Annotated in this window: 89 protein-coding genes and 2 pseudogenes (2 of these 91 cut by a window edge); 27 read left to right on the forward strand and 64 right to left on the reverse strand. The window is 44.5% G+C overall.

Annotated features, from left to right (window positions below; translation table 11 throughout):
* The 3 genes from L5L94_RS03670 to L5L94_RS03680 form a co-directional block, all read right to left on the reverse strand.
* Positions 1–502: the beginning of a TonB-dependent siderophore receptor gene (locus L5L94_RS03670; RefSeq protein ID WP_263161212.1), read on the reverse strand. 1,670 nt of this gene lie to the left of the window's left edge; only the first 502 of its 2,172 coding nucleotides appear in the window; the start codon lies at positions 500–502; its stop codon lies beyond the left edge, outside the window.
* A 271-nt stretch (positions 503–773) separates the two neighbouring features.
* Positions 774–1,250 (reverse strand): hypothetical protein, encoded by a 477-nt coding sequence (locus tag L5L94_RS03675; protein WP_263161215.1) that lies wholly within the window; start codon positions 1,248–1,250, stop codon positions 774–776.
* Entirely contained in the window at positions 1,250–2,419 is a 1,170-nt protein-coding gene (locus L5L94_RS03680) for a PepSY-associated TM helix domain-containing protein (protein ID WP_263161216.1), read from the reverse strand. The genes L5L94_RS03675 and L5L94_RS03680 overlap by 1 nt, the downstream gene beginning before the upstream one ends.
* A gap of 128 nt (positions 2,420–2,547) precedes the next feature.
* On the opposite strand from L5L94_RS03680, the gene L5L94_RS03685 reads away from it, so the two are divergent.
* On the forward strand, positions 2,548–4,635 hold the full coding sequence (locus L5L94_RS03685) for a TonB-dependent siderophore receptor (protein ID WP_317629627.1): 2,088 nt from the start codon (positions 2,548–2,550) through the stop codon (positions 4,633–4,635).
* Positions 4,636–4,810: 175 nt separating this feature from the next.
* Positions 4,811–5,773, forward strand: a complete 963-nt coding sequence (locus tag L5L94_RS03690) for a hypothetical protein (protein WP_263161221.1) — start codon at positions 4,811–4,813, stop codon at positions 5,771–5,773.
* 129 nt (positions 5,774–5,902) lie between these two features.
* On the opposite strand, the gene L5L94_RS03695 is transcribed toward L5L94_RS03690, so the two are convergent.
* The 7 genes and pseudogenes from L5L94_RS03695 to L5L94_RS03725 form a co-directional block, all read right to left on the reverse strand.
* On the reverse strand, positions 5,903–6,700 hold the full coding sequence (locus L5L94_RS03695; RefSeq protein WP_263161224.1) for a CLCA_X family protein: 798 nt from the start codon (positions 6,698–6,700) through the stop codon (positions 5,903–5,905).
* A 174-nt stretch (positions 6,701–6,874) separates the two neighbouring features.
* Positions 6,875–7,909: pseudogene (locus tag L5L94_RS03700) on the reverse strand (GGDEF domain-containing protein).
* Positions 7,910–8,096: 187 nt separating this feature from the next.
* Entirely contained in the window at positions 8,097–10,001 is a 1,905-nt protein-coding gene (locus tag L5L94_RS03705) for a hybrid sensor histidine kinase/response regulator (RefSeq protein WP_263161227.1), read from the reverse strand.
* Entirely contained in the window at positions 9,991–10,290 is a 300-nt protein-coding gene (locus L5L94_RS03710) for a hypothetical protein (RefSeq protein ID WP_263161230.1), read from the reverse strand. The genes L5L94_RS03705 and L5L94_RS03710 overlap by 11 nt, the downstream gene beginning before the upstream one ends.
* 3 nt (positions 10,291–10,293) lie before the next feature.
* Entirely contained in the window at positions 10,294–11,487 is a 1,194-nt protein-coding gene (locus tag L5L94_RS03715) for an EAL domain-containing response regulator (RefSeq protein WP_173496905.1), read from the reverse strand.
* Entirely contained in the window at positions 11,484–12,452 is a 969-nt protein-coding gene (locus L5L94_RS03720; protein WP_263161233.1) for a helix-turn-helix transcriptional regulator, read from the reverse strand. The genes L5L94_RS03715 and L5L94_RS03720 overlap by 4 nt, the downstream gene beginning before the upstream one ends.
* A 1,470-nt stretch (positions 12,453–13,922) precedes the next feature.
* Entirely contained in the window at positions 13,923–14,531 is a 609-nt protein-coding gene (locus L5L94_RS03725; protein ID WP_263161235.1) for a VF530 family DNA-binding protein, read from the reverse strand.
* 675 nt (positions 14,532–15,206) lie between these two features.
* On the opposite strand from L5L94_RS03725, the gene L5L94_RS03730 reads away from it, so the two are divergent.
* A complete protein-coding gene (locus L5L94_RS03730) occupies positions 15,207–16,817 on the forward strand; it encodes an ABC-F family ATPase (protein ID WP_263161238.1) in 1,611 nt (536 codons plus the stop codon).
* Between the two features lie 206 nt (positions 16,818–17,023).
* Complete coding sequence (locus tag L5L94_RS03735) at positions 17,024–17,179, forward strand: hypothetical protein (protein WP_173913200.1); 156 nt, start codon at positions 17,024–17,026, stop codon at positions 17,177–17,179.
* A gap of 3 nt (positions 17,180–17,182) precedes the next feature.
* On the opposite strand, the gene L5L94_RS03740 is transcribed toward L5L94_RS03735, so the two are convergent.
* The 5 genes from L5L94_RS03740 to L5L94_RS03760 form a co-directional block, all read right to left on the reverse strand.
* Complete coding sequence (locus tag L5L94_RS03740) at positions 17,183–17,809, reverse strand: Fic/DOC family protein (RefSeq protein WP_263161240.1); 627 nt, start codon at positions 17,807–17,809, stop codon at positions 17,183–17,185.
* Between the two features lie 119 nt (positions 17,810–17,928).
* A complete protein-coding gene (locus L5L94_RS03745; RefSeq protein WP_263161243.1) occupies positions 17,929–18,513 on the reverse strand; it encodes a hypothetical protein in 585 nt (194 codons plus the stop codon).
* Between the two features lie 21 nt (positions 18,514–18,534).
* Entirely contained in the window at positions 18,535–18,963 is a 429-nt protein-coding gene (locus L5L94_RS03750; RefSeq protein WP_131524736.1) for a hypothetical protein, read from the reverse strand.
* 328 nt (positions 18,964–19,291) lie between these two features.
* Positions 19,292–20,353 (reverse strand): HNH endonuclease, encoded by a 1,062-nt coding sequence (locus tag L5L94_RS03755; RefSeq protein ID WP_263161248.1) that lies wholly within the window; start codon positions 20,351–20,353, stop codon positions 19,292–19,294.
* Entirely contained in the window at positions 20,343–21,023 is a 681-nt protein-coding gene (locus L5L94_RS03760) for a class I SAM-dependent methyltransferase (RefSeq protein WP_263161251.1), read from the reverse strand. The genes L5L94_RS03755 and L5L94_RS03760 overlap by 11 nt, the downstream gene beginning before the upstream one ends.
* Positions 21,024–21,414: 391 nt before the next feature.
* On the opposite strand from L5L94_RS03760, the gene L5L94_RS03765 reads away from it, so the two are divergent.
* The gene (locus tag L5L94_RS03765) at positions 21,415–23,049 is read left to right on the forward strand and encodes a diguanylate cyclase (RefSeq protein WP_263161253.1); all 1,635 of its coding nucleotides are present in this window, start codon (positions 21,415–21,417) and stop codon (positions 23,047–23,049) included.
* A gap of 108 nt (positions 23,050–23,157) precedes the next feature.
* On the opposite strand, the gene L5L94_RS03770 is transcribed toward L5L94_RS03765, so the two are convergent.
* From L5L94_RS03770 to L5L94_RS03815, 10 genes are read right to left on the reverse strand one after another with little or no spacing between them, the layout of a single operon-like run.
* The gene (locus tag L5L94_RS03770) at positions 23,158–24,207 is read right to left on the reverse strand and encodes a chemotaxis response regulator protein-glutamate methylesterase (RefSeq protein ID WP_105252528.1); all 1,050 of its coding nucleotides are present in this window, start codon (positions 24,205–24,207) and stop codon (positions 23,158–23,160) included.
* A 3-nt stretch (positions 24,208–24,210) separates the two neighbouring features.
* Complete coding sequence (cheD, locus tag L5L94_RS03775) at positions 24,211–24,831, reverse strand: chemoreceptor glutamine deamidase CheD (RefSeq protein ID WP_105252529.1); 621 nt, start codon at positions 24,829–24,831, stop codon at positions 24,211–24,213.
* Positions 24,818–25,663 (reverse strand): CheR family methyltransferase, encoded by an 846-nt coding sequence (locus L5L94_RS03780; protein WP_263161255.1) that lies wholly within the window; start codon positions 25,661–25,663, stop codon positions 24,818–24,820. Before L5L94_RS03780 ends, cheD begins: the two co-directional genes overlap by 14 nt.
* Positions 25,664–27,661, reverse strand: coding sequence for a methyl-accepting chemotaxis protein (locus tag L5L94_RS03785; RefSeq protein WP_263161258.1), 1,998 nt, complete (start codon positions 27,659–27,661; stop codon positions 25,664–25,666).
* A 5-nt stretch (positions 27,662–27,666) separates the two neighbouring features.
* Entirely contained in the window at positions 27,667–28,179 is a 513-nt protein-coding gene (locus L5L94_RS03790) for a chemotaxis protein CheW (protein WP_049821692.1), read from the reverse strand.
* A gap of 10 nt (positions 28,180–28,189) precedes the next feature.
* Complete coding sequence (locus L5L94_RS03795; protein ID WP_263161261.1) at positions 28,190–30,343, reverse strand: chemotaxis protein CheA; 2,154 nt, start codon at positions 30,341–30,343, stop codon at positions 28,190–28,192.
* Between the two features lie 17 nt (positions 30,344–30,360).
* The gene (locus L5L94_RS03800; RefSeq protein WP_028759902.1) at positions 30,361–30,726 is read right to left on the reverse strand and encodes a response regulator; all 366 of its coding nucleotides are present in this window, start codon (positions 30,724–30,726) and stop codon (positions 30,361–30,363) included.
* Positions 30,727–30,729: 3 nt separating this feature from the next.
* Positions 30,730–32,463: a SpoIIE family protein phosphatase gene (locus L5L94_RS03805; protein WP_263161264.1), complete on the reverse strand. Its 1,734-nt coding sequence runs from the start codon at positions 32,461–32,463 to the stop codon at positions 30,730–30,732.
* An 8-nt stretch (positions 32,464–32,471) separates the two neighbouring features.
* Positions 32,472–32,756 (reverse strand): STAS domain-containing protein, encoded by a 285-nt coding sequence (locus L5L94_RS03810; protein ID WP_263161267.1) that lies wholly within the window; start codon positions 32,754–32,756, stop codon positions 32,472–32,474.
* Positions 32,757–32,770: 14 nt separating this feature from the next.
* Positions 32,771–33,913: a methyl-accepting chemotaxis protein gene (locus L5L94_RS03815; protein ID WP_263161270.1), complete on the reverse strand. Its 1,143-nt coding sequence runs from the start codon at positions 33,911–33,913 to the stop codon at positions 32,771–32,773.
* Between the two features lie 276 nt (positions 33,914–34,189).
* Between L5L94_RS03815 and L5L94_RS03820 the strand changes: the two genes are divergently transcribed.
* On the forward strand, positions 34,190–36,895 hold the full coding sequence (locus L5L94_RS03820; RefSeq protein ID WP_263161273.1) for an acetate--CoA ligase family protein: 2,706 nt from the start codon (positions 34,190–34,192) through the stop codon (positions 36,893–36,895).
* 132 nt (positions 36,896–37,027) lie between these two features.
* Here the strand turns inward: L5L94_RS03820 and L5L94_RS03825 are convergent, their stop codons facing one another.
* The 5 genes from L5L94_RS03825 to L5L94_RS03845 all read right to left on the reverse strand — a co-directional run bounded on the left by L5L94_RS03825 (position 37,028) and on the right by L5L94_RS03845 (position 44,144).
* Positions 37,028–38,056, reverse strand: coding sequence for a GGDEF domain-containing protein (locus L5L94_RS03825; RefSeq protein ID WP_028759897.1), 1,029 nt, complete (start codon positions 38,054–38,056; stop codon positions 37,028–37,030).
* A gap of 188 nt (positions 38,057–38,244) precedes the next feature.
* Positions 38,245–39,870, reverse strand: coding sequence for a phosphoethanolamine transferase (locus L5L94_RS03830; RefSeq protein ID WP_263161275.1), 1,626 nt, complete (start codon positions 39,868–39,870; stop codon positions 38,245–38,247).
* Positions 39,871–40,138: 268 nt separating this feature from the next.
* Positions 40,139–42,232: a prolyl oligopeptidase family serine peptidase gene (locus L5L94_RS03835; protein ID WP_263161277.1), complete on the reverse strand. Its 2,094-nt coding sequence runs from the start codon at positions 42,230–42,232 to the stop codon at positions 40,139–40,141.
* Between the two features lie 211 nt (positions 42,233–42,443).
* Entirely contained in the window at positions 42,444–42,923 is a 480-nt protein-coding gene (locus tag L5L94_RS03840; RefSeq protein ID WP_028759894.1) for a MarR family winged helix-turn-helix transcriptional regulator, read from the reverse strand.
* Positions 42,924–44,144, reverse strand: a complete 1,221-nt coding sequence (locus L5L94_RS03845; RefSeq protein ID WP_263161279.1) for a cation diffusion facilitator family transporter — start codon at positions 44,142–44,144, stop codon at positions 42,924–42,926. It abuts the gene before it with no gap.
* A 641-nt stretch (positions 44,145–44,785) separates the two neighbouring features.
* Between L5L94_RS03845 and eco the strand changes: the two genes are divergently transcribed.
* Positions 44,786–45,337 carry a serine protease inhibitor ecotin gene (gene eco / locus L5L94_RS03850; RefSeq protein ID WP_263161281.1) on the forward strand — a complete coding sequence of 184 codons (552 nt, stop codon included), beginning with the start codon at positions 44,786–44,788 and terminating at the stop codon, positions 45,335–45,337.
* Positions 45,338–45,423: 86 nt separating this feature from the next.
* Here the strand turns inward: eco and L5L94_RS03855 are convergent, their stop codons facing one another.
* The 4 genes from L5L94_RS03855 to L5L94_RS03870 all read right to left on the reverse strand — a co-directional run bounded on the left by L5L94_RS03855 (position 45,424) and on the right by L5L94_RS03870 (position 49,061).
* Positions 45,424–45,699, reverse strand: coding sequence for a hypothetical protein (locus L5L94_RS03855; RefSeq protein WP_028759892.1), 276 nt, complete (start codon positions 45,697–45,699; stop codon positions 45,424–45,426).
* Complete coding sequence (locus tag L5L94_RS03860; RefSeq protein ID WP_263161283.1) at positions 45,692–47,680, reverse strand: ATP-dependent DNA helicase RecQ; 1,989 nt, start codon at positions 47,678–47,680, stop codon at positions 45,692–45,694. The genes L5L94_RS03855 and L5L94_RS03860 overlap by 8 nt, the downstream gene beginning before the upstream one ends.
* A 347-nt stretch (positions 47,681–48,027) precedes the next feature.
* A complete protein-coding gene (locus tag L5L94_RS03865) occupies positions 48,028–48,366 on the reverse strand; it encodes a hypothetical protein (RefSeq protein ID WP_105252539.1) in 339 nt (112 codons plus the stop codon).
* A gap of 167 nt (positions 48,367–48,533) precedes the next feature.
* A complete protein-coding gene (locus L5L94_RS03870; protein ID WP_263161285.1) occupies positions 48,534–49,061 on the reverse strand; it encodes a hypothetical protein in 528 nt (175 codons plus the stop codon).
* Between the two features lie 590 nt (positions 49,062–49,651).
* Between L5L94_RS03870 and L5L94_RS03875 the strand changes: the two genes are divergently transcribed.
* Together L5L94_RS03875 and L5L94_RS03880 are read left to right on the forward strand one after the other, a co-directional pair.
* Positions 49,652–50,767, forward strand: a complete 1,116-nt coding sequence (locus tag L5L94_RS03875; protein ID WP_113940403.1) for a tyrosine-type recombinase/integrase — start codon at positions 49,652–49,654, stop codon at positions 50,765–50,767.
* Between the two features lie 420 nt (positions 50,768–51,187).
* Positions 51,188–53,245, forward strand: coding sequence for a PhoX family protein (locus L5L94_RS03880; RefSeq protein ID WP_263148237.1), 2,058 nt, complete (start codon positions 51,188–51,190; stop codon positions 53,243–53,245).
* Between the two features lie 147 nt (positions 53,246–53,392).
* On the opposite strand, the gene L5L94_RS03885 is transcribed toward L5L94_RS03880, so the two are convergent.
* Positions 53,393–54,157 (reverse strand): tRNA-uridine aminocarboxypropyltransferase, encoded by a 765-nt coding sequence (locus L5L94_RS03885; RefSeq protein WP_219250823.1) that lies wholly within the window; start codon positions 54,155–54,157, stop codon positions 53,393–53,395.
* Between the two features lie 407 nt (positions 54,158–54,564).
* Here L5L94_RS03885 and ampC point away from each other — a divergent pair, with 407 nt between their 5' ends.
* A complete protein-coding gene (ampC, locus tag L5L94_RS03890; RefSeq protein ID WP_263161290.1) occupies positions 54,565–55,749 on the forward strand; it encodes a class C beta-lactamase in 1,185 nt (394 codons plus the stop codon).
* Between the two features lie 407 nt (positions 55,750–56,156).
* Entirely contained in the window at positions 56,157–57,389 is a 1,233-nt protein-coding gene (gene emrD / locus L5L94_RS03895; RefSeq protein WP_263161292.1) for a multidrug efflux MFS transporter EmrD, read from the forward strand.
* Positions 57,390–57,542: 153 nt separating this feature from the next.
* Here the strand turns inward: emrD and pssA are convergent, their stop codons facing one another.
* Together pssA and L5L94_RS03905 are read right to left on the reverse strand one after the other, a co-directional pair.
* The gene (gene pssA, locus L5L94_RS03900; protein ID WP_263161294.1) at positions 57,543–58,856 is read right to left on the reverse strand and encodes a CDP-diacylglycerol--serine O-phosphatidyltransferase; all 1,314 of its coding nucleotides are present in this window, start codon (positions 58,854–58,856) and stop codon (positions 57,543–57,545) included.
* 11 nt (positions 58,857–58,867) lie between these two features.
* The gene (locus L5L94_RS03905) at positions 58,868–59,200 is read right to left on the reverse strand and encodes a DUF1904 domain-containing protein (RefSeq protein ID WP_028759882.1); all 333 of its coding nucleotides are present in this window, start codon (positions 59,198–59,200) and stop codon (positions 58,868–58,870) included.
* A gap of 428 nt (positions 59,201–59,628) precedes the next feature.
* Between L5L94_RS03905 and L5L94_RS03910 the strand changes: the two genes are divergently transcribed.
* Positions 59,629–59,805, forward strand: coding sequence for a hypothetical protein (locus L5L94_RS03910; RefSeq protein ID WP_263161297.1), 177 nt, complete (start codon positions 59,629–59,631; stop codon positions 59,803–59,805).
* A 59-nt stretch (positions 59,806–59,864) separates the two neighbouring features.
* A complete protein-coding gene (gene dacB / locus L5L94_RS03915; RefSeq protein WP_263161299.1) occupies positions 59,865–61,358 on the forward strand; it encodes a D-alanyl-D-alanine carboxypeptidase/D-alanyl-D-alanine-endopeptidase in 1,494 nt (497 codons plus the stop codon).
* 101 nt (positions 61,359–61,459) lie between these two features.
* Here the strand turns inward: dacB and L5L94_RS03920 are convergent, their stop codons facing one another.
* The 10 genes and pseudogenes from L5L94_RS03920 to aroA all read right to left on the reverse strand — a co-directional run bounded on the left by L5L94_RS03920 (position 61,460) and on the right by aroA (position 71,671).
* Positions 61,460–63,217, reverse strand: a complete 1,758-nt coding sequence (locus tag L5L94_RS03920; protein ID WP_263161301.1) for an acyl-CoA dehydrogenase family protein — start codon at positions 63,215–63,217, stop codon at positions 61,460–61,462.
* Positions 63,218–63,446: 229 nt separating this feature from the next.
* Positions 63,447–63,989, reverse strand: coding sequence for a DUF2058 domain-containing protein (locus L5L94_RS03925; protein WP_006086757.1), 543 nt, complete (start codon positions 63,987–63,989; stop codon positions 63,447–63,449).
* Positions 63,990–64,059: 70 nt separating this feature from the next.
* Positions 64,060–64,881: an SDR family oxidoreductase gene (locus tag L5L94_RS03930; protein ID WP_028759878.1), complete on the reverse strand. Its 822-nt coding sequence runs from the start codon at positions 64,879–64,881 to the stop codon at positions 64,060–64,062.
* A 198-nt stretch (positions 64,882–65,079) separates the two neighbouring features.
* Positions 65,080–65,775 carry an orotidine-5'-phosphate decarboxylase gene (pyrF, locus tag L5L94_RS03935; RefSeq protein ID WP_263161304.1) on the reverse strand — a complete coding sequence of 232 codons (696 nt, stop codon included), beginning with the start codon at positions 65,773–65,775 and terminating at the stop codon, positions 65,080–65,082.
* A 45-nt stretch (positions 65,776–65,820) separates the two neighbouring features.
* The gene (gene lapB, locus L5L94_RS03940; RefSeq protein WP_113940394.1) at positions 65,821–66,981 is read right to left on the reverse strand and encodes a lipopolysaccharide assembly protein LapB; all 1,161 of its coding nucleotides are present in this window, start codon (positions 66,979–66,981) and stop codon (positions 65,821–65,823) included.
* Position 66,982: 1 nt separating this feature from the next.
* Positions 66,983–67,258, reverse strand: coding sequence for a LapA family protein (locus L5L94_RS03945; protein ID WP_263161307.1), 276 nt, complete (start codon positions 67,256–67,258; stop codon positions 66,983–66,985).
* A 122-nt stretch (positions 67,259–67,380) separates the two neighbouring features.
* A complete protein-coding gene (gene ihfB, locus L5L94_RS03950) occupies positions 67,381–67,668 on the reverse strand; it encodes an integration host factor subunit beta (protein ID WP_006081718.1) in 288 nt (95 codons plus the stop codon).
* 73 nt (positions 67,669–67,741) lie between these two features.
* Positions 67,742–69,412, reverse strand: a pseudogene (rpsA, locus tag L5L94_RS03955) (30S ribosomal protein S1); the annotation flags it as partial.
* A gap of 99 nt (positions 69,413–69,511) precedes the next feature.
* Positions 69,512–70,204: a (d)CMP kinase gene (gene cmk, locus L5L94_RS03960; RefSeq protein WP_028759874.1), complete on the reverse strand. Its 693-nt coding sequence runs from the start codon at positions 70,202–70,204 to the stop codon at positions 69,512–69,514.
* A gap of 186 nt (positions 70,205–70,390) precedes the next feature.
* Complete coding sequence (gene aroA / locus L5L94_RS03965) at positions 70,391–71,671, reverse strand: 3-phosphoshikimate 1-carboxyvinyltransferase (RefSeq protein WP_219250831.1); 1,281 nt, start codon at positions 71,669–71,671, stop codon at positions 70,391–70,393.
* A 435-nt stretch (positions 71,672–72,106) separates the two neighbouring features.
* Here aroA and L5L94_RS03970 point away from each other — a divergent pair, with 435 nt between their 5' ends.
* The 3 genes from L5L94_RS03970 (at position 72,107) to L5L94_RS03980 (ending at position 76,105) form a co-directional block, all read left to right on the forward strand.
* On the forward strand, positions 72,107–73,297 hold the full coding sequence (locus L5L94_RS03970; RefSeq protein ID WP_263161311.1) for an amino acid aminotransferase: 1,191 nt from the start codon (positions 72,107–72,109) through the stop codon (positions 73,295–73,297).
* Between the two features lie 373 nt (positions 73,298–73,670).
* Positions 73,671–75,218, forward strand: coding sequence for a YjjI family glycine radical enzyme (locus tag L5L94_RS03975; RefSeq protein ID WP_263161314.1), 1,548 nt, complete (start codon positions 73,671–73,673; stop codon positions 75,216–75,218).
* 26 nt (positions 75,219–75,244) lie between these two features.
* Complete coding sequence (locus L5L94_RS03980; protein WP_263161424.1) at positions 75,245–76,105, forward strand: YjjW family glycine radical enzyme activase; 861 nt, start codon at positions 75,245–75,247, stop codon at positions 76,103–76,105.
* Here the strand turns inward: L5L94_RS03980 and L5L94_RS03985 are convergent.
* From L5L94_RS03985 to gyrA, 3 genes are all read right to left on the reverse strand, one after another.
* A complete protein-coding gene (locus L5L94_RS03985) occupies positions 76,102–77,022 on the reverse strand; it encodes a LysR family transcriptional regulator (RefSeq protein ID WP_168827065.1) in 921 nt (306 codons plus the stop codon). The genes L5L94_RS03980 and L5L94_RS03985 overlap by 4 nt on opposite strands.
* 357 nt (positions 77,023–77,379) lie before the next feature.
* Positions 77,380–78,471 carry a 3-phosphoserine/phosphohydroxythreonine transaminase gene (serC, locus tag L5L94_RS03990; protein ID WP_131524063.1) on the reverse strand — a complete coding sequence of 364 codons (1,092 nt, stop codon included), beginning with the start codon at positions 78,469–78,471 and terminating at the stop codon, positions 77,380–77,382.
* Between the two features lie 135 nt (positions 78,472–78,606).
* The gene (gene gyrA / locus L5L94_RS03995; RefSeq protein ID WP_028759867.1) at positions 78,607–81,357 is read right to left on the reverse strand and encodes a DNA gyrase subunit A; all 2,751 of its coding nucleotides are present in this window, start codon (positions 81,355–81,357) and stop codon (positions 78,607–78,609) included.
* Between the two features lie 385 nt (positions 81,358–81,742).
* On the opposite strand from gyrA, the gene ubiG reads away from it, so the two are divergent.
* The 5 genes from ubiG (at position 81,743) to yfaE (ending at position 87,587) form a co-directional block, all read left to right on the forward strand.
* The gene (gene ubiG, locus L5L94_RS04000) at positions 81,743–82,453 is read left to right on the forward strand and encodes a bifunctional 2-polyprenyl-6-hydroxyphenol methylase/3-demethylubiquinol 3-O-methyltransferase UbiG (protein WP_028759866.1); all 711 of its coding nucleotides are present in this window, start codon (positions 81,743–81,745) and stop codon (positions 82,451–82,453) included.
* 1 nt (position 82,454) lies between these two features.
* Positions 82,455–83,126: an HAD family hydrolase gene (locus L5L94_RS04005; protein WP_173496880.1), complete on the forward strand. Its 672-nt coding sequence runs from the start codon at positions 82,455–82,457 to the stop codon at positions 83,124–83,126.
* 503 nt (positions 83,127–83,629) lie between these two features.
* A complete protein-coding gene (gene nrdA / locus L5L94_RS04010; protein WP_219250838.1) occupies positions 83,630–85,918 on the forward strand; it encodes a class 1a ribonucleoside-diphosphate reductase subunit alpha in 2,289 nt (762 codons plus the stop codon).
* Between the two features lie 74 nt (positions 85,919–85,992).
* On the forward strand, positions 85,993–87,123 hold the full coding sequence (gene nrdB, locus L5L94_RS04015) for a class Ia ribonucleoside-diphosphate reductase subunit beta (RefSeq protein WP_028759863.1): 1,131 nt from the start codon (positions 85,993–85,995) through the stop codon (positions 87,121–87,123).
* Positions 87,124–87,161: 38 nt separating this feature from the next.
* Positions 87,162–87,587: a class I ribonucleotide reductase maintenance protein YfaE gene (gene yfaE / locus L5L94_RS04020; protein WP_263161321.1), complete on the forward strand. Its 426-nt coding sequence runs from the start codon at positions 87,162–87,164 to the stop codon at positions 87,585–87,587.
* A gap of 335 nt (positions 87,588–87,922) precedes the next feature.
* On the opposite strand, the gene L5L94_RS04025 is transcribed toward yfaE, so the two are convergent.
* Positions 87,923–89,941, reverse strand: coding sequence for an FAD-dependent oxidoreductase (locus tag L5L94_RS04025; RefSeq protein WP_263161323.1), 2,019 nt, complete (start codon positions 89,939–89,941; stop codon positions 87,923–87,925).
* A gap of 165 nt (positions 89,942–90,106) precedes the next feature.
* Between L5L94_RS04025 and sppA the strand changes: the two genes are divergently transcribed.
* A complete protein-coding gene (gene sppA, locus L5L94_RS04030) occupies positions 90,107–91,954 on the forward strand; it encodes a signal peptide peptidase SppA (RefSeq protein WP_263138842.1) in 1,848 nt (615 codons plus the stop codon).
* A gap of 138 nt (positions 91,955–92,092) precedes the next feature.
* Positions 92,093–93,106, forward strand: coding sequence for an asparaginase (gene ansA / locus L5L94_RS04035; protein WP_006086774.1), 1,014 nt, complete (start codon positions 92,093–92,095; stop codon positions 93,104–93,106).
* 305 nt (positions 93,107–93,411) lie between these two features.
* Here ansA and L5L94_RS04040 read toward each other — a convergent pair whose 3' ends face one another.
* The 11 genes from L5L94_RS04040 to L5L94_RS04090 all read right to left on the reverse strand — a co-directional run bounded on the left by L5L94_RS04040 (position 93,412) and on the right by L5L94_RS04090 (position 107,664).
* Positions 93,412–93,693, reverse strand: a complete 282-nt coding sequence (locus L5L94_RS04040) for a YeaC family protein (protein WP_028759859.1) — start codon at positions 93,691–93,693, stop codon at positions 93,412–93,414.
* Entirely contained in the window at positions 93,690–94,007 is a 318-nt protein-coding gene (locus tag L5L94_RS04045) for a hypothetical protein (protein ID WP_028759858.1), read from the reverse strand. Before L5L94_RS04045 ends, L5L94_RS04040 begins: the two co-directional genes overlap by 4 nt.
* Before the next feature lie 12 nt (positions 94,008–94,019).
* Positions 94,020–95,147 (reverse strand): M14-type cytosolic carboxypeptidase, encoded by a 1,128-nt coding sequence (locus tag L5L94_RS04050; RefSeq protein WP_028759857.1) that lies wholly within the window; start codon positions 95,145–95,147, stop codon positions 94,020–94,022.
* Positions 95,148–95,372: 225 nt separating this feature from the next.
* Complete coding sequence (locus tag L5L94_RS04055; RefSeq protein WP_263161327.1) at positions 95,373–96,053, reverse strand: response regulator transcription factor; 681 nt, start codon at positions 96,051–96,053, stop codon at positions 95,373–95,375.
* Between the two features lie 223 nt (positions 96,054–96,276).
* Positions 96,277–98,796, reverse strand: a complete 2,520-nt coding sequence (locus tag L5L94_RS04060) for a TonB-dependent receptor plug domain-containing protein (RefSeq protein ID WP_131524072.1) — start codon at positions 98,794–98,796, stop codon at positions 96,277–96,279.
* A 743-nt stretch (positions 98,797–99,539) separates the two neighbouring features.
* The gene (gene ruvB, locus L5L94_RS04065; RefSeq protein ID WP_028759854.1) at positions 99,540–100,544 is read right to left on the reverse strand and encodes a Holliday junction branch migration DNA helicase RuvB; all 1,005 of its coding nucleotides are present in this window, start codon (positions 100,542–100,544) and stop codon (positions 99,540–99,542) included.
* 47 nt (positions 100,545–100,591) lie between these two features.
* Positions 100,592–101,209: a Holliday junction branch migration protein RuvA gene (gene ruvA / locus L5L94_RS04070; protein WP_006081742.1), complete on the reverse strand. Its 618-nt coding sequence runs from the start codon at positions 101,207–101,209 to the stop codon at positions 100,592–100,594.
* Positions 101,206–101,727 (reverse strand): crossover junction endodeoxyribonuclease RuvC, encoded by a 522-nt coding sequence (gene ruvC, locus L5L94_RS04075; protein WP_006081743.1) that lies wholly within the window; start codon positions 101,725–101,727, stop codon positions 101,206–101,208. The genes ruvA and ruvC overlap by 4 nt, the downstream gene beginning before the upstream one ends.
* Positions 101,728–101,830: 103 nt before the next feature.
* Positions 101,831–102,577, reverse strand: a complete 747-nt coding sequence (locus L5L94_RS04080) for a YebC/PmpR family DNA-binding transcriptional regulator (protein ID WP_263161329.1) — start codon at positions 102,575–102,577, stop codon at positions 101,831–101,833.
* Positions 102,578–102,890: 313 nt separating this feature from the next.
* The gene (gene aspS / locus L5L94_RS04085; protein WP_219250844.1) at positions 102,891–104,669 is read right to left on the reverse strand and encodes an aspartate--tRNA ligase; all 1,779 of its coding nucleotides are present in this window, start codon (positions 104,667–104,669) and stop codon (positions 102,891–102,893) included.
* Between the two features lie 184 nt (positions 104,670–104,853).
* Positions 104,854–107,664, reverse strand: a complete 2,811-nt coding sequence (locus tag L5L94_RS04090) for a transporter substrate-binding domain-containing protein (RefSeq protein WP_263161333.1) — start codon at positions 107,662–107,664, stop codon at positions 104,854–104,856.
* Positions 107,665–107,814: 150 nt separating this feature from the next.
* Between L5L94_RS04090 and cmoA the strand changes: the two genes are divergently transcribed.
* The 4 genes from cmoA (at position 107,815) to L5L94_RS04110 (ending at position 112,802) form a co-directional block, all read left to right on the forward strand.
* Positions 107,815–108,546, forward strand: coding sequence for a carboxy-S-adenosyl-L-methionine synthase CmoA (cmoA, locus tag L5L94_RS04095; protein ID WP_263161336.1), 732 nt, complete (start codon positions 107,815–107,817; stop codon positions 108,544–108,546).
* Entirely contained in the window at positions 108,543–109,535 is a 993-nt protein-coding gene (gene cmoB / locus L5L94_RS04100; RefSeq protein ID WP_263161339.1) for a tRNA 5-methoxyuridine(34)/uridine 5-oxyacetic acid(34) synthase CmoB, read from the forward strand. Before cmoA ends, cmoB begins: the two co-directional genes overlap by 4 nt.
* A 295-nt stretch (positions 109,536–109,830) precedes the next feature.
* Positions 109,831–111,690: a M3 family metallopeptidase gene (locus tag L5L94_RS04105; protein ID WP_263161343.1), complete on the forward strand. Its 1,860-nt coding sequence runs from the start codon at positions 109,831–109,833 to the stop codon at positions 111,688–111,690.
* A gap of 203 nt (positions 111,691–111,893) precedes the next feature.
* A complete protein-coding gene (locus L5L94_RS04110) occupies positions 111,894–112,802 on the forward strand; it encodes a LysR family transcriptional regulator (RefSeq protein ID WP_263161346.1) in 909 nt (302 codons plus the stop codon).
* Positions 112,803–112,956: 154 nt separating this feature from the next.
* Here the strand turns inward: L5L94_RS04110 and L5L94_RS04115 are convergent, their stop codons facing one another.
* Positions 112,957–115,146, reverse strand: a complete 2,190-nt coding sequence (locus L5L94_RS04115; RefSeq protein ID WP_263161349.1) for a putative metalloprotease CJM1_0395 family protein — start codon at positions 115,144–115,146, stop codon at positions 112,957–112,959.
* A 5-nt stretch (positions 115,147–115,151) separates the two neighbouring features.
* Positions 115,152–115,343: the 3' portion of a chemotaxis protein gene (locus tag L5L94_RS04120; protein WP_263161351.1), read on the reverse strand. The gene runs 72 nt beyond the window's last position; only the last 192 of its 264 coding nucleotides appear in the window; the start codon falls outside the window, past its right edge; the stop codon is at positions 115,152–115,154.

The following is a 115,343-nucleotide window of genomic DNA, read 5'->3' on the forward strand; positions in this document are numbered from 1 at the left end:
CTAGGTTGATTGAAGCAGAAGGATCCCCTGCTCCCGTTAGTAAGCCTGTTGCACCACGCACCACCTCTACACGCTCGTACAGAGAGATATCTGACACAGTCTCACCTGCATCGCCCCCCAAACTCCAAGATAAAGGTACGCCATCGATCTGGTAATTCTGAACCGCAAAACCACGGGCCATAAAGCCATTTCGAACGTTATCTGTTTTAGATGAAGACAAACCTACTGTGTTATTAACCACATCAACAACGGTATTGAGTGCCTGATCCTGGATCCGTTCAGCGGTCAAGATGCTCACTGACTGTGGCGTTTCCTGCAGTGACAGCCCTAAACCTGTGGCGGTATCAATGGTTCGACTCACAGTGTACTTGCCCATCACTGTGATTTTTTCAATATTTTGATCATTTGCATCTGCTGCAGAAGACGGCTCTGCAGCCAAAACTGACAAAGGGTTTAATGCCAAAGTAATGGCAGACGCGAGAGGTAGTAGATAAAAGCGCATAGTAATTTAGGGAGTTTATTTAGGATGAACATACGGTAACACTATTGCGAATCACTTTCATTTGTATTTTGGTGATGTATATAACAAATTCATCATTTATTAATGAGGAATAAACGTCCCCGTTGTGTTTATGCCTTCAAAAGTGAGCGTTTACGGTGAAAAAGGTTATTCTTTACCCGTATTCGGTTAATCATTCTTAATCTACGCCACTAAAAGCGACCCTGAGATTATTACTCCATAGGATCGCCATTAGTGTTTAGTTTTTATCTCATCAGTGTGTCTGTACTATTAGCTCGGCAGGCAGAGGCCACTTTGCCACTTGCCACTCACCTTGCCAATTCTCTATCAATATCCACAGACTATCGGCGGAGGTTAGCGTCTTAGTTGCGATGGCGTGTACGTGTTGGCCATGCTTATTACCGTGTAAAATACCATTCTCGCTGCGCTGTAAATCTGCTATTGGCAAAGCCTGCGTTCCAATATTGGCATAGCCTTGGCGTATATTGCCTACCTCACCTTTTTCAAAAACCAACATAAAATCTTTCACATAGTCATCATGATGCACATAGGGTGCTTTTAGATCTAAGGGTAAAGGGGCTATTTTAAATTCACCTAACTCTTGAGCCTGCCAGGCCGGTGGAAATGTAGGTGTTAGCGACTGATACAAAAACAATAGGGGGAGCAATAGAATAAACCCACTCAGTTTATATTTATTTTTTTGCCAAAAAGTTGAATGAATGAAAGCCATTAACGTACCTCCTCTAACCTATCTGCCACAGTACTGGGGGATTCCATTTTTTTAATTGCACGCACATTACGCAGTCCCCACATCATAAATCCCGTGATTGACATACCCGATAGGATCACCCCAAAAATAAACCAAATGATTTTTGTCCAGATACCACCTAAGGTACCGTAATGCAAAGGATCTGCGATATGCATTAGCGTTTGTATTCCTGTCATCGTCTCGGGTGATGTCGCTCTTGCAATCTCCCCCGTCCAAGGGTTAATGCTGAGGTTGTAAGAATACTGATCATAAAAAATGTGCTCGCCGCTACCGCTCAGATGATACATGTCACGATTATGCTCGGGTTTCATCACATAGCTTGGTTGAAAGTCTGGAAAGTGCGTTTGCGCTAATGTTAAGGCTTGTGCAAATGACACGCTTGGATCTGCGGGATTCACATCACCCTTTTGGATAAAGGGCAATTGCTCAGCAGCAACCAATGGCGCATGTGGCTCGATATCAATATCTGCATGCCAAAAAATGGCTTGGACTAAATACCATAATCCGGTAACGGCCATAATCGCGATAAACCAAATAGACCACACACCAGACAATTTATGCAAATCGGCCAATAGTGTCTTTTTACCTTGACTCACTCGCAATTTCGGAGCAAAAAAACTTCGCCAAAAACGTTTATAAACAATGAGTCCCGTCACTAAAGACGCGAGCATAAACAGCGCCATCGAACAGACAAGGTAATAGCCCAAGCTGTAACCGCTTTGCCAAGGAAATAATAACCAAGCATGTAAAGATCTGATAAAGCCGGCAAATGTCATGCCTTCATTAATCTGTTGGATCTCACCAGTGTATTGATTGACATAGGCCATGGCATAGGGTTTATCCGCGTCACTGAACATGATCACATTGACCATATACGGTTCTAAGGTCATAGCACCAGAGACTGCCGCACTTGGGTAGGCTTCCTCAACAATCGTCATTAATTCACTAACCGGTTTTACGGGTAAATCATTAGGGTTCAACGCCCTCGATGCTGGATTCGTTAACCAAGTGATCTCATGACTCAGTACCGCAATCGTCCCCGTCAAGCAGATAAAACAAAATAACAACCAAATTGGGAGCGACACCCAACCATGCAACATAAACCAGAATCGGTTACTGATCTTCGCCATTTGTGACTTTCCTAACACTTATCGTATTTCGCGAGTGTAAAGGTAATGCAAATTGTTATCAATACGATGTACTGGGAATTGTTTTCAATTAGAATGCCGATCACAAAATACTATGATGGGGAATCATGATGGATAAAACCTTGTTAGCAGCGCTCATTTCGAGCCTATTGTTAGCGCCGAGTTCCTACGCCGACGAAACTCAATCAGACGCAGACGCCAATATCGAAGTGATCAGTATTAAAGGTAGTCGTTTAGATAAAGCTGCTACAGCAACGGGCTTACCCTTAACACTGAGAGAAACGCCGCAGTCAGTGACGATTATAGATCAAGAATTTATTCAGAGTTTTTCTCTTAACAATGTTGCTGACTTAATGTTTTTAACACCGGGTATTTCTGCACAGAAAGCAGAAACTAACCGCTACTTTTTCAGCGCCCGTGGTAATCCAATCACTAACTTCCAATTTGATGGTGTGCCCGTTAACTATTCTAGTTTCTTCAATGATGCTTCGACCGATACGGTTATCTTCGATCGAGTAGAAGTGGTTCGTGGTGCAACCGGATTATTAACGGGTGCAGGAGAACCCTCGGCCGCCATCAACCTCATTCGTAAACGTCCAAAATCTTCACCAGGAGGTTACCTCAGTGCAAAAGTAGGTTCATGGGACAGTTATCGTGTAGAAGGTGATAGTTCAGTGGACATAACAGAAGATGCCGATGTCCAAGCACGTTTTGCCGCCGCCTATGAAAAATCAGATAGTTTTACCGATCTAGCCGAAGATGAAAATCTGCAAATTTATGGCGTCGTTACTGCAAGATTAAGTGATAGCACATTATTCACTTTGGGCGCGGACTATAGTGACCGCGATCCTAAAGGCTCCACTTGGGGAGCGCTGCCATTGTTTTATGCCGACGGCAGTTTAGCGAGTGACCTTCCCCGTTCGACGACCACTGCAGCATCTTGGTCTAGTTGGAAACGCCATGGTGCGAACGTTTTTTCTACTTTAGAACACAACTTTGATAATAACTGGGAACTCAAACTCGACATAGAACATCATGAGGATAAGATGGATGGGCACTTGCTATATTTATATGGCTCCCCAGATAAAATCACAGGTTTGGGGATGAGTGCATTGCCTATGATTTACCAATCAACCCGTAAGCAAGATGCGGCGCGAATATTTGCTTCAGGGCCATTCGAACTATTGGGTCGAGAACATAAACTAACAACCGGGCTACTCTATTCAAAACAAGATATTAGCGCCGACTCTTACTACACCACAGATGTTTTAAGCGTAGGCAATTTCTTTGAGTGGGATGGCTCGATTGCAGAGCCAAATTATCCATCGATTCCCACCAATGAAGAGACTGAAGAGATCCAAAAAGGTGCCTATATTGCTACCCAACTCAATTTGCACGATCAGGTCACACTGCTGTTAGGAAGCCGTATCAGCCAATATAAAGTCGATCCAGGTTATGAGCACAATGATGTCATTACGCCGTATGCGGGATTGATTTACGATATCAGTGACAGTGTGTCGATTTATACCAGTTACACTGAGATTTTTCAGCCTCAAGATGCCAAAGATGCTAATAACAAACGCTTAGACCCGACAACTGGCAATAATATTGAACTTGGCAGTAAAGCCGATTTTTTCGACGAAAAACTCACCGCCAGTGTTGCAGTGTTTAAAGTTCAAAAGGAAAATGTGGCGGAAAAAGATCCTAACATTAAAGACCCACTTCCTGATGGTAGCTTTCCAATGCGCGCTGTGGATGGCACCAGTAACCGTGGTTTTGAAATGGAACTAACGGGTAGACCCACAGAGGATTGGGATCTGTACTTCAGTTACACCTACAGTGAATCTGAAAAAGCCGATGGTTCGGCCTTTGGCACGCATTTGCCTAAAAACTTAGTACGATTATCTTCGCTCTATCACTTTGATGGCGCTCTAGAAGATCTCACACTAGGTGGTAACTTAAGCTGGCAGAGCAAGATTTATGTAGAAAACGCAGGTCCTAATGGCGAAAGCTCTGAACAAGCCAGTTATTTCCTTACCAATCTTATGGTAAGTTATCAACTCACTGATGATGCGATTGTCCGTTTGAATATTCGAAACTTGTTTGATGAAAAGTACTACTCTAGTATCGATTTCTACAATCAAGGTTTCTTCGGCGAACCGCGAAATGTCGAACTTAGCCTGAGCTATAATTTTTAGTCTAATTGTTAATCGCAAATACCGCGCATCACTTTTATGCGCGGTATACCTAAAGCAAAACTATCCTGCGTTAAAACAGCATCCGGTAAACTTCAATGGATTAACCCTTTGGGCTCAGGGGGATAATCCATTACAATGAAGTCCATTTTGAGTTCGTAAAACAGATGTTCCGCCTATGCCAAAGTCTCACACCCACATGCATCAACATTTGCAGATGCCACATGCTAAATTAGATCTGCAAGCTCTAGCGGACACCCTTGCCTTTGAGCAAGTGACCATTATTGGTAATGCTTCTGGCGATTGGCAGCCTGCGATCACAGGTACGACATTTATTTTTAACGGTACTCAATGGGCTGAAAACAGCAATGTAAATAATCAGATAGTAAATATTGCCAACGGTGGTTTTGCTGAATCAAAATATGCCTTTGTGGTACAAGGTCATCCACAAAGTGGTCTGCTTACCCAAGCCTTGACGCAAGTTGCGATTGAATTAACGCCTCAGCTTGGCTGCTGGCCTTCATCTGGGTTAACCACAATCGTGTTGATGCAGCAGTTGTCTCAGCATGTGCAAGTGCAGCGTATGTCGCTGTTTCCGAGTTTAGCAAGACCCAATGATTTACCGCCTGACGATCACTTACCTTGCATGGTGCATAATTGGTTAGGCGAGCGGCGGATTGCCCAAGCTTTGGTACCATCGGTCGACTGGCCTGAATTTAGCTTAGCGTCCGTATTTTTACCTCGCCTATCCGCAATAAACCAAATGCAACCATGCCAAGTCGCACCTAGGATAAACGCAGGTAATCCCTTTGATTTACTTGTGCGTTTACAAGAGTCGAGTTTATTAATCGCAGATGCACTAAATCCAGCCACGCGGCAGATGCAACTTGAATGGCTAATCACACTGGCGCATACCCCCATCAACATTTGGCAGCAATTTGCTCATCCTAGCCAGCTCATCAATACTGAAGCTTTATTTTTCAACCACATGCCAGAATCAAAACCCAGCAATTGGTATTTAATGGATACTCAGGCATCTCAATATCTTGATGCGATTCGCCATAGTTTGGCCTATTGTTGGCAAACGTTGTCGACTAAGCACGCGAGCTTGATTGGCAACGAGCTTTCAAACGGCTCGTGACCTTCCCCTGTCCACTGCCATTCGCATTCAAAACACATTCAAAATACCTAAGGCGAATGTCGTTTTACATTTTGCCTTGCCCTCTAGCGACGCTAAACCAACCTCTGTTTAAATGCATGACTCAAAACGTCAACACGCCCTAGTTAAGGGATTTTTACCCAATGCGATCCCCAACGGTTCAAAGTAATTGATCAGCGCCTGAAAAATCACTTGTCTGTGGGCCGCATCGGGATAAGCCCCCTCCTTTGCCATTGCTAAGAAACGGGTTCCCGACACTAAATACGGATTCGAAATATCAGTATAGGATTCAATACAGGCTTCAAATGCTCGCGCCATCATCTCCGTTGGCCGAGAGAAATACTGCATCCCATGTTTTTTATCTAATGCAATCGCTCGGCGAACATAATCATGGGGCTCATCACCCTGTCCACTCAACAATGTCACTTTGAAGATCTCAGATAATCGAGCATTTAATGGATGATCTATGATGGGCAGATCGGATAGCCAAAGATCGCTCGCACACTGAAACCGCTTATTAGTGGGTTTGAATGATTTAGCGGCAATATAATGGTCAAACGCATGCCAAAACTCATGGGCTAAAGCACCAGCACCTGCATTTTTAGCCAATGCTAACTCTCGGGTCGCGGGAGCATAATGGGCCTGAACGCCCTTTTGGCCGCCATGACCAAAGGCCTGGCTGACGGTTTCTCGCAGCCCTAAAGTCAAAGGTGGCAATTTTAATATAAAGGCCAGATCGGCGAGCGAATCAAACACTAAATCCGCAGCAATGCGCGATTCATCCCGCGTCACCCAGCGGCCAACACGGACATGGCTAAAACCAAAGGTTTGTTTAATATCAAGAAAAGTGACTTGCTCACCAAATCGATAATCGGGTCCATGGCGGTTATATTGCTGATTGATTAACACGGCTTACCTTGAACCCTATGCAGTGAGAGACACATTAAGCTGGCTATTTTAGGTTAAAAGACAGAGGAACAAAACGCTGCATTAAGTACAATATCAAGTTAAGAATAGGAGCCAAGCAGCGCTTACTCTTGGTTTGGTATCGCGATGCTTAGATTTCGACAACCACAGGGTTCGTTAAGCTTTAGCCGTTAATATCACATCATCCCAAACCACGACACGATTTCGCCCCGTAGTTTTAGCGTGGTACAAGGCTTTATCGGCCTCGGCCACCAGCTTTTCAGCATCTGAACGGCACTGACTTCCTATTTCAATCGGTGAAGGCACAGACTGAAGCGCTAAAATACCGCTGTTTTCTTCGATGGCATGATGAGTAATTACAGGTGTTAACGCACTCACTCCTGCCGAAAATTGATAGTGAAAATCGGCGACTATCGCTGAAATATCTTCATTCGCAAGCGCTAACATCATACGCGTCACAATTTTCTGCGCGACATCGACCGACGTTTCTGGCAGTAATAGCGCAAATTCCTCACCGCCGAAGCGACCAAAGATATCGTATGGGCGCGTGCGAGCACTGATAAATTAGGTAAAATGCTGCAATATCTTGTCACCCACTTGATGCCCATAGCGATCATTAACGAGTTTAAAATAATCGATATCCATCATGACAAGGCACAAAGGTAACTGTAGACGACTCAAGCGTTTGATTTCATGCTCTAACTGCTGGAAAAAATGCCGTCGATTGGCAATACCAGTTAATTCATCGGTGAGTGCGAGTCGATTCAACTCAGTCTGCGCATTCCTTAGGGCAAATTCGACCTGTTTTAACTGGGTAATATCGGTGCAAACAATGACCATATCGCCATTGTGATAAACCTGCTCAGAAAGTTGCAGCCAGCTACCGTCGACCAGATCCACTTCAAAACGTCGAAAAGCTGATTTACGTTGATTCGCATGAATAAGTTCAAGCCATTCCTCTATGGTTTCATGATCAATTTTAGGCCCTTGCTTATGGGTAAAGGCAAAGTGCATCATGTCGTCAAAATGCCGGCCAGCCATGTCTTGATCAACAAAACCAAACATTTTCGCAAAGGTATGGTTATAAAAGATAAAATGATTGTGCTTGTCCAAAACAGCGAGGCCATTCTCGCTTAGCCGTAAGGCTTCGGTTAAAAAGGGGTAAACAGACTCAAGAGATTCTTTTTCCATCGATTATTCCTAGCAATGACGCTTTTAGAGAAGATCTCCGACATGTTTAGATTAGCAGCGTTCTACACTAATCACAGCGTCTTTGTCTTTACCCCCATATTACCGCAACGGGATTGGCTCTACCGCGATGTAAATCCCACACATTCGGCAAATAAGCTTTAAAAACCAGAACCAATGCTTTGATAATTTACGATTTTACGGCCAATTTACTGAGAAATATTTCAGCACTAAAAGGTTTCTGCATGAAATGTACCTCAGGGAATAATGCTAACTCAGGAATATCATCGCTATCATTAGCTGAAAGCAAAAAGAAGTGACAGTGATGCTCAAGCTGGGTATCACTGGCAAGGTTTTGTAATGTTTGTTGCATCTGTTTAATAAGTTGCAAGCCATTCATATCTTGTAAACGGTAATCCACAATAACAATATGTGGCAATGAGTGAATCAACATCTTAAGTGCTTGCACTGCGTTATCAACACTGAAGGTTTGAAAATGATAGTGCTCTAGCATGGCTTTGCAAATCTCAAGGTTAAACAGATTATCATCTATGATTAACACTTTTTGTTGATCATATTGAATCGTTAATCGTTCTTTCACCTCGGTAAGTTGGCAAGGAAAATGTAACAGCACTGTGGTGCCTTTGCCCTTTTGACTGCGCAACATAAACTTACCGCCAATTTGCTCAAGCAATCGATTACAAGTATAGAGTCCTAATCCCATGCCCGATGTTGTTGTATATGAGTCAGATACGTGCATAAAGGGATCAACTAAAGCGCGCTGCGCTTCCTTTGACATTCCCTCGCCAAAATCGCGGATCAGTACCCTAAGCATAGGACTATGGTCTTTATGGTTACGTATAAGGCGTAAGTCCATATAACAATGCACTTCGCTACCCGTACTGTATTTAAAGGCATTATTGATAATGTTCGTCATGAGTTGGAATAACTTAGTCCCATCGAGCTCGATAAACTTCGGCAGAGACTCATTCACGACAACCTTTAAACGTTTACCCGATGTCGCACTAAAAGCACGATAGTAATCCTCAATATTGCTCAGATATTCGTGTAAATTGACTAAATGCCGATTCAATTTTAACTGCCCAGCTTCAGCCTTACTGTAATTCAACGTATTTTCGGCAACCGAGTAAAGTAAGTTAGCTGACCAGGTCATTTTATCGATAATTTCGTCCAGTTTTTGTGGCTGTGAGCGCGCTTTTTTTAACATGCGACTGTAGCCAAGAATGGCATTGATAGGAGTGCGGATCTCATGATTTATGCTGGAAAGCACTGCTAATCTAGATCGATTATCGAGCTTTATCTGCTCTACAATATGCTGATTTTTAGACTTAAAGTACAAAAGAAAAGACAGAGTAATACCAAGAGAAGCTATCAGTAAGATAATCACGATTAGCTCGACAACCTCTTTTTGTGGCACTTGATATTCTATGCGTAAATTCACACGGGTTTGGTATCCAGGAATATCCAAAGTTCGGCTATCTGTGTAGCTAAACATTGAAAATATGCCTGTGGAAAACTCATGGTTACAGGATGAACTTTGCAATAACGATTGTTCAAATTGATAGCTAATACATACACCCTGCTCCTGCTCAATCCGCGCTAATATCCGCTGATGAGAAATGGCATAGACTAAATAAAGCATATTAGGCCCATCGATATTAACAACCGCTAACGTGTAATCGGCAAGGCTAGCCTGAAGTTCCCCTTTACTATTCTTGACTAATTTAAGTGGCTTAAGTTCTGGCGCCATTGTCTGATCAGAGATATAGGCCAGTTCAAGTTCGGGGGTCAGTGTAAAAGCGACAGCAGATTTGATCTTCAGTAAGTCCTTAGCAAAAACCTCAAATTCCTGTGACGTTACCTCACTCGAAGCATAAAAAAACGATTTTAGCGCATCCAACATAATTTCATGCTGTAAGAACATATCCCGTGAAGAAGTAAAAACCGCTTCTGCTTTTTTATTGTAAATGGAGTCAAATTCATAACGTGAGTGGGACAAGGTTAACCACAGCACCAACAGAGTGACCCATAAGCCACTGAACATATTGATACAAGCGCTATATTTAAAGCTCATTAGCGTAATCCATTACGGCCTTTAGCAAGCTGCATAACTGATATTCAAACAGCTCTCGCTCGCAAACATCCATGACAGACAGCATATCTTTAAGCTGCAAGTAGCGCGCAATACCCGTAAATTGATGTTTTAGCCCTTCGATATTGTCAGAAGATTCATATTGTTCTAGCTCAAGTCGCATTCGCTGTAATTCAGCAATCAGTGTCAATCGCAGTCGTGATTGCTGTTCTTGGCTGTATTGCTCAAAGAATACAGATAAGGCCTTGGGTAACTCAGTATTAGCATTCATACATTAGGCACTCCTATTATATTGAGCAATCCAATCAATAAGATAGCGACCTTCAATCGGGGGGCTGTACAAATAACCTTGGGCAACATCACACCCCAACTCAGAGAGAATTAACTCTATTGCACTTGTCTCAACGCCTTCAGCAACCACCTTTACGTGCATCTTCTGCGCAAGCGCGATGGTGGACTCTACAATGAGATAATGTTGGTGATTGATATCCATATCGGAGACAAAACTTTTATCAATTTTGATCTCTTTAAAGGGAATGGCATCAAGACGATCATAAGTAGAATAACTTTTACCGAAATCATCGAGAGAAATATCAATATTATTGATGATCAGCCGTGCAATTGAGTTAAGTACTCTATCTTGGTTAATGATTTCCTGTGATTCAGTGAGCTCTAAAATCAAATGGATTTGTTTATACTCACGACCACATTCGATGATGTACTCAATGAGTTCATCACAGGTCAAATCATCTGCAGTAATGTTAATCGACAGGGCAAACGCCATTAATAACGGTTGGCGCGACCAACATTGCAATGCTTGGGAAATAACCATCCGCGAAAACAAGCTATTTAGCCCCTGCTGATTCACCAGTGGCAAAAAAACGTCGGGATAAATATAGCCATTGGATTGATCGCAAAGCCGCGAAAGCACTTCAAAACCGATGATCTCCTTTGTTTTAAGGTTAATCTTAGGCTGATAACACAAAATTAATTGTTCATTTTTGAGCAATTGCCGCACATTGATATTCGCCGCCATGTCTTGCACGATAGACTCATCTTGATGGGCACGGTTTCTATCGTCGGAGGCGTCTAGCAATGGCGTTAAAATGTCATTCACATTGATAGGTTTAGCAAATACGCCAAGCAAGTTGAGTTTCAAACCCGTGATAATGCTATCCACCAGTTCTAAAGTCCGTTTATCCGAGGAGCTTATCACCGCAATCGGAATGGCAGTAAATCGGGGCTCGGAGGCCAACATATTAATCACCGCAATACCGTCACCTTGATCCATTTTTAAATCTAAAATGACTAAATCAAGTTTTGCCTCTACAGCTAAGATCAGTTCAATTCCTTGATTACCATTACTGGCTTCATAGATCTCCACATTGTCCTCTGCTAAGTACTTATGGATATCAGCTTTCATGGTTTCTCTAATAAAGCGTTGATCATCTATGATGAGAATATTCATATATTGGTCTCTAACTGCATAAAGAAAATGGGATCAATCGTCTGGGATTTGGATGTAGGGATGACAGAAAGCTTGAGTAAATTACGATTCGCCATGACTTCAGTGCGACTGGAGAAAAACGAATAGTTTTTGACTGGTTTGAAGCCGCCTTCTATCGTTCTCACTTTGAATATGGGCAACTTAAATTGTGTCAATTTTCGTTTTAATGACTCATCACAGATATTAAAACTCAAAAACTTAAGTGAGCGACTCGTGGCCAATTCGTTGAGATAAACAGACATCATATAATTTTCAATATAAGGCGTTACGCCAAAGGAGGAGAACACCATTAAGGTATCTGGCAAAGCTTGACTGTTATGGTTAACGACCTCAAACAAGTCCACCTCATCATTCATAAATTCGAGGGCAATTTTGCCTTGAGTGCGGCAGAATAGACTGTGTCCAATGATTTGATCGCCAAAGCTAAAAGCCACCACCAATGAGAGTCCACGAAAAAAAGGTTGAGACAACTTACGGCTCACAAAGGATAAACGCGGGTTACTTTCATAAACCAAACTAAGTTGCAGCAGGGTCATAAAGTTTTGATGGTGGCTTTCGATAAACTCGACACGATAAGGAGTATTACGGTAGTACGGATGATCACTGCGTTCTATGGTCGATTCAAAAAGGTTAATTAACGCTAAACCTTCGTTGATGAATTTCTTATCCTCCCGATAAATATCAAACAGTTCAGAGCCAAATATTTCAACGATTTCAGACTGTTTAGCTAGGGATGGAATGTTAACTCCCCGCTCCCAACGGCTAATAGTGATGGAGTCTAACATATCGAACAGGCAGCTTTTTTGCCTGAGCAGACTACATAAATCTTCTTGAGATAGATTATTCTCAGTTCTGGTGTGTTTTAAGAAATTGGAGAATGTCTGTGCACTTGTTTTGTTTTGATAGGAGATAGGTGTACAAATCATATCGCGTTCCATCTGAATTTTTTATTTTATCTAGCAGCTCCATATACGTCTTATGGTCGATGTCATCTACTGGCTCTGGATGTCTAAATGTAAAAGTAATCCAAATACGTTGAAGTTTCTCGATGAAATAAAGTCCAGTGATTTTTTCGTCACTCATCACTCAGTTCCTCCATCTCAGCCTTTTATTCACCACGTTTTTTGCAATAGGAAAACGAGTATAAATGCCATTGTTTATCTGAGACCATGGCACAGTCAAAAAAGCGATGGAAAAAAGTGTCTAGTTATTCGTTCGGTTAAATCATTGCATCATAGATAAAACCGCAATCAACAGAACCCCCTATAAAACCGCATAAAATATAAGATTCACCAGCAATGGCCATAAAACGCCAAATTGATTATTTATGCGCTAAATATTCAAAATATGGGATATAACCTCGGGGTTTTTCTCACTTATCTACGTTTTTTATGCATGGTTATTCGTGTTTGGAATAGGCAAACAGCGACAGTATCAGCTTAGAGATATAAGTAGGATAGTTTTTAATGGCTTATGGCTTAAGCAAGCCAGCAGCGAAAATAAGTAGGTAATGGGCCAGTCCAGCGTTTAAAGGAACGCCTATAATCACTGGCGTCGCTGAAGGATAAAGAAGTGGTAATACTGTGCGCATCTTGCGCAGGTGTAGCTAAGTTATAGCGTGCTTTGATTAAACGGGTCTCATCAGCAAGTATCAGCGAGTTGGGCAAACTTAAGTTATCCCGCATTAGACACAAAAGAATACCAGCCGCTAAGCCTAACCACATAACCGCAGTTCGCATATAGTAGTGATTGGCATATCCCTTGGCGCTGAATGACGGCAGCGCCGAAACCTATGGTTTGACCGTTACGCATCTGCAAGTCGGTAGCGGCGTTTGGCAACAGAGAATGCTGGTGGAGCAAGACGGCTAAAACTACTTACCCGATGAGAATTAAACATTTAAATGGTTACCTTGGAGCTGTATCGTCAAACACCTTGACGTTAACTCTGGGCATTTAGCAGACTAAAATGAACAAAGGTATAGAATATAAAGCACAGGTGTTAGAGAAGGCGCTGGTATTGGTCGTAAACATGAGCAACCGGCACCATCTGATTGCAAATTGATGAATTAACTGGTTATGCACATGATATGCAAATCTAAAACTATAATCCCCGAGATTTTTCTCACCTTAATGCAATAAAGTGAATAGTTAATCATAAAAAAGAGGTTAGCTGTATTCAACAGCTAACCTCTTCTCTTTAAATCAGGCGATAAATCAGATGTTCTATCATACAACTAGAGCCATGACTTCAAAACGACTCTTACAAAAGCTAACTCATACCAGAGCTAATTTTTTACGGGTACGAAAATAGCAAGTTGAGTCTAGTCACTGTAAATCACGAATGTAAAACTAACGCCTGTGAAAAACCATACCCACTCAATTCGGCAGACATGGGATTAGCCGCGTTTAGTGCCCCACGGATCGTTGTCATCCGTCGATGGGCTTGGTCCGGAACGCTCAGCCATTCTTGAATCGTTTCTTGGCTCGTTTCGGAGTTCGCTGCGACGCTGTGAGTTGCTATTCGATGAACCATATCCAGAGCCGGTGCCACGTCCACCCGTAGGTTTTTTGCCAGAGCTTTTACCTGAACCACTACCAAAGCTCTTACCTGAGCCATAACCAGAGTTAGGACGTTTATTACCCGCTTCGTACTCGGCGCTGGCTTGTGCCTGCATTTTAGCGATAGATTCTATGGTGAGTTCCATCGGTTTACGCGGCGCGATACCTGAGGCAAAACCTCGTTCGCGTGGCTTAAGATCAAACTGCTCACCGACGGCTTTAGGCATACGCTTGAATCGATACAGGTAAAAGTTTTCCACTTTCTCCCGCGCCCACTCAGTCTTCTTGAGGAAAATAATACAGGCCTCAATGGTCGGGTTGGTGTTAAAGCAACCTAGCTTTAATGCCGCGTATAAAATTTTCCAGCCATAAAAATCGACTAACTCAGTGATCATTGTCTCGAGTTTGAGGCCGTGTAATGGGTTGTTCTGTTGCTCTTCAATCATGGGAATTCCAAGTTCAGCCCTATTGGCTGATTTTACTGTATTAGTTTACGGTTTTGAGTTGTTAAACGAGTGACTCAATTCGCTACTAAAATTCGCGATTAGAGAAATCACTCAAGTTATGAATTCATGAGCCACTGACGTTGCTACGGCAATAGCATAGGGCGTTAAGCCTTATTGCTCGCGATGCTTAGATCTTAAATCTTAAGGACCTGAAGCCTCCAAACTGAGCCATTAAATATTAGCCGTAAAATCTGCTGCTCGACAAAACTGCGGGAATAATAACGGTAAATAAGCTAAACGCCTTCTTTTATTTGCGCTAGCGAGGTTTGGCATCGGCTTTAGGGCAAAGAAAATACGCCGCAGCCGACGGTTTTAATCTGCATATCCGCGATATCACGCTAACAGGTATGAACTCAGCATCAAGCTCAAACCCGTTTCTAAATTTTACCTATGATCCGCTGATGCCTTGGGTCAACCTCAAAATAAACGCAACTGAAACGGCTCGATTTATAGCTGCGCATCACATCCTTGCTCGCATCTTTAGCCCTTAGTCTGTATACTCCGCGACCTTATTATCCCAACTTTAATGTTTTGGCTTAGAGTGGGTGAAGCGCATGTTTCATTTTGAGGCTTGTTTGTCACAATCCCCGTTAGCAAATACCTAGGAAAGCTCCTTTGATCTCTACCGCGAACATCACGATGCAGTTTGGCCCTGAGCCATTGTTTGAAAACATTTCAGCGAAATTTGGCAACGGTCACCGCTATGGTTTGATCGGCGCGAATGGCTGTGGCAAATCGACCTTTATGAAGATCCTCAGCGGAGCGTTAGCGCCAACCTCTGGCAATGTGTCCATCACGCCCGGCTTAAAAGTCGGTACCCTAAGCCAAGATCAGTTCGCGTTTGAACAATACAGTGTGATCGATGCGGTGATCATGGGGGATGTTGCCCTGTGGAAAGTCAAACAGGAACGCGATGCAATCTACGCCAATCCGAATATGACCGAAGAAGATGGCATGCGCGTTGGCGATCTTGAAAGTGAATTTGCCGAAATGGATGGCTACAGCGCCGAAAGCCGCGCCGGTGAAATTCTGCTCGAAGCGGGTATTGAAGAATCTTTTCATTACGGCCTAATGCAACAAGTCGCACCGGGTTGGAAACTGCGGGTATTGTTGGCACAAGCACTATTTGCCAACCCAGATATTTTGCTGCTCGACGAACCAACCAACAACTTGGACATACATACCATTAGCTGGTTAGAAGCCGAGTTGAACAAACGCAAATGCACCATGATCATTATTTCCCATGATAGGCATTTCTTGAATGCCGTATGTACCCACATGGCCGATATCGATTACGGCGAACTGCGCATTTACCCTGGTAACTACGAATACTTCCTCGCACAATCGTCTTTGATCCGTGAACAATTATTATCGGGCAACGCCAAGAAGAGTGCTGAAATCGAAGAACTGCAAGACTTCGTTAACCGCTTCGGTGCCAACGCATCTAAGGCAAAACAAGCCAGCTCGCGCGCGAAAAAAATGGACAAGATCAAGCTTGATGAAGTGAAATCCTCAAGCCGTATTCACCCTTCTATTCGTTTCGATGCTGGCAAGAAAATGCATCGCCAAGCACTGATCCTCGAAGATTTGGCCCACGGGTTTGATGGTGAGCTGCTATTCGAAGGCGGCGACTTAATCCTCGAAGCCGGTGCAAAATTAGCGATTATCGGCGAAAACGGCGTGGGGAAAACCACTTTCCTACGCTGCTTAGTCAATGATTTAGAACATAATAAAGGCGTGATCAAGTGGTCAGAAAACGCATCAATCGGCTACTGTCCACAAGACAGCAGTGACGAATTTGATAATGACTATACATTAATGGATTGGATGTCACTGTGGCGCCAACCTAAGCACAACGACCTTATGGTACGCGCCATGTTAGGCCGTCTGCTGTTCACTGAAGATGACGCGAACAAGAAAGCTCGTAACTGTTCAGGCGGAGAGAAAAACCGCTTGTTATTCGGTAAGTTAATGATGCAAGACATCAATGTGCTGATCATGGACGAACCGACTAACCACATGGACATGGAAGCCATCGAAGCACTCAATAATGCGTTGAAAGACTTTGAAGGCACTTTGATATTCGTCAGTCATGACCGTGAGTTTGTATCGTCACTCGCAACACGTATCATTGATATTAAAGATAAAAAAGTGATTAACTTCCAAGGCACTTTCGATGAGTACCTTTCAAGCCAAGCAGAAATGGAAGCGAGAAAAAGCGCGTAATGTTGTGCTTTGATAAACCTTAATCGGCTATGTCAGCTTGATTAAAAGAGTCGTCATTGGAGAACCTACTGACGACTTTTTATCGATATCTAAAGAGCGATATGATTGGTAAAACATGAAGTATTGCTGCTTTGGGCCTTGGATACACAGCTGTCTATTCGTTATCTAGAGTGCTATAATTCATGCACTTAATTGAGGTTGATCCTATGAAAACTAAATCAAAAAACACACAAGTGACTCAAAATCGACTCTATCGCGCTGTGGCCAGTTCAACCGCTATTGAGACGGGTAAAACTACGGCTGAAGTTGAAGCAAAATTGAAGGCCAAAAAAAGCCGTTTCAGTCATTTGACCTTAGCCTAAACTTCATTCGTTTTTAGCGCTGAGCACATCGTTTACCAAACGAGCCATATGTTGATAATCCCCACCCAACCCTGCTTGAATTGACTTAAAATAAAAATCTCTATGTTGTTCCCAAATCCCATAATCAAGTGGGAGATAACCCGCCTTTACTGCCATCACATCGAGTATCAAACGTGACAAACGTCCATTTCCCTCTCTAAATGGGTGAATTAGGATAAATTCCACATGACTTTCAGCCAAGTAACTCACAACTTCGTCTCTAGAAAACGAATTTAAACCATTGAACTTGCTTAAATATTCCTTTTCAAACTGAGTGAGACACTTAAGTATTTGAGCCGCTGCCGTAAATTCGAAACCACCTTTTCCCATATTGACTGTACGCCGCTCACCAGCCCAGTAATAAACATTACCGAGCCATTTTCGATGCCACTCAAAGAGCATACCAACCGATAGATGCTCGCTTTCAATAACACCAGATTGAAACACGTACTCATAAAGCTTTAGTAACAACTGAGTCTCTACCTCTGCCATATCCTCTTCATCGGTTATCGCGAGTTTGTTACGAAGTATATGGCCGCCGGAACCGGGTTCGAATTCATCCTCGGTAGTGCCAATATGATATTTCGACATGATAATAGACCCGCTAACTGTAATAACTAATAGAAAAGCAAATATCCGAGTCACAGACAACTTAACACAACTACTCGATGAGATTGACCACACAAGTCTTTGAAATAGGTATGTAGAAACTATGGGCTATAAATTAGCTTATTAATTTTTTTAACCAATATCTCACGATTTTTAGCCAGTTTAAAAATTGTCGGCAAATGTCGAATGACTATCGGCTCAGACTCGAATACCGCATCGCGATCTTTGGCTTGAATATAATCACGGATCTGAAGCATCATCTGTTTATTAAATGCCCAAAGTGAATGACCTTTAAACTCAAGGGAATAAAATGCGTCATTGGGCCATTCAAGTCGATGTTTCTGTTTTGCCATACACTGATAACAACAAATAAGACCAAGATCTGTACCATCTGTAAAAGCACTGTTCGCCCTATGTTCCCAAGTCGAAGTACCTTGGTATTTTTCTGGCAATTTTTCCCGCCAAGAAGCATCCAATAGCGGAGGGAAAAACAGCACACCAGTCCATTTATGAGCAAATCTTTGATTAAACTGCTTGATCTCAAACTGCCTACTCTCAAATAAATGCGCATCTTTTTTCTCTAAACGAAAAACATGGGCAAAGGTAAAAGTGGCGCAGCCAGCACAATGGGGGCAAGTAACCTCAACTCCGTTTGGCAGGCTAAAAAACTCATAAAATCCTGTCATTGATACGACATTCCAAATGATTTAGAGACTAATTTGGAGCTCATCAATTTTCCAACCACCTTCATTTATCATGCTAATTCTTTGTTTTTCATTCGCCTCCGATGCATTACCACAAAGATCTTTTTGTGCATATTCAAGGACGGCCGTATCCCCATCTATCACCTGCGACACTAAGGTGAGTGCTTTGCACTTGGCAGCCGCTTTTGAAAATGAAAGATAAGATGCGATCACTTCATCGCGGGACAGCTTCATCTGCTGCATATACTGCGGGAACTTAGACTCCACATCCGCTTGCTTACGTTGGGTATAGTAAGCCTTGTCCTCTTGATAACTTATCCCCTGCTGTACCTTAGCATTGTACTCGTCATACACTTCACTCGGCGATTTAGGCGTTGTACAACCTATCAGCACAAGCACAGATATGAGCAGTAAGAAAATCGATTTCATCATCGAACCTCCAAAACTAGACATGTATTATCAATAAATTCCATGATGCATTCATCTGCTTGTTGTCACTGAACGAGTGCGCCATATATGTCCACCAAATACTCTTTATTTTCTTTGAAATCAATTACCTTAGCAGGAAGTAAACCTTTACTATCAGCAGGTAACAAAATCAATGAAGATAAAATGTAATGCCACCAAGATAACATGTAAATAGCTCATCGATTACTTTAGCTTGGCAGCGTTGCTCACTCAATTGCAGGAACAAATGCTTTAAGATCACTCGACCTTTGGCAAGTGCTAAAAATAAGTGCCATAAAACTGTGAGCATGCTCTAAATTGTTGTATTTGACAGGTCATTGTCTAATGCATTAAAAGGCACAAAGGTCTTTTTATCGAGCCAGAGAGGCGAGCGATTTTGTCCTGCAAGCTGATAAGCCCAAGTCGTAATGGCTTCAGAGCGATCACTCTCACAGACGAAATATCGACTGAGTTCAGAGTGTAACGTTTGGCCATGCTGGATAATATTTTGCTCATACCAGTTATCTTTATGGTACTGAGCGGCAAGATGATCGCGTTTTTGATTATTACAACTGCTATGTGCGAGGACAAAATTATGGCCTAAATCATTAGGATATCGTGCCCAAGGGATAAAATGATCCACTTCGCCTGTTTCTTTTAATGATTTTTGGCAATAGAAGCATTGGCCTTTTTGAATATCAAGCAGTACAGGTCTAGCATGGGTGATCGTCTGTCTGTCGCTACCAAACAGAAACTCACTTAAATTGCCTTTACTGCCTATAATGACCTGATTTGCTGGAAACTCGGCGATTTTTTGTACCCATTGAGTACGAGCCAATGACACCACTAAATCGTGAAATCGCCTGAAGCAAAATGCGATGCCCGGATTCAACTCGATGTAATTTTTTGTTTTATCATGGGGATAAAGGAAACATTCCTCATTACGTGACAAGTTTTGTAAGCGCCATAAGGGGCCATCTTTAAAGGTGCCGCGCGTTTTACGCAATAAAGCTGGATAACTAAGATGCGCTTTTAACTGGGATAGACTGTTAACACCTTGATGGCGTAGTTCAATCAAACTGTTGATCAAGGCTGATTGCTTTCCACTATTTTGGATCAAGACAAAATACCCATCATTGGCACCAAAAGGCAAAGAGTGTTGCCAGTAAAGTTCAATAAACTTCTCTACCAAATCATCAATACTGATGGCGGTTTTCAGCGCAGGATCGGCATTGAGTATTAATGGCCGTTCGATACAGATATCGGCGATCGCATGCAGTAAGGCAAATTTGTAAGTTGCAACGAAATCCCCTTCAACTAACAGACGTTGTAAATAGCTAATAAATTCAACTTGTCTTTTCGCATCAATCGGCATTCAGTCGCTCCTGAATAATAACGCTTGCTTCAGGTGCATTTACGTTTGGTATCAGTTTGGGGGTGAAAACTAGCGTCTGCCAATGCACTTGTGAGCGACCGAGTTTATCGGTTTCATCTTGGCTCAAATCTAAAAGTTGTAGCTGACAATCTGCAGCCAGTGTGAGCAGTTCATCGGCACTGACTGGGTGCATAACGCGCGCATCGGGGCTTGGGCCATGGCGCAAACTGATGACTAAAAGTCCAGTCAAATTGAGTAAGCGTGAGAGTGTTGCTAGTGCAAGTGGGCGCTCTGAGGGAGATAAATGCATCCACACAGCGCTGAGTAAAATCAGATCAAACTGTTGCGCTAGGCCAACCACTTTTTGCAACTGAGGTAAACTATCCTCAATCCAACGCACGGGTAGATCCCGAGTTAACACCTGCCCCATTTTTGCTAAAACAACCGCAGGTTCGACTGCAATTATTTGTGTCTCTTTGCCCTGTGCTTTTTCGGCTAAATAATGCACATCCCGCCCAGAACCTGCTCCCACATCCAATATCGACAATGTATTTTTGGTGAGTAGAGGCAAAAGATGATGCAACCAACTCGAATGCACTTCTTCAAAGGTTTTAGACAAATGCTGTGCCGCGAGTATTTCGGCGTGGTCATTATAAAACACTGTGCTCACTGACAACGATCCTTTTGCAACAAGTGATTGTTTTTACAGACGCTAACTTATCACAGTCGTATTTGATAAAAAATACATGTCATCATTATCATGCTGTTTTGCATAAAATATTTAGCATTATACTGCTCGCGATCACTGTGCTGATTTCGGCTATTCGACCCAATATTCTTATCAATGCCTATGCAATCTCAGCATTTCCCCGTCGTTTTTTTCGCAGTGGTTTACACTCTATGAGTGAGTGTAAAGATAAGTGCAATTGATTGAATCTGTTACATGCTTCTCCAGAGTAGTTTCCATTTCAGTGTGGGAGTGAACGGGTTTTAACGTCTTGGCGTAGCGTCTACATAGAGATTAAGACCTAGGGCTCAATTATTTAGGATATCTATTGCCTATGAGTTTTGAAGATTCGTTAGAGCAACTTAAACGACAGTTTTTACATGCACTGCCGGATAAAAAGAAACAAATCATTACCTTGTGGATTTCATTGCGTAAAAATTGGGACGCACACATGCTGTCTGCCGTGTACCGAGAGGTGCATAACTTAAAAGGGTCGAGCGAGACCTTTGGGTTGTCAGATACCAAACACATAGTCGATAAACTGGAGTTGCTGCTTAAGGGGCTGCTCAATGCGCCAGCCCCCGAACTGCCTACTATCAAAGGCTTAGATACTCTCTTCCACCAGTTGTTACAAAACAATATGCGCGGCCAACCGTCGCCGCCAGTAGTGGAGGCGCAAATGCAGCAAAGCCCCTATAAACCGTCAAAGGCGCGGCATGAGCACCATATTGCCATCATAGAAGACGATGGTAATGTCGGCGCGATGATAACAAAGCAGCTGCGAGAGTTCGGTTTTAGTGTGCAGCATTTTTTGAATTTCACGAGCTTTCTGGTAGTGCAAAATAAAACGCCCTTCGATCTGATTTTATTAGATTTAATTCTACCCGATTGGACTGAAGAGGCCTTGTTCGAAGCCGCCACTGAGTTTGAGAAGAATAATACCCGAGTTTTTGTTTTATCCTCGCGGGGAGATTTTGACATGCAGCTATTGGCCATTCGTGCCAACGTCAGCGAATATTTTGTTAAACCTGCGGAAACCACTTTATTGGTGCGCAAAATCCATCAATCCCTCAAAATGTCAGAGAAACAGCCACTTAAGGTGTTACTGGTGGATGATCAACAATCTATGGTGGATTACTTTTCAAGCCTGTTACGCAGCCATGGTTTGATGGTAAAAGGGTTATCCAGTGCCGAGCAAGTTTTACCTGCCCTTGAGCAATTTGAGCCTGATTTGTTTATCTTCGATTTGTACATGCCCGAAGTGAACGGGCTTGAGCTGGCAAAGATGATACGCCAACTGGATAAATACACCTCGAGCCCAATTCTCGTGTTGAGCTCTGATGATACGATGCAGAATAAAGTCAGCATCATACAAGCGGGATCAGATGACTTAATTTCAAAGCAAACCGCGCCGAGTTTATTCGTCGCGCAGGTGATTTCCCGTGCGCAACGGGGTCATGACATTCGCAGTTCGGCTAGTCGCGACAGCTTAACTGGGCTGTTAAACCATACCCAAATTCTGGTGGCTGCGAGACGCTGTTTTAACGTAGCGAAACGGATTAACTCTCAAGTTTGTATCGCTATGTTCGATTTAGATCACTTCAAAAAGGTCAACGATACTTATGGTCATTCCGGTGGTGATAAGGTGTTGTTGGCATTTGCCCATCTGCTACAACAATCCTTACGTCAAACTGACTTTACCGGCCGCTACGGTGGTGAAGAATTTATGTTAGTGCTGCCAGATATGCAAAAACCACTGGCGATTGCCAAGTTGAATGCGATCCGTGAAAGCTTTAGCCATATCGTATTTGTTGAAGATGGCGTCGAATTTAAGGTGACGCTCAGCGGCGGTTTAGCCTTTTCGGATCAATGTGAGGAATTTCAAGATTGCCTGTTACTGGCAGATAAAAACCTTTACGAAGCTAAGCGTTTAGGCAGAAATCAACTCGTGGTTTCTACGACTGACTAACCCTAAACAGAATGCGCCACTGCAGCGCACAAATCAGTTCGGCGTAATGCTCTTCCTGCGAGACTCACGCTCTATTCGTCACTTTTGAATCCCACTCCGCGTGGGCGGTCACAGTGAGCTTAAATGGTTAATGAGCTTGCTCGGCATCTGCGATAACTCCACCACATAATCTACTGCACGGCACTTTATTGCTTCTCGTGGCATGCCAAATACCACACAACTTTGTTCATCTTGGGCAAATGTAGTGACTCCTTTTTGGTGTAGCGCCACCATGCCTTCGGCGCCATCTTTGCCCATACCGGTTAAAATCATCGCGCTGATATTGGGCGCGGCACATTGGGCCAAGGCCGTAAACATCACATCGACCGAAGGTCTGTGGCCACTGACCTTTTCATCTTGGGTTAATTTGACTTTATAACTGCCACCCACTTTGATGATCTCAAGGTGATGATCCCCTGGTGCAACATAGGCATAACTGGGTAAGAGTCGTTCCCCATGCTCGGCTTCTTTGACAGTGATCCGTGACTGTCGGTTTAAACGTTCAGCAAAAGTGCGGGTAAACCCCGCGGGCATATGTTGGGTGATCACTATCGGCGGCATAGCCGCGGGTAAATGTTGTAATACATAAAGAATGGCTTCAGTACCGCCAGTAGATGCGCCTATCGCGACTAAATGCTGTGTCAGGGTTGTATTGGCCAATACTGGCCGCTTACTTGAAACTGGGCGTACTGGCTCAACAAATTTCTGCGGCTTGATGATTTTGGCTTTCGCGGCAGATTTGATCTTATCTAAAATCAAATCCTGATAATCATGGATACCTTGGGGCGAGTCTAATTTCGGTTTAGGGATAAAATCCACCGCACCTAAGGCCAAGGCATTAAAGGTTGCATCCGCGCCCTGCTCGGTTAACGATGAAATCATCACTACTGCAGTGGGTCTGGCTTTCATCAAGCGGTCTAAAAACGTTAAACCATCTACTTTGGGCATTTCAATGTCTAAGGTAATCACATCGGGGCGAAATTGATTCACCAGATCCTTGGCCTCGTAGGCATCGGCAGCGAGCCCAACCAGAGACAGTTCAGAGTCAGCCTCAATCATTTTACCGAGCAAGCTGCGCATCAGCGCAGAATCGTCAACAACTAACACTTTGATCGTCATAACTTAATCACCAAATAGTTCAACGTCGCCGCCCGAAGGTAAATTACGAACCCGTAAACGGTACTCACTTTCCCTGTCAAGAATTGTACTGTTATGCATGGATTTAATTTTGCGGACTTTCACTTTTCCCGAATGGGGGAAAAAATACACTTTGCGCGGATATACATCGAGTAAATCGGCAGCAACGATAGGGATATTTTCAAGATTGAGATATTCAATCACAAACTCAGCATTACGCTCACCAATGTTATGCACAGTAAAGCTGCGTAACATATTGCCGCCCCCAAACACCTTAGCTTCGAGTGAATTGCGCTGTGCGCCAAGCTTGAGCAAGTCGTTGATTAACAACTCCATGGCATACACGCCGTAACGGGCAGAATCGGCGAGCACCCCAGTACAATTGCTATTGTCACTTGGCAATAAAAAGTGATTCATTCCGCCAATTTTGAGCTTAGGATCATACAAGCACACTGAGACGCAGGAACCTAATACTGTCACTATCATGGTATCTTCACGGGTCGCAAAATACTCGCCGGGTAATATTTTTACCGCATCGCAACCAAAATGATGATCGTGATAGCGATTCGGCTCTGCAATAGCATATTCGATATTAGGTTTTAGCACTCATGAGCCCCTTCACTGGCCGATAGGTTGTTTGACCAACGGCAGTGATGATTTGCGGGAACATATTAAAATTTTCCGAATGTCCCGCAATATAAAGCCCATCCTCGCTAAGGGAGTTCATCATGTGTTTTAATATGACTTCCTGCGTTTCTTTATCGAAATAAATCATTACATTACGGCAAAAAATCACATCGATTGGCGTTTTTAGCGGCCAAAATGAATCGAGTAAATTGATGCGGGTAAACTTGAGCATCTGCTTTAATTCGGGCACCACGCGCACATTGCCCAACAGTGAACCGCGTCCGCGGTGAAAAAACCGTTTCTTACGGATATCGCTGACTGTATCGATCCTGTCTAAGGGATAAATGCCCATTTCAGCCTTTTTAAGCACGCCGCTGTCGATATCGGAAGCAATGATCTCGATAGGCGTTTTAAAACTGTTGAAATGTTCAGCGACGACAATCGCAATCGAGTAAGGTTCTTCCCCTGTGCTACTGGCAGCACACCAGATCCTGCGGGTATCAGGGTTATCGATTAAATACTGTTTTAACACCTCAAAGTGATGCGGTTCCCTGAAAAATGCCGTTTGATTCGTGGTTAACGCATTGATAAATTCTTGGTGTTCGTTTTCATGGCTTAGCAGATACTCAAAATAAGCCGAAAATCCGGCTAATTTCAATGTTCTGATCCGCCGCACTAAACGGCTATACACCATAGCATCCTTGCTATCGGCGAGTTTGATCCCCGCTAAGCGGTACAGCGTCGTCCTCGCGGTATTAAAGTGCACCGAGGTATAGGCAAACTCTCGTTCCAATGGTTTGTTTTCACTCAATTAAAATTCTTCCCATTCATCTTGATCTTGCTTCATGGGCTTCATCGCATTGGTTTTAGGTTTCTCTGTCACCCTTGATTTTGCCATAGGTTGAAGCTGCTGTTTGATGGGTTTCATCGCCTTCGCTTTGGGTGCCGCTAATCTCGCGTTGCTGCGTCTTGGGGCTTCATCTTCGTCGTCCACGCGAAAACTGGCGACACTGTCTGAGAGTTGCTGCGCTTGGGATTGCATGCTTTCCGCTGCGGCGGCCGCTTCTTCAACCAATGCCGCATTTTGTTGCGTCATTTCATCCATTTGCACTACGGCTTTGCTGATCTCATCGATACCGATGGCCTGCTCATTAGAGGCTGAGGCAATTTCCGCCATGATGTCGTTCACCCGTTTAATGGCGATGACGATTTCCTTCATGGTATCGCCGGACTTACCGACAAGGCTGTTGCCACTCTCGATTTTAGACACGGAATCCGAGATCAATGCCTTGATATCTTTAGCGGCATTGGCCGAACGTTGGGCTAAGCTACGCACTTCTGACGCGACCACAGCAAAACCGCGGCCTTGTTCGCCCGCCCGCGCCGCTTCAACCGCAGCATTGAGCGCTAAGATATTGGTCTGGAAAGCAATGCCATCGATAACACCAATAATGTCGGCAATCTTACGCGCCGATTCATTAATCGATGCCATGGTCTGTACAACTTGCTGAATAAGCTCACCACCGTCCACTGCGACTTCAGCCGCTTTAGAGGCTAAGGCATTGGCTTGACTGGCGTTATCCGCATTGAGTTTCACTGTACCTGTGAGTTCCTCCATGCTGGCGGAAGTTTCTTCTAGGCTCGAAGCTTGCTCTTCGGTGCGGCTGGATAAATCAGCATTACCTTGGGCTATTTCTGCCGAAGCGGTATTGATGGTATCCGCGGCTCGTTGAATATCTTGGATCATGAAGGATAACTTTTCAGCAGTTTGATTTGAGTAATTTTTCAAATCATCAAAGGTGCCTTCATAGTCGTTATAAATACGAGTGGTCAAATCACCATCCGCAAGCGCCATCAGCACCCGAGCCACATCTTGCAATCCACGTTCCGAGGTTTCAATTAACGAGTTTAAATTGTTCGCCAGCATTAAAAAGAAACCTTGCTTGCCATCTGTTTCCGCCCTTTGGGAGAAATCACCCGCCGCTGCGGCTGTGACTATGCGGGAAATTTCCTGCTCGGTTTGGACTTCAATGGTGCGGTCGAGCCATTCAACTACAGTGCCTAAGCGCTCACCTTCTTTAGACACTATGGGGCTGGCCGTTAAGCGAAAATGGCAACTCGCGACCTTAATAAGCGATTCATATTTACGGTCTAATTTATCGAGTAAACTTGCTTGGTGAGCAGGATTGCGGTGGAAGATATCCATCGAGCTGCCGAGGATCTTATCTACGGAAAAATGCGGTAAGGCTTGTCTGATCTCACTTTCAGAATGGCGCAACATAGTTTCGACCGAGCGATTCATATAAATGATCGTACGGTTAGCATCGGCTATCATGACGTTGGTACTGGTATTATTGAGCGCTTCGAGGATGCGCTGGGTTGCTCGCTCGGCTTCGATACTTTCGGTGCGATCTATCCACTCAACACCTGTACCTAAATGTTTATTTTCAGCGGTGATAATCGGTGTCAGAATCAACCTAAAGGTACGTTTGCCTATGGTGATTTGCGCGGTATGGGATTGGGTTAGACGCTCTAATAAATTACGCTGATGTGCAGGATTTTTATGGAAAATGTCGATATTACTGCCGATCAGTTTGGCAACCGAGAACTGAGGTAACTCTTTACGAATATCGTCCTCTGCCTCTTGCAGTAAACGGACGACGGCTTTATTCGCATAAATAATATTGCGCTGACTGTCAGCGATCATAAAGCTGTTGCCACTGTTATCAAGTAGCTGAAAATAGCGCTGACGCTCTTCATCCCTTTGCTCACGCGCCTCATCATTGCCAAAAAATTTGAAGATACTCATTATTGTTACTCCTGATCAGTCAGACTATTTGCATCAATTAGACCCAGCTCATCACTGCTGATCAGAGCCTGAATATTTACTAAAATGATCATCTTATCCTCGACCGTGGCTAAGCCTTTGAGGTAGCGGCTATCGAACGCCACCCCAAATTCTGGGGCAGGTAAAATTTCCTCCGCCGACAGCTTAATCACATCGGAGACGGCATCGACCACTATGCCAACAATACGTTCAAACACGTTGAGCATAATAACGATAGTGAACTCGTTATAAGTGGCTGTTCCAACAGCAAATTTCATCCGCAAATCCACTATGGGCACTATGTCACCGCGTAGATTAATCACGCCTTTTATAAAGCTAGGGGCGTTGGCGATTTTAGTGACCGACTCATAGCCGCGGATTTCTTTGACGGACATAATATCGAGGGCATAGTGCTCTTCGCCTAACATAAAGCTTAAAAACTCCACCTCATCATGGGCGTTGTATTCCACTTTGGCGGTCATAGTTGATCGACTCTCCATGGCTATTTCCTTAATTTTTAATGTGCAGAGCGAGTGATTCGACATCGAGAATCAACGCGACGCTGCCATCGCCCATGATGGTGGCGCCGGAAACACCGGGGATCCTACGATAATGTTTTTCAAGACTTTTAATCACCACTTGCTGCTGGCCAACTAAGGCATCAACGCACAGGCCAAAGCGCTTGTGGTTGCTTTCGAGCAATACGACTATGCCCTCTTCTGGGCAGCGGGCATTGGGCTCAATTTCCATCAGCTGATAAAGATTGAGCAGAGGTAAGTACTCTTCACGTACTTTTAAGAGTCTTTCTTTGGCGAGAAATTTAAGTTGTTCCGTTTGCGGCTGAATAGATTCTATGATGTGCACTAAGGGCAGAATGTAGATCTGATTTCCCACAGAAACCGTCATACCATCGACAATGGCGAGCGTGAGTGGCAACTGGATTTCAAAGGTTGAGCCTTGGCCCTCAGTGGACTCAATATCAATGCGTCCGCCTAAGGCTTCAATATTACGGCGCACCACATCCATACCAACACCACGGCCTGACACATCAGTGACTTCCTCCGCAGTTGAAAATCCTGCGGCAAAAATCAATTGCCAAATTTGCTTGTCGCTACTGTTATCAGCCACTTGCAAACCATTTTCCCGCGCCTTTTGAATAATGCGTTCACGATTTAAGCCTGCGCCGTTATCGTGCACAGCGATAACGATATTGCCGCCCCTTTGACTGGCTTTAAGGGATAACACACCTACTTCGGATTTACCCGCTGCGAGCCGTTTTTCAGGTTTTTCGATACCGTGATCTAAACTATTGCGCACTAAGTGAGTCAGCGGATCGACGAGCTTTTCAATCATGCCCTTGTCTATTTCTGTGTTGCCACCTTCAATCACGAGATTGACGTTTTTACCCAGTTGCTCAGAAAGATCCCTCACCAAGCGGTTGAAACGGTTAAACACAAAAGATACCGGCAGCATACGCACCGACATCACAGCTTCTTGCATCTCACGGGTATTACGTTCCAATTCATTGAGTGCGGTCTTGAGTCGCTCACCTAAATCGCCCGTCATCTCGTTACCAATGAGGGTCAACATGGACTGAGTGATCACCAGCTCGCCCGCGAGATTAACCAAAGTATCTATCTTAGAGGTTTCGACCCTTAAGGTGGCATCCTGAGCCGACGCGGCTGATTTTTTAGTCGCTGTTTTCACTTCTGCGGTATTGGGCTTTGGGGCAACAGATGAGTTTGATGTTGCGTTTGAACTCAGTATTGCTGGCGAGCTTGCTTTCACAGAAGGACTCGTAGGCACGGTTGAAATGGGTGCGGTGGACTCAGTCGCTTTGGCTTTAAATAAGGTGTTTTTGGATTGGCTACTTCCAGTTTCCTTGGCTTGATGTGCTCGAGTGGTCGCTGGCTTATAAACCTTCTGCACTAGCGGTTTTGAACTTAATAACTCGATTTCATTAGCGAAGGATTCTGGCGTTAATGCTTCAAAAAAACCAAAGCCTAACTCATCATCGTCAATTGTCACATCACACAGCTCAGCAATACACTCTTTATTATTTGCCACACTGTCAGCGCTGATGTCTTCCGCTTGATAAGCCTCATCAAAAAATCCAAAGTCTTCACCTTCGATGGCAATATCACGTGCCATTTCATCTTCAAAAAATCCAAAACCCAGATCTTCTGCCTCCACTGGTGCGGTCAGTGTTGCATTTATGATGGGAGTGCTAGCGGCGTCGGTACCATTACGTATCGCAACTGATGAACTAAAAGGCTCACCATTTAACGCTGCAACCAACTGGCTTTTACTGTATTCGACCTCCTGCCAATCAATCTGCTCTTCTTCGCGGTACAAGCTCAAGATATGGGATAAAGTGTCCACAGTACTCAGTAGTAAATCGATAATGGATGACGTTAATTGGAAGTTACCCTTACGCGTTTTATCCAGCAGGTTTTCCATCACATGGGTGACACTGGTTAATGCAGTAAAACCAAAAATACCACTGCCGCCTTTTATAGAATGTGCAGCACGGAAAATGGTGTTCAGTTCTTCAGGATCGGGAGAAGCAAGGTCCAATGCCAATAGCAATTGTTCCATATTTTCAAGATGTTCATGACTTTCTTCAAAAAAGACCTGATGGAACTCGGCCATATTGATGGACATAGCGCACCCCGTTGCAGTTAACCCAGCACTTTAGCCGTAATAGCCAACAACTTTTGAGGATCAAAGGGTTTTACCATCCATCCCGTCGCACCCGCGGCTTTCCCTTGGGCTTTCATATCATCGCCCGCTTCCGTGGTGAGCATAATGATCGGCGTACGCATAAATGCCGACATAGCACGTAAGGATTTAATTAAGGTCAGCCCATCCATTCGAGGCATGTTTTGGTCTGTCAGAATGAAGTCAAATCTCTGCCCATTACAGATATCGAGGGCTTCTCGACCATCTTTGGCCAGTACCACTTGATAATTAGCTGATTTAAGGGTCGCTTCGACCATTTGTCGAATCGCTGCGGAATCATCAACAATTAATATTCTTTTACTCATGCGCTATTCCATTATGACTTTAGTTATATTCCCTGGCGGTACTAATTCGTATGTCTTAGATAATGTTTTCACCAGCGATAGACCGCGCCCAGACAACTGAGGAATGTCCGCCATCAAATTTTCATCACCCTCAAAGCCTTTGCCACTGTCAGCCACGCTAATATGTAATTCATCCTGCGATGAACGCCAGATGATGCTCACTTTTACCCAATCATTTTCCGTGAGCCTATCTGCAAAACTGTCCCTAATACTATGGTACAGTTCGAAGCCTTCTGGATCATTTTTTAGTCGAGAATCTAATTTTAGTACACCATGATCAATAGCGTTGCTAAATAACTCTGCGACAACAGTAAAAACCCGTTGACAGAAATTGGTCGCAAATCCCAATATACTGAGAAACTGATTCAATGAACTTAAATAATCAGCGCTGAGTAACATAGGCCCTGCAATACTGACATCCCAGCAGAACTCACCATCCATAATGGCTTTAATACGACTAACATCACGATCTTGATGCCAAGTGTTTAATCGTTCAAAATCTAAGGTACAAATAGTGATGTCATCAGCAATATTTTCAGCAGAACAGTACTCATGCATATTGTTCTCTAAATATTTGACTAGACCACCTGACAAATGAATAAATAGATCTTTTAATTTATCAATGCCAAATGGATTGCCATCATGGGTATATTGCTCTATTAAACCATCACTAAAAAGGCAAGCATGCCCATGGGATGGTAAATCAACCGTAACAATATCCGCTATAAAATTATGCGGAGGTAAAATACCAAGGGCCATATTTGTCGATTTAAATTTATCGATGGATTGATTACTGACTGAACGAGAATGGTCAGTTTCTTTAATATTGTGGTTTGTTAAACAGTCAACTCCACCAGTTTTAATATATACGGGGGGCATACCACCATTCCAAATGTGTAATTTATTACGATTAAAATCGGCTTCTAAAATAATACAGGCAACAAATCTGTCTTCAGGGTTTTCTCGGTGGAGCTTAGCATTCAGTTCATAAATAAAAGTAACTAAAGAAAATCCCTTTGAAACCATGGCCCTAAATGTACTGGCAACACGCATGATGGGCATGGCGGCACTCAGGCCATGACCCGTTGAATCGGCGAGAATTAAGAAGAAATTGCCATTAGGCGCTATGCCATTGAGGATAATATCACCGCTAAAATTAGCACTGGCTTGGCAGTAAGTATGTACAAAATCAAAGTCAGTATTATCAATATTGACTAAGTGCTCAAATAAATGCCGGGCCATGTGTTCTTCTCTGGCCTTTTCATAAAGCATTTTTTCAAGTTCAATTCTTTGATGCTCTACTTTATGCTGAAGTTGCACCCGGGTAAGTAAACATTCAACCTTATACCAAAATATTTCAACATTTATCGGTTTAACAACAAAATCCAAAACCCCCATTCTAAAACAGGCTAACACGGATTGATTTTCTTTTGTCTCGCTCATGACTATAACAGGTGTTTCTTTTTTATCCTTATTTAACTTGTCCAGTAACGCCAGTGCGGTACCATCCTTTAACCAATAGTTAATCAAAATTAAATCAACCGTATTTTGCGTTATTTCAAATAAACCTTCTTCTAGATCACTACAAACAATGACGTTGTACCCTTTGCTATGAATAAAATCACTGATCCTTTGACTCGCAATAGCGTCATCATCGATAACTAAAATAAAATGTTCCGGCTGAGTAAGCGATACCATAATGAGTGTTACTCTATGATGTAGATTTTCTGCATATTGGCAATACTAAGGATTTCATTCGCCTGACCATGTGCACCTTTTACAGACGTAGAAATATGTAACTCCAGCGCCTTACGATGCAGCAGTACCATCATGCCTAAAGCAGAACTATCGAGGTAAAGCACTCGACTAAAATCTAAAATAATATGGTTAACCTCTGGAAGCGTTAAAATATCTTGATAATCACTGGTGAATTTCTTGTGGTAATAAAAGTCAAAGCGCTCTGGCAATGAAATAACTTTAATATTTGACATTTTGTTATCCCTAATTAAAAGAGTTCAATTTCACCACAGGTAATTTGATCCCTTGAAACGGGATTATGAGTCTCCTGACGTCGGCGACTCATTTGTATTGTGATGTCATCCCCCTTAATGCCAAACTCCTGTTGTGACATAGTGGTGACACGATTGAGCGATTCTTTTAAATGGTTTAGGGACTGATTTGTGTAAATCAGGCTTTGGGAAGTAATATCACTGAACTGCAATCCCCGAATAGTATCCGAGATGGCTTGTTCTAGTTCATGTGCCGATGAATCGATACGTTCAATCACTTGAGAATCCTTCTCTGCTTTAACGATAATCTGCCTTAGTGCAGTATCTATATCCTTTTTGGCATCAATAATATAAGTCATATCTTGGGCGGCGACTTTACTCACGTGTACGGTTAATTGCTCAATCTGAATTTGAATTGATTTAAGCTGTTTTTGTATGCTTTCACTAAAACCTGCGCTACGAGTGGATAAAGCGCGCACTTCATCTGCCACAACGGCAAAGCCTCTACCCGCATCACCCGCCCGCGCCGCTTCAATTGCCGCATTTAAAGCGAGCAAATTAGTCTGGGACGAGATTTGATCTATGTCTTGCAAGGCTTTCATTGCTTGAGGCATAGACTCGTAGATGAGATTCACTTTTTCCAACAACTCCATAGTTGATGCCGACATTTCTATGGTGGATTGAATAAAGCGCTCTAACGTCATTGAGGTATTGTTGGCAAATTGCTTCATTTGATCTGAATGGAATAACTCAGCATCATCAGTGCTCTTAACGAGATCTGAAATAAATCCTGTCTGCTCCGTCATTAACCGCCCTAAACCATCGAATGACTCACCGAGCAAATTGACTGCGTCACCTTGCACCGCTAGCACACTATCAATGTTAGCCTCGCAGCCGTTAAGTGTCGTGATTGACTCTTGATACAGATTGATATGGGCTTGCCAATCCGCGGCAAGTTGGTTGTTGAAGGACTTATCATCATGCTGTTGAACTGATTGCATTTGCTTGTGCTGATAAAATTGCCACAGCAACATAATCAACACGGAAATAATCGGCCCCATAGCCCAGAATGTCATTAAGCTAAGCAGATATCCAATGCCTGCCGCACTCACTGCAACGACCCCATCCTTGTATGTCATATCTATTTCACAATAATTGTACAGTGATTAAAAAGTAGTTTCATATTGGGTGATTTTCAAACACGAAAGTGAAATTATTCACATTGTTACGTGTCGCAATGCGGAAAATGCAGTTATCGCGATAGAAATCCCCAGCATTGAGCGCTAATTCTCAGTAAATTGCCGTAAATTCATGATTTGCTAATAAACTTGTCTTAATGGAACCCGAAACTTAACTGTGCAGTCCTCATACCCTAGGTTACACTGGAAGCGTCATGAATTGGGATGGGATCGCTTATGAGTCAACGTACATTAAACTCCTTATTTAAACCGACTTCCGTTGCCATTATCGGCGCTTCGAATACCGAAAAACGCGCGGGTAATGTGCTGATGAAAAACCTACTATCGAGTGGTTTTTCGGGGCCTATCATGCCAGTCACCCCTAAGTATCGGGCAGTGATGGGCGTGCTCGCCTATCCCAATATTGAAGCCTTACCCATCAAACCCGATTTAGCGGTTATTTGTACCCGCGCTTGCCGTGTGCCCGCCATCGTTGAAACCCTTGCGCAATTTGGCTGTAAGGTGGCCATTATTATGGCAGCGGGAATGGCACAGGAATCTAACGAAGATGGCGTGAGCCTGCTCGACCTTGCCATGCAAAATGCTAAGCGTTACGGGATGCGCATTCTGGGGCCAAATAGCTTAGGAATGCTATTACCCCCATTGGGATTAAACGCCAGCTTAGCCCACGCCAGCGCCCTACCGGGCAAAATAGCCTTTGTGTCTCAATCGGCAGCTATTTGTACAACGGTACTCGATTGGGCTAATAACAAAGGTATTGGCTTTTCCTCCTTTATCTCCCTCGGTGATGCCACCGACATTAACTTTGACGAACTGCTCGATTACCTTGGCCGCGATAGCCGCACCAGCGCCATCATGCTTTATATCGACTCGGTGAATGAGAAGCGCCATTTCCTCTCGGCTGCTCGAGCCGCTTCACGCAATAAGCCAATTCTAGTGATTAAATCGGGCCGCAGCGCCGAAGGTGCCCGCGCCGCAAAATTGCATACGGGCGGTGTTGGCGGTAACGATGCAGTGTATGAAGCGGCGTTTCGCCGTGCAGGTATGTTGCGGGTTAACGATTTAATTGAACTGTTTGCCGCGGTTGAAAGTTTAGCGCATTCCAATCCGCTGCAAGGTGAGCGCTTAGGGATTATCAGTAATGGTGGCGGTCCTGCCGTATTAGCTGTGGATGAACTCATTATGCGCGGCGGTAAACTGGCGGAGTTATCAGAAGATACCATAGCAAAATTAGAAGCTGTGTTACCGAATACTTGGTCAAGGCAAAATCCCATCGATATTATTGGTGATGCGAACGCGTCACGATATGCTAAAGCCTTGACTATCTTGATGGATTCCAATGAACTTGACGCTATTTTGGTCTTGCACTCCCCTTCAGCACTCGGTGAAAGTGTTGAGATTGCTGATACTTTGGTGAGTGTGATCCACGCGCATCCCAAAAAGAATCGTCTCAATATTTTGACGAACTGGAGCGGTGAAGACTCGGCTTATCAGGCACGAAAACGCTTCACTAAGGGCGGTATATCTACCTACCGTACACCCGAAGGTGCTGTGGGTGCCTTTATGCACATGGTTGAATACCGTCGTAACCAAAAACTGCTGCAAGAAGTGCCGCAATCGATCCCCGATAATATTCCGACAGATAGCCTCACGGCGCGCAAATTACTGCAAGCGGCTCAAGCTAAAGGAAAATCGGTACTGGAAACCCATGAGGCCAGCCCTATTTTGCGTGCTTATGGACTTAACACCATAGACACTTGGTTTGTGAAAGATGCCGATGAAGCGGTGGCCATTGCGAATGAAGCGGGCTATCCCTTAGCGTTAAAAGTGCAATCCCCTAACATCTTGCATAAGTCCGATGTGCACGGAGTGATGCTCAATTTAACCTCGGCTGAAGATATCCGCCACGCCGCGAATGCGATTACCCAGAGGGTGCATCAAGCCAATCCCGAAGCGATCATTGAAGGCATGATAGTGCAGAAAATGGCGTTGACCGCTGGCGCACAGGAAATCCGCGTGGCCGTGATAAGCGATCCCGTCTTTGGTCCGGCGATTTGCCTTGGCGAAGGTGGCTCAGAATGGGACCCCACCAATGATGCTGCCGTTGCCCTGCCACCCCTGAATATGGCACTGGCGCGTTATATGGTGATCCAAGCGTTAAAGACCCATAAGTTAAAGGACAGACATTTACCACTGGGTCTAGACATGAATGCCCTGTGCGTTATGTTAACGCAAATATCCCATATTATTATCGATTGCCCTGAAATCGCCTCGTTAGATTTAAACCCAGTACTGGCCGCGGGTGAAAACATCACTCTGCTCGATGTGAATATCCGTTTGCATGATGCCAATGCCGACAGTTCATCGCGGATGGCCATCATGCCCTATCCGAAGGAATTAGAAGAATTCGCCGAGCTTAAAAATGGCCTTAAGGTAATGCTAAGGCCGATTTTGCCCGAAGATGAACCTAAACATTTGGCCTTCGATAATTCGTTATCCGATGAAGACAGATACAAACGTTATTTTGGGGTGCGATCGAAAATGACCCATGAAGAAATGGCGGTATTAACTCAAATCGATTACGCCCGTGAAATGGCCTTTATCGCCACGGCTAAGGGACCCGATGGCGATGACATCACTTTAGGTGCCGTGCGTGCATCTATTGACCCTGATAATACCGAGGCCGAGTTTGCCATGGCGGTGCGTGGCGATCATCAAGGTATAGGGTTAGGCAAATTGTTACTCGAAAAATTGATCAAATATTATCAGGCCAACGACACGCCCGTGCTCACCGGCTTTACCATGTTTGAGAATCGCAATATGGCCAGTCTTGCCAAAAGTCTCGGTTTTAAAGTGACCTTCGATATGGAGGAACATTTGATCAAAATGCACATGGATTTAAAACCGCCCAGTGATCAATAGCACCTACCCAGACGAACAAAAACGCCGCAAATCATTGCGGCGTTTTGTTATCCTAAGTAAATGATTATTTAATGAAATAGCGACCGAGCTAATACTTAACGCCTTGAAACATCGACACTCGTACCCACATTCTCAGCCTCTAACACAGTTACGGCCTTCGGACTTAGCTTGGTACAGTGCTTTATCGGCGCGACTAAACAGCGTTTCAGCATCATCCCCCTGTTGCAATGAGGCCATCCCAATCGAGACAGTAATCGCGCCAAGGGAAAGTTTTTTGTCTTTCCCTACCGTTAAGCGCCGCTCAGAAATACGTTCACGCAGATTTTCAGCCACTTGCAATGCGTCGTGAAAATGGGTGTTAGGTAGCACCACCACAAATTCTTCGCCGCCATAACGCGCAACAAAGTCATCCCCACGCACACATTGCTTTAAGGCTAATGCGACATAGGCCAATACTTTATCACCCGTTAAATGACCATAGGTGTCGTTAAAGGCTTTAAAATTATCGATATCAATCAGTAAGAGACTACAGCGGGTCTGGTGATCTTGTGAACGGTAGATTTGATCCTGAATACTCAATTCATAGGCGCGGCGATTATGCAGAGACGTTAATTGGTCTGTCATCGCCGCGAGGCTAAGATTTTCCATTTCAGATTTAAGATTTTGCACTTCTTGACCCATGGTACACAGACTTTGCTCCATCTCACGGTTGTTGATAAGTAGCATCTGCATCTCATCGACCACACCATCAACCAGCTCGTTCAAGGTATTGATATCGGGATTAGTTTGTAATCGCAAACCAAACTCGGCTAATGAGCCAGAAAATGCCGCGGTTCCTTGACTCAACTGGCTGATTTTATTCAACAGGCTATTGATCAAGATTTGTGTTTCAATCTGAACATTTTCAATCACTTCTGGTGACTGTTCTTGGATAAAGGTTTTATAAAGACTGGTATTAACTTCCTTGGTAAAAGAGACAGAATTCGCCAAAAAACCATCAATCGCGCGATTTAAATCGAGATTTGTGCCTGCAAAATATTCATACCAAACAGTGTAATTTTCAGGAGTAACAGGAATATCGAGGGCAGACATTTGCGGCACGGCCAAACGCAAAATTTGCGCGGCAGAATCAAGTTCTTTATTTTCTGCAGTAGAAGACATAAATCGCGAACCATAGATTTGTTATGTTTTTGTATACATTAAGTTAACTCAACTAATTCGATTTGGATATGGGAGAAATCAATTATTATGACAGGGAGCAAAAGAAAAGAGGATGTTGCCATCCTCTTCCTCATCACGGTACCGAACCAACTAGAACGAGCTAAACCTCGCGACAATTAAGTCCACAATTAACCGCGGCAGCGAGCAAAGATATCTAATTCAGGCTGATATACCTCAGTTTTGATATTCATTAGTCCCAATAGACTATCGAATAAATTGTCATGGGAGAAACCACCTTTCGCCGCATGCTCAGCCAAACAATCCATATCCAATTGATTATCTCTGCTAAAATCTTTTGACACCCAAGCAAGCATAGGAATGCTCGTCTGCTCAATCGGTGCGATACTGTAAGGCGCGCCATGTAAATACATGCCTTTTTCGCCTAAAGACTCGCCATGATCGCTCAGATACAACATGGCTGGATCAAATTTATCTTGTTGGTTTTCTAACTTTTTAACCACTTCGCTAATAATATAGTCAGTGTACAAAATACTATTGTCATAGGTATTCATCAGCTCATCTTCACTGCAGTTTTGTATATCACTGCGCTGACAATCCGGTGTGAACTTACGGTGTTCTGCTGGATAACGTAAGAAATAAGTCGGGCCATGACTACCAATAACATGCAATACAATCACAGTATCTTTGCGTTCTGCGTTGGCTAAGGCTTCATCTAATTTGTTCAGTAACACTTGATCGAAACAATATTGGCCAGTGCACAACTGAGGATCACTGTTCAAATCAATGGTTATGTTTTCAACTTGGTCACACACCCCTTTACAGCCAGAATCATTGTCAAACCACTGCACTTTAATACCACCATGATCCAACACATCAACGGCGGTGTCTTGAGCATAGGCACGGCGTGAATCGTAATCTTCCCGTCCCATGCGAGAAAACATGCAAGGCAAAGATACCGCCGTTGCCGTGCCACATGAATGGGTATCTTTAAAGACTATTAATCCTTGGTCTTGGGTATGGGCGTTGGTTGGCTTGTCGTAGCCATAATACTGATAACTCATTGAACGCGCGGTTTCCCCCACGACTAGGACTAATAAATTCGGTTTACCATTTGAGTTGGCACTGACATTTTTTGCATCGAGGCCAAGTTGCTGATATTCCATTGGCGTTTGCAAATACTGCACATTGATGTACTTAGACACAGCACCGATAAAATACGTCGGCACGATGTAACGTTTTAGCTCGTCGTTGTTACGGCCAAAGGCCGCATAATCTTGAAAATAGAAGAAAGCAATAATGCCCAGTCCTGCCAACATCGCCAGCATAAAAAGCACTTTATGCAGTAGTTCTTTTAGGAAAGGCTTGTACTGAATATCCGCTTTATAGATAAGGTACGCGGGTAAAATTCCCGTCAGTAACATATTCATTATTGAAGCGAAATTCACATACATGAACGCTTCGGCATGATTGGTTTGAAAAGTGTTTTCTATCATGCCGTAATCGAAGACGACATTGTATTGGTAGGCAGCGAAGAACACACTCGATGATAACAAGGTGAGTAAGATGAAAAACGGTTTAACGAGATACTTCACCGTAAATAAGGAAAATACAAAACTGAGTGCAAAGGTTAAAAACAACGGCACTGTAGCGATGAAGATAGGATCGACATCAGGTTGTTTTTCAATGCCTTTCTTAATGATGCCAAACAATGGGATATTGAAAATACAGACGTAAAATAACGCTGTGATAAAAGTGAATCGATTCACCGATAGAGTCTTAAATCTTGCTAACACTGATAGCTCTCACTCAAATTAGTTGTTTGTCGAGAATAACTTAGTATTCTTAAGGTAGTCTTAGCCTTTGACAGTGAAATTTTTTCGCAATAGTAGCAAGCTCTCGGCAATGGCTCAAATTATCTGTGGGTATTGTTAACATTAAATAATAAACTTAAAAAAACGGCCGAACCTCAATAAGTTCGACCGTTTTCTGCTCCCCAACCTATTAGGGTCTTGCTCGGTTTTACCAGTGAAGAGTTAACAATTCATGCTAACCCAGCGGTAATTATCTTAATTGCTGTAATAAGTAGGCAAACGCCATTGAATTAAGTTCCGCGGCTTGATTATTATCTGCAGCGCCGGCGTGGCCACCTTCAATATTTTCGTAGTACAAAACATCAATTCCCATGTCTTTCATCTTAGCAACCATCTTACGGGCGTGACCTGGGTGAACCCTATCATCACGGGTCGATGTGGTGAAAAAGACCTTTGGATAATGCACGTCTTTATGCAGATTATGGTACGGAGAGTAAGTTTTAATGTAAGCCCATTCCTCAGGAATATCCGGATTACCGTATTCCCCCATCCAGCTGGCACCGGCGAGTAACTTATTGAATCTAAACATGTCAAGTAAAGGCACTTGGCACACGACAGCGTTGTACAGATCCGGTCTGCGGGTAAATGCCGCTCCCATTAACAGGCCACCGTTACTGCCACCTTGGATGCCTAAATGTTTACTTGATGTAATTTTACGGGCAATCAAATCTTCCGCTATTGCCTCGAAATCCTCATAGGCTTTATGTCGATTTTGCTTTAACGCCGCTTGATGCCAAGCTGGGCCATATTCGCCACCGCCACGAATGTTAGATAACACATATACGCCGCCCTGCTCTAACCAATTCTTACCAATGGTGGCCGAATAGGATGGACGCAGTGAGACTTCAAACCCACCATAGCCATAAAGTAGCGTAGGATTAGTGCCATCTAACTTAAGATCCTTAGCCATCACCACAAAATACGGTACTTTAGTGCCATCTTTAGACGTCGCAAAGTATTGCTCAGTTTTAAACTTATCCGCAGCAAACTGTTGCGGCATACCTTTAATTTTCTTCGGATTTAAGGTTTTTGCATTAACCGTATAGAGGCTTGAAGGCTCAAGAAAACTGGTGTAATTCACGAAAAAATCATCACTGTCTTGCTCAACGTCCATTACCGTCAGGGCGCCATTCGCTTCGAATGGGACTTGGGTGCTTTGCCAAGCGCCCTTTTCGTCTTGCTCATACCGTACTAATTTGCTTTTCACGTTATCGAGCCAATTCACGAAAATCGCACTCTTACTAAAACTAAGCTGCGCTATCGATGCGGTCTGAGTCGGGCTCACAAATAAACTGAATTTGGCTTTTTGGGCGATAAGATCCGCCACATCGGCATATACGACCGCGCCTTGCTTAAAATTACCGTCTTTATTGGTTAAATCGCTCTTTAACTCAATAAATAACTTATCTTTAAAATAACCTTTAATCTCAGCATCTTGAGGTAATGGCAACCCTATGAGTTTGCCATCTTGATAGACATATTGGCTGGCGGTATAAAAAGTATGTGCCTCGGTGACTAAACTCAGCGGCGTTTTATCATCGAATAAAACCCAGCCTGATACTGCGACTGAGGTTTTGTCACCAGTGAAAATCGGTTTCGCTTGCTCGAGTGCTGTACCACGTTGCCAGAGTTTCACCTCCCGTGGATAACCTGAGTCAGTCATGCTTTGACCATCACCAAAATCAGTACCGACAAAGGCGTGGTCTTTATCTATCCAGCTCAGACTTGATTTGGCTTCTTTCAAAAAGAATGGCTTATCTTTGGTGGCAACAAAGGATTTAGTATTTAAATTAAATTCTCGCACTTCCACCGCATCGGCACCGCCGCGGGAAAGTGAGACAAAACAGCGCTCATTTTCGGGATATTGACAGCTAATATCCTTAAATACCCAATTGACGGCTTCGGCTTTACCTAAGGCATCGATATCAAGCACGGTTTCCCATTTGGGATCGGGTTTAGCATATTCTTCCATGGTAGTACGGCGGTAAATACCGCGCACATGGGTGTCATCCTTCCAAAAGTTGTATAACTTGTCGCCAATGTGGGTCGCGTAGGGAATGCGTTCTTTATCGTTCAGGATGGCGAGACTGTTCGCCACTAAGCTATCAAAACCTTTAAACGCTTTAATTTCGGCGGCAGATGCAGCATTTTGGGTTTTCACCCATTCCATCGGCTTTGCGCCTTCAACATCTTCTAACCAAATGTATTTATCTTCTTCTGCGTGAAGTTGACCGCTCATACCGAGCACTCCTGCAATGCACCAAGGCAGTAATTTATTATTCATTCTATTCCTTTTAAACAAAGTCCATCTTGAGATCTGCCCTTACATTACCTTAATTAATATCCAGTTCAACTATTAATCCAACAAGAATGTAACAAAAGGTAAGGTACTGTAATAGCAGATGATTAATCTAGAATGAATCGCGTTTTTAAAAATGTCATGCTATAAAAAAGCGTCCACGAGGGACGCTTTTTAGTGGATGAAATAGGGTAAATTAAAACTCGTTATTCATACGAGACAACAAATTGAGCAGTACGATTCGTTCCTCACTGCTCATTTTAGCGGTGAGATCTGTGGTGAGTTGTAGATGTAATGCATCATGTTCGAGGAACAAAGTTTGGCCTTTTTCGGTTAACTCCACCAGAATCGAACGACGATCGGTTTCATGGGGACGACGTACAACCCACTCAGCTTCTACCATTTTATCGATTTGAACCGTTAGTGTGCCCGTTGTGACACCAATTTTATCCGCCAGTTCTTTCATCCTCATAGCGCCGTGCACGCCAAGTAACTCAATGGTGTGCACCTGCGATAGGCTAAAACCTTTGTCACGTACAATGGCGTGTTCCCAAGACGACAGCTTTTCATAAAATTCAATAATCACATGATTTAATGCATGATCTGTTGAATGTGCGGCCGTTGAATGAGCAGTCGTTGAATTCAGGTTTGATGAATGATGATGTTCAACAGTCATTTAGGCTTCCTTAACCATACACTCGCGCTGACGACAAGTATGGAGTTCAATAGTGATATGAGCCAATTCAGGAAATTGTGACAGTAACTGATTAAAATAACTGACATCTTTCGGTGAATGGGACACGATAGACACCATAATAGCATGGTGATCGGCACTCACTCGCCAAAGATGTAAATCGGCCACTTGATGATCCGGTACGGCCTCAAGAGTTTCCACGACCTTACGCTGCAATGACGCTTTAACACCACCGTCAAGTAAGATAGGACTTGTTTGCTGAATGAGTCCCCATGACCAACGGCTAATAATCACAGCACCCACTATACCCATAACCGGATCGAGCCAAGTCAGTCCCATGTATTTACCAAACAACAAGGCCGCAATGGCGAGCACTGACGTTAACGCATCGGCTAATACGTGAAAATAGGCGGCGCGTAGGTTGTGATCATGACCACCGTGTGCCTTCTGACTCTCATGCTCAGCAGCATGGTGCTCCTGTTTATGATGGCAATGGCTATGATCTTGATGACTTTCATCGTGTACATGTGAGTCATCATGTGTATGTGGACCCGCACCATGTGAATGAGCCGTATGGACGTGATCGTCATGAGAGGAGTGTGCTTCGCAGCTGTGATGAGCATGCTCGTCTTCATGATCATCTTGATGTCCATGATCGTGACTATGACCATGAGTGTGCCCATGGTCGTGGGTATGGTGATCTTTGAGTAAAAATACACTCAGCACATTAACGCTCAAACCTATGACAGCCACAAATATGGCTTCGTTAAAATGGATTTGCTCAGGGTTAATCAGTCGCATTCCCGATTCAATTAACATCACCAGTGCCACAAGTCCTAGCGCTATTGCGCTGGTATAACCGCCAAGCACACTCACTTTGCCAGTACCGAAAGCAAATGCAGGATCGTTAGCATGTTTACGGGCATACGAATAGGCGAATAACGTGATCATAAAGGCCGCGGCATGGGTTCCCATGTGCCAACCGTCGGCGAGCAGTGCCATAGAACCGTAAATGGTTCCGGCAGCAATTTCAGCCACCATAGTGATCACGGTTAAATACAGTACATAGCGAGTGTTCTTCTCGCCATCGCGGTTCTGACTGGAAAACTCATGGGCGTGCTGCCACTGGGCGAGTGAGTGCCCTTGGCTGCTTCCCGTAGTAGCTTGATGCCCTGTCGCTTGCTCGGCTGTCATTGATTTCATTGTATGGCCCCTGTTCCATTTCTATCGCTATTAATGGTGAAAAACTCGTCGCTTGAATTATAGTTTGAAAATAAAAATATATGAAGATCAAATTAACTATTTATCAAGATATACTGTTTTCAAACTTTTAAACGTGTATTTGAATCCCCATAATGCATCTGCCCTCCTGCCATCAGTCGAGACACTGATATGTGAATTAAGATAGGCAGCTAGACTAGGCAAAGGATATCAGGCAAGGTTTAATGGATTAGCGCTTGATTTATGAGTAAAAACAGCTCACATAGCTGAGTTAGATTGGCTTTATTATAGCCTTATGCAGTTATAGACAGACACAGCTGTGGCTTTTCAGTGCAAGTTGAAATCCAAGTTTTAAGGTTTTTATCTAGGCTATTTCGTATATTTTTCGCATGATATGAGTCATAAAACAGCCACAGCAAAGAATTGAAATAGCTGCGAACTTAACAAAATAAGTCATTGGAAAGTGTAATCAACCCTTATTATTCAGATTGATAAAGATTATTTGAATAAAAAATCGATTTTTTATTGAATAATTTAACCCTTTTTTACCTCTGCTGCGTTTATAGGGAGCAGAACACAGACAAATTTATCGACATCAATTCAGTTCGATTAGGAGAAATAAAATGAAATTGAAGACCTTATTTAGCGTTAGCGCTGTTCCCCTTGCATTTGCACTATTGTCATTCAATGCCGTGGCGGTGAGCCCACCACATCCAACAGGGTTAAATGCGCCTATGATCAGTATTCAACGTTTCGATCCAAAAGATTACAGCGCGCAGGAAGCCACTAAGATGTTCCCTGCTCCGGCAGCAGGTATGGTGCAGCACATTTTGAGTTTACCTAAATTAGAAAACGAAGATGACTACATGGTCGAAATCCAAATTGGTCAGACTCAAATGGTTGATTGCAATAAGCATGGATTAAACGGGGAGTTGAAGGAACTGACAGTACAAGGTTGGGGTTATAACTACTATCAAGTGGATGAAATCGCTGAAGGCCCAAGCACTATGATGGCCTGTTTCGAATTGGCGAAGAAAGAAGCTTTTGTACGTATTCCAGCTGAGCTAAAAATGCGCTACGACAGTCGCTTGCCTAAGGTGTTTTATCTACCAGAAGGCGCTGAACTGCGTTTCAGAACTTGGAAAGTAGATTCAACCTATCAATATTCCAAGTAAATAGCCGAATTTAACTCTTGCGTCATCAATCAAATGCGCTTCGAGTCTTTGCTGATTGATAAAAGCAAAGACTCGAAGCGCATTAACTAGAATCGTTTAATTCTAACGACTTGCATAATTTCTATTTCAAAACCTGCCACAGTTTCTGTCTCTGGGTAATAGATGACATTGATCTTTTGTCCTTGCAGATTACGATACTTTTTGACCCGTCTAAATTTAAACGGCACGTCACAATCTTCAATCATAACAGTATGTTGTATCCACTCCGCTTTTTCCCTTTGCATATGCGAAACCACAGTCACACCTTCAGAGTGAACCAAATGTTCATGGGTGGCTAACATCTTTTTTACGGCCTTATTCATGTTCAACTCTTTTATCATCTAGTTGCGACAACAGTGACTCAACTTTCTGTTTAATTTCAGCATATCTCAATTTTTCACAGCGGCCGAAGCCACTTAACTTACGCACTTGAAAACGACTCACCAAAGGAACCGACATGCCAGCGAGGCAACGACAATAGGTATCGAGTGACAAAATCTCAATGCCTTTAGCCGTTAAATGATGTTTCAACTCACGCAAATCAGCCAATATCTGCTGATCTGTCGGCCAAGTTGGTTCCGTCGAATAGCGCAACTTAGCAAGATTGCCGCGGCAAACACTGCAATGACCGCAGACCGCTGGCGTCTCATTATCATTAAAATAACGGGATAAATTGTGGCTTAAGCACGTCTCAAGTTCAAAAAAGCGGACTAACTGCGCGATTCGCGCAATTTCTTTCTGCTCTTTATCGATAAAATAATGGTACAGCTCATCGATGAGTTCCGGACGCGCTAATGCGGCAACATCCACCCGATACACATCAGTAATTCGTTTAGTTTCTAATTCAATGAAATGATGTTCAGCTAAATATTCCAGCGCGGCTAACACGCGGCTGCGTTCATGGCCCGTCGCACTGTACAAGGCATCAAAATCTAACGCGCCCCATATTTTCTTCATCTGCGTATGATTAAAAATTTGCGTCAAAAACGCCTGCCGCTCTGGATTAAAGCGGCTCAGAATGACATGTTTATCCACTAAAAATTTGTAATTAACATCGGTGTGGTAAGCAAATAACGGCTTAACCACACCTAGAATCTCTAGCTGTACAAGTAACGTTTTTAACGGCAACTGGCGAATATTACTCGCCGTCGACACGCCATTAAGCTGACATTCCCACTGACCAGAATCTTGTTCAAGTCGAATAGCTTCAATGACTTGCGCTATACCTTCTCGCTCAGGCGTATCGCCATACACAAAATTTTCAACGGTATTGAGTCCGTCAAGATTGGCTAAAGTCACACAATGGGATAAGGCACCATCACGCCCTGCTCTGCCGATTTCTTGACTGTAGTTTTCAATGGATTTAGGCAAATCATAGTGGATCACAAAACGGATATTGCTCTTATCTATTCCCATACCAAAGGCGATGGTAGCAACCACCACTTGCAGCTTATCCTGCATAAAATCATTTTGAATTTGTTGACGTTTTTCATCTTCAAATCCAGCATGATAGGCACTGGCGACTATGCCTTGTTGGCTCAAGAGTCGTGCGACTATTTCGGCGGTTTGCTGTAACGTCACATACACAATACCAGCACCTGAGAATGATGTTATCTGGTTAACCAGTAAGGCATTTTTCTCTTGAGTCGACACGGGCAGAACAGTCAAATCTAAATTGGGTCGATAAAATCCTGTTTGTACTATGTGTTCGGGCGCGATATCGAAGCGCTTGGCCATATCCAGTTTCACTTTACGTGTCGCAGTGGCCGTTAGTAACAATACCAGCGGGATCTCAAGCTCGCGCCGATAATCAGGTAATTTAAGATAATCAGGCCGAAAATTGTGACCCCATTCTGAAATACAATGTGCCTCATCTACGACCAGCATAGACAACGGAACCGATTGAATAAACTGCCTAAAGCGTTCATTTTTGAAACGTTCCACCGACACCATTAAAATTTTCAGTTTGCCAGAGCGCGCATCTGTCATCACTTGCTGACTCTGCTCGGCGCTTAAGGTTGAATCTATGCTGGCCGCATGAATTCCCTTAGATTGTAAAAATTCCAGCTGATCTTTCATCAAGGCGAGTAAAGGCGAAATCACTAAACTCAAATGGGGTAACTGCAATGCTGTAAATTGATAACAAAGGGATTTACCAGAACCCGTCGGGAAAATCGCTAAACTCGACTTCCCTGCTAAAAGTTGTGTTATCGTTTGTGCTTGGCCTGGGCGAAATTCAGAAAAATCGAAATCCTGCTGCAATAAACTAACGTATGGATTGGTTTCCGGAATGGGATTTAACATCAACCGTCCTTTACACTTATCCTTACCACCCACAAAATTCGGGCATACCGCAAGAAAAAGATTCAGCATTAAGTGAGTCGACTAGTCTAGCAAATTTTGACGTACTTTACGGAGTTAATTAGCAACAACTGAGTTTTCAAGCCAACTTAACTGCTTATCAGGAGCGTAATTATAGGTGCAGATTTCATTGCAACACGATGATTAATATATAATTAATTTAATTTTTTAGTCAGCAATTAAATATGAAAATAAAACCGATTTGTAAAAATTCGATCCGATATCTTCTATGAAAAAACAAGACATCAGATGAATCTCAGCAAAAAATACATCTCCGATAAATTGAGCATTTAAGGTTTTCTAGCAAGATATAGATTGATCAGCGACGTCAGTTTGTCCTGAAATCTTTCTTCAAAACCATCAATGTCACGCCCTATAGAGACTAAATATTTAGTTGCCTGCTCACGCGAAAGCAGCTTATTTGCAAGACTATATTGCATCTCTTCTAAGGTTTTATCATATCTTGGGATCAACACCCAAGTGCCGACATCGACGTCAAAATGTTGCATCGCTTTCTGGGCTAAAGCACAAAAAGCCTCAATATGATCTACGCCATCAGGTCCGAGACAGCCAGGTTCAATTCGGCATAAAACCGCAATTTTCCTATCGTTTGCAATACTTAAACTCATCTCTAATGCCCCACGTTATCTAGTCGTAAACATAAGATCTTAACAGTAATTCTACGTGTCTGCACAGATAAGTCACGGCTAACTTACCCTTATTAGATAATCCATTTTAGGCAATAGAACAACTGTAAAATCATATTCTTCAAAACATAGAGCCGCGTTTTTTTGTTCTATTCATCAACAATATCGTCTACAACATCCTCATCAGTATGCTGTAAAACATTAAGCGAAATATTTTCATTATGCTCTGACAATAGGGTATCAATGGCTTGGTCAAAACTGTCTAACTTTTGAGTTGCCATATAACGTTTTAACCTCAAAATAATATCCCTGCTCAGCTCAATATGAGACTTTTTTTGTCGTTTTTTTATTTGAGATAATTCTTTGCGAACCATACGCCAGCCAAAATCAGTAAAATACTGATTGAGCATTTTGTTTACATTAGTAAGCTCGTTGTCGATCCGCAGTACCTTTTTGCGTAATCGGACTAATTCATTTAGTTGTGTCACCAACTTAGTATAGAAAACCGTTTGTAACTCAGCGTCACAAAACCAATCCGGTTTAGATGCCACAGCTTCAGGATTGATAAGGCGATAAATTAAGGGTAAGGCAAAAATTAATTCTGCTTCCTCAAGCAATAATAATTTTCTCCCTGCTGTTGGTTTGTCTTGTTGATATATCCAGGCTTGCGGTTCCATAAATACGTTTCTTTAGCTAAGCATGCGTTTAATGCGGATGAAATAAATGGGACCTCATGCTAGTACAAATCGATAAGTATTAATATATGGTTCAACCATTTTATTGACTGGGAATCGATCCCTTATGCTTCATTTTGCCTTTGGCAGAAATAGCTCAACTCATAACAGGCTAAGAACCCGATAAGCGGTTGTCGTTATTAGCTTAAATTTCACCCAACACGCAAGCCTAGTTTAGCGGCATTCCATTCAAGAAAGCCAATAAAATGGTTAAACCATTCTTTAAAATTATGCATCTGTGACTAACTAAGTTCGAAACCACTGCATAGAGAAAGTACGAATTTCATACTATCATTGCCTTTAATTTTATATCCGCTTAATTAATCGCCATTGTTAGAATAGGTTTATCTTGGCTATTTTTTAAACTAAAAAAACCAACTAAATGCTATTTAATGCGCCCTATTCCGATAACAGAAGTTTATTTGAACAAATAAGCACTCTACCAGTGATAATGACGATTATCACTGGTAGATGTAGGTGTGATTTGCGTATAATTACGTCTTCTTAATTCGATATCAGGTGACTTCAACGGCATGTCTAAAATGATCCGGACAAATAGTAATGCTCAAAATAACACCAATGTAACGAATGAAAGAGTGACTGGATCAGATCATCACAATAATAACCGTGCTGAACAGCCACGTTTTTTTGAAGAGACTTTCCTGCCACAATCTGTTCGAAGTGATTATTTAAGTGCTGCCGAAGAAACTGAATATGAAATTTCAGCCAACACCCGCCGTGTTTATAATACGAGCTTTAGTCTATTTAGCCGTTATTGTGCCGAACACCAACTGCAGGCTCTGCCCGCAGATCCCCGTAGCGTGATTTCATTTATTGGTTATCAGAAAGAATTGATCCAAGAGAGTACTGGAGTACAACTTTCTAAACAGACATTAACGACTCGACTCGCGGCGATTCGCTACCACCATATTCAAGCGGGATTCCACTCACCTACCGAGCACCCTCTGGTGATCAGAGTGATGCGCGGTTTAAGTAGAAATCAATCTCGCCATGTGAGTGATTATGATCAACAACCGATTATGTATGATGAAGTGGAAATGCTCATTCAAGCTATCGATGAACAAGTGCAGCCATTAACCCGAGCAAGAGACAAAGCCATTATTCAGTTAGGATTACAAGGTGGGTTTCGCCGTTCTGAACTTGCAGATATAAAAGTTCAATATGTCAGTTTTTTACGCAATAAGCTAAAAGTTCGCCTACCTTATTCGAAGAGTAATCAGCAAGGCCAACGAGAATGGAAAGACCTGCCGGATCATGAACCTTTTGCAGCACTCAACGCGGTAAAAAATTGGTTATCACTAGCCAATATAGAGGATGGACATTTATTTAGATCGCTTTCCCGTGATGGGAAATATTTACGCCCTTATCAAATAGTAGAACATCACTCTGAAGCTAATTCAAGTTTACATAAAAATAGTGGTTTTCTCACGGGAGATGATATTTATCGCATCATTAAAAAATATTGCACAAAAGCGGGCCTACCTGCAAAATTTTATGGTGCCCACAGTCTGCGTAGTGGTTGTGTCACTCAACTCCATGAAAATGATAAAGATCATTTATACATTATGGCCAGAACTGGCCATACCGATCCGCGCTCACTTCGCCATTATTTAAAACCAAGAGACTAAAACCCAAAAGACTAAACTAGATCATGACTCGATAAGAATCAGTTAGTCTTTTACCTAAAATAAAATAGCAATTTTAACGTTAAATATAAATCTATCATGTTTATGAAAAAAAATGATATTCAGTAATTATATTAAAATTATTTCCAATTTTTAATTTGAAAAATAATTAAAGCAATAACTTCACATTATATATTTTTATCTGTGACACAAGATTTGACATCATAGCAGAATAAAAATCCTAATCGAGGTACTTTGACCTCAGCAGCTTAGACCATAGCAAACTGCTGGTTAACATCTTTATAGCATATCGGGTTTATTGCTCACTGCAGTATTATTGTAATATAAAATCATCTTTATTGTCATATTGATACTTTAGCCTTAGTCACGAAATTTAATCCATCGTACTAGCCGGAGTAATATATGAGTAAGGCCACCTTTGATCCTACACTTTATAATAAAAGTAATAACGAGCCATTTAACCAAGTGTTGGATAAACATTTATCTCGCCGTAACTTCGTAAAAAGTGGTTTAGGCCTCAGTGCTATGACAGCTTTTGCCAGTGTAGGCTTAACTGCTTGCGGATCAGATGACACACCCGTTACAAAACCTGTTGATCCAGTGACACCTTTGCCACCGACAAAAAGTACCGCCAAGCTAAACTTTACGTCAGTTGCGGGTTCTCGTTTAGATGCCGTCGTTGTGCCAGAAGGCTATACAGCGCAGGTACTTGCACCATGGGGCACGCCATTAAATGCAAAAGCAGCACCATGGAAAAGCGATGGTAGTAACACTGCCGATGACCAAGCGAACTCAGTCGGTATGCACCACGATGGCATGCATTTCTTTCCATTAAATGATACGGGTAATGACGGTTTACTTTGCATTAACCATGAATATATTGATGAAGTTGCATTACACCCTGCAGGACAAACTTTTGATCCTACTTCAGGTTTGCGCACGATTATCGATGAGGTACGTAAAGAAATCAACGCCCATGGCGTATCGGTTGTACGTATAAAACTGGTTAATAATCAATGGGAAGTGGTTAGCAATGATAACCATAACCGCCGATTCACAGGTGCGACTGTAATGGATATTAGCGGTCCTCTCGCCTACTCTTCTCTACTCGAAACCCGCTACTCTCCCGACGGTAGTCAGGCTCGCGGTACATTAAATAACTGCGGCAATGGTTACACGCCTTGGGGCACTTATTTAACCTGTGAAGAAAACTGGCCAGGCTACTTCGCAAACCGTGGTACGTTAACTGCCGAGCAAAATCGCATTGGGATCAGCAAAACCAGCACACGTTATGGCTGGGATGATCTTGCAGGTCATGATGAAGAACGTCTCGATGAGTTCGCGCGTTTTGATGTCACGCCAAAAGGCGCAAGTGCTCAAGATGACTATCGTAATGAAGCGAATGGTCACGGTTATATTGTTGAAATTGACCCTTTCAATCCAACATCGCGCGCAGTAAAACGTACCGCGCTTGGTCGTTTCCGCCATGAGGGATGTACCTTTGGCAAGCTAACCGAAGGTAAGCCAGTAGTATTCTATTCTGGTCACGATTCACAATTCGAATACTTATATAAATTTGTCTCGGCCGCGGCGTGGGATGCAAAAGATGCTGACAGCAGCAATCGCATACAAACTGGCGATAAGTATATGAATGAAGGTACTTTATATGCAGCTAAGTTTAATGCAAATGGTGGTGGTGTTTGGTTGCCTTTAACCTTAGATAGCCAGACTACGGACGGAAAAACCCTAGGCAATACTTTCGCTAGCTTAGCCGAGATTATTTTGAACACAGCAGGCGCAGCGGATCTTGTTGGTGCAACACCTATGGATCGCCCTGAATGGTGTGCTGTCGATCCTTTCACTGGTTCAATTTATTTGACCCTGACCAACAACTCAAAACGAACTGAAACCAATCCAGCGAACCCAAGATTGAAAAACCACTTTGGCCATATTATTCGTTGGGATGAAAGTGACAAAGATACTGAATTTACATGGGATATCTTCGTATTCGGATCACCAAGTGATGGTAACGCAGAGACAAACTTATCAGGCTTAACGGATCTTAACCAATTTGCCAGCCCAGACGGTTTGGCCTTCGATCAACGCGGTATTTTGTGGGTTCAAACCGACAATGGAGCCAAGGAGGTCGCAGAAGAAACCAACGATCAGATGCTAGCAATAGTGCCTTCAACGCTTGTTGATGGCCAAGAGAAACAGCTCGGCGTAACGGCTGATAACCAAATGGAATTAAAGCGTTTCTTCGTTGGACCAAACGACTGTGAGGTTACGGGTTTTGCTATTAGCCCTGATTACACATCTGTTTTTGCTAACATTCAGCATCCCGGTAATTGGCCTTATTCGTCCAATGCCGCTGAAAAAACGCCTGCGGGCACGACATTACGCCCTCGCGCCGCTACGGTCGTTATCCGTAAGTTAGATGGTAAAGAAGTCGCGGTATAAACAATTATGCTTGTGCGAGGTATCTTCTTAATATGAAGTTCCTATAAGTTAATTGCTACACATAAAAAATCCCCTCACTGTAGGGGATTTATTATTTAAGAAGATAGTTAACTAGCCTTTTTCAAAATAGATTAAATCCAACATCGATTAACTCTTACTACGACTTGCTTGTTCAAAGGCAAGTTCAAAAGCATCGGTAAAATCTGTAATTGGCAGAAGGTCCTCACGGCAACGGCGATTGCGGCCAAGTAAGGAAGATTCAACAAACAAATCAAACCAAGTACTTAAGGCTTTGCCATTAGCCGCTTCGCCAATCGCTCCTAAAGCCAATGATGCCACCTCGGCGGTGCCAAGTTGAAAATCATGACTACCTTTACGCAATGCATAGGTCGCGAGCGTGTCGGGATCGAAGGAAAGCAACGGCAGTGATTGTAAGTAAGGACTCTTACGGAACATTTTAATCGCTTCACGCCAACTGCCATCGAGCATGATTAGCAGCGGCCGTTTACCTTCGGCCAATGTCGACATCGGCACTTGGTTTAGTACGGTTTGCCCTTGCTCTGCATACTGGGCAGGAAACACTAAATAGGGTTGATATTGCGGCGAATTAAGCAAAGCAAGCAGCTCAGCTTCAGGTTCTGTACGTGACCAAATGTAGGCGTGGGTATCAGGGATAAGATCCGCTATGAGTCGTCCACTATTAGTCGGCTTTAACACCTCATCGTTATACATAATCAGCAGAAAACTGGCGTGAGTATCTAACTGACGGCGTAGCGCACAGGTACAGAACTGCTCACCTAAGAGACATAATGGACAGCGGATCAGTTTTTTACCGCGGGCACCAAAGGGTTTAGTCGAAATAGACTTACGGTACTGATATAAATGGTGCACTGCATGGGGGGCTAAAGCCATAAAAACCAATTCTCTATCAAACTTATTAAGGATCGCGACCACATCAGTTAGCACTTTTAATCGCGGTGGCGCAGTTTATCCCTTGGCCATCAATGGTGCAATCGCACAATACATTATCGTGATAAAAGGCCGGTGTCAGTGGTTGATGGTTTCATCTGCAGCCTAACGTCAGCGAGATAATTTTAGAGCACCGAGCAATTATCTCTTAAAAAAGCTGTAATGTATTAATCTGTGTTACCACTTAGCATGCAATAGTGTGCAACACTAAACCGACTAAATTAACGTTTAAATTACTTATTGGGGGAGTATTTAAGCTAAATATCAGTAATGACTTAACTTAGTGTGGAATTGCCCTAATATCATGCGAAAATCTACTCTACAAATACAGTCTCAATGAAAGGTCAATTATGCACCCAAAAGCCCCGATCGCTTTAATACCGTTATTAAACGGCATCCTAATCTCTGCGGCCCTATTCTCTCATGCCACTGCAGCCAAAACACTTAATACCAAAGAAATACAGACTCTTGTAGATTCGGCGGTGAAACCTTTGATGGCTGAGTACGCTATTCCCGGCGCAGTGATTGGCGTCACCATAGAAGGTAAGCAGTTTTTTTATCAGTATGGCGTCAGTTCTAAAACCTCTGGGCAAAGTGTGACTGAAGATACCCTGTTCGAGATTGGCTCTATCAGTAAAACCTTTACCGCAACACTGGCTAACTATGCACAGGGCGAAGGTAAATTAACACTCACAGATATGGCCAGTGATTATGTTCCAGCATTAAAAGGCAGCCATTTTGATAAGATTAGTCTTATCAATTTAGCCACCCACACAGCGGGTGATTTGCCGATGCAAGTTCCTGATAAGGTCACTAATAACGCAGAGTTAATGGATTACCTTAAGCATTGGCAACCGTCATTTGCCGCGGGGACCCACAGAAATTACGCCAATCCGAGTATTGGGCTGCTCGGTATGATTGCCGCGCAGAGTTTAGGGAAAACTTTTCCACAAGCCCTTGAGCAAACACTATTTCCACAATTGGGTATGACAAGCAGCTACATTAACGTTCCGAGCAGTAAAATGGCCGATTATGCCCAAGGCTACGATAAGCAAGACATGCCAGTGCGGGTCAATCCTGGGGTATTAGCCGATGAAGCTTATGGCGTTAAAACCTCTGCAAAGGATTTACTGCAATTTGTTGAGGCCAATATGCAAATGCACCCGATTGCCAAACCACTGCAAACGGCACTCGATGAGACCCACACGGGATACTTTGATGTGGGCATGATGACCCAAGATATGATTTGGGAGCATTACTCATATCCTATTGATCTTGATAAAATACTTAAGGGTCACACTCAGGAAGTCGTATTTGGCAGTACGCCAGTTAAACCCATAGTGCCGCCCCTCGCGCCGCAGCAAAATGTGTGGATCAATAAAACAGGTTCTACTGGCGGTTTTGCCGCTTATGCAGCATTTATTCCCGCGCAAAAGCTTGGCATAGTATTGTTAAGCAATAAAAATTATCCCGTACCGCCTCGGGTGACTGTGGGGTATCAGATTTTAACGGGCATAGAGAAATTACAAAAATAGCATCTTGCTAGTCGCGACTATTAAAGGAGATAAGGAGATAGGCCGATTCGCAATCTCCTTTCTTATTTGTTCCTTTTAGCGTGATTTTTTTAGGGTGGCTTGTATTAAGCACCTTATCCACTTACTTACCTCCAATCTCTTAATAGCCAATATTTTTAAGCAAACTCCCATGTAAGAAAATAGGCAGTGAAGGGTTAATCTGAGTATTAATTCATTTGCAATTATTCGACCTAGTTAACAGACAAATAACCCTACGTAAGTTTAGCTTTACAGCTTAAAATCAGGATAAAAACTTATGCATCGCATTAAAAATTATTTCGTTAAATCAATATGATTGACACTTGAAGTTACGCTTTTAGGGAGTAAGATGCGCGCAAATACCTTAAGTGACCTTTTTCGGAAATATCATGTCAGGCACGCCACATTCTCCTATTCATCACAATGTCGCTCCAGCAGCGAGTCAGTCTAGCTTACTGTTAATGATTGTCTTTATGGTCGCCTGTGGCCAAATGGCGCAGACGATTTTTGTTCCAGCCCTTCCGCAAATCGCACTCGGGCTCCATGTGGACGCCAGCCAACTACAAGCCGTGATGGCCTGTTACTTACTCTCCTACGGAATGTTTCAATTTGTGTATGGCCCAGTGTCAGATCGCGTTGGCCGTAAAATGCCACTCATCGTGGGTATCGCAATTTTCGTTCTAGGCGCTGTGTTCGCGGCGAAGGCCACAAGTTTTAACCAACTGATAATGGCAAGCCTTATCCAAGGATTAGGCACAGCCAGCGCAGGCGCATTGTGCCGTAGCATTCCCCGCGATCATTACTTTGGCGACCTACTGGTAAAATTTAATAGCTATGTCTCTATGGCCGTAGTGTTTTTACCTTTGCTTGCACCATTTATCGGCAGCGCCACTGCGGCCTATTTTGGCTGGCAAGCCGTATACTGGGTATTAGCAGGATTCGGTGTCGCGGTCTGGCTATTGTTTATATTCCTCTTTAAAGAGTCTTTACCTAAGGCGCAACGGGAACATCAAGCCGTTTTCAAATCCTATAAGCATGTCCTGCGCCATAGAGCATTTCGCGCTTATTTATTTTCATTGATCGCCACCTTTGCCGGTATTGCGGCGTTTGAAGCCATTGCTGGCGTACTCTATGGCCAATATCTCGGACTGACACCTTTTATGGTCAGTTGTTATTTTGTTGCGCCAATTCCTGGCTACTTACTGGGGGCACTCATCGCGGGCCGACAGAATAAGCCACAAAGGGTTGTTTACCAAAGTGTTGCGTTACTCGGTGCTGGCGCATTATTTATGTTGATCCCAGGTCTTTTTAATTTAGTGGTTGGCTGGAGTTTACTTATTGGATCGATTTTATTCTTCAGTGGTGCAGGCATGCTGTTCCCTACCCTAACATCTGCTGCGTTAGAGCCATTTCCACGTCAGGCGGGGATTGCGGGCGCATTACTGGGGGGATTACAAAATTTTGGTGCCGGACTTGCCGCATTAACTATGTCTTTAGTGCCGATGGGCGGCCAGTTAAGCATAGGTTTATTGAGTGCTGTAATGGTAGTTTTAGTGATTCTGTCTCTGTATTACGCCAAAGATCAAAATGATACTCACCAGAATTTAATGCCACAGATTTAATGCATATGATTTGAAGCGACAATTCTTGGTTTAAGCTAAATCTATTACCGTCAGTCAATAAAAAGCCCACATTGTTGTGGGCTTTTTAAATCGATAAGACACTGTAATAAATAAAAAATACCGATTAATTTATAGCTTCGATAGCTTTAATCGTTACAGAATGCGACGCAGTAAAAAATCAGCTTTAAGGCGACGAATTCTAGTCATGATCTTCTTCACTGGCGCAGGATAGCTCTGTAAAGTATCCACTTGGCTGTAGTGATATAACCGCTGTGTGTGTTCCAGAATATGTGCCTGCTCGGCTTCAAACTGGGCTTTCCAGCAGCCAATTTCATCTTGGATCAACAAACCATTCTCAAGATCCAGCGCCCAAGCTCTTGGATTCAGGTTAGAGCCGGTGATCAAATGCTTATTACCGTCGGCACTGATGCCCTTGAGGTGATAACTGTTGATACCGTGTTTCCACAGATGGATATTCAGCTGGCCATTATCAATCGCCCACTGTTGGCGTTTAGCGAACTTACGCAATGATTGCTCATACATATAGGGCAAGGCACCTATGGTTGAGAAATCCTGCTCTGGCGGAATATAAAAATCGTTAGCCGTCTTGTCGCCCACAACGATATCAATACGTTTGCCATTGCGTAAATGCTTAGCTAAAGCGCGCACTAAAATGTACGGCGGATTGAAATAAGGTGTGCAAATAAACAGCGAGTCTTTTGACTCTTCCACCAAGGCGACAACCACTTTATTGAGCAAGTTTTTCTTACGTCCTAGCCCAAGTAACGGCGTGATGCGATTACCATCACGGGTCTCCTTAAACTGATACTCAGCGTCAGACAGTCTCAGCTTAAAGCTACGCATGTCCGTCTTTGGTGGTAGCACTTCTTGCTCAGCATCTTGCGTTAATGAACACACAGCTGGATCAGAAATGATATTTTTCTGGATCATCGCGCGCATACTGCGCGCTAATTCGGCAGACTCAATCAAGTGATAACGATCGAAACGGTACTTATCGTGTTGTTGCAAATAGATATTATTGAGACTGGCACCGCTATAAATCACGGCATCATCGATAATAAATCCCTTAAGATGCAACACACCCATAAATTCACGGGATTTGACGGGTACACCTAAGATATCTATGGGATGTTCGGCTTCAGCCATAACTCTACGGTACATCAAATAGTTGCCGCTATCACCTTTATGGCCAATCAAGCCACGTCTAGCACGGTGGAAATCGACTAACACTTTGATATCAAGCGTTGGATTTACCGCTTTGGCATCCATGAGGGCTTGTAATATCTCACGACCCGCTTCGTCATCTTCTAAATACAGCGCCGCAATATAAATACTGTGCTTGGCGCTCGCAATACGAGCGAGTAATTCTGCCTTGAAACGGCATGGCGTGAGCAACCACGTTAAAGCCTCGGGTTGAACGGCTATTCCACCAAGCTTATCTAGCAAGGCATCCTCCTTTAAACATGCTGACCACCCCGATAGGAAGCACTAGGGTTCAGTGATAAAAACATCACAGCAATATGTGTTAACTCTGGATAGGCCTCTGTCACTGCCAACCTGATCGTTTGTTCTACTTTAAGATGTATATCAGGGTCCTTAGGGAACCAGAGTAACTCAACTTGGACAAAGCGTTGATCAATTTTTCCATTTCGAAAACTGATGCTTGGGATCCAATCTAATGTGAAACTCTCTGCATTACCTTTACATATATCCGCCAATGACTGCAGTAATGTTTGGCTGAACGCTGCAACGACCGCTTGTGGTAAGCCGCGCATACTAATATGTGGCATGGTTTAGTTGTTACCTAAGAACCTAAAATCGTAAGGGGTAGAAATTACCGACTTCACCTCGTCTCGGCAAGACTTTTCTCCCAAAAGTCTTGTTAAACCTAACGGTTTTGCTGGTAATTTGACCTCACGCGATTTTATTCCACTTTAGTGCACCGATTTACCTAAAAATCTTCTTCATTTATCCTTGCTTGAAATCGCATTTTACAGTGAGTATTCTCGGCATTATTTGCCCGTCCACACAATATTTCTCCCTAAATAGGGTGATTCTTAACGCTACAAATCAGTCCAAATTTCACTGAACTGCGCCCAAAATGTCTGCCAAATCACAAAATAATCTTCAAACCCATTTCATTCACCCCGAATCCAGTGATTTAGCGTAAACTAAACCGCCTATTTGCGATTAGACCACACGATACAAGATTAAGACTATGAACAAAAAAATTCTGCTGACGTTAGCACTGACATTGCTGTTTGCTTGGGGTATTTTCCATTTTAAAACCCAGTTAGGGTTACTCATCCTGCCTTTGTTTATTGGGCTGGTATTGTTTGTTACCCTACGTTTATATCGCTTGATGGAAAAGGATGACGGCAGCAGTGGGGATTAACCGCACACAATACCAACCTAATCTTAATGATGTTTTGATAAAAATGGCCAATAGCTAACATGGAAACGTTACTGAAAACCACTCTATATGCCTGCCTGCTCCTAGCCGCAAGTCATAATATGGCCTATGCAGAGCAACATGATTCTAGGCCGATAAGTGCCCAAACCACTTCGCTTAGCCAAGCAATCAGCAAGATCAGCCCTCGACATTCACAAATCGCCTTACTAGCAATGGATATGTCGAACAATCAAGTGATCTATAGCCAACAAGCTGAGACCTTGTTTATTCCAGCCAGTACCCAAAAGCTGCTCACGGCAGTCAGTGCTGTGGCTCAACTTGGGCCTGATTTTCGTTATGTCACACAATTATGGACAGATGCACCGATACGCAAGGGCCATATCGCAGGCAGTGCTTATCTGCGTTTTAGTGGCGATCCCACGCTGACTCAAGCCGATCTCAAGGCCATTTTTGCCAATCTCGTAAAACAAGGCATTAATCGCATTGACGGACATCTGTATTTACTCGGCGATAAACAAGAGCAAATGCAAGCTCCGGGCTGGGTTTGGGATGATTTGGGCATTTGTTTTGCCGCGCCAGTGTCGAGTTATATTATCAATCAGAACTGCGTCTATGGTCAGTTTAGCCCAAGCTCTACCAGCAAACCTTCACAGGTAAGTCTGCGCGCGGGGAGTTATGGAGTTAAAATCAGCAGCGATGCGGTGTTTGATCAAAAGGCGAGCCGCGAATTTTGCCAACTTGATATGGTCAGATTAGGTCAAAATAACTACCATTTACGCGGCTGTTACCCTGGCGGTGAGTCGATACCACTGGCGATTGCGGTCAGCGATCCGTTCAAATTTGCCCAAGATAACCTCACCTCCCTACTTAAAGGCGAGATGTCTCTTGCGGGTAAAGTACAACTCGGCACTAGCTTACCCCAAAAGGCAAAACTAATTGCCAGCCATAGCTCGGCGCCCTTACCTGAGCTGCTCGAGACTATGCTGCTCAAGTCAGATAATTTGATTGCCGATAGCCTTTTTAAGCAACTTGGTAAAAGTTATTTTAAGACCCAAGGCAGCTTTACCAATGGTGCCGCTGCCATGCAGCGAATTTTAACGAATTTAGGCATAGATTTGAGTAACGCCAATATTGTGGATGGTTCAGGATTGTCACGCTATAACTTGCTCAATGCCAAGCAGTTAGCCGCGGTGTTGGCGCTAATCCACCAAGATAGCCGCTTTAGTCCGTTAATCACGAGTCTGCCACAGGCAGGGATCAGCGGCACCTTAAGATATCGTATGGGCTACAACAAGCCGCCGCTTAAACAGCAAATTTTTGCTAAAACAGGCTCGATGCAAGGCGTGTCTAACTTAGCGGGCTTTATCCGTTTGCCCCAGCATAACGATACCTTGTTTGTAATCCTTGAGAATGGCATGAGTCCTGAATTGAAAAATCAACATAAACCCTCATTCAATGCCGAGTTTCTTAAACAATTGATTTCAGTGCTGCAACCGTCATCAACGACTGCGACTGTGAATACTGCGGCTCACTAGAGTCATTAATTAACTGCTACAGAGTAAAAAACTTGCACAAAAAAGCACTGAGTCATCAGTGCTTTTTCAGTTTTTATCTAAACGAATATACCGAAGCCTTGTTAAAACAACTCCGCAGGCATCGCCATAGTCGTCGCATCACCAGCTCTGACTTGAGCGATATGGTAATCCGCTTTTGGCAATAACTTATCAAAATAGAACTTAGCCAAATAGACTTTCTGCTCGGCGAAAGCGTTATCTTCATGATCCGCGACCTTATCGACCATAGCCAACCAGTAGAAACCATACAGGGTGTAACCAAAGGCATCTAAAAAGTCGACCGCACACGCATTAATAAGTGCAGGCTGAGCCACTTTGCGATCATTAACTGACTCGGCAACGATGACCAAGGCATCTAAACGTGCGCATACTGCCGCCACTTTCACCGCATCAACATGGGTGAATGCCCGCATTTGTGCCTTCAAGTCTGCCACAAATTCGTTTAATGCGGCTAAGTTATCGCCGGTGACTTTACGACCGAGGAAATCAATGGCTTGAATGCCATTGGTACCTTCATAAATCTGAGCGATACGGGTATCACGAACTAATTGCTCAATACCTGTTTCACGAATATAACCATGTCCACCAAAGACTTGTTGCGCCATGATAGTCGCATCTAGACCCCGATCGGTTAAAAATGCTTTCGCCACTGGCGTTAACAAACCCACATAACGCGCCGCTTTAGCCTTAACCTCATCTTGGGCATATTTTGCTAAATCCAGCTGTTGTCCTGTAAATACAGACAAAGCACGTCCCGCTTCTGTCATCGCACGAATGGTCAACAACATACGGCGCACATCGCCATGGACAATAATGGGATCAGAATCACTGCCCGTCGGTGAGCCGCCAGCGGCGATGCCTTGATTACGCTCTTTAGCATAATCGGCCGCCATCTGGTACGCCGCCTGCGCACTGCCAAGCCCTTGAATACCTATCGCTAAACGCTCATAGTTCATCATAGTGAACATGCATACGAGGCCACGATTAGGCTCACCAATCAAGAAGCCTTGGGCATTATCAAAGTTCATCACACAGGTCGCAGAACCTTTAAGGCCCATCTTATGCTCGATAGACCCCACTGATACACCATTGGCATTGGCTAAGCTGCCATCGGTATTTACCGATATTTTAGGTACAAGGAAGAGTGAAATCCCTTTGCTATCCGGCAGCTTAGCAAGCACTAAGTGGATGACGTTTTCAGTTAAATCATGATCGCCACCCGTGATAAAAATCTTGCTGCCCGTGATGGCATAACTACCATCATCCTGCGGTAAAGCTCGAGTGCGGATATTACGTAGATCAGAACCCGCTTGCGGCTCTGTCATATCCATAGCACCCGCCCATTCGCCGGAATATAACTTAGGCAAATAAGCTTGTTTCAATTCTTCGCTGCCGTGGGCATTGATACATAAAGCTGCCCCCGCAGTTAACGAGCCATAAAGCGTAAACGCATTACAAGCACTGTAAGCCATTTCGTCGACTAAGATCCCCAGCATCTTCGGCATCCCCATACCACCAAATTCAGGATCGCCACACAAACCAATCCAACCGCCCTGGGAATACTGCTCATAAACGGCTTTGTAGCCATCAGGGGTAATCACTTGATTGTCTTGATGCAACACGCCCTGCTCATCGCCCGTCCGGTTCAGCGGATGGATCAATTCACAACTTATCTTGGCTGCTTCTTCCAAAATGGCATTAGCCGTGTCGATATCGACCATTTCTGCAATCTCAGGCAATTGTGCCCAAGTGTTTGGAGCATCAAATACCTGTTCCAGTAGGAAACGCATATCCGTCAACGGGGCTTGGTAAGGATTCATTGGTAGACTCTTAAACGTAGGATTAAAACAGTTGTTTTAATTTATACCAGTTCACTGTAGAAAACAATCTCATTACAAATACAGCCGCGAATAATATAAAAGTATGCGAGTGTGTGAGCTAAGTATAAATTCAACTCATAAAAAAACCCTTAAGCCTGAACTTAAGGGTCTCTATTTTATAAGCTTTACCACAGTGTTGTCGCAGAGTTAGCTCACAAGCTTGTGGCAATTACCACATTAAATCATCAGGAATTGCGTAATCTGCATAGGGATCATCTTCAACGACCACAGCTTTAGATTCATCCTGTTGCCACAGATAACCACACCACTGCGGCACCAGCAATTTGACTCGTTCGGCCAACTTATGTGGTACTAAGTAACTCTTATCTTCGTAACGTACTATGCCTAACTGCCCTTTAAGCAATTCTGCCTGCAGTTTTTCATCTATGTATAAAGAATAGATTTTATTATCAAGAGTATAGTTAAATTTCACTTCAGCATAAGCTGGGATCTTAATCGCAGACTTAGTGAACTCTGTGATTAAACCGCGCACCTGTCCACGCTCAGATGCCTCAGCAAAACGTTGCTCATTTAGCACTTTATCTTTTTGCGCCTGCAACCGTTTTTGCTCGGCCACTTCTTGCTTAAAAGCACTTGAGCCATCATCAACTCGTGATTTTTTGTCACGGCGTTTTTGAGTCTTAACGTCGCGAACCTTTTGTTTACTGGCAAGCCCTGCTTTGAGTAGCTGCTCTTGTAATGCATTAGCCATGGATCATTACCTACTTAATTTCTATAAAATCAAAGTTCTCGATTTTGAATATCAATAATCTAAAACCAAACTACATTTTTGCGGCCAGTTCGCCAAGCTCTGTCATCGCGATACTGGCGCCGCCAAGTGACCAACCGCCATCAACCGGCAGCACAACTCCCGTAATATAGGAAGCTAATTCAGAGCCTAAGAATAGCGCGGCATTGGCGATATCCTGACCTGCGCCGTTGCGTTTTAGCGGAACGGATTGGGCAACCTTTTGCTGTAATGCAGCGCTGGGTGCAAGGCGATTAAAACCTTCAGTATTGGCGATGGGGCCAGGCATAATCGAATTAATTCTCAGCCCCTCACAGCCCCACTCTAACGCTAAAGTTCGCGTCAGCATATCCACACCCGCTTTAGCCGCACACACATGCACTTGCATTGGCATAGCGATCGAAGCCTGCGGCGCCGAAATCTGGATAATATTGCCATTGGGGCGACGCAGCAAAGGATAAGCCTGCTTTAGCACTTGAAAACTGCCGAGCAAATCAATGTCCATCACCGACTTAAAACCATTGGCCGAAAGCTTTGCGGCGCTGGCAGGGAAATTCCCCGCCGCGCCGCTTACCAGCACATCGATAAAACCAAACTCAGAAGCGATTTTATCAAAACCGACTTCAAGGGCGCTAAGATCGCGCACATCAAAACTCACACCCAAATGAATACCGTCAGGATTGGCCTGTTGCAACTGCAATACCGCGGCATCTATTTTATCTTGACTGCGGCTTGCAACGGCCACATTTGCGCCAGCCTGTGCGAACGCAATGGCAATCGCGAGATTTATCCCACTGGTTCCTCCGACAACGACAACATTCTTACCTTGATAGTTAAACATCGTAGCATTAAACATGGGCGTTCTCCGTGAACAGTGAGATAAGCACTCAGGATGTGATTCATTATTCTATGCTGTCATTCAAGATACTATTTCAACTTTTATCAATCATATCAAGGATACCAACAAGCGATTCCAAGCCTTTTTTATTTAAACGACGGTCAAACGACTTTCAAACCGCGCTTTAGACGGCGATTTATACGGCTATTGAAACGTCTATGCCAATGATTGGTGAATCGCTTGCAATGCTGCTAACGGGTCGGCAGCTTTGGTGATTGGGCGGCCAATCACTAAGTAATCAGAACCCGCTGCTATCGCTTGAGGTGGCGTCATCACGCGGTGTTGATCGCCAGCATCACTGCCAACTGGGCGGATCCCCGGCGTCACGAGTTTGAAATCCTGACCTAACAGCGATTTTAACGCTGTCGCTTCTTGGGCGGAACACACCACGCCATCGAGTCCCGCTTGCTGCGTGAGCTTCGCCAAACGTTGAACATGCTCAAACGCAGGCACATTGATGCCGAGTAATTTAAGATCGTCATCACTCATCGAGGTTAATACCGTGACCGCGATCAGCATAGGCGCTTTGTCGCCGTATGGCAGCAAGGCCTTTTTGGCTGCTTCCATCATGGCTAAGCCACCGCTGGCATGTACGTTCGTCATCCATATGCCCAGCTCAGCAGCAGCGGCCACGGCTTTGGCGACAGTATTGGGAATATCGTGAAATTTCAAATCGAGGAATAAATCAAAACCACGATCATGGATATCTTTCACCAGTTGCGGGCCAAACAAGGTAAACATTTCTTTGCCGACTTTAAGGCGGCACATGTTGGGATCGAGTTTTTCTATCAGTTGTAAAGCATGGTTTTTATTATCGTAATCAAGCGCTACGAGGATAGGTTTAGTCGTCATCATCTCTCCAACGGGGTTACACAAACTGTGTATTCTTCTAATAGATTATTCGCCGTCTAGGCCTCGGATCCGTTTAATGCTGCCCCAGTTTTTACAGGAAGGACAATGCCAGTAAAGCGCATGAGAAGGAAAACCACACTCCTTACAACGGTAACTCGGACGGAATTTAATTTGTTGTTCAACGAGCTGCTCTAGCATAGTTAAACTTTGCTTGGCTTGCCCTTCTTCGGCTTGGCGCAAATGCATCTGCATCAAGTGCTGAAAACCTTTCATGGTCGGATGGCGATATAACGCATCGAGCACCATGGTCTCTGCCGCTTTAATCTCATCAAGACTTATCATGTGCTGCGCTAAGGCGACCACCACAGAAGCTCCAGCGCCATCGGCCATGGCGCCCGCGAGTAATTCTTGAAAACCTTCTTTATCTTGCGTGTCGCGATAAACTTGTTTGGCCGTGGGGATTGCATCGGCAAAAAGCTCGATATCGGCTTTTTTCAGTTGCAGCAGCATTTGCTTACACTGGGCATAATCTTGAATATCGAGGAATTTTTTCGCTAGGGTCAATAATGCACGACCGCATTGAGGATCTTGCTTCAGCGCTTGCTGTAGCAGTTTAATTTTCTGCGCATCATCACTGGCTTCATCGGCTAATTGGCAATAGAAATGCGCCGTTAACGGCTTTAAAACTTGCTGACGTTTACGACTCAAACGCTTAGTGATATCAATCGCTTTTTGCCACTCTTTAATCACTTGATAAATAGCAATAAGCTGTGTTTCAGATTCTTCACTGTGATCGTCTTGGCTGACCAAGTTGATAAAGATTTCTTCAGCTCTGTCGTAAAAACCTGCTGCTAGATAATCTTTACCCAGCTCCATCATAGCGATGTCACGCTGCTCATTAGTTAATGTAGGCCGCGCGATTAAATTTTGATGGATACGAATAGAGCGGTCGACCTCTCCTCGCTTACGGAACAGCGAACCGAGTGACAGATGGGTATCGATGGTTTCATCGTCAACATCTAGCATACTGATAAACAAATCGACGGCTTTATCCGATTCGTTCGACAGTAAGAAATTGAGGCCAGTAAAATAATCCCGGCTCAATTGTTTACGTTGATTACTTTGATTCTGCCTTATGCTCCGTCGCCCCATATACCAGCCATAGGCGGCAGCAATGGGAAGCAACAGAAAGAGGATCTCAAGCATATTAGGCGTCTACATCCTGAGGGATTTTAGCGATCACTTGATTTAGTTTCTTTTTAGTTGCCGCTAAACTTAATTTCAAGCGAACAATATAGTAGCTAGCAAATAACCAACTCAAAATAAAACCAGCAAAAAAGACAATCGCTAAGACAACAGGTAAACGATATTCACCCTGTGCGACAAAATAGCTGATGGTCACCACTTGTTCGTTGCGCACGCCAAAAATCAACGCCAGAATAAATAACAGTGCCACAAGCACAGTTGCTACAAATGATTTCACGCTGCACTCCCTAAACGCGTTTCAATTTAATGATTATCCAAGAAATTTACTAAGCTGACCAGCATTGCCTTGCAATCGATACAAAAAAGCCTCCTAACGGAGGCTTTTGACTATGCGGTCAATCACACATTAACGGCGTCAACACGCTCGCGCAGTTCTTTGCCTGGCTTAAAGTGCGGGACGTATTTACCTTCCAAATCGACTGATGAACCAGTCTTTGGATTACGGCCAGTCCGCGGTGCACGATAGTGAAGCGAGAAACTACCAAAGCCACGGATCTCAATACGATCACCGCTTTCTAATGTTGTTGCCATTTGCTCCAACATTTCTTTGATTGCGCCTTCAACCTCTTTCGCCGACAGCTGCGACTGCCTGGTGGCGAGTTTTTCGATAAGTTCAGATTTCGTCATCCTAGCTATCCCCTATTATCAAGCCAAACACAGTCGCCTAATGGGGAGAGATGTCTCCCCAAACAACAGGCGATTATTTACGAGCTGCTTTAAACGCTTCAGCCATTGCATTGCTAATAACAGCGTCATCTTGTTTGTTCAGAGTCGCCATTACTTCTTTCTCTTCAGCTTCGTCTTTCGCTTTGATTGACAGGCTGATAGAGCGGTTCTTACGGTCAACACCCATGAACTTAGCTTCGATTGCATCACCTACATTATAGACAGTAGATGCATCTTCGATACGCTCACGTGAAATGTCAGCTACACGGATGTAACCTTCAACAGTGTCAGCCAGTTCAACAGTCACACCTTTAGCATCAACAGCAGAAACAGTACCGTTTACGATAGTACCTTTCTTCTTGTCAGCCAAGTATGCGTTGAATGGATCATCTTCAGTTTGCTTAACACCTAAGCTGATGCGCTCACGCTCTGGATCTACAGACAGAACCACTGCATGGATTTCATCGCCTTTCTTGTATTCAGAAACTGCGTCTTCGCCAGTACCGTTCCAAGAAATGTCAGACAGGTGAACTAGACCATCGATACCGCCGTCAAGACCGATAAAGATACCGAAGTCAGTGATTGACTTGATCTTACCAGAAACCTTGTCGCCTTTGTTGTAACGAGTTGCGAAGTCATCCCATGGATTGGTCTTACATTGTTTCAGACCTAGAGAAATACGACGACGCTCTTCATCGATGTCCAGAACCAGAACTTCAACTTCATCACCTAAGTTAACCACTTTAGATGGGTGAATGTTCTTGTTAGTCCAATCCATTTCAGAAACGTGAACCAGACCTTCAACGCCTTCTTCGATTTCTACGAAGCAACCGTAGTCAGTTAGGTTAGTAACGCGACCAGTTAAACGTGTGTTTTCTGGGTAGCGTTTGCTGATTTCTAACCATGGATCTTCGCCAAGTTGTTTCAGACCTAGAGACACACGAGTGCGCTCACGATCGTACTTCAGTACTTTAACGTTGATTTCATCGCCAACATTGACGATTTCTGATGGATGTTTAACACGTTTCCACGCCATATCTGTGATATGTAGCAGACCGTCAACACCACCTAAATCTACGAATGCACCGTAGTCAGTCAGGTTCTTAACGATACCCTTAACTGCTTGACCTTCTTGCAGGTTTTCTAACAGTGCATCACGCTCAGCGCTGCTTTCTGATTCGATAACTGCACGACGAGAAACAACAACATTGTTACGCTTCTGGTCTAGCTTGATAACTTTGAATTCTAATTCTTTGTACTCTAAGTGAGCGGTGTCGCGAACTGGGCGCACGTCAACTAGAGAACCTGGTAAGAAGGCACGGATACCGTTTAATTCAACAGTGAAACCGCCTTTAACTTTACCATTGATGATACCGATTACAGTTTCAGCATCTTCATAAGCTTTTTCCAGAACGATCCAAGCTTCATGACGTTTCGCTTTTTCGCGAGACAGTTGAGTCTCACCGAAGCCGTCTTCAACAGAGTCAAGAGCTACGTCAACTTCATCGCCAACTTGAATTTCTAAAACGCCTTGAGCGTTTTTGAATTGTTCAGCTGGGATTGGGCTTTCAGACTTCAGACCCGCGTCAACCAGTACCATACCGTTTTTGATTGATACAACAGTACCACGAACGATAGAGCCTGGACGGAATTCCAGAGTTTGAAGGGATTGTTCAAATAGATCAGCAAAAGATTCAGTCATGTTTAGGTTACTTTCTTTATTAAACCACTGTCCGTCCTAGACGTGGAGTCAGTCAAATTATCCGTATCATCCTTAATACGAATACCTATCCGGTGGACTAACTTAGTTAGTGCCGGATAATTTTTGGTTGATAAAGTTAAGCGCAAGCGCTAGCACTTCATCAATACCCTTACCGCTAGTATCGATAATGAGCGCGTCATCGGCGGGGACTAAAGGAGCCACCGGACGATTCATATCGCGGTCATCACGTTCGATAATTTCACTTAAAAGGCGCTCGATATTAACATCGAAGCCCTTGTCCTGCAACTGATTATAGCGTCTTTGGGCACGCTCTTCAGCTGAGGCGGTTAAATATAATTTTGCCGGCGCACTTGGGAAAACGACTGTTCCCATGTCACGACCATCGGCAATTAATCCTGGCGCCGTTTTAAAGGCCCGTTGGCGACGTAATAAGGCTTCTCTCACCCGTGGAAAGGCAGCGACTTTTGAAGCGGCATTCGAGCACTCTTGGGTGCGAATGTCGTTGGTGACGTCTTCACCTTCTAATATCACTTGAACCGGATCTTTATCATTGCCTGTTAGAAACTTCACATCCAGATGTGCCGCTAACAACGTGATAGACTCTTCATTTTCCAGTTCAACGTTATGATGAATTGCTGCAAGCGCAAGAACTCGGTAAATGGCACCACTATCAAGTAGTTGCCAACCTAGATGCTGAGCCAATAATTGACTAATTGTACCTTTGCCAGCACCACTTGGGCCGTCGATTGTGACTACAGGAGCCCGTTCAGACATACATTCCTCCGCAAAAAATAACCATCATCCGTGAGTTCATCAAGTGAGCCCCCGAAAATGAGCGCGCCGCATTGTACAACAAAAGACAAACAAAATCCGTGGATTTTTTATGAAGATTAGAAGCCGCACAAATACGGCTTGCTATTCTTGACATCGATGGTTGTAACAATGACGAAACAAACAGACTTAGCCTTGCAGGCTCGCAAACTGCTTAAAGTAGTCAGGGAATGTTTTAGAAGTACAATCTGGATCATTGATGGTGATACCGCAATCGGCAAATGCCAGCATAGAAAAGCACATGGCCATGCGGTGATCATTGTAGGTATCAATTTCAGCGGTGTTAATCACGGCTGGCGGGGTGATTTTAATGTAGTCATTCCCCTCTTCAACCTCGGCGCCCACTTTTCGCAGTTCAGTTGCCATAGCCGCTAACCGGTCGGTTTCTTTAATACGCCAGTTATAGATATTGCGAATAACCGTCGTGCCTTTAGCAAATAATGCGGCCGTTGCAATGGTCATGGCCGCATCGGGAATATGGTTCATGTCTAAGTCGACGGCCGTTAATTGGGAGCCGCGTGCAATAATATAGTCATCGCCCCACTCGATATCAGCGCCCATTTTTTCGAGCACATCGGCAAATTTTACATCGCCTTGGATACTCAAACGACCCACACCCGTGACTTTGACTTCGCCGCCCTTAATCGCCCCTGCCGCGAGGAAATACGATGCCGATGACGCATCGCCTTCTACCAGTACTTTACCCGGTGATATATAACGCTGGCCTGCAACAATCTCAAAACGCGCGTAGTCATGGTTAATGACGTTAACGCCGAACTGCGCCATCAAGGCGATAGTAATATCGATATAAGGCTTAGAGACTAACTCGCCTTTGACATGGATATTGACGCTGCCCTTAGCAAGCGGCGCAACCATCAACAAAGCCGTTAAAAACTGGCTCGATAAATCGCCTGCAATTTCAACATCACCGCCATTAAGGCCAGTGGCATTAATCGTCAGTGGCGGGAAACCGTCATTTTTAAGATAAACAATATTGGCACCGAGTTGCCTTAAGGCATCGACTAAATCGCCAATCGGACGCTCTTCCATACGTGGTTCGCCCGTGAGAGTAAATTCACCTTGGCCTAAGGTTAAGGCGGCGCATAAGGGGCGCATTGCGGTTCCCGCATTGCCTAAAAACAATTCCTGCGCGGATGCTGAGGAAATCACACCACCTAAACCATCGAGTTCACACACAGTATTGTTTTGCGATAAACGGTAGTTCACCCCTAACTGCTTGAGGGAGGCCAACATGTGGCGGATATCATCTGAGTCGAGCAGATTGGTGAGCGTGGTCGTACCTTGGGCTAAGGTGGCCAATAATAAGGCTCGATTTGAAATACTTTTTGAGCCCGGAATATTGATTTCACCGCGGACTTGCACAACAGGTTCAAGACGTAATTGCTTCATGAATAAATCTTCTTTCTCTATAGGGCGTCATCATCACGATCACGCGGACTGAATACGCAAAATGGCAACTTCACGCTACAGCGCGTCAAGTTAAGATTACAAATAAAAGGAGATTGGGGCCTTGTTGGTGCTTCGTCGTTATAAAATTACCGATTGTCGCTAAGGATTCAACCGTTTTTTCGAGAAAAATGGCATTTTGGTCAGATTATTTGCTGAGAACAGTGTAAAAATAACAAAAACGCAAAATTTAAGCGGTTAATTTATGATTTAACCGTATTTTTGGCAGGCTTTTTTGCCAAGATAACTGGCGTGTAATCACAGTTTTCACTTTAATTACTTTACCTTTCCGCGCTATTCTAACCTCCAAACGATAAATAACGCATATCTGATACGAACAATCACGTTTGCACTATAACCAGAAAGGTAGATGGAGCTATGTTTAACTCACTCATCGCAATGCCAGCGGACCCCATCCTTGGCTTGTTAACTCAGTACCGCGAAGACTCTCACCCACAAAAAGTGGATTTAGGTGTTGGCGTTTATAAAGATCCTACCGGCGTTACCCCTATTCTAAGCTGCGTGAAAAAAGCGGAAAAATTCCGTCTCGATACCGAGACCACCAAAGTGTATATCGGCCCAACAGGCTCACCACAATTCAACACCTTGATGACGGAATTAGCCTTTGGTGCTGACCACAGTGCGATTATCGCTAACCGTATCCACACCGTTTCAACACCCGGTGGTACAGGCGCGCTGCGCGTGGCGGGTGACTTTATTAAACGCTGCAACCCGAATGCAGTGTTATGGGTAAGCGATCCAACGTGGGCAAACCATATCGGTTTATTCGAAGCGGCTGGCATTACTGTTAAAACCTATCCTTACTATGACTACGATAGCAAATCATTGAAATTTGATGAGATGCTTGCTGCATTATCGCAAGTAAATCCTGATGATGTGGTGTTATTCCATGCCTGTTGCCATAACCCAAGCGGAATGGATTTAACCACAGAGCAATGGGATAAAGTGGTTGCCCTGACAAAAGATCAAGGCTTTACGCCGCTGATTGACATGGCCTACCAAGGCTTTGGTGATGGCGTTGATATTGATGCCTACGGCGTGCGTCAAATGGCGGCAGCGGTCGATAATATGATCCTGTGCAGCTCATGCTCGAAAAACTTCGGTTTGTACCGTGAGCGTATCGGTTCGTGTTCTGTGATTGCTAAAGATGCCAATACCGCCAATATCGCGCAATCGGTACTGCTTTATGTGATTCGCTGCCTCTACTCTATGCCACCTGCCCACGGTGCCGCGATTGTTGAGACGATTTTAGGATCAAAAGAATTAACCCAAGAATGGCTTGATGAGCTGAAAGTGATGCGCGATCGCATTAACGGCAACCGCGCCATTTTAGTGGATAAACTTAAAGCCAATGGCGTAAACCGTGACTTTAGCTTTATCGCCCGCCAAAAAGGTATGTTCTCTTTCCTTGGGGTGGCTCCAGAGCAAGTGGCGCGCCTACAAAAAGAATTCAGCATCTATATGGTAGGTTCAAGCCGCATCAGTATTGCTGGGATCAGTGAAGATAACGTTGATTACTTAGCCCAATCGATTGCTAAAGTGCTTTAAGCCGCTGAGTTTATCTGCACCGCTCACTCTGCTGCATTCCCGCAATAAAGGAATACAGCAGAGTTCATTTACCGCCTCAAGTGTTAAATTTTTCAATCATCCTACCCGATCAGTTTTGGCAGTTCATTAACCTCAGTTTCATATTCACAATATGACAAGCAAGGCCACGTCTCACTGTTCAAGCATTTATTTTTAATCGTAAAACCACATTCTAGTGATTTTGACATCGCGGCTTTATCGCAATAAGCCACAAATTGTGACCTCGGTCGGCGGATTTCCATTTCATTAATCAGGACTGCGGCTATTTTCACTTTTTAAAGCCAACGCCACTGAGTAGATTAGTGGTCATCATAGAACTTGTGGATGTTCAGCCATGTTATTACAAGATAAATTAGTGCAAATCGTCACCAACCCGCTGCTTTCACCCAAGCAAAAATCCAACTATTTAGCATTAGAAGCGGAAGCCAGTTTGCCCTATATGTCGATATCGCCCGAGGTAAAAGCAGCGATGAATGACGGTATTATTTGCGACATGTTTGAAGGCCATGCGCCATTTAAACCACGCTATGTGTTGCCAGATTATGCCCGCTATCTAAAGCAAGGTTCAGAATATTTAGAGCTTTCACCGGCGCAGGATTTAGATGAAGCCATCAATGCCTTGACCATCCTTTATCATCATGTGCCATCGGTGACCAATATCCCCGTGTATTTAGGTCAGCTGGATGAAATATTAATGCCTTTCATCGAAGGAATGGATGCGGAAGTCCTTTATCGTAAACTTAAACTGTTCTGGATCATGCTCGACAGAACCCTGCCCGACGCCTTTATGCACGTCAATATTGGCCCGACAGACAACATTGTTTGCCGCACCCTACTGCGCATTGATGCCGAGTTAAAACAAGTTGCCCCCAATTTGACCTTTATGTACGACCCCGCCGTCACGCCAGATGATTTGTTGCTGCTTGCGACCACTAATATTTGTCACTGCAGTAAGCCGCATATCGCCAATTATCCTCTGCATGCCAGTGCGTTTGATGAGCACGGTTTTGGGATTGTCAGTTGCTACAATGCCTTGCCGTTAGCGGGCGGCGCCAATACCTTGGTTCGGCTCAATCTTAAAGAGGTCGCGTTAAAGGCCACTTCAATCAGTGATTTTTTTGATGCTGTCTTGCCAAATTACTGCTCACTCACCTTTGAACTTATCGAGGCACGCTCGGCATTTTTGCATCAAGAATCACACTTCTTTGACAGTTTTTTAGTTAAAGAGCAATTGATTGATGAGTCGCGTTTTGCGCCCATGTTTGGCATTTACGGTATGGCGGAAGCCGTGAATATTCTGCAGGCATTAACGGCCAGTGGAGAAGTTAAGTCAGCTAAACACCCTAGATATGGTCATGAAACGGATGCAAATCAGCTGGGCTATCGTATTTCTGCTGCGCTCGATGCCATAGTGAAATCCACACCCGTCGCACATGGTTACCATGGGCGGGCACTACTGCATTCACAGGGCGGTATTAGTATCGACAACGATGTGACTCCTGGCGTTCGCATCCCCTATGGCACTGAACCGAATCCCATCGCCCATATTCAAGCCCTAGCGCAACATCATCAGTATTATACGGCGGGGATTAGTGATATTTTGACTATCGATGAAACCGTAAAATCCAATCCTCAAGCCATGTTCCAACTGTGTAAAGCCGCGCTTGAGTTAGGTTTTAGGGAGTTTACCGCCAATGTCGCCTCTAACGATTTAATGCGCGTGACTGGCTATATGGTAAAACGCTCGGATATTGAAGCATTTAAACAGTGCGGATCGCGTCTCAATACCACAGGCTTAGCCGCAGAAGCTGCGGTTAATACAGGAATATTGCAACGACAAGCACGAGTTATCGCCCATGAGCACTCACCCCTGTGTTGTTAAATGAACCGGCCATAAATAAACAGGCAATAGTCAGTCAGCTATTGCCCTTTTCCTGTGTCGACGGGCCTGGCAGCAGGCTCGTATTATTCCTGCAGGGCTGCAACTATCAATGCAAAAACTGCCATAACCCACATACCATAGGCTTATGTGATGCTTGTGGCGATTGTGTCACCACCTGCCCTGAAAATGCGCTGACATTGATGAGTCTCAGTAATAAGCCTCGCATTCACTGGGATAGTGAGCGTTGTAGCCAATGCGATACTTGTCTTACCGTATGCCCGAAACAAGCGAGCCCTAAGGTCAGTCGTTACACAGTCGAGGAGATACTGACGATTCTCCATAGTCAGCGTCACTTTATTAATGGTATTACCGTGAGCGGCGGCGAAGCGAGCCTACAACTGCCATTTATTCTTGCGTTGTTTAAAGGAATTAAGGCGACAGAGTCGTTATCACACTTAACTTGCATGCTCGACACCAATGGCAGTTTAAGTCTAACGGGATTGCATAAACTGCAGCCCTTTTTAGATGGCGCTATGGTGGATCTTAAAGCGTGGCAGCAAGATACCCATAGGTACATTACCGGTCGTGATAACCATGCCGTGTTCAAATCAATCCAGTTATTGGCTAAACAGCAAAAACTGTATGAGGTGAGATTGCTGCACATTCCGAGCATCACGGATTATGAGGAAGAAATAGACGCACTAGCGACCTATTTACTTCTGCTAGGCCCAGATACGCGAGTTAAGTTAAATGCCTTTCACCATCATGGTGTTGTCGATGAAGCACTCAATTGGCCAAGCTGTAAACAAGCCGATATTGAACGCTTAGCCGCAACCCTTACAAAGCGAGGCGTAACCAATCTCGTGTTACCTTCTATATACCTTTAACGACTGCAAAGCAAAATTTGCTCATAAAGCCAGCGCAGTGCGGGATCTTTCATGCTTTGACTATGCCAAACTAGGCTGTAAGCCACTTTACCATATTCTATAGGCAAAGATTTAATCGTTAAGCCTTGAGCTTGGCTAGCGATGGATGCCCAGCGGCGCGAGCAGGTAAAGAGCAACTCACTGTGATGGCACATTAACGCCGCACTGCCAAAGTCTGGGACCGAAATGGGAACGGCACGTTTTTTAGATTGTTGGGCGAGCAAAATATCAAAAAAAGGCGTGCTCAGATCTGTGTCTGTAATGCCAATATGGCTAAAACTCAGGTAATCATCGAAGCTGATATGCGGCTGTTTAGCCAAGGGATGGGATGAATTCATCAGGCAGATCATTTCATCGCTAAACAAGGTTTCCCACACTAGATCGTCTTGAAGAGGATTAGGTTGACTCAGATCGTGGGGTAACAGCACAAAATCTAATGTACCTTTAAGCAATCCATCAAAACCAATATTGTCTTTGCTGTAAATATCGAGGCGGATATTAGGAGCCAAGCTCAGAATATGGGCACTGAGCTTGGCGGCCAGCAGTTCAAAGGTGCTTTCCCGCATCGCAAGCGAAAAACGCCCCTCAAAATGAGCAGGGTTAAACGCATCCTGACTCATGATCTGATTCATATCATTGATCATCTGCTGCACGCTTGGCCCTAATCGTCTTGCCAGTGGGGTTGCTACCAGTGAGTTGCCGTTACGATAGAACAGTTCATCGTTTAAACTGTCCCTGAGCTGGCTTAAGGTTTTACTGACGGATGAGGGACTTAAACATAAACGTTCGGCACTGGCGGTTACGCTCAGGGTATCGAGCATCACATGCAAAGTGATCAAATGCTTCATACTAATCCGCGAAAGCTTGGCCAAATCCATCGGTGACATCCTATTGATTTATCGTGTACACGCATTTAAAGATACGTTCTTTTAATCATGATAAACAATAGCATACAACTAACCCAGCATCTTATTCAGTAATGCGCGTCAGCTCACAGGCTTTCTCACAGCGAGTGTTCTTGAAGGCATCTGGTCTCAACGTCATCTTGCTTAACGCTATTGTCGATAAATTAAAGCTAACAAAAAAGCGAATGCATTTGAGCATTCGCTTTTGGGATGTCTCACTTGAGATGGCTAACTGATGATCAACATTCAATAAGCATAACGTTGATATTCAGGCAGAAAAGCCTAGACGCTAAGCGTCGCAAGCTAATGAGTGACTCAATACAGCTAAGCCTAGCTATGTTTGTTTGCAAACTCATTCATAAACTTGACCAAAGCAACTACACCATCGAGTGGCATTGCATTATAGAGGCTAGCACGCATACCCCCTACGATACGATGGCCCTTTAAGGCTACGAGTCCAGCTATTTGGGCTTGCTTTAGGAACTCACTATCGAGTGCTTCGTTGACTAATTGGAAAGTCACGTTCATTTGTGAGCGGTTCGCTGCAACAACCCCATTACGGTAGAAAGCATTACCATCAATGCATTGATATAACATCTGCGCTTTTTGTTGATTAATTTTTGCAATACTCGCAATGCCGCCAATGGACTTAAGCCAAGCAAAGACTTCAGCGGCGAGATACCAAGCAAAGGTTGGCGGTGTGTTGAACATAGAGTCATGCTCAACGGCTAAACGATAGTCCATGATGGACGACTGCGGTAAACTCGGCAGTTTTAACATGTCATCGCGCACTATCACTATCGACAGACCCGATGGACCTATGTTCTTTTGTGCGCCAGCGTAAATCAAACCGTAGCGGCTGACGTCGATTTCACGTGACATAATGGTTGACGATAAATCGGCAACAATTGGCCAAGGTGAGTCTAATTCATCAAAAATTTCGATACCATCTACTGTCTCATTAGGGCAATAGTGAACATAGCGATAATCGGCATCAATTTTATGTAAGTCAGGTAAGACAACCGCATTGAGTCCATTGTGTTTTTCAACAATATTCAGACTATCAATCTGCGCTTCACCCACGAGCTTTTGTGCTTCGGCTAACGCGGCAGATGACCATTGGCCACTGACTAAATACAGGGCTCGGCCATGATTACCTAAAAAATTATTCACAACAGCGGAGAACTGTCCACGACCACCGCCGTGCATAAATAGCACATGGTAATTTGTGGGGATCTGCATCAGTTCACGTAAATCGGACTCGGCTTGTTGTGTAAGCGCGATGAACTCTTTACTTCGGTGGCTGATTTCCATCACGGAAACGCCTTGGCCATTCCAATCAAGTAATTCCTGTTGTGCTTTTTTCATTACCGCTGCGGGTAACATTGCAGGTCCAGCACAGAAATTATAAATCGCGCTCACTGACACTCTCCTTAATCCCAACCATGATGTAGGTATTGATAAATACGAAACCATTCTAAAACGAACAATGCTATCAACATCAATGCCATTAAAAAAACGAGCGTCCAATTGGACGCTCGTTAATATGACACTTAATTACTCTTCGTCTTGCTCATCATCAGCAAGTTCGTCTTCATCTTCGTCCAACTCTTCTTCGTCATCCAGCGCTTCTTCAAGCGCCTCGTCGGCTAATTCGCCTTCGATAATGACAGGAACAATCGGTAAACCGTTTTCATCCAGCTCGACTTCATCTTCTTCAGTTTGGATTTCGTCGATACGTTGTAGGCCGACCACTTTCTCGTCGCCCGCAGTACGGATAATCGTTACACCTTGAGTGTTACGGCCAATGATAGACACGCCGCTCGCAGGTGTACGCACTAAGGTACCTTTATCACTGATGAGCATAAGTTCGTCGTTAAGACCGACTTGAACAGCCCCAACAACAGCGCCATTACGTTCGCTCACCTTGATTGAAACCACACCTTTAGTCGCACGGCTCTTCGCAGGATATTCAGACAGTTGCGTCCGTTTACCGTAACCGTTTTCAGTCACAGTCAGAATCGCGCCATCGCCTTTGGGTACAATAAGCGACACGACTTTCTGACCTTCTTCTAAACGGATACCACGAACGCCTGTTGCAGTACGGCCCATAGGACGTAAGGACAAGACTTCTTCACCGGTTTCAGGATCGGTTTTCACTTCGCCAGTTTCAGAATCACGTACTTTCTCACCAAAGCGAACCACTTTACCTTCGTTCGAGAACAACATGATTTCGTCATCACCGTTAGTGATATCGACACCGATCAGTTGGTCACCGTCTTTGAGGTTAACGGCGATAATACCGTTTGCACGTGGATTGCTATAAGCAGTTAGTGCGGTTTTCTTCACAGTACCGTGTGAGGTCGCCATGATGATGTACTTGTCAGCCGCGTATTCACGTACTGGCAGAATCGCAGTAATGCGCTCGCCATCGGATAACGGCAGCAAGTTAACAATTGGACGACCACGGGCTGTACGGCTCGCTAATGGCAGTTGATACACTTTGAGCCAGTACATCTTACCAAAATCAGAGAAGCACAAAATGGTGTCATGGGTATTGGCAACTAACAGCTTCTCGACGAAATCTTCGTCTTTCACTTTGGTGGCCGCTTTACCTTTACCACCACGGCGCTGGGCTTGGTAATCGGTCAACGGTTGATACTTGGCATAACCTAAGTGCGACAGTGTTACTACAACGTCTTCTTCGTTGATCAAGTCTTCAAGACTCATATCGACTTCGTTGGCATTGATCACGGTACGGCGCGCATCACCATATTCTTCAAGGATTTGAACTAATTCTTCCTTGATGACTTCCATCAAACGCTCAGGACTGCGCAAAATAAACAGCAGACCCGCGATAAATTCGAGTAATTCTTCGTATTCGGCGATGATCTTATCGTGTTCAAGACCGGTTAAACGGTGTAAACGCAGTTCCAGAATGGCCTGAGCTTGTTGCTCAGTCAGGAAGTATTGACCGTCACGAATACCATATTGTGGCTCTAACCACTCTGGACGCGCGGCGTCATCGCCCGCTTTTTCCAGCATGCCTTGAACGTGGCCTAATTCCCAACCTTGCTCAACCAATTTCACTTTGGCATCCGCAGGCGTTGGTGAGGCTTTGATCAGTGCAATAATCGGGTCAATGTTAGCCAGTGCAACCGCCAGCGCTTCCAAAATATGGGCACGCTCACGGGCTTTACGCAGTTCAAATACGGTACGACGCGTCACCACTTCACGGCGATGCAGAATAAAGCATTCGAGCATTTCTTTAAGGTTAAACAGTTTAGGCTGCCCATTGGTCAGGGCCACCATGTTAATCCCGAAAGAACACTGCATTTGCGTTTGAGCATAAAGGTTATTTAGTACAACCTCGCCCACTTCACCGCGCTTAATTTCGATAACGATACGCATACCGTCTTTATCAGACTCGTCGCGTAGGCCGCTGATCCCTTCAAGCTTTTTATCTTTAACCAGCTCGGCAATCTTCTCGATTAAACGGGCTTTGTTTACTTGATATGGGATTTCAGTGACGATTATACGCTCACGGCCATTATCTTCGGTTTCCACATCTGCCAGAGCACGCATGATCGCGCGGCCACGGCCAGTTTTATAGGCATCAATAATGCCTTTACGGCCGTTGATAATCGCTGCAGTGGGGAAATCCGGACCTGGAATGTATTCCATCAACTGTTCAATCGACAGTGAAGGCTCTTCAATCAATGCCAAACAGCCTTTCACAACTTCCGTTAGGTTGTGTGGTGGGATGTTGGTTGCCATACCTACCGCAATACCCGATGAACCGTTAATTAACAGGTTAGGTACGCGTGTAGGTAATACAGCTGGGATCTGTTCTGTACCGTCGTAGTTAGGGACGAAATCCACTGTCTCTTTTTCAAGATCAGCTAGTAATTGGTGCGCTAACTTATCCATACGGATTTCGGTATAACGCATTGCCGCCGCTGAGTCACCGTCGACCGAACCGAAGTTACCTTGGCCGTCTACTAAGGTGTAACGCAGTGAGAATGGCTGGGCCATACGGACGATAGTGTCATAAACAGCAGAATCACCATGGGGGTGATATTTACCGATGACGTCACCGACCACACGGGCTGATTTTTTGTAAGGCTTGTTCCAATCGTTCTTCAATTCACTCATGGCAAACAGAACGCGGCGATGAACCGGCTTTAAGCCGTCGCGCACGTCTGGTAATGCACGTCCCACGATAACGCTCATGGCGTAATCAAGGTACGAATTCTTTAGTTCGTCTTCGATATTAATTGGCGAAATAGATGATGCCAGATCAGTCATAAACTGCTCGTTCCCCTGAAAAATAGCTGACAACGTATAATCCGTATCATTGCCTAGCCCAAAAACGTGATTTGGCATTCTAACACAGTTATTTAATGTCGCCAGACCTATCATTATCGAATTGAGAGTCTGGTGGCTTAATAGATGAAAACACTGTCAATTTGGTCGTTTGTGCGATAAACAAGCGTTGAAATTCACGGCTTACGATGAGGAAAAATCGTCAAAGGGATAAAGTAAAAGGTCGATACGGAGCACAACAATTAACATAAAAGCAGATAACTGCTGAAAATTCACTCGACCACAAGGGCTTAGCTCAGTCGAGCACTTTGTTTATCAAACATAGTCGTTATAATAGCCGCACAATACAGCTTCTTCAGGTAATAGCATGCATCAGAATACCAATGTAGACCCACAGGAAATCGCAAAGTTTGAACGTATGGCCGAAACTTGGTGGGATCTCAACGGCGAATTTAAGCCGCTGCATCTATTAAACCCGCTGCGCTTAAACTATATCGATCAAACCGCAGGCGGTATTTTCGGCAAGAAAGTGCTCGATGTCGGCTGTGGTGGCGGCATATTGTCTGAAAGCATGGCCCGCATCGGCGCCGAGGTTGATGGCTTAGATATGGGTGATGAGCCCTTAGAAGTCGCCCGCCTACATGCCCTCGAAACAGGCGTGAGCATTAATTATGTAAAAAATACTGCCGAGGCCCACAGCCAAGATCATCAAGCCTATTACGATGTGGTGACCTGCATGGAAATGCTCGAACATGTACCCGATCCACAATCTGTGATTAAAGCATGCTGTGACATGGTCAAACCCGGTGGTCATGTGTTTTTCTCCACCATCAACCGCAACATTAAATCCTACGTGCACACCATTTTAGGTGCGGAATATTTGCTAAAAATGCTGCCAGTTGGCACCCACGAGCATAAAAAATTCATTAAGCCTTCGGAGCTGATTGAGCTAGTAGATAATACCGATCTTATCTGTACCGATGCCTTAGGGGTAAGCTACAACCCATTGACGGGCATTTTTAAGTACACGCCTAAGGTTGATGTGAATTACATGATAGCGACGCGTAAGGTTGATTAATATGAGTCTGGCACAGATCAAAGGCGTACTGTTCGATCTCGATGGCACCTTAGCCGATACCGCGCCGGATCTGGTGCAAGCCCTCAATTTAAGTCTTCAAGACGTCGGCATCGCCGCGCAGCCGTTAGCGGCCATGCGCTACGCCGCATCCCACGGCAGTTTTGCCTTAGTCGATGCCGCGATCCCTGATGCGGCAGAAGATCTTCGGTCTCAAGTACAGCAAGGGTTGCTCGCCCACTATCAGCGTATAAATGGCGATCATTGTGCGCTATTTACAGGCATAGCAGCATTACTCGATTGGCTCGAGTTAACTCAGCTGCCGTTTGGGGTGATCACCAACAAGCCTGCGCGCTTTACCCGTCCCTTATTGCGAAAACTGAATTTACACTTGCGTATGCCCGTTATCATCAGTGGCGATTCTACAAAACACCCAAAACCCCACACTGCACCTATGCTGTTAGGCGCACAACAACTGAACTGTGCTCCAGAGCACATTTTGTATCTTGGGGATGCCGAGCGAGATCTGCTCGCGGCCAAGGCTGCTGGCATGTTAGGCGGCGTGGCCCTATGGGGTTATCTGGGCGTGAACGACAAGCCGTTGCAATGGCCAGCGCACGCGCATTTTGCGAGCCCAACTGAGCTACATCAAGCACTAATCGAAGCATTGGCTTAACAACATCAACCAAAAACAGCGCCTACAATGCTCACGAATAAGGCATCCAATACGTAACTTCACTGACGAACATCAGTGTGTCAGCATACTATTTATGACCCACGGAAAAAGTCAGGCGGATAAAAGATCGGCACTCGTGAGCGATCGCGATCTAAAGAAAAGGATCGCCTAAAAATCCCCCATGAGTGTGACACGCTAACCTGAAATTGAGCTTCAAGGTTAGTCGTTACTAACGCAAAATTTTATCCTCACGTTATCCACAAGATGTCCCCTGAATTCAGACTTGCAAATAGGGGCAAACCTCACTATCTTGTATCCCATATAATTTAAAACACCATATCTTGTGTATAGGTAACAATCAGACACACTAGAAGCTCGCCGCTTAATTGACTCGTTTTTAACCAGTCAGCTGTATTTAAGGGACGATTATTGATTGTTTTACAAGGATACGTACGGTGATTTTGCTCACCTAAATACATATAAGAACCAAGGCCTATCTCCAAATGAATAGCACTATGACAGTCACAAAACGCTGTGGCGATCGTGAGAATATCGATCTCGAAAAAATACACCGCGTAATTACTTGGGCAGCCAAGGGATTAAAAAACGTTTCTGTTTCTGAAGTTGAACTTCGCTCGCACCTACAGTTTTTCGATGGCATCCCAACCGAAGCTATCCATGAAACCATTATCAAGGCTGCGGCGGATTTAATTTCTCCAGAATCACCAGACTATCAGTTCCTTGCTGCCCGTTTAGCGGTGTTTCATTTGCGTAAGAAGGCCTTCGGTCAGTTCGAGCCGCCCGCATTGTATGCTCACGTGACTAAGTTGGTTGAGCTGGGTAAATACGATCAACACATTTTAAGAGATTACACCCGCGAAGAGCTGGATGTGATGGATACCTATATCGACCACTGGCGCGATATGGATTTTTCCTACGCTGCAGTAAAACAGCTGGAAGGCAAGTATTTAGTTCAAAACCGTGTTACCCACGAAATCTATGAGAGCGCACAGTTCCTTTACATTTTGGTTGCGGCTTGCTTGTTTGCCCGTTATCCAAAAGAGACGCGCCTGAAATACGTTAAAGATTTCTATGACGCGGTATCAACTTTTAAACTGTCGCTGCCAACGCCAATTATGGCCGGTGTGCGCACCCCAACGCGTCAGTTTAGCTCTTGCGTACTGATCGAATGTGGTGACAGCTTAGATTCCATCAACGCGACCGCTTCGTCTATCGTGAAATACGTCAGCCAACGTGCGGGTATCGGTATTAACGCCGGTCGTATTCGCGCCTTAGGTAGCCCAATTCGTGGTGGTGAAGCCTTCCACACAGGTTGCTTACCTTTCTATAAGTATTTCCAAACCGCAGTGAAGTCGTGTTCTCAAGGCGGCGTGCGTGGCGGTGCTGCGACCCTGTTCTACCCTATTTGGCACTTAGAAGTCGAATCTCTGCTGGTATTGAAAAATAACCGCGGCGTCGAAGACAACCGTATCCGTCATTTAGACTACGGTGTGCAGCTGAACAAAGTCATGTATCAACGTCTGATCAAAGGCGAAAACATTAGTTTATTTAGCCCATCTGACGTACCTGGCTTGTACGATGCTTTCTTTGAAGATCAAAACGAATTCGAACGTTTATATGTGCAATATGAGCAAGACAGCAGCATTCGTAAGAAAACCATAAAAGCCGTTGAGCTGTTTTCACTGATGATGCAAGAGCGCGCTTCAACGGGCCGTATCTACATTCAGAACGTGGATCACTGCAACACTCACAGCCCGTTTGATTCAAAAGTCGCGCCGATCAGACAGTCTAACCTGTGTCTTGAAATCGCCCTGCCGACTAAACCATTAAACAACATCGATGATCCAGAAGGTGAAATCGCGCTTTGTACGCTGTCAGCACTTAACTTAGGTTCTATCAAAGAGTTATCTGATATTGAGCCATTAGCCGACCTCGCCGTACGCGCACTGGATAATCTATTGGACTATCAAGATTACCCTATCAAAGCCGCGCAAATCGCCTCGATGAATCGCCGTACCTTAGGCATAGGCGTGATCAACTTCGCTAACTATTTAGCGAAAAACGGCATGAAGTATTCCGATGGTAGTGCGAACGCTTTAACCCACAGAACCTTCGAAGCGATTCAGTACTATTTACTGAAAGCCTCAATGAACTTAGCCAAAGAGCAAGGTGCGTGTCCGTTATTCCACGAGACCACTTACTCTCAAGGTATTTTGCCAATTGATACCTACAAACGTGATTTGGATAAAATTTGTGCCGAACCATTGCACTTAGACTGGGAATCACTGCGTAGCGATATCAAGCAATATGGCCTGCGTAACTCGACGCTGTCGGCATTAATGCCATCAGAAACCTCGTCGCAAATCTCCAATGCGACCAATGGTATTGAGCCACCACGTGGCCTTATCAGCGTGAAATCGAGCAAAGACGGTCAGCTAAAACAAGTGGTACCTGATTTCGATACACTGAAAGATAGCTATGAATTGCTGTGGAAAATGCCAAGCAACGACGGTTACTTACAGTTAGTGGGTATTATGCAGAAATTCGTTGACCAAGCGATTTCTGCTAACACTAACTACGATCCTTCACGTTTTGAAGGCCGTAAAGTACCCATGCAAACCCTGCTGAAAGATTTGCTCAATGCTTACAAGTTAGGTGTTAAAACGCTTTACTACCATAACACTCGCGATGGTGCGTCGGATTCACACGATGACATCACCAATTTAGAGAAAGAAGATGACGGTTGCGCCGGCGGCGCATGTAAAATCTAGTCTTTAACTTTAACGTTAACGGTTTTATAGGGATCCCGATTGAGTGGATCCCTATCCATTGGAAAAATAGCACCATGGCCTACTCTACCTTCTGTCAAACACCTAACGATGCCACCCGTGAACCTATGTTTTTAGGTCAATCGGTCAACGTGGCTCGTTACGATCAACAAAAATATGAAGTGTTCGAAAAACTGATAGAAAAGCAGTTATCTTTCTTTTGGCGCCCGGAAGAAGTAGACGTCAGTCGCGATAAGATTGACTACGGTGCATTGCCTGATCATGAAAAACACATCTTTATTTCGAATCTGAAATACCAAACCCTACTCGACTCGATTCAAGGCCGCTCGCCCAATGTGGCCTTTTTGCCGCTGGTGTCACTGCCTGAATTAGAAACCTGGATTGAGACTTGGTCTTTCTCTGAGACGATTCACTCGCGCTCATACACCCACATCATTCGCAATATTGTTAACGATCCTTCAGTGATCTTCGACGATATCGTCGTGAACAAAGAAATCTTAAGCCGTGCGACCGATATCGCCGCTTATTACGATCATTTGATCCAACTGACTCAGATATTCCATTTACTCGGTGCAGGAACCCATGTCATCGATGGCAAAGAAGTCATAGTAAACACCCGCACCCTGAAAAAAGCCTTGTACCTGTGCATGATGTCAGTCAACGCCCTAGAAGCCATTCGTTTCTATGTTAGCTTCGCCTGCTCATTTGCCTTTGCTGAACGTAAGCTCATGGAAGGTAACGCGAAAATTATTCGCTTAATCGCCCGTGATGAAGCCTTACACTTAAACAGCACTCAGCATATTTTAAGCATCATGCAAGGCGGTAAAGACGATCCAGAAATGGGTGAAATTGCTGCAGAATGCCAACAGGAAGCTTTCGATTTATTCTTCAAAGCCGCAGAGCAAGAAAAAGAATGGGCCAAATACCTGTTCAAAGACGGCTCTATGATAGGTTTGAATGAACAGATCCTGTGCCAATACGTTGAGTTTATTACTAATCAACGCATGAAGTCGGTGAATCTACCGCAACCATACCCAGAAATAACCAATCCATTACCTTGGATGAAAAACTGGTTAGAAAGCGATGCAGTGCAAGTTGCACCACAGGAAGTTGAAGTCTCTTCATACCTTGTCGGCCAAATTGACTCCGCGGTTGATGGTGATGAGTTCCTCGACTTCGATCTATAAGACACTTAAAAGTGACGTTACAAAATGGCATTAAAACAGTGACATCAAAAAAACGGCCACAAAACCTGTTTGCGAAGGCGCCAATCGTGCGCCTTCAAGGTCAACCTGTGTTGCTCTTTACCGAGCAACAAGGCACTTTGCTGCAAGCGCTCGAAGCCAAAAAAGTCAAAATCTTCTCAGAATGTCGCAACGGTTTCTGCGGTGCCTGCAAAACACGCGTCATCAGCGGAAAAGTCAGCTACTTAAACGAACCCTTAGCCGAACTCAAACATGATGAATGTTTACCCTGCTGCTGTGTGCCTACCGAAGATTTAGAGCTGGACTTGTCACCTGAAGGTGCAGCTGTGGTCACCTATGCGTGTCAATCTCATCAGAATAAAGCCAGTTTGGCTAAGCCAAAGCAAACACAAAATGTAGCAAGTGACACATGCACGCAGAAACAGGCAGTGTTTGAAGACTCATAACGGCAAGACTCGATTGTTCAATAAGCTGCTTTAAACAAGATGTGGCGTTAAAACCCAAAATCGCTTTAAAACAAAAATGAGCTTTTAAACAAAGAGTATCTCTTAAACAAAGAGTAGCTTTAAGACAAACAGCCCCTTTCAATACAGCCTTATTCAATCCGCGCCATTAGATACCAAACGTTTTAAAACCCACTATTCTCCCTTCCCTCTATTTACAATGCATTCACACAAAAAAAACTAAAACAACCTAAAACAAAAAAGCCTGAACACAAGTTCAGGCTTTCAGAATCTAACATTGAATACTTAAGATTTAAAACGTAAGTCTTATCGACTTTCTATAAACGCATTGCCAGTTCAGCGCCTTGGCGGATTGCACGCTTAGCATCAAGCTCTGCCGCGACATCTACGCCACCAATCAGATGCACAGGCAGGCCCGTCGCTTTCATCTCATCCACTAACGTGCGATTCGATTCTTGCCCAGCACACAAAACGACGTTATCAACGGCCAGCACTTCAGCGGTTTCACCCACGCGAATATGCAGTCCGGCATCATCAAACTTATCGTAACTCACGCCCGTTTTCATCTTCACATCATGTTGCTTAAGCACAAGACGGTGGATCCAGCCGGTAGTTTTACCTAAGCCCTTGCCCATCTTCGACGTTTTACGTTGCAGTAAAAACACCTTACGATGATCAGTATTGTCGGAATGAGGTTCAGTTAGGCCGCCTGCATGCAGGTAAGTTTTATCTATGCCCCACTGTTGCAGCCATTTATCGGGGTTCAAGGTGCTCGACTGGCGCTCACACAAAAAGTGCGCCATATCGAACCCTATACCGCCAGCGCCAATCAAGGCCACCGTATTACCGACAGTCACTTCACCCGAGAGCACTTTTTGATAATCGACCACCCGTGGGTCGTCAAAACCGGGTAAGACTAAATCACGCGGCACAACGCCTGAGGCGATTACCACTTCATCAAACGTTTCCGTCGCCAGCACACTGGCATCGAGGCGAGTGTTTAATCTCAGCTCCACCTTATGCAGCTTAATTTGGTTAATGAAATAACGAATAGTCTCGTTAAACTCTTCTTTCCCAGGGATTTTACGGGCGAGATTAAACTGACCACCCACCTCAGATTTCGCTTCAAACAAGACAACGTGATGGCCTCGCATGGCGGCATAAACAGAAAACGCCATGCCCGCAGGGCCTGCCCCCATCACCGCAATACGCTTTTTATTGGCTGTGGGTAAGAAGTTGATTTCAGTCTCATAACAGGCGCGAGGATTCACTAAGCAAGTTGCGCGCTTGAGGGAAAAAGTATGATCAAGACAAGCTTGGTTACAGCCAATGCAGGTGTTGATAAGCTCCGGCGTGTTCGCCGCAGTCTTATTCACAAACTCAGGATCAGCAAGGAAAGGCCGCGCCATCGACACCATGTCAGCTTGACCAGAGGCGATAATCTGCTCACCAATTTCAGGGGTGTTAATGCGGTTAGTCGCAATTAAGGGAACGGAAACAGATTGTTTGAGCTTTTCTGTCACCCACGCAAAGGCGCCACGGGGCACGCTTGTCGCAATGGTCGGTACTCGCGCTTCATGCCAGCCAATGCCCGTATTTAGAATGGACACACCAGCTTGCTCTAACCACTGGGCCAGTTGCACTACTTCATCCCAAGTCGAACCGTTATCCACCAGATCGAGCATGGATAAACGGAAGATAATGATGAAATCTTTACCAACTTTTGCCCGTATCGCGTTAACAATCTCAATCGGGAATTGCGCCCGTTTTTCAAACGCACCACCCCATTCATCGGTGCGAGTGTTGGTGCGCGCACTGACGAACTGATTAATCAAATAGCCTTCAGAGCCCATCACCTCAACACCATCGTAACCCGCTTTCTTGGCAAGGGCGGCGGAGCTGGCGTAATCCTTAATGGTCGAGCGCACTTGGCGACTAGACATAGCAGACGGCGTAAAGGGTGTAATGGGTGACTTAATCTTACTTGGTGCTTGGGAAAAAGGATGATAGCCATAACGTCCCGCATGCAAAATTTGCATACAGATCTTACCGCCAGCCTCATGCACCGACTGCGTTACCACGCGATGCTTACCCACTTGCCAAGGAAAACTCAACTGACAGGCATGGGGCGTAAGGCGACCACGAAGATTGGGGGAAATACCACCCGTCACAATCAAACCTACACCGCCCAGAGCGCGTTCTTTGTAGAACGCTGCCAGTTTCTCAAATCCGCCCTTTTCTTCTTCCAAACCTGTGTGCATTGAGCCCATAAGCACACGGTTTTTGAGCTGGGTAAATCCCAGATCTAAGGGTTCTAATAAATGGGGAAACGACATTCAAACATCCTTTTAAAACAAGTGATTTAAATCAGCATACCTTGTGTCAAATCTAAGCTCAACCGTTGGATCGAGGCCATCAGTCAAAATCCTTTACAATTGTGTTTAGCCTGTAGCGCCATTTTCAGTTAGCATTGGCAGATTGGACTTATAAAGGAGTGGCAGATGTCCGCTAACCCATCGTTTTTCAAGAGAATATGTTTGTTTATTTGGCACACCCTGAACGGGACACGTAAACTCATCCTCAATCTAATCTTTTTTGGACTCTTAGCCGCGATCATTATCTCCATTGGCAGTAGCGAAGATATCCAAGTTGAAGATAATTCGGCACTGGTGCTTAATTTAGCCGGCTCTATTGTCGATCAGAAACAACAAGTCGATCCCTTAGAAGCCGCATTCAAACAAGGCCAAAATGCCAACGCCGATGGTGAAATCCTACTCGCCGATGTGCTTTATGTCATTGACAATGCAGCGCAAGATCAACGTATTAGCGTACTAGTGCTCGATCTGGTCGATCTTAAACGTGCAGGGATCAGCAAACTACAATCTATCGGAAATGCACTCAATCGCTTTAAAGAGAGCGGTAAAAAAGTCATCGCCATCGGCAACTACTACGAGCAAAATCAATATTTCCTCGCCAGTTTTGCCGACACCATTTACCTCAATCCCCAAGGCGGTGTCTCGCTTGATGGCCTGAGTATGTACAACCAATATTTCAAATCGGCCTTAGAAAAACTCAAAGTCAAAGCGCATATTTTCCGCGTGGGGACCTTTAAATCTGCAGTTGAACCCTACATACGTGACAATATGTCAGATGCTGCGCGGGAAGCCAGTAGTGCACTGTTAGCCGATGTATGGCAAAGCTACACACAAACTGTCGCAGGCAATCGTAATATCGAACCGAATTCTCTGGTGCCCGACGCAACCACTTATTTGGCAGAGCTCGATAAAGCCAATGGCGATTCAGCCACAATGGCAATCAACATGAAATGGGTTGATAACCTAGCGACCACAGAAGATTTTCGTAAAACCATGCTAGAAACCGTAGGAAAAGCCAGCAGTGGTGACAGTTTCAAGCAAGTCAGTTTTTATGATTACTTAACCTTAGTGACACCATTACCCAGCTTTGTAGAGCAAGACAGTGTTGGTATTATTGTGGCAAGTGGCACAATTTTGAACGGCACTCAACCTGCGGGCCAAATTGGCGGCGAAAGCACCGCCGAACTGCTACGTAAGGCACGTTTTGATAAGCACATTAAAGCCTTAGTATTACGTGTTGATAGCCCTGGCGGTAGCGCCTTTGCCTCTGAGCAAATTCGTCAAGAATTACTGGCACTTAAAGCAGCAGGTAAGCCCGTGGTTGTGAGCATGGGCAGTTTAGCCGCATCCGGTGGTTACTGGATTTCAGCCAGTGCCGACTATATCTTCGCAACGCCAACGACGCTCACGGGTTCGATTGGGATCTTTGGTATGATTACTACCTTTGAAGATTCATTGGCCAGTATAGGCGTGCATACCGATGGCGTATCGACCTCAGAATGGGCAGGATTATCAGTTACCCGCACACTTTCCCCCCAGATTGAAGCGATTATCCAACGTCATATTGAACGCGGCTATTCGGACTTTATCTCCCTGGTCGCTAAAGAACGTAAGATGACCATAGAACAAGTCGATAAGATTGCTCAAGGCCGCGTTTGGAGCGGTAAAAAGGCTCTTGAACTTGGCTTAGTCGATGAACTGGGTGATGTAGATGAAGCCATAGCTAAAGCCGCTAAACTCGCGGATATGACGCTATTTGATACCCGCGTCATCGAACAAGAGCTGACACCCGAACAAAAATTCATGCAGCAGATGTTTGCCTCAGTATCGAGTTACCTGCCCGCCTCACTAAGTCAGTCATCGATGTTAGAGCAAATGCTACAACAGTGGACTAGCAGTTTGAAAACGTTAACCTCTTTTGATGATCCAAATAACGTCTACATCTACTGTGATAGTTGCAATATGATGAACTAAATCTGCTAGCGTCTAGGTTGCTGCTCGCAACGTCAAGATGATGACAAAGACAAAGCCCGGATCTCCGGGCTTTTTTATTGGGTTTATGTCAGTAAAATCGTATAATTCGGCCACTTGAAGCTAAAGAAAACGACAAGAATGACTAAACGCTCCATTTATGTTGCCTATACTGGCGGCACCATCGGTATGCAAAAGACCGATAACGGCTTTGTCCCCGTCGCGGGATTCCTGACTCAGTGCGTGCAATCTATGCCTGAGTTTTACCATGAAGAAATGCCGACATTTGTGATCCACGAATACTGCCCGCTTATCGACTCTTCCAATATGGCACCAACCGATTGGCAGATGATCGCCGACGATATACAAGCCAATTACGATAAGTACGATGGCTTTGTAATCCTTCACGGCACAGATACCATGGCGTACACGGCTTCGGCACTGTCGTTTATGCTGCAAGGCCTATCAAAACCTGTGATAGTGACGGGCTCGCAAATTCCCCTCGCCCAGTTGCGCTCAGACGGCCAAACTAATTTATTGAACTCACTCTACATAGCGGCGAATTATCCAGTTGCGGAAGTGTGTTTATTCTTCAATAACAAACTCTTTAGGGGCAATCGCTCGACTAAGGCCCACGCCGACGGTTTCGATGCTTTCGCCTCACCCAACTTCCCGCTACTGCTTGAGGCGGGGATCAAAATCAATCTGCGCGCAGGCAAAATCACGGTCGCCAACGATACCCCATTAGAAGTCGCTCATATCAGCCCACAACCTGTCGGTGTGGTGACCTTGTATCCTGGGATATCAACACAGATTTTTGAGAACATTCTGCAACAGCCAGTTAAAGCCCTCATACTGCTAACATTTGGTGTGGGTAACGCGCCGCAGGATGCCGCCTTACTCAAAACCTTAAGGCAAGCAGATGAACGTGGCATAGTGCTGGTGAATCTAACCCAATGTTTCCAAGGTAAGGTGAATATGGGCGGCTACGCCACAGGCAATGCATTAGCCAAAGCAGGCGTGATCAGTGGCGCCGATATGACCATAGAAGCGGCCTTAGCAAAACTGCATTATTTGCTATCTAAAAATTTGCAGCCAGCTGAGATAAAAGCGGCCATGTTACAAAATCTAGTCGGTGAACTGAGCATAGATTAAAGATAGTGTCTTCTAATCTGTTTGTTGCCCTCAAACGCTAGCAACAAAAAAAGCCCATATTTGATGGGCTTTTTTGATTTAAACTCAGACTAGATTTTAGTTCAGACTTAACAGCACTAAATGAGCGTTTATTTTAAGACTTTTGCGGACCAAGAGTTGCATTGAAGTTATTTGATATCAAATCAATGTTAGCATTGATATCACTAACAAAAGATAAAATGCTAGCTCCCCTTGCCAACCTCAGACTTACACCTAATTCCTAATAAAGCACACCTTGCAAGCCGATCTGCGCGGCCAGTCAGAAATTATAAATCCTGCGCTTTAAAGCCAGCAATCGGCTCACCGCGGAATTGCTTTTTCAGCTCGGCCTTAGACAGCTCATTTATTTTACCGTCAGATGCAATAGTGAAATGCTCTGTTTGCTCAAGCTTACGCGCTTGATACAACATCACCACCTGCAGAGTCGATTCACGCTGAGTCTCACTCAACACAGTACCATCCTCCCACTTACCCAGCTCAGCAGCACTGCGAAGCCTTTCATAAACTTCAATGGGCATTTGATCGATCACTTGATTGATATCCGTCATACACTTTTCCGCTTATGTAACACGATTCTGACTCGTGTAATGAGATAACCTACAAAACCAAACACAAAGCATATTCCGGCGATATTCGCCCGCATACCTTCGGCGGGTTCCCCACCCCAAAACCAAATCACCACACCAGCAATGAACAAGGTCATAGCAACGAAACTCTGATTCATTAAGCTGCTGGACTTTTGAATATGGCTAATGCGCGATAAGGACTCATTGTCGCCATCGGTTTTTGCTTGGCAATGGGGGCATGAAGGCGCTTTGCTCGACATACGTTTACGACACACCGGACATTCAATTAATGCCATATCAGCCTCGCCCTAACGTAACTTATCAACAACGGCGAGCATGGCAATCAGCGATGCTTCACCTAAATAAATACTGCGTTCTGGTGACCAACCCACAAAAGGATCGGCCAGATTGTTATTGTCTTTAAACGGCATCTCAAGGGTATTTGATAAACACTTGAAGGTCTGGGCAACCCAATTAGACGCTACGGTCAGATTCGCTTGGCCTGGCTCATCTTTATCATAGCCAAACTGAGTTTGAAAATCGGCACTGGCTAAGGTCAATGCTTGACTAAAGTCCGCTTGCAGCTGCGCCAGTTTATCATTGTAAGCGGGGACGCCTTCACAACCCGCTAGAAACACATAAGGTAAGCCTTCATCACCATGCACATCATAAAACAGGTCAACACCCGTTTGCTGCATCTTGTTGACGACATGATATACCTCAGGGCTTTTTTCTAAACTCGGTGTTTGCCACTCGCGGTTTAGATTAATCCCAATCGCGTTAGTGCGCAGATGACCTCTGACACTGCCATCGGGATTCATGTTGGGCACTATATAAAAATTGGCCTTATCAAGCAGTGCTTTTGCCGTGGGACAGTCATTATCGAGTAAACGATTCACTAGACCTTCAACTAACCATTCAGCCATCGTTTCACCCGGATGTTGTCTGGCGGTGATCCAAATATTGCGTTTAGAAGGATCGCCATTCCCCACTTTCATCAGAGTAATATCGCGGCCATCTAAGGTCAGGCCTAAATGCTCTAAATTGACATCTGGGTGTAACTGGGCGCCGCTGAGTAAATCTAAATGACGCTCATAGCTGTAGGGTGCAAAGTAAGCGATTTGAATGGCATCGCAATCTAACTCTATGCTAATGCTCAGTTTACCGTCTTGATATTGAGTCGGAATACGGAACCAATGCTGGCGATCATAACTGGCCACCGCCTGATAATCTTCCCATCCCTTGGTATAAGAAGCGGTTCCCGCATTGATAATATTCAAGGTGTAATGGTTACCCACTTCACCTTCAAATCGAAAATTGAACCATTGATAAAACTCACCACCCGCATCAGGGCGGATAGCAAGTTGAATATCGTCTTTATTATCAAGATTGACGACTTGGATATTTCCGCCATCAAAGTTGGCACTGATCCGCATAATGATTCCTAATAGGTTGTTAAAACTAAGGGCAATTTAATGGCGTGCGACAGATAGCACACGGCACATTTTATTATATGGCCGATAGAATAAACCAAAACATCCCAAGGGGAAAACGAAAGCCATTAAATTCAGTCAAGACACTTGCAATCGGCCTTTAATTAACCAGTTAACACGCCTAAAATCCACAAAAAAAGAGCCTTTCGCTATAAATTAATGAAGATATTAGACCATAAAACTATAACCTTGGCCTCGTACTGTATTTATCAAATTACGCGGCAAGCTGATATTGGCTAGCTTGCGGCGAGTGTTACTAATATGCATGTCCAGATTACGGTCAAATCGGCCCAAATCTTTCTGTAGCACTGAGCGCTGCAACTCTTGTTTAGTGATGACTTGGCCTTTTCTTTCAAAAAGATATTTAAATAATTTAAACTCGGTTTGGGTCAAATCGACATAGCGGGTGCCAATAGTGATCCTATAACTCATTTCATCGAAGTTAATCACTTTAGCCGCCACAGTCGCCATTTGCGGCGAGTGAGAGTGACCGGCACAGAGACGCCGCTCTAAGGCTCGTAAGCGGACAAACATCTCTTTTATGCTAAACGGCTTACTCAGAAAATCATCTGCTCCCAATTCATAACCAGTGATGCGATCATCTTCATTATCACGTGCTGAGATCATCAGTACCGGCGTTGAACATTCACGCGCTTTTAGCAACTCAAACCCATTCATCTGTGGCATCACTAAATCAAGCACTATGATGTCTGGAGCAAAACTTTCAATGCATGCCAGCCCCTCGATGCCATTAACCGCACACTTAACCTCATGCCCTTGCGTACATAAGGCATCAGCTAACCACACGCTAAACAATGGATCATCATCGACCAAGAGTATTTTACTCATCCTTAAAGCCCAAACGAGAATCTATATCATTTATATTACCATGCGAATCGAGACGACTCTAGCGCTATTACATTAGTTAAGAAGTGTGATGTTGAAAACTGTGAACAAAATACGATATTAACAACCAATCAACTGATGATTAGCGAATCTAAACTCATCTCGTAAACTCCCAATAAAAAAGCGCCCTAAGGCGCTTTTTAGAAACTAAGAGTCTGAACTTAGCTTAGAATTTAACCGTTACACCACCGTAAATCACGCGGCCGATTGTGTCATATACTTGTGGAACTGTGCCACCATCACTACCGTTAGAAACACGTGATGGTTTTTCATCAGTGAAGTTTTTCACACCTAAACTAACAGTTGTCATATCTGTGATGTGATATGTTCCAGAAATATTGTGGTATAGCACTGAGTCAACATCATAGCCTTTCGCCAAGTCTGTCATCTCACCAATATAACGGTTGAAGTACATAACACTCCAATCATCTTGACCAGCTGAGAGACTGAAGTTATTACGAACCTTAGCGTAAGCACCGAAGTTACCGTCGATAGTATCAGTGTAATCTTTATTATCCTGCTCAAAGTTCAATAAATATGTCGTGTCATTGCTGATTTTCCAATCCAAACCTAAGCCTTCAAAGTTATAGGCTAAGTTAAAATCAATACCGCTAGTATCTTGATAACCTACGTTGGTTAACGCATTCGTTAAATTACGCAAGTCACCTTCTGGGGTAATATTAAACGTTTCACAAGCTGACGTAATGCCATCTTTACAATCATCTAAGCCAGCCTGAGTATCTAAACGGGCGATCGCGTTATCCACTTTGAAGCGCCAGTAGTCTAATGTCAGAGACATACCATCAAGATAGCTTGGCGAATACACTAAACCAGCAGTATAAGACTCTGACTCTTCAGGCTTCAAATCTGGATCAGAAGTACGGTTTACCAAAATTTGTCCTGGCTGTTCATCATCTGACAACCAAGGATTTGTAAGGTAATCAAACGATCCCGAATTACCACCATATAATTCAGCAACACTTGGAGCACGGAAGCCTGTAGCCGCAACACCCCGAACCATTAAGTCATCTGTTGCAGTGTATGTTAAACCAATTTTCCAAGTGGTCGCTTTACCGAATGTTGAGTAATCGTCTAAACGCAGCGCGAATTCACCCGTTAATTTCTCGGTGAAAGGCACACTTACTTCTTGAAAAATCGAAATAACGTTGTAGTTACCATCGGTTGGATCTTGCTGTGCTGCAGTACTTTCACCTGCGACAACAATTGGATCGGGATTATAGAAACCACTCTCACGGCGGTATTCAGCACCAATCGCAAAACCAACGGCACCCGCTTTTAAATCAAACAACTCACCATTCAAGCCCGCAGATAATGTCTGTTGTTCATTACCGCCATTTGCAGCCTCTGTATAACCAACAGCATCTTTCATCGCTTGTGTAAGTGGTGCACCACTCAACCAAGCATCAGGATTAGCATAAATAGCGTTACGCATATCGCTAGCATTGATAGAGTTCTCTACTGCGGTTTCTGCTTTGTTCTTACCAAATGTATAAGTAACATCCCAGTTCATACCTGTATGAACGTCTAAAGTACCCGCTAGACCACCTGATAAACGCCAAGTATCAGTATCCTGAGTATAAATACGAGGACCTACATCATTCATACGTCTAGCATAGAAGACTTGCCCATGATCATCAGGCTTAATACCTGCAGCAATCATATCACTATCAAGTGTTAAACACTTTAATGGATCTGCATCTGGTTGACCACAGACATCAAGATATAGCTGTGCAGGTTGAGCTGCCATTTGCTGATGAGAACGACGGTTGGTATAAATAGCATCTGCAGTTAACACAACATCATTACCCAGCTCTTGAGTCATGTTAGCAAATAAACTGCGACGTTCACTTGGTGTTTGATAGTAGCTATCTTGGGTGAAATCATAAGTCTCTGTTTGTGCTACCCAATTACCATTAGCATCTTGAACCATACCATCTAGTGAACCCGTTGGTATAATTCCACTCGCACCAGGTTTAGTCCAATCACGATCAGATTGGATCACACCACGTCGGTCAGAAAAAGCGGCACCAAAGGTGTAATTACCACCATCGGTGTTAAAACCGTATAGTGCACTGACATCACCACTTTCGCCATCGCCTTTATCTGTACCACTGCCGTTAAAATCGAACTGGAAACCTTCAAAATCTTTCTTCGTGATAATGTTCACTACACCAGCAATGGCATCAGAACCGTAAACCGCTGATGCGCCGTCTTTCAGAATTTCAACACGCGCAATCATAGCGACTGGAATCGAGTTCAGATCCACTGCACTATCAGCGCCTGAACCTGAGTTAACCATGCGGCGACCATTCAATAACACAAGCGTACGTTGTGAACCCATACCACGTAAGTCAACTTGGGCAACACCGTCAGCACCGTTGTTTGTGGTTGAACCCACTGCCGCACCCGCCATCGAAGTCTGTACTTGCAGCATTTGGTCAACAGAAGTGAAACCTTCCGCTTTAATCGCAGCAGCATCGATAACGGTCACAGGAGATGCTGTTTCCATATCTTGGCGTTGAATGCGTGAACCTGTAACTTCAATACGTTCAACTTTTGCTTTTTCTTCAGCAGCAAATGCGCTTGACGTAACAAATGCACCTGTAGTGATAGATGCAACGATAGCTAAATTAATAGCTGACGCAACTTTCGTTCTTTTGATCATGTATGAATGCTCCCTAGATCTTACTATTATTTTTATGCTTACAGCTTGTACAGCTATTGCTGTACTAGTGTTGCACCTGATACTGAGGATTCACTTTAACTCCGTCAATGCTCAAAATTTTAACCAATAAAAACATATTGTTAATAGCTTTGACTTATTTAGTTAATTAATTTGACCATTATTTTTTAATACCCTTATTAATCACACCAGCGCAGAGTTAATCACCACGAAATAGATATTAATCAGACTTTGAGACTGTTAATGTGAAACATAAATGCAACATTTTGCGCATTAAAAAATGTGATGCGGGTCACACTTTTAATCCTTATTAAAGTTATCTAGAAGAACAGTGTATTGATTAACTATTGTTAAATCTGCATATCTAGCAATGTCCACCGATAGCCAAAGCGCTAAAATACCGATAAACATAGATAAATTGCATTAAAACAGAGATACACTATGTATCAATTGTGCTAATTATGCATTTTAACAACACCTAAAATTATGGTTTAACAATTAAGGTACAAATGATTCTGCACGCCTTTGAAATGACTATTTGTTACTGATCTTGCTTATTAATTTTGAATATAAGTATTAGCTTCCAATCCCTCTAAACACTCCCTATTTCTTATTCTTAAATAAATGGCTTACACCTCATACGACCACATTCAAGGGCAAATTTTCTCCATAAAAAAAGCGACCACTTAGGTCGCCTCTTAGAGTCTGTATCATCAAAATGATGATTACTCGGGTTTGATCAACTCAAAATGTTGATATGCCCGTGCGGTTGCAATACGGCCGCGGGGCGTGCGTTGGATAAAGCCTTGCTGGATCAAAAAGGGCTCTAGCACATCTTCAATAGTTTCGCGTTCTTCGCCTATGGCTGCTGCTAAGTTATCGAGTCCAACTGGGCCACCCATAAACTTATCGATAATGGCGAGTAGTAACTTGCGGTCCATGTAATCGAAACCTTCATTATCGACATCCAGCAAGTCTAGTGCATGATCGGCAACAAACTTAGTGACAGCGCCATCATGCTTCACCTGCGCGTAATCCCGCACGCGGCGAAGCAGTCGGTTAGCTATCCGCGGTGTACCACGTGAACGGCGTGCGATTTCAAATGCACCTTCAGCATCAATATCCAGTTCCATCACCTGCGCCGAACGCGTGACTATGGTGCTTAAATCTTTGATATTATAGAATTCAAGCCGTAGCGGGATCCCAAAACGCGCCCGAAGTGGTGAAGTCAAAGCCCCTGCCCGTGTTGTCGCCCCCACTAGAGTGAACGGCGGTAAATCAAGCTTGATAGAACGTGCCGCTGGCCCTTCACCTATCATGATATCCAGCTGGTAATCTTCCATCGCTGGATACAAAATCTCTTCTACCACTGGGCTTAATCGGTGGATTTCATCGATGAATAACACATCACCGGATTCGAGATTGGTCAAAAGTGCGGCGAGATCGCCCGCTTTTTCCAGCACAGGCCCCGAGGTGGATTTAATGTTCACCCCCATCTCGTTCGCCACAATCATGGCTAAGGTGGTTTTACCCAATCCCGGCGGACCGTAAATCAACATATGATCTAAGGCTTCATTACGATTCTTTGCCGCTTGAATAAACACCTTAAGCTGTGCCCGAGTATCATCTTGACCCGTGTATTCATCGAGCATTTTAGGACGCATCGCCCTGTCGATGGATTCATCTTGAGCTTGGATCTGCGGCTGGATGAGTCTGTCTGCCTCAATCATTGTTATTCCTTATCGCAGCTTTCATCTTAATTATCATCATTGTTCAATTAAAGCATCGATTTAAGGGCGGCTTTGATCAGAGTTTCTGAATCCATGCCCTCTTTGTAGGCTGCAGAAACCGATTTGCTCGCCTGCGGTGGTTTATAACCCAGCGAAATTAAAGCTGAAATAGCATCTTCTTCGGCGCTATTGACTGTCGGTGCGGGTGAGTAATTGGATTGCAGCACGAACTCACGCTCTGAGCCTGCTGAGGCTTCCATCAAGCTCTTGAGCTTATCGCGCATTTCTACCAGTAACCGCTCGGCGGTCTTCTTACCAACACCAGGTAATTTCACTAAGGTCACTATGTCATCGCGCTCAACGCAGCCCACAAATTCTCCGGCTGTCATGCCTGATAAAATGGTCAGTGCGAGCTTGGGGCCGACACCATTGGTCTTGATCAGTAAGCGAAATAACGCCCTTTCCTGCTTAGTGATAAAACCATAGAGAAGCTGTGCATCTTCACGCACCACAAAGTGGGTGTAGACCATAGTTTCATGATTAACTTCAGGCAGCTCATAAAAGCTAGTAAGCGGCATCTGCAACTCGTAACCAACACCATTAACATCGATCAAAATTTCTGGTGCTTGTTTCTCAACGAGCACGCCCCGTAAACGACCTATCATCTGTACCGTCCGTATGTTCTTGCCGTTGCCCGGCCACTCAATGCAATTAAACTCTGGCTGGTGTGATAATGACACACAGCAACACCGAGTGCATCTGCGGCGTCAGCTTGTGGGGCTGCAGGTAATTTAAGTAGTTGTTGGATCATGTGTTGTACTTGGGCTTTCTGCGCTCGCCCCGTACCCACGACAGCGCTTTTAATTTGAGTCGCACTGTATTCAGCCACAGGTAAATTGGCAACTGTGGCAGCAACAATGGCCGCCCCGCGTGCTTGGCCTAACTTGAGCGCAGAATCGGCATTTTTTGCCATAAATACGCGCTCAATCGCAAATTCGTCCGGTTGATACTGACGAATAATCTCAGTGATCCCATCAAAAATTTGCTTTAGCCTACCAGGAAGCTCTTCAGACGAAGTGCGAATACAACCACTGCCGAGGTAAATCTGATGCCGTCCCTGACATTGGATCACGCCGTAGCCTGTGATCCGTGAACCAGGGTCAACACCTAAAATAATTGCCATTCAATACCTTATTTGGGATCTACATTTGCGTCCCTGTTCCTACGTTAGCGTTTGCGAGCTGAAATGGGCTTCAATTGACGCCCCAATTCAGCTCACAGTCAATCTAGCCTAGGCTTGCCATCACATCATCGGAGATTTCCGCATTATGATACACCTCTTGCACATCATCGTGATCTTCAAGGGTGTCGATAAGGCGCATAAATTTTTCGGCGGTGTCTAGATCAAGCTCAGCTTTCGTCGAGGCTATCATCGCGATTTCGGCATTATCCGCCACAAAATGGGCGTTATCGAGCGCCTCTTTCACCGTATAGAAATCAACGGGATCAGTAAACACATCCACCGCGCCATCATCATAGCTGACAATATCTTCCGCGCCCGCTTCAAGCGCCGCTTCCATCAATGCATCTTCATCAGTTCCCGGCGCATAGGATAACACCCCACGCTTAGTGAACAGATAAGAAACCGACCCATCCGTGCCTAAGTTACCGCCCGATTTACTAAACGCATTACGTACACCACTCACAGTACGATTACGATTGTCCGTCATGGTTTCAACCATCACAGCGGTGCCGCCTGGGCCATAACCTTCATAGAGAATGGTTTCGAGTTGCTGGCCTTCTAATTCACCGGCGCCGCGTTTAATCGCACGCTCAACCGTGTCTCGGGTCATATTGCCACCGAGGGCTTTATCAATGGCGACACGTAATCGTGGATTAGAGTCGGGATCTGAGCCACCTTCACGGGCAGCAACGGTTAACTCGCGAATGAATTTAGTAAAGAGTTTACCGCGTTTAGCATCTTGAGCCGCTTTACGGTGCTTAATGTTGGCCCATTTACTGTGACCTGCCATGGGAAGTCTCCTCTACTTAGGTATCATCTAGGTGCCATCGCAAAGCTTATCAAGAGCCGAAGGTGGAATAAGACTAAATAACGGCTATTTACTTAAAGGATTGAACTAACAGATATTGATAAGCGGTGGAATGACGGTTCACTAAAACAAACCGAGGCTCATGCCTCGGTTTTCGGTACGACTAAAAATAACTGATAAGGGTTAACCCAAATCGACTTACACAAAAACGAGTTACACTAAAACGATTTACATAATGTCGATTTGAATAAGGTCGATTTACAAAAGTCGCCTTACAAAGCCCTCTTACAAAAGATCAGTCTTCAGCTTTAACAGCTTTCTCAACCACGGCAATACCAAGTTCAGCTAATTGCTGCGGATTGGCAAAACCAGGCGCGTTAGTCAGCGGACAAGCGGCAGTGGTGGTTTTCGGGAACGCCATCACATCACGGATTGAGCTTGCGCCCGTCATCAGCATGATGATGCGGTCTAAACCAAACGCTAAACCAGCATGTGGCGGTGTACCGTAACGTAACGCTTCTAACAGGAAGCCGAATTTCTCTTTAGCTTCATCGTCAGTAATACCCAGAATACGGAATACCGCAGACTGCATTTCTTGGTTGTGGATACGTACTGAACCACCGCCTAATTCGCAGCCGTTTAATACCATATCGTAAGCATCAGAAACGCGATTTGCTGGGTTAGCTTCAAGTTCAGCTGCTGTTACGCCGCGCGGTGCGGTGAACGGATGGTGAACCGCGTGGAAGTTGCCGTTGATTTTCTCAAACATTGGGAAGTCAACTACCCACAGTGGACGCCATTCACCTTGCAATAAGCTGAAATCTTCGCCCGCTTTAAGACGCAGTGCGCCCATAGATTCGGCAACCACAGTCGCCTGATCTGCACCAAACAGGATAATGTCACCAGTTTGCACGCCAGTGCGGCTCACGATTTCATTGACTATGCTTTCGTTTAAGAATTTCAGCACAGGTGATTGAATGCCTTCTAAGCCAAGGCTTAGGTCATTAATCTTCATCCACGCTAAGCCTTTAGCGCCATAGATGCCAACAAACTTAGTGTAATCATCGATTTGCTTACGAGACAGTGCAGCGCCGCCCGGAATACGCAGTGCAGCAACACGACCTTCTTCATCGTTCGCAGGACCAGAGAATACCGCAAATTCCACTTCTTTGAGTAAATCGGCAATGTCCACCAGCTCTAATGGGTTACGTAAATCTGGCTTATCTGAACCAAAACGACGCATCGCTTCGTTGTAGGTCATGCGCGGGAACTCGCCGAGATCGACGTTCAGCATTTCAAGGAACAGACCACGCATCATCTCTTCGGTTTTCGCCATCACTTGCTCAGAGCTCATGAAAGACGTTTCGATATCGATTTGGGTGAATTCTGGCTGACGGTCGGCACGTAAGTCTTCATCACGAAAGCATTTTACGATTTGATAGTAACGATCAAAGCCTGACATCATCAGCAACTGTTTAAACAGCTGTGGTGATTGTGGCAAGGCAAAGAACTGACCTTTATAAGTACGGCTTGGTACTAAATAATCGCGGGCACCTTCTGGGGTTGCCTTGGTCAGGATCGGTGTTTCTATGTCTAAGAAACCGTTTGAGTCGAGGAAACGACGCACAGAACTGGTGACTTTAGCGCGGAAAATTAATCGCTGCGCCATTTCTGGACGACGTAAATCTAAGTAACGATACTTAAGACGTTGCTCTTCGCTGTTGTTCTGGTAGTTATCCATGCTCAATGGCAGTGGATCGGCAGCATTGATAATCGTCAAGGCTTGACCTAAGACTTCAATCTCACCCGTCTTCATTTGACCATTGACTTGGCTATCAGGACGGGCACGAACTAAGCCTTTGACCTGAACGCAAAATTCGGCGCGCAGCGTGCTAGCGACATTGAACACCTCAGGTAAGTCTGGATCATAGACCACTTGGATGAGACCTTCTCTGTCTCTTAAATCTAAAAAGACAACGCCACCCAAATCACGGCTACGATTAACCCAACCTACCAAGGTAACTTCTTGTCCAACGTGAGACTTATTGACGTCTCCACAATAATGACTGCGCATCTAACTCTATCCTTTATCCGGAAACCGGTGCTTTGGAAATAATCAAAACGAGATAAAAGCGGCATTATAGTAAAATAATGCCGATTACCAAAGTACTTCACACTTAGGCGGTGAAGTATCAAACAGTTTTACGCCCTTGACTAGAGGCGAACGCACTATCTGAGCATGAGCGTTCAAAAAAACATCAAGCTGAGCGATAACAACGCCCGCCGCTACTTTTTGCTTGGTACATCAGCTGATCGGCTTTTTTCAACAAACCTATCGCGGTGTCACCATCGCGGGGGTAAATCACCACGCCGATACTAACGGCTATGCTGACACTGACGCCTTGAATAAGCAAAGGGCTCGACAGTGCCTGTAGAATATTATCAGCAACTTGGGTAACGGCATCGAGATCTTGCACACGATTTAGCAGGATAACAAACTCATCGCCGCCAAATCGCGCAACGGTATCTGATCCACGGATAACCTTGGTTAACTTTTGGGCGACCAGTACCAGTAATTCATCGCCAATGGGATGACCGTGTTGGTCATTGATTTGTTTAAACCCATCGAGATCGATGAATAACAAAGCGAAATGTGCCTGTTCTCTGCGATGAGATAGCAAAGCTTGGGTTAGTCTGTCATCAAGTAAGGCACGATTGGGCAACTGAGTTAAAGCATCATGATTAGCCACATGCAGCAAACGTTTTTCAGCCACCAATCGCTGGGTGATCTCACGATTTAAACGACGATTCACTAACAGCACAGCCACCATCACTAAACACAAGATTATCACGCCAAACACGATATAACGCAGCCATTGCAGATATTTAGCACTCTCTGTCGCCACAGAAAATGACACCCAGCGCGTATATATTTTTTGCTGATGTTGAGCATCAACCAAAGCCAAAGCTTTGTTAATCAACGGCACCAGCGGCGCAAATTGAGGATAAACACCAATATGACTGTGTTGATCGGCGAGATCACTGAGCAGCGACATTTTCAGTGTCGGATAGTGGCTGGTTTTAAGCTCAGAAGCTAAAGTCACCACTTTATCGATAAACACATCCGCATTGCCATTCGTCACGGCCGCTAATCCGGCCTGCGTATTTGGCACCATGACTAACTTGAGCGAAGGCTCCAGACTCATCAATTGCGCCACCAAATGATATCCCTCAACCACAGCCACCCTTTGACCTGCGAGCTGAGCAATATTAAAAACCGAGACTTGTTCCAGTTGCGACACTAAGGCCCACGGCGATGGCCAATAGGCTTCACTAAACGCTAAACGCTGCTGGCGCTCCGCCGTTTGCGCGACACTGCCGGCTAAACTCACCTCGCCCTTTTGCAACGCCTCGATTAACGAATGCCAATCATCAAAGGCAACGGGCGTGAGCTTAAGTTTGAGTTGTTCCTTGAGCAATTTGACGATATCGCTATTGATCCCCGCAAACTCACCCTGTTCATCCATAAACTCCATCGGTGGCCATTGTTTTAGATAACCGACTTTGAGCTCGCCTACGCTTTCCACATAGGCCTGCTCAGCGGGGCTTAAGCTGACATGACGCTCAGCTTGGGTAAAAACATGATCTTTAGGATTGAGCATCCATTTATGTTCAATCTCGGCAAATTCTTGATTGCTAATACTGTTAAACCCATTGGCTATCCTCTGTGTAAGGCCAGCATCATCGCTACGGGTCAGCACATAAATGTTGGTGCTAAATTCGAGATCAGGATACTGGCTAAAGTCAGACCAGCCTTTATTGAGCAATAAATAATGGGATGTCCATGCACCCGCGGCGATAAAACCGACAACTTCTCCAGACCTCGCCCCCGCCACCATGGCATCCATACTGTCGTAATAACGCAGTGACACTTGGGGTAATGCTTTACGCAAATCCACCAAATAAGGCGCTGTCGGCACCACACCAATACGCTTACCTTTTAAGCAGTCTAAATCGGTTAACTGTTGCTGATAGAGAAAGAGTCGACTCTTCACTGTATATAAATGCCAAGCCTGAGTAAGGCCCGTTTTAACATCATCACTTTCAGGATAACCTATATGGGCATCGGCGAGACCACGACGAACATCGTCCACGCTGGAGTTCATATCACCAGAAATAAAATCAACGGCAATACCCGTTTTCTCAGACCACAGTTGCCACATGTCCACATACAAACCATGGGGTAAACCATCGACCCCTAAGTCCACAAAAGGCTCGGCGCCCAGTTGCATCGAAATAACAATCCCAGCTTGTTGACGTTGATAGCCAAGCCAACGTCGCTCCGTTTGCTGAATAAAGTGCACATCGAGCGCAGTGAAACCTTTATTGATCTTATCGACTAATGCAAGATTGCCCTTTTGAACTGCGGGTACAAACTGCATCGCCTTAATTTGAAGGCGGGCAGTATTGGGAAAGTTTGCGGCAATCTCTTGGGATGAGTCGGGATCTTTCAAATAGCCTTCTAACCCCGCAAAGACTACGATCTCGCCCGCGGCGACCCCTGCCAATAATTTCTCACGACTTTCGTAGCGTTTAAACACAAGCTGCGGTTCGATACGGTGTAATTCCGCTTCATGGGATGAAGCCGCTACCACACCAATTTGAAAGGGGATCAGTTCTTTGATGGATTTTTTGCCCTGCAGGGATTTATGCAAATACAAAAAAGTGCCCACATCCGCAATGGGCACTGCAAAATCAAATTCTTGCTCTCGCTCTGGGGTTTTCCCCATGCCGATATGCACTTGCGCCTTACCTTGCCGCAGTTGATCAAGGGACTCGTGCCAGTGACGCGCCACAAAAACCACTTGGGTATGGCTGTGTTTAGCCCACTCTTTCCATAAATCAACCAGTAATCCAGTCGGCTCGCCATCGTTGTCGACATATTGATAGGGAAAGCTATCCTCACCCATAACGATGATTAATGGCTCAGAGGACAACGGACTTGCCTGCCCCGTTATACTCAAAAAACAGCTGCACAAGATCACAATTAAGTGGATCACAAACTTCAAGTTGAGCCCTTAGTACTTGATGTACATGTAACGATTTTGTTATCTATTAAGTATTAGACAAAAATTTATCGCAAATTACTAGCATGAGACTTGCTGCTAATCGCTCTGATTCGTTAAAATGCACAGTTGAATTCCCATGAAAAATCTCAGATGAACGTTTCTCAAGACACTATCTACGCTCAAGCGAGCGAGCATATTAGCGATTTCCAGTTTGATAACCGTGTAGCAGGCGTATTCAGTGACATGATCCGCCGCTCAGTGCCTGGATATGCGCAAATTATCAATACCATAGGCGATTTTGCAGATCGTTTCGTCATGCCAAATACTCAAATTTACGATTTGGGTTGCTCACTCGGTGCCGCGACCTTAAGTATTCGTCGCCAAATCCAAGGCCGCCAATGTCGCATTATTGCTGTAGATAACAGTGAATCTATGGTCGCACGCTGCCAAGAGAACCTGAATGCCTATGTCAGCGATACGGATGTCGATCTGGTTTGCGGTGATATTCGCGATATCGATATTCAAAATGCGTCATTGGTGGTACTCAACTTTACCTTGCAATTTTTACCGCCAGAAGACAGAGAAACCCTGATAGCGAAGATTTATCAAGGTCTGAATCCCGGCGGGATGTTAGTACTATCAGAAAAAATTCGCTTCGAAGATGCCCCGATCCAAACCCTATTGGAAGAGCAACATTTAGACTTTAAACGCGCTAATGGTTACAGTGAACTTGAGATCAGCCAAAAACGCAGTGCGCTGGAAAATGTCATGAAGCCCGACACCTTAACCACGCATCAACAACGACTCACCAGCCAAGGCTTTAGTCACTTTAGTCTCTGGTTCCAATGCTTTAACTTTGCTTCTATGGTGGCCATCAAGTGATCAGCTTTAGCTCGTTTTACCAACAAATCGCCGATTCGAATCTACAGCACTGGCTCGAAACCCTGCCGAGCATTTTAGGCAAGTGGCAACGAGATCATAAACACGGCAACCTGCCAAAGTGGGAAAAAGTGCTCAACAAGCTGCACTATCCAGCACCCGACCAAGTGGATTTTGTTGATAGCGTGACCGTCGGTAGCGGCGAGCAACTTAGCCCAGGCGAAAAAGAGAAGCTTGAAAACCTGCTGCGTTTGTTTATGCCATGGCGTAAAGGCCCCTTCCACATTCATGGCATCCACATCGATACCGAATGGCGCAGTGACTGGAAATGGGACCGCGTTAAGCAACATATTTCGCCGCTGAAAAACCGCACTGTGCTCGATGTCGGTTGCGGCAGTGGTTATCACATGTGGCGCATGTTGGGCTCAGGTGCCAAACGTGTCGTCGGTATCGACCCTTCACCGTTGTTTTTATGTCAGTTTGAAGCCGTCAAACGTTTAGCGGGCACACATCACCCTGTACACCTGTTACCATTGGGTATTGAAGAGCTGCCACCGCTCGATGCATTTGACACGGTTTTCTCCATGGGTGTTTTGTATCACAGACGTTCGCCTATCGATCACTTGTTACAGCTGCGTGATCAATTGCGCACCGGTGGTGAGCTCGTGCTAGAAACCTTGGTGATAGATGGCGACGAAAATGCCGTACTCGTGCCTCAAGATAGATATGGCAAAATGAATAATGTATGGTTCATTCCGTCCGTTGCCGCGCTCATGCTATGGTTAAAAAAGTGTGATTTCACTGATATCCGTTGTGTCGATACCGATGTCACAGCCCTTGCCGAGCAACGCCGTACCGACTGGATGCCCAACGAATCACTGGTTGAATACCTAGATCCTAACGACATCACCAAAACGGTTGAAGGTTATCCTGCGCCCAAACGCGCCACGATTATCGCGGTGAAAAATCAGCCTAATCAGGATTTAAACTAACCTTTTCAGTCTGAAGTAAGCGAATATCAGTCATTGCGTCCTCAAGGTTTGAGTTGGTAATGGCTGATATCAAAAGCCGAAAGATCACCATTCATCTAGTTAATCTGGAATATGTAAGTGTTCAGCAGCTTAGTGTAACTCCTTCCTTGAATAGCAATACATTTGCGACTCCCCCCCTTATCGTTGACATCCAGAACAGAACAGGGTTTCATGCATAACAATGACTTGAAGCTAACTCAATTGGATACTAAGTCAAAGTTAACTCATTCCATCACAGATGCAGAACACATAACCCATGTTAAAACCCACTTTACTGGTTAGCCTGTTTGGCTTGAGCCTTTATGTTACGAATGCCGCCTATGCGGCGCCAAGCCCTGTTCCCCTTTTAGTTGAACAATGCCTGCGTTTGCCAAGTATTGATCTTGCGACTGTGTTCGCCAATGCGCGTTTAACTGCGTCTGAATTAGCCTTGGCCCAGCGCGCGCTTATTTTTGAGCAACAGATGTTAGGGCTTAATAATATCAACGACAGACTCAACTATTACCGTGGGTTTAACTTACCAAGTGAGGAACGCGAGGGTCTACTGCAATGCCAGCTACACCTCGCCGACACCCTGTCGCAACTTCTCAGCCAAACTGAATTGAGCCAACTAGCCTACGCCTTAGCCCAAGGCAATGCAGAACAAATACTACTGAGCCAACAGCTTAAACAATTGCTACAACAACATTGGAGCGCCGAGGAGAAAGCGAAATTACATACTGCACAAGCCAGCATAGGCCAAGGGTTAGGCAGTCAACAATTTAGTCTTGCCTTCAATGGCAGCCAATGCCAACCTGAAGTGACTCAGCAGCAACATCTGCATAAAAAAGAGGATAAAAGTGACGAGCCGAAGCCCGACAGTTCAAAGCAGAGCGACTTTTCTGGCACTATCGCCAGTTACTTACTGACGCAGGAAAACGCCGTATGTCGCCAAAATGTATGGCAGGCCTACCAAGCCAGAGCCAGTGAAACCAATCAAACGGCGTTAGAGCGAATTGCTGAGCAGCGCCAACAAGCCGCCACTGCTGCAGGCTTTACCGATTACAGCGCATTAGTGCTTAGTTCGCAGCAGTTATCGTCCCCTGAATTAGTCAAAGCTTTTCTTGATAGCCAAACCCAAGATCTGCAAGTGGCTCCCTGGGATATTGGGCGAACCCTGTCACAACAAGCATCAGCCAAGGTGCCGACATGGCAAACCTCTGACGTCTTGAGTCGCAGCTTTACTTATCTGCAAGTGTTTGGTTTGCAGTTTGAGACCATAGAAACCGCTAAGGTCGATAAAATACCTGCCGATCCCAATCGGCCACATATCGTCAGGGTCTACCACCAGCAAAGATTGTTAGGTGAAATCTATGTGGCGTATAACCCAAATCCACAGCAAGGTAGTCAACAGCAGACATTGCGTCAAAGTGTACTCGGCCAGCAATTTGGACAACAAGCTTTAGATCTCAAGCCACAGCTGAGTAACTACAAAGACATTGAGCAATTAACCGAGTCTATCGCAGAGGCTGTCACTTCTCTTGCTAAAGCGAGCCATTTCTACCTCAACAATGCCATGGGACAGAGTCAAGATAGCTATTTTGTGGCGAGTCTTTGGTTAGCAGAAGTACTGCGCCATCAACTCTTTCCGCAGTTTGAGCACACCTATTTACAGGAGCGTGAAACACTGGCTAAAGCTTATTCGAAGCAGCTTAAAGTCTTTCGCGCTAAGGTTGCAGTCAACTTTTACCAAAACTCAAGTGCACAAGTCTACCCCGATCTCGGTGCGGAGTTTAATGCTAGCTTTGGTCAAGACTGGCCACAAACACAGGATTATCCTTATAGCTTCAATGCTATCGCCAACGAAGGACCGCTCTACTACCAATCACTCTGGCAAGCATCGCTAGCCCAGCTGATAGCTCAATCCACATTCAACTGCCAAGACAAACTAAAATTATTCAATGTATTAGTCATCAATGAAGACGCTTTAAGCTTCAGTGACCAATTAAAAGCGGTCATTGGCGCCCCCGTTGATAGTTCTGCGCTGATCCAAAGGATCTCAAATAGCGCCGCTTCAGAACATGCTGACAGCTCCAACACCCAAGCTTTCGACGCAATAGGTTCTTGTGCGTTTTAAGTGTGAATGCTTAGGATGTGTTTGTGACTCGCTCGGGCGCAAACACTGAAAATCGTCATGATTAGCCTCTCTATCCCCTCAATAACTTAGCGCGACATAGTTAGCTGTATGTCGTGAAAACGACTGACTCTATGATATTTAATTGAAAAAGTCGTAAGAAGTGGCCACTATAAGCCCCAATCTATCGTTTTTTTGAGATTATAATGACTCGAGCTAAATCTACCTTAGAACAATGGCGTATTTTGCAAGCGGTGGTCGATTTTGGCGGCTACGCCCAAGCGGCCGAAAAACTCAACAAGAGTCAATCATCGCTCAACCATGCGGTTGCCAAATTACAGCATCAGTTAGGTATCGAGCTACTCGAAGTCAAAGGCCGTAAAGCCTATCTCACCCCGCAGGGCGAAGTGCTGCTGCGCCGTTCACGGCATGTCACCCAAGCCGTCAACGAGTTAGAACAACTTGCGAGTAATCTCGAACAAGGGTGGGAGCCGACACTCACGATTGCCCGTGAAATTATATATCCGATGGAAAGCTTAGTGTGTGCCCTCAATGCGTTTCTACCCCACAGTCGTGGCACTCGAATCATCATGCTGGACTCTGTGATCACCGGCACTCAAGAGCTCATTCTGCAGAGTAAAGTCGATATTGCTATCTGTGCAGGGGTGCCGCCTAAAGGGTATATATCCGAACCCTTATGTGAACAAGAACTCTACCTCGTCTGTCATCCAAATCACCCACTCGCTGACTTAGGCACAATTGAAGACGATAAACTACTGGCACAATATTTACAGTTAGTGATTAAAGATACTGGAGTGCAATCCAACATTGATATCGGCTGGCTCAAAGCTGAGCAGCGCTGGACAGTCTCTAACTTCCATGAAGCTAAAGTCATTTTAAATCAAGGCATTGGTTTCTGTTGGATCCCCTCTTTCTTAATCCAAGAAGAATTGGCTTCGGGTAATCTAGTACGTTTACATCTTGAGGGCAGCCAAAAACGTCGTATCATGTTGAGCTTAGTGATCCCTAAAAGAGATCAACAAGGGCCTGCATCAAAACTGCTTGCTTCCTTGATTTTAAAACAGCATGGAATTGAAACGACGAATAGTCATTAACAGCAAGATACCAAACGAGTTATCAATTCGAGTGAGCAAAACGATAAGTACTAACTGCTGATTAAATGGTTAGTTCTTAGTGGTACTGAGAGGTTGTTTCGAAAAAGATGATGAACAGCGAATCATGGAAATAGTTAAAGCTTAAAACCTAATCTTACACACTAAAGTCGACATAGCGTGCTTGTTGATAACCCAAGTATTGCGGCTGAATAAATCCCGTCTCCTGTAAGAGATCATCCTCCACATATAACTCGCTCTGCAAAGACACATTTGTATTCGCGCTAGCACTGATATTTGAAGACTGCTCATTTACATCGTTTGCGGACAAAACATCCGTAGATTGCAAATTGCTAGGCAGCTCATTTGAAGATGCAAGATACGAAGGCTGAATATTCGCTTGCGACGTCATATCGACACGAGCAGAAGGTCCTGTACTGGCTTGTGCAACCGCAGCATAATAACGGCTTGCAGCACTATCAGATCTTGAGATAAAACCCGTCGCTAAATCCGCTGAAGTTGAAGCATATCCAAATGCTAAAGTTGCGGTCGGTGGCTCAATCGTTTCCACTGTGGTCGATGTAGTGACTGAGTCACTGATATCAGAAGAGGTTTTCGAACCCGTATCAATGACTCTCGTGTTGACCGTTTGCGCCTCGATCGCTTGTTTTAGCTTATCAAGCGCAGTAGAGGCGGGGGTGAATACAGCCTCTTGGGGCTGAGCAATATTACCGGACTCATCAACGTCTCCCGTCACTACAGGTGTATGTTTTTCTAACGGTGGCAACTCTTTGATTTGTGCATCTGCGTCTATTAATGTTTGAGCCGTTTGCAAGTCAACAATTTGTTTTTGTCGCTCCTCTGCCAGCATCACCTTAGCTTCATTCATTTTTTGCAAGGCTTCCGCGGCAACACGGATATCCGCTGATGACGGGTCAACAGGAGCCATTGCTGCGGCATAAACTTGCTTCATTTTGTTTATCGTTGCAAGCGGGTCGCCTCCCACTGGAGAGACATCAATCTGCACTTCGCCATCGGTGGCGTAACGTTGGCCATCAGCACCCTTTTCATACTTAAAACTCGGGCTCTGAGCGTATTGTCCTCCGACGGTTGCGTGGGCATGCTCATGGGCTTTAACCTCTGAATCTCGAGTTTTAAGTTCATCGACTTGCTGTTGCTGTTGCGCCTGCACTTTTTCTTGGGCTTGTATCTCTTGTTCTTGAGCCTGTTGAACCAGTGATTGTTGCTTTGCCTCTTCCGCTGCTGCTATTTGCTGTTTCCGCGATTCTTCTTCCTGTACTTGCTTTTCAAGCTGATTATCATTTGGGGCAAAGACAGCAGCTAAGACTTGTTGACTATCATCTGGGTTAGACGCTGTCGCAGGAGCATCTACAGGACTAGCTTGAGCCTGAGCTTCACCGAAAACTTGAGTAAATAGTTCTAACACAGTCGGTCGAGCAACATCATTGCTAGCGGATTGATCTGTGGCTTGCGTAGAGTTTGACTGACCAACAGGCCCTGCACTCGTTGCTACACTCTTATTTACAGAACTGTTAATTGCAGAATCGGACGTAGTGGGATCAACTAACGCAGCTCCAGTAAAGACAGTTTGTGGCCCAAACACTGCCGCTAAATCAGGCATTATTGGAGAAACATCACCCGTGCTAGATGGATTGAAAGCAGGAATATAAGTACCCCTAGTGCCAATTGATGGACTCAGAGGCGTAAAAATATCAACGGGAATATTGCTCGTTACACTGAGATTTGGACTTATTGTAGCCAAGGAATTTACCCCAAGTCCGCTATTACTCGTACCCGCGACGGGCGAAAATACCTGAGTAGAAATAGGTGTCGCAATCTGTCCCCCGCGTACACCAGAAATGGATCTTGGTCCTGTTAACAAACTAAAACTCGCATCGGCATGTAAGCTAGCTCGATCATTTAACGTATTTACCTGAGGATTGCTCCTTGGCGTTGGTACGGAAAAAGGATCGATCTTGGGTGCTTGGCTTGCACCATTCAGTACAGGAAGTACAGATGCAGTAGTTGATGAAACAGCACTAGAAGCAGCAAAAGACACATTCGGTGATGAGTGGAGAGATTGAGAAACGTTAGCAGCTAATGAAGTAATAGGCGTGGCTTGAACTGGAGCAAATGAAGTTCCAGTAACCTGTAGTTCATGGACACCACTCGCTTCAATTTTTGCGGAGCCCGCAGTGTGAGCGCTGGCTCCTTGATAAGTGCTATTAGCGTGACTCTGGCTTAGATTCGAGCTTAGCATCTTATCATGTGCCGAAAATGAAGAGGATGGCGCTCCAACCTTAGGTGATAGCGCCACAACCGACATGATATTTACACCTTAATATTAATGATCGAACCTATCGTTTCAGAATCAGTTTCAATCACTTCTGTTGACGCTTCCCCTTGTCTTAATGACTCATTAGCGTTAAGTAATGCCGAGGTTTTATCAGGCTGCGCAACATCTCTTGTAGATTCAGCCGGAGATGCACTTTGCGTCGGTGTCGGTTTAGCCACATCTATTGT

The organism is Shewanella sp. SM21, assembly GCF_025654335.1.
GTDB lineage: Bacteria > Pseudomonadota > Gammaproteobacteria > Enterobacterales > Shewanellaceae > Shewanella > Shewanella oncorhynchi.

What these genes read in the sequence shown, in the direction of transcription:
- L5L94_RS03675 (WP_263161215.1), bottom strand. Translation starts at nt 1,250, where the DNA reads ATGGCTTTCATTCATTCAACTTTTTGGCAAAAAAATAAATATAAACTG.
- L5L94_RS03680 (WP_263161216.1), bottom strand. Translation starts at nt 2,419, where the DNA reads ATGGCGAAGATCAGTAACCGATTCTGGTTTATGTTGCATGGTTGGGTG.
- L5L94_RS03685 (WP_317629627.1), top strand. Translation starts at nt 2,548, where the DNA reads ATGGATAAAACCTTGTTAGCAGCGCTCATTTCGAGCCTATTGTTAGCG.
- L5L94_RS03690 (WP_263161221.1), top strand. Translation starts at nt 4,811, where the DNA reads ATGCCAAAGTCTCACACCCACATGCATCAACATTTGCAGATGCCACAT.
- L5L94_RS03705 (WP_263161227.1), bottom strand. Translation starts at nt 10,001, where the DNA reads ATGAGCTTTAAATATAGCGCTTGTATCAATATGTTCAGTGGCTTATGG.
- L5L94_RS03710 (WP_263161230.1), bottom strand. Translation starts at nt 10,290, where the DNA reads ATGAATGCTAATACTGAGTTACCCAAGGCCTTATCTGTATTCTTTGAG.
- L5L94_RS03715 (WP_173496905.1), bottom strand. Translation starts at nt 11,487, where the DNA reads ATGAATATTCTCATCATAGATGATCAACGCTTTATTAGAGAAACCATG.
- L5L94_RS03720 (WP_263161233.1), bottom strand. Translation starts at nt 12,452, where the DNA reads ATGATTTGTACACCTATCTCCTATCAAAACAAAACAAGTGCACAGACA.
- L5L94_RS03725 (WP_263161235.1), bottom strand. Translation starts at nt 14,531, where the DNA reads ATGATTGAAGAGCAACAGAACAACCCATTACACGGCCTCAAACTCGAG.
- L5L94_RS03735 (WP_173913200.1), top strand. Translation starts at nt 17,024, where the DNA reads ATGAAAACTAAATCAAAAAACACACAAGTGACTCAAAATCGACTCTAT.
- L5L94_RS03740 (WP_263161240.1), bottom strand. Translation starts at nt 17,809, where the DNA reads ATGTCGAAATATCATATTGGCACTACCGAGGATGAATTCGAACCCGGT.
- L5L94_RS03745 (WP_263161243.1), bottom strand. Translation starts at nt 18,513, where the DNA reads ATGACAGGATTTTATGAGTTTTTTAGCCTGCCAAACGGAGTTGAGGTT.
- L5L94_RS03750 (WP_131524736.1), bottom strand. Translation starts at nt 18,963, where the DNA reads ATGATGAAATCGATTTTCTTACTGCTCATATCTGTGCTTGTGCTGATA.
- L5L94_RS03755 (WP_263161248.1), bottom strand. Translation starts at nt 20,353, where the DNA reads ATGCCGATTGATGCGAAAAGACAAGTTGAATTTATTAGCTATTTACAA.
- L5L94_RS03765 (WP_263161253.1), top strand. Translation starts at nt 21,415, where the DNA reads ATGAGTTTTGAAGATTCGTTAGAGCAACTTAAACGACAGTTTTTACAT.
- L5L94_RS03770 (WP_105252528.1), bottom strand. Translation starts at nt 24,207, where the DNA reads ATGACGATCAAAGTGTTAGTTGTTGACGATTCTGCGCTGATGCGCAGC.
- L5L94_RS03785 (WP_263161258.1), bottom strand. Translation starts at nt 27,661, where the DNA reads ATGAGTATCTTCAAATTTTTTGGCAATGATGAGGCGCGTGAGCAAAGG.
- L5L94_RS03790 (WP_049821692.1), bottom strand. Translation starts at nt 28,179, where the DNA reads ATGGAGAGTCGATCAACTATGACCGCCAAAGTGGAATACAACGCCCAT.
- L5L94_RS03795 (WP_263161261.1), bottom strand. Translation starts at nt 30,343, where the DNA reads ATGTCCATCAATATGGCCGAGTTCCATCAGGTCTTTTTTGAAGAAAGT.
- L5L94_RS03800 (WP_028759902.1), bottom strand. Translation starts at nt 30,726, where the DNA reads ATGAGTAAAAGAATATTAATTGTTGATGATTCCGCAGCGATTCGACAA.
- L5L94_RS03805 (WP_263161264.1), bottom strand. Translation starts at nt 32,463, where the DNA reads ATGGTATCGCTTACTCAGCCGGAACATTTTATTTTAGTTATCGATGAT.
- L5L94_RS03810 (WP_263161267.1), bottom strand. Translation starts at nt 32,756, where the DNA reads ATGTCAAATATTAAAGTTATTTCATTGCCAGAGCGCTTTGACTTTTAT.
- L5L94_RS03815 (WP_263161270.1), bottom strand. Translation starts at nt 33,913, where the DNA reads ATGACATACAAGGATGGGGTCGTTGCAGTGAGTGCGGCAGGCATTGGA.
- L5L94_RS03820 (WP_263161273.1), top strand. Translation starts at nt 34,190, where the DNA reads ATGAGTCAACGTACATTAAACTCCTTATTTAAACCGACTTCCGTTGCC.
- L5L94_RS03825 (WP_028759897.1), bottom strand. Translation starts at nt 38,056, where the DNA reads ATGTCTTCTACTGCAGAAAATAAAGAACTTGATTCTGCCGCGCAAATT.
- L5L94_RS03835 (WP_263161277.1), bottom strand. Translation starts at nt 42,232, where the DNA reads ATGAATAATAAATTACTGCCTTGGTGCATTGCAGGAGTGCTCGGTATG.
- L5L94_RS03840 (WP_028759894.1), bottom strand. Translation starts at nt 42,923, where the DNA reads ATGACTGTTGAACATCATCATTCATCAAACCTGAATTCAACGACTGCT.
- L5L94_RS03845 (WP_263161279.1), bottom strand. Translation starts at nt 44,144, where the DNA reads ATGAAATCAATGACAGCCGAGCAAGCGACAGGGCATCAAGCTACTACG.
- eco (WP_263161281.1), top strand. Translation starts at nt 44,786, where the DNA reads ATGAAATTGAAGACCTTATTTAGCGTTAGCGCTGTTCCCCTTGCATTT.
- L5L94_RS03855 (WP_028759892.1), bottom strand. Translation starts at nt 45,699, where the DNA reads ATGAATAAGGCCGTAAAAAAGATGTTAGCCACCCATGAACATTTGGTT.
- L5L94_RS03860 (WP_263161283.1), bottom strand. Translation starts at nt 47,680, where the DNA reads ATGTTAAATCCCATTCCGGAAACCAATCCATACGTTAGTTTATTGCAG.
- L5L94_RS03865 (WP_105252539.1), bottom strand. Translation starts at nt 48,366, where the DNA reads ATGAGTTTAAGTATTGCAAACGATAGGAAAATTGCGGTTTTATGCCGA.
- L5L94_RS03870 (WP_263161285.1), bottom strand. Translation starts at nt 49,061, where the DNA reads ATGGAACCGCAAGCCTGGATATATCAACAAGACAAACCAACAGCAGGG.
- L5L94_RS03875 (WP_113940403.1), top strand. Translation starts at nt 49,652, where the DNA reads ATGTCTAAAATGATCCGGACAAATAGTAATGCTCAAAATAACACCAAT.
- L5L94_RS03880 (WP_263148237.1), top strand. Translation starts at nt 51,188, where the DNA reads ATGAGTAAGGCCACCTTTGATCCTACACTTTATAATAAAAGTAATAAC.
- L5L94_RS03885 (WP_219250823.1), bottom strand. Translation starts at nt 54,157, where the DNA reads ATGGCTTTAGCCCCCCATGCAGTGCACCATTTATATCAGTACCGTAAG.
- ampC (WP_263161290.1), top strand. Translation starts at nt 54,565, where the DNA reads ATGCACCCAAAAGCCCCGATCGCTTTAATACCGTTATTAAACGGCATC.
- emrD (WP_263161292.1), top strand. Translation starts at nt 56,157, where the DNA reads ATGTCAGGCACGCCACATTCTCCTATTCATCACAATGTCGCTCCAGCA.
- L5L94_RS03905 (WP_028759882.1), bottom strand. Translation starts at nt 59,200, where the DNA reads ATGCCACATATTAGTATGCGCGGCTTACCACAAGCGGTCGTTGCAGCG.
- L5L94_RS03910 (WP_263161297.1), top strand. Translation starts at nt 59,629, where the DNA reads ATGAACAAAAAAATTCTGCTGACGTTAGCACTGACATTGCTGTTTGCT.
- dacB (WP_263161299.1), top strand. Translation starts at nt 59,865, where the DNA reads ATGGAAACGTTACTGAAAACCACTCTATATGCCTGCCTGCTCCTAGCC.
- L5L94_RS03920 (WP_263161301.1), bottom strand. Translation starts at nt 63,217, where the DNA reads ATGAATCCTTACCAAGCCCCGTTGACGGATATGCGTTTCCTACTGGAA.
- L5L94_RS03925 (WP_006086757.1), bottom strand. Translation starts at nt 63,989, where the DNA reads ATGGCTAATGCATTACAAGAGCAGCTACTCAAAGCAGGGCTTGCCAGT.
- L5L94_RS03930 (WP_028759878.1), bottom strand. Translation starts at nt 64,881, where the DNA reads ATGTTTAATGCTACGATGTTTAACTATCAAGGTAAGAATGTTGTCGTT.
- pyrF (WP_263161304.1), bottom strand. Translation starts at nt 65,775, where the DNA reads ATGACGACTAAACCTATCCTCGTAGCGCTTGATTACGATAATAAAAAC.
- lapB (WP_113940394.1), bottom strand. Translation starts at nt 66,981, where the DNA reads ATGCTTGAGATCCTCTTTCTGTTGCTTCCCATTGCTGCCGCCTATGGC.
- ihfB (WP_006081718.1), bottom strand. Translation starts at nt 67,668, where the DNA reads ATGACGAAATCTGAACTTATCGAAAAACTCGCCACCAGGCAGTCGCAG.
- cmk (WP_028759874.1), bottom strand. Translation starts at nt 70,204, where the DNA reads ATGTCTGAACGGGCTCCTGTAGTCACAATCGACGGCCCAAGTGGTGCT.
- aroA (WP_219250831.1), bottom strand. Translation starts at nt 71,671, where the DNA reads ATGAAGCAATTACGTCTTGAACCTGTTGTGCAAGTCCGCGGTGAAATC.
- L5L94_RS03970 (WP_263161311.1), top strand. Translation starts at nt 72,107, where the DNA reads ATGTTTAACTCACTCATCGCAATGCCAGCGGACCCCATCCTTGGCTTG.
- L5L94_RS03975 (WP_263161314.1), top strand. Translation starts at nt 73,671, where the DNA reads ATGTTATTACAAGATAAATTAGTGCAAATCGTCACCAACCCGCTGCTT.
- L5L94_RS03985 (WP_168827065.1), bottom strand. Translation starts at nt 77,022, where the DNA reads ATGGATTTGGCCAAGCTTTCGCGGATTAGTATGAAGCATTTGATCACT.
- gyrA (WP_028759867.1), bottom strand. Translation starts at nt 81,357, where the DNA reads ATGACTGATCTGGCATCATCTATTTCGCCAATTAATATCGAAGACGAA.
- ubiG (WP_028759866.1), top strand. Translation starts at nt 81,743, where the DNA reads ATGCATCAGAATACCAATGTAGACCCACAGGAAATCGCAAAGTTTGAA.
- L5L94_RS04005 (WP_173496880.1), top strand. Translation starts at nt 82,455, where the DNA reads ATGAGTCTGGCACAGATCAAAGGCGTACTGTTCGATCTCGATGGCACC.
- nrdA (WP_219250838.1), top strand. Translation starts at nt 83,630, where the DNA reads ATGAATAGCACTATGACAGTCACAAAACGCTGTGGCGATCGTGAGAAT.
- nrdB (WP_028759863.1), top strand. Translation starts at nt 85,993, where the DNA reads ATGGCCTACTCTACCTTCTGTCAAACACCTAACGATGCCACCCGTGAA.
- L5L94_RS04025 (WP_263161323.1), bottom strand. Translation starts at nt 89,941, where the DNA reads ATGTCGTTTCCCCATTTATTAGAACCCTTAGATCTGGGATTTACCCAG.
- sppA (WP_263138842.1), top strand. Translation starts at nt 90,107, where the DNA reads ATGTCCGCTAACCCATCGTTTTTCAAGAGAATATGTTTGTTTATTTGG.
- ansA (WP_006086774.1), top strand. Translation starts at nt 92,093, where the DNA reads ATGACTAAACGCTCCATTTATGTTGCCTATACTGGCGGCACCATCGGT.
- L5L94_RS04040 (WP_028759859.1), bottom strand. Translation starts at nt 93,693, where the DNA reads ATGACGGATATCAATCAAGTGATCGATCAAATGCCCATTGAAGTTTAT.
- L5L94_RS04045 (WP_028759858.1), bottom strand. Translation starts at nt 94,007, where the DNA reads ATGGCATTAATTGAATGTCCGGTGTGTCGTAAACGTATGTCGAGCAAA.
- L5L94_RS04050 (WP_028759857.1), bottom strand. Translation starts at nt 95,147, where the DNA reads ATGCGGATCAGTGCCAACTTTGATGGCGGAAATATCCAAGTCGTCAAT.
- L5L94_RS04055 (WP_263161327.1), bottom strand. Translation starts at nt 96,053, where the DNA reads ATGAGTAAAATACTCTTGGTCGATGATGATCCATTGTTTAGCGTGTGG.
- L5L94_RS04060 (WP_131524072.1), bottom strand. Translation starts at nt 98,796, where the DNA reads ATGATCAAAAGAACGAAAGTTGCGTCAGCTATTAATTTAGCTATCGTT.
- ruvB (WP_028759854.1), bottom strand. Translation starts at nt 100,544, where the DNA reads ATGATTGAGGCAGACAGACTCATCCAGCCGCAGATCCAAGCTCAAGAT.
- ruvA (WP_006081742.1), bottom strand. Translation starts at nt 101,209, where the DNA reads ATGATAGGTCGTTTACGGGGCGTGCTCGTTGAGAAACAAGCACCAGAA.
- ruvC (WP_006081743.1), bottom strand. Translation starts at nt 101,727, where the DNA reads ATGGCAATTATTTTAGGTGTTGACCCTGGTTCACGGATCACAGGCTAC.
- L5L94_RS04080 (WP_263161329.1), bottom strand. Translation starts at nt 102,577, where the DNA reads ATGGCAGGTCACAGTAAATGGGCCAACATTAAGCACCGTAAAGCGGCT.
- aspS (WP_219250844.1), bottom strand. Translation starts at nt 104,669, where the DNA reads ATGCGCAGTCATTATTGTGGAGACGTCAATAAGTCTCACGTTGGACAA.
- cmoA (WP_263161336.1), top strand. Translation starts at nt 107,815, where the DNA reads ATGAACGTTTCTCAAGACACTATCTACGCTCAAGCGAGCGAGCATATT.
- L5L94_RS04105 (WP_263161343.1), top strand. Translation starts at nt 109,831, where the DNA reads ATGTTAAAACCCACTTTACTGGTTAGCCTGTTTGGCTTGAGCCTTTAT.
- L5L94_RS04110 (WP_263161346.1), top strand. Translation starts at nt 111,894, where the DNA reads ATGACTCGAGCTAAATCTACCTTAGAACAATGGCGTATTTTGCAAGCG.
- L5L94_RS04115 (WP_263161349.1), bottom strand. Translation starts at nt 115,146, where the DNA reads ATGTCGGTTGTGGCGCTATCACCTAAGGTTGGAGCGCCATCCTCTTCA.